This is a genomic window from Sulfitobacter sediminis (assembly GCF_040811725.1).
Lineage (GTDB): Bacteria > Pseudomonadota > Alphaproteobacteria > Rhodobacterales > Rhodobacteraceae > Sulfitobacter > Sulfitobacter sediminis.
The window spans coordinates 1-109,468 of sequence record NZ_JBFNXX010000003.1 but is presented as its reverse complement, the minus strand read 5'-3'; the positions used below and the strand labels follow the sequence as shown (position 1 = coordinate 109,468).

Below are 109,468 nucleotides of genomic sequence, written 5' to 3'. Positions count from 1 at the left end.
GAATGGCCAAGGTGGAAGACGTGCAAAGCGCCATCGGGCTTGGGCAAGGGGTTGGCATAGAGCGCGTCCGCCACCGCCACCTGCCGCCTGCGCTTGGCGTAGGTGTAGGCACCCAGCCCCCCGGCCAGGGCCAGAACACCTAGGGCGGCGCGTCGCGTGAGGGGTGGCATGGGTCAGGCTCCTTCAGACCCAGACTGGCCTGCCATCACGGCGGTGACAAGGTGGCCCTCGACCGCGTCAAAACGGCCTTTCAACTGGTGCCCGACGCTGAAGCGGCCCGCCGGTTTGAGAAAAGTCGCGGTGAAACGTTTTGTGGGGTGATCGAAGGCGATTTCCATGTGATCGAAGCCGAACGTCAGCCCCGTGACGGGATACTGCGCCTTGAAGGCGGCCTCCTTGGCCGAGAAGGTCAGCTTGGCCAGCCGCCCCTGTTCGGGACCTGCGATGCGGGCGATTTCCTGCGGTGTGCAGATGGTCTGCAGAAGACCGGGATTGAGGTCGCTGTCCCCCTCGATGTCGAGACCGAGGTGCAAGGGTTCGGTCGTCACGGCAGCAGCACATAGCGCCAGGGTATGCGAGATGCTGCCCTGTACGCCAGCGGGCCAGAGCGGGACGCGATCCTCGCCAGACGGGAGCGATACCGGAGGCAGTCCCAGCACCGCCATGGCGCGGCGCGCGGCGGCGCGGCCGGCGGCGAATTCGCGCTGGCGTTTGGCCACGGCGCGCGAGAGGTGCTCGGCCTCACTGCCCATTGCGGGAGGTTGCGGGGCCAGAGGGTCGGTGACGGCGACGGCCACCCGTTCGTCAAACAACGAGGCGATGACGGCCTCCGCCTGCTCCAGCCGGTCCGGGCGCCCCGGTTTCATCATGCCCCCGCCTTGCTGCGCCCCGCCCGCATGGCGCGGCGCTTCGACATGGTCTCGGTCTTGGCGGGCGAGGTTTCCTGTTCGGGTTTGGCCTGCGCAGATTTGCCGCCGTCGATGTGATCGGATAGCGCCGCCAGCGTGGGGAAGCGGAAGATGTCGGTGATCGACAACTTGTCCGCGCCAAGCGCCGCGCGGATGTCTCGGTGCGCCTGAACGGCCAGGAGGGAATGGCCGCCCAGGGCAAAGAAGTTGTCCTCGCAGCGAATGTCGCTGACGCCCAGAAGCGCCGACCAGATCTGCGCCACGGCACCCTTCGTACCAGCCGCCGCTGCCTGCGGGCCTGCTGCCTCGGCTTTTCGCTGGACCGGGGCGGGCAATGCCTTGCGGTCGATCTTCTTGTTCGGCGTCAGCGGCATGGCGTCCAGCGTGACGATGGTGCCGGGGACCATGATCGCGGGCAGGTCCTCGGCCAGCTTGCGCTTGACAGCTTCGGGATTCACCGGCGCGGCGGCGGTGACATAGCCGACCAGCTGCGCGCCGCCCTGTCCCTCGCGCAGCACAACGACGGCCTGCGTGACACCGGGCTGTTCGGCCAGCCGCGCCTCGATCTCGCCCAGTTCGATCCTGTGGCCGCGCAGTTTCACCTGCGCGTCGGCACGGCCTGCGAAATGCAGGATGCCATCGGCGTCCCAGCGCCCGAGATCGCCGGTGCGGTAAAGCTTGCCGGAGCCGAAGGGGTTGTCGACGAACCGCTCCGCCGTAAGCTCGGCGCGTTCCCAGTAGCCCAGCGTCACACCGTCGCCGCCGATCCAGAGCTCGCCTTCCGCACCAATGGGTTGCGGACGCATCTTGTCATCCAGCACGAAAACCTGCGTGTTCGCGATTGGCGTGCCGACCGGCGCGGTGTTGACCCCCGCATCGCGCACCATCTGGGTTGTGGACCAGATCGTGGTTTCGGTGGGACCGTACATATTCTGCACATCGGCCCGCGTGCAGGACTGCAGGGATTTCACCAGCGAACCCGGCAGCGCCTCGCCCCCGACCATCAGGTGCTTCACGCGGGCCAATGCCATGCGGGCCTCGTCATTCGTCACCAGCATCTGCGCCATGGAGGGCGTGCACTGCAGGTGCGTGACATCATGGCGGATGATCTGCGCGGCGAGGGAGAAGTCATCCTCGTCGAGTGCCGCTTCCTGATTGGAGAGCCTGAGCACCTCGGCCAGCGGCTTCAGCCCCTCCATCACCAGCTTGCTGTCGATGCCATAGTCGATCAGGCAGGCGATCTCGTCCACGCCGATGCGCTTGAGTTCTTCCGCGCGCGCCACACCATCGGCGACGGTGCCGAAGAGGCCGCTGTCATTGAAGTAGCGCTGGAAGGCAAATTCGAGGATCGCGTCAAGCTCGTCATCGCTCAGCCCTTCCAGATCGAGATCGAAGGCGTTCGTCGTCCCCTCGGGCCGCTTGAAGGCCGGGAAGGCCCAGGCGTATTGCTTGATCAGTGCGGCGGCAGAGCGCAGGTAGTCTTTCATCGGCCCGCGCGCGACTTCCTCGGCCTTTTCGCGCGTCTCGGCCAGATAGCTGTGCAGCATCAGCGTCACGGTGAAATCCGCAGGGTCATGGCCTGCGTCGCGCAGCGCCTGGTGGTAGATCCTGATCTTGTCCGCGACCTCGTCGATGGACTGGCCCAAGAGGTGCGTCAGCACATTGGCCCCGATCTCACCCGCCTCTTTCCATGTCTGCGGGTTGCCCGCCGTGGTGACCCAGATCGGCAATTCGCAGGATACCGGGCGCGGCTGCGTGACGACGGCGTGCATCGTGCCGTCCTGCTTGGGGAATGCCACCGCATCGCCGCGCCAGAGCGCGCGGAGCTGGTCGATGGCGTCGTACATCGCGGGCTTGTTGCGGGGCGGCGTGTTCTCGGGCCGCAGGACGAAATCGTCGGGCTGCCAGCCGCTTGCAATCGCAAGGCCCACGCGGCCGTTCGTCAGGTTGTCGATGACCGCCCATTCCTCGGCGATCCGCGCGGGATGGTGGAGCGGTGCCACGCAGGAACCGGCGCGCACGGCGAGGTTCTGGGTGACGGCAGCCACGGCCGCGCCGGTGACAGATGGGTTCGGGTACGGGCCTCCGAAGGCGTGGAAGTGGCGTTCGGGCGTCCAGACGGCGTTGAAGCCGTGGGCGTCGGCGAATTTCGCGCCTTCGAGCAACAATTCGTATTTCTTGGGGCCTACGCCATCGTCGTTGCCCCAGTACATCAGGTTGAAGGCCATCTTGCGGTCCGAGACCGCGATGGGCCCTTTCGAGACCATGGTGCGGCTTTCGTCACCCGCCAGCACCACCTTGAAGCCGCGCGCGAGGGTCCAGAAGAGTTCCAGCACCGAGATGTCAAAGCTGAGCGACGTGACGGCGAGCCAGACGGAACCGGTGTCGTGGTCGATCCGGTCGTCCATGCCGGCGAAGAAATTGGCGACGTTGCCATGGCTGACAATGACGCCCTTGGGGGTGCCGGTGGAGCCGGAGGTGTAGATCAGGTACGCCAGATCGTCGGGCGTGGCCGTGGCCTCGGGGTTGGTGTCCGGGGCCGTCGCAAGGAGGCTGTCGGTATCGAGTTCCAGCACCTGCGCCTTGTGCGGCGGCAGCTGACCCGCCAGCGCGCTTTGCGTGACGATCAGCGGGGCGGCGCTGTCCGTGATGTAATGGGCAATCCGGTCCGCGGGATAGGCGGGGTCGAGCGGGACGTAAGCGCCGCCCGCCTTGAGGATGCCCAGCGCGCCAACGAGCAGATCGACGTCGCGGGCAGTATAAATCCCGATGGGTGTGCCGGGTTTGGCACCCATATCGCGCAGCACGTGGGCCACGCGGTTGGCGCGGGCGTTCAGATCGGAGTAGGTGAGGGTTTCGGCTTCGAAAACAAGGGCCTGCGCCTCGGGGGTCTCGGCTACCTGCGCTTCGAAGGCGGCGTGGATGGTGGTGCGGTCGTAGTCGCGTGCGGTGGCGTTCCAGTCATCTACCTGCCGGGCAATTTCGGCGGGCGGGAGGGCGGTGAGCGTCTCGACGGTCTGTGCCGTGCCAAGGGCGGCAAAGGCGGCGGACAGCCGCGCCGCGATAAGGTCTGCGGCGGTGGGGCTTAGCCTGCTTGCGTCAAAGGCGAGCGAGGGGCCCTTGGGCCCCAGACAGATGGTAAGCGCAGCACCTGTCAGGGCATCGTCCGTCAAGGAGATCGCGTTGGGCGGGGTGGCATTCGCGGTGATCGCGGAGTCGCGTTGTGGCAGATCGCGGGCAAAACCGGCGCTGGAAGCGGCACGGTCGAGTTGCTGGGCAATTTCCGCCTGCACCGCAGAGACTTCGCTGTCCGGGGTAGCGGAAATGATCAGCGGGACGTAGGAAGCCGCGATGGGATGGGCGGGTGCCTTGGCAAGCGCGATGGTCCCCTCGTGCACACCCGCGCTTTTCAGCAGGACCACTGCTGCGGCGGTGATAAGCGCCGCCGGGTCGCCCTGCCCCGCGCCGGGGATGCCGAGGCGCCGGATGTCGGGCGTGGCGTCGGTGCCTTCGATCAGCGCCAGCGCAAGGGGGTCCGGACCTGCAAGCTTGCCGCGCCAGTAGGCTTCGTCGGTGACGTCGAAATTGGCGAGATCAGGCGCGGCAATCCGGTCGCCCGGCGCGAAACGCGTGGTCAGATCGACGGGGTTCCCGTCGAGATCGGTGAGTTTCGTCAGCGTGACCGGGGCCGTTGCGGTGCCGATGGTCAGACGATCCTTTGAGACCTCGATCACCTCACCAGCGGTCGTCGGATCGGCATCGGAGACCTTAAGCACACCGATGCAGAGATAGCCGTCTTTCGTCCGCAGCTTCGCCGTCGTCAGCGGGTTCCAGTACTCACCGAAATCAAGCCCCCGCACCAGCGCCGACAGCGCCTTGGCGCTTTGCGAGAAATCCAGCAGCCCTGCGTGATCTGGCCGCGCGTCGCGGCTGAAATAGCTGCGCTGGCTCAGGTCCTGCGGCTGGCGTTCCAGCGTGCCTGCCTCAAGCTGCGCGAGCACGCTGGCGAAGCTTTCCATCCCCGCCGCGTAGCACTTGGAATTGAGGCTGAAGGCGGTCTCGTCCGGTGCGATGTCGATGATGCGCTGTGCCAGCAGGTCGCCCTCGTCCACGCCGCCTTCGATCATGTGCCAGCTGACACCGTGGGTGGTTTCGCCGTTGATGATCGCCCAGGCGGGGGTATTCAGGCCCGCGTAGCGCGGCAGCGGCCCGTCGTGAAAGTTGATCGCGCCCTTGGTCGGCAGGGCCAGCACGTCGTCCGGGATCAGCCGCAGGTTCGCAATGCTGAGGAGCCAGTCGGCAGCCACACTCGCCCCCAGCAGGTCGCGCGGGTCGCGATGCACGGCAATCCCCTGCCCCTCGGCCCAGTGCCGCACGCTGTCGTCGCGTGTCACCACGGCGGGGATGGAATGCCCCCCGGCAAGCATCATGTCACCGCAGGCGATGGTCAGGGATTCGTCGCCCATCAGGACGGCCTTGAAACCGGCGGGGTTGAAGGTGGCGGTCATGGGTTTTCCTCCGAGACGGTACGGCGGGAGACGGGTGCACTGCGTTCGAGCGGCAGGCCGAGACCAAAGCGCAGAAGGTCGCGGTAGAACCCCGGCGGGTCTTGCGGCGGGCGGCCCGTGAGCGCACAGCGCAGGCTGTGCAGCGCCCCGCCTGCGAGCTTGGCAAGAAGCGCGGCGGCGGCGTAGATACGGCCGTGGTTCTTGACGAAGTAGTGACGGCGCGAGGCGTACCAGTAGGCGGGCACGCGATCCCATGCCTTCATGCCGGTCGAGGCCGAACCGATATGGACCACATGTGCGGAGGGCAGATACCAGCATTCCCAGCCCGCACGGGCGGCACGCAGGCAGAGGTCGGTTTCCTCGAAGTAGAGAAAGAAGGTTTCGTCGAAAGAGCCGATCTGGTCCAGCATCTCGGCGCGGACCAGCACGCTTGCCCCCGCGCACCAGTCGACGCGGGCGGTTTCGGTCGGCAGATCGGGGGCGATCACGTGGCGGCGCAGGACGCGGGTGATCGGGCCGATGCGGGCGGCGCCCTCGAATTCGCCCGCGATGGAGGGGAAACGGAAGGCGGTGGTGTGGTCGAGCCCGTCTTCGCCGCGCACGTGGCTGCCTGCGAAACCGGCCTTGGGATGGCTCTCTAGATGGTCGATGAGCTTACCAAGGCACCCCGGATCGGGGAAGGCGTCGGAGTTCAGGAGGTAGAAATAGTCGGGTCTTGAACCATCGGACATGCCCGCGGCAAAGCCGATGTTGCAGCCCGCGCCAAAGCCGCCGTTCACGTCCGACAGGATCAGCCGCACGCGACCGCCTTTATCCCAGCCCCGCTCGGCGATCTCGCGCGTCAGCACGCCGGGTGACCCGTCGCCCGATGCGTTGTCGATGATAACCAGTTCCGCTTTCCGGGCGGGCATGTCGCGCAGCGCAGCTTCCGCCGCCCGCAGGGTCATCTGCGGGGTGCGGTAGTTGAGGATGATCACGAGGACCTTGGGGGCGCGCGGGTCTGTCATTCCGCCGCCGTCGCCTGTTGCCAGGTGTCGTCCCACTGTTCCAGCGCGTCGGCGATGATCTCGCGCAGCTCATGGGCCAGCGTGATCACGTTGGGAGCGAGCATCATGCTGTCGTGGTCGCCGGGAACCTCGATCACCTCCATATGAGGAGCGTATTTGCGCCAGTCGTTGTCTTCGAAGACATACTCTTTCTCGGCACTCACCCAGCGGCCACCGGTCACCTTCCAATGGCGGTCCGGCGCGGGGCGGAAGAGCGTCAGCGGCCCGTCCCAGGTGGGCGTGTCGTACTTGGCCACACCGGCGAGGAAGCCCGCCTGCACCTTGAGATCGTTGAAACCGCCATCGGAGGCATCCGTGTCGGAAGTGCCCGCCCGCTTCTGCATTTCCCAGGCCCAGCGTGCCTTGGCCCAGTCGATCAGGTACCCCGGCCCCTTGGCGCGCAATTCCGCCAGCTTGATCAGCGCCTTGTCGGGCCGCGTCAGGCTGGGCCGGACGGGCAAGGGCGTGTCGAAGAGCGCCAGGACCGCAACCTCCTGCGCTGCGGCGCGGAGTTGCTGCGCGATCTCGTAGGCGGTGACACCGCCCCCGGAGTAGCCTGCGATCAGATAGGGCCCTTCGGGCTGTACGCGCCTGATTTCGCTGATGTAGTCGCGTGCGGCCTCGATCACGTCGTCATGGGGCGGCGTGTCGCCAATCAGCCCCCGCGCCTGCACGCCGTAGACCGGGCGCTCGGCCCCGACCTGAAGGCCGAGGTGGCGCAGGTTCAGCACATTGCCGAACATGCCCGCCACGACGAAAAGCGGCGTGGCGTCCTGATGTTTGCTCTGGTTCAGGGGGACGATGAATTCGAACTTCTGGACCGGGGCGGCCTCTTGCGATGTCTCAGAACCCCCTTCGATATCGCCCGTTTCGGCCGCGATGAGGGCCGCACATTTGGCGATGGTGGGGGCGTCGAACAGGACGGAAATCGGGAATTCGACCTTCAGTTCGCGCTTGACCTGCGCGAAAAGCCGGACGGCGATCAGGGAATGGCCGCCAAGGTCGAAGAAACTGTCCTCGACGCCCACGGGGCTGACGCCAAGCAGGTTCTCCCAAATCGCAGCAAGGCGTTCTTCGATCCCGTTTCGGGGTGCGACGTAACTGCCGTCGAGATCGGGTCGTTCAAAGCTCTGGCCGCTGCCAGCCTGTTCCTGCGGTGGCTGGTCGGCCTGGGCTATCAGCCCGTCGAGCGGGAGGGACGACACCATCACCTGCGGACGCCCAAGGCGGAGCGCGCGGCGCAGGGCCTCGGGGCCTTCCTGCGCGCGGATGCCTTGCGAGACGAGGTAGGCCAGCCGTTCCTCAGCGGCGCTGAGGTGGCGTTCCTCCTGCCCTTCGTCGGCAAAACGGACTTCTGCGGGGGTGAGCGGCGTTGACACGAAGCCGCCTTCGAGGCGCTTCATGGCGAAATCGCGCACCTCGACGAGCACGTGACCTTGGGTGCCGCAGATCATCACGTCGAAGCTGACGAAACCCTCGCCGTTCTGTCCCTCGGACAGCCGCACCCAGGAGCGCACCTCGGCGGGCAGCGGTGCATGGACGCGGATCAGACCGTAGGAAACCGGGACCCAAAGATGTGCGGGGGCGTATCCCGGGGCGAGCGCGATGGCCCAGCCGGTGGCGAGATCCATCAGGCCCGCGTGCAGCAGGTGGCCTTTGTCGAGATCGTCGCGGACCTCCTCGGGCAGGGCGAGGTGGGCGATGCCTTCACCGTCGCCCAGTGCCGTTTCGCGCAAGACATGCCAGCGTGGACCAAAGTCCAGATGCGCCTCTTGCGGGGAGCGGAGGCGGTCGCCTGTTTGGGCGGTCTCACGCTTGGTGCAACGGGCCTCGATGGCAGCAAGATCGACGTGGTTTTCGGCCCGTTCGCCCACGGGCGACAGATGCGCCTGCGCGTGAAGCTGCCAGCCCGCGCGTCCCTGCAACATGCAGTCGCTGCGCATCTCGGCCGTGAAACCTGTGCCTTCCGGTCGCAGGGTGATCTGCATTTCGCGTGCGGCGTTGTCGTCCACCGGCAGGGCGCGCAGGAAGTAGAGGTCGCGGATATCGACGCCGGTCAGGCCCAGCGCAATCGCGGCCTCGGCCAGCATCTCGACAAAGCCGGTGCCGGGCAGGATCGCCTTGCCGTCCTTCGTACGGTGCTGGTCGAGCAGCCAGTTCTCGGCCTTCAAAGGCGCGGTGAAAACCGGATCGCCGGCGGCGTCAGCCCCGCTGGTCTTGATCACGGCGGCGTCAATGGGACGCGGCGGCAGCACGTCGCTTGCCCCGCCGCCGAGTGCGGCAGCGGCCATGCCGACATCGGCCCAGATACCCCAGTTGACCGCAACAACACGCGTCGCGCCGCCCCGGCGGGCGGCGGCAAAGGTGTTGAGCCAGGCGTTGGCGGCGACGTAGTCTGTCTGGCCCGCGTTGCGGGTGGCCGTTGAGGTGGATGAGAAGAGCACCAGCAGCTCAAGCGTGCCGTCGGGCAGAAGCTGGTCGATGACCCGCAGGCCCTGCACCTTGGGCGACAGAACCGCGTCCATCTGGGCATCGGTCTTTGCCAGCACCGGCGCGTCGTCCAGCACACCTGCGGCGTGGATCACGCCGGTCAGCCCGCCGTGGCGGGTGGTCAGGTCGTCGATCACCTTGCGCATCTGGGCAAGGTTCGCGACATCCGCATGGGCGACCTCGATCTGGCCGCCACGGTCCTTGGCGATATCTTCAAGCCGCATCACGGCGCGCATGCGCCGCGCGCTGCGGTCGGTGGTGCCGTGGCGGTCGAGGTAAGCCTTCCACGCGGTCCGTTCGGGTATGGCGTCGCGGCTGAGCAGCACGACGGTCGCCTTGTGGCGGCGCAAGATGTCGGCGGCGAGGGTCTGGCCGATGCCGCCGAAGCCGCCGGTGATCAGGTAGGTGCCGCCGTCGCGGAAGCTGTCTTCTTCGGTGACGGGCAGCGGGACGGAGCGGTAGCCCATCTCGAAGCGTTTCTCGCCCCGGTGGGCGGCGACGATGTTGGCGCGGGCGGCCATGAGGCCTTCGAGAAGGCGGTCGGTAAGTGTCTCGTCCACCGCAAGTTCCGGCGCGGGTTTGGCGAACCAGCCCGCTTTTTTCGGTGCTTCTGCCCGGATAGGCTCCAGGTCGATCTGTGCCGCTGTCACACCGGGGATTTCCCGCGCGATCACGCCCACGGGACCTGCGATCAGAGCTTCCTCAGGCGATGAGACGGCTTCATCCCGCACCTGCGCGGCACCGGCGGTGAAGACGCTGAGATGCAGCGGTTTCTCGATACCTGCTTCGGCGAGTGCCTGTGACAGCCACGTGAGGCTCCAGAATCCCTGTTCGAGGTTGCGGTCGAAGGCCGATGAACCAAGGCGCGGCGGCACGTGGTCGTCCGCCAGCCAGAAATGCGCGATGCGGTCCGGCATCAGGTCCCGCTCTTTCAGCGACGCGATGAGTTGATCGTAGCCCGTGCGGCCCTGTTCGGCGGCCAGCGTATAGGCGTGCTCGCCCACCTGGGCGAAACCGTCGCCCGCGCGCGCGCTGATCACGCGGTGCCCGGCGGCGCTCAGGCGCGCCTTCACGGGACCCGCGCGGCCTGCGTCATCTGCGAAGAAAAGCCAGGTCTGCGGGGCATCGCCCAGTTCGGTATTGACGTCGAGGTCAGTGTCGGCAAAGCGCGGACGCCACGCGGGGACGGACGCCCAGTCCTCGATGTTCTCAAGCCGCTTGAGCAGCGGCTGCGCAGGCTTTGAGGCAGCCTTGCCCGGTTCGATGAAATACTTCGCCCGCTGGAACTGATACGTGGGCAGCACGACGCGGTGGCGTTTCGCCTCGCCCCAGATCTGGGACCAGTCCGCCTCGACCCCGCAGGCCCAGAGACGGCCGATCACGGAGATGAAGTACATGTCATCTGCGATGTCCTGCTCGGGGTGGCGGAGCGATGAGATCACCTGTCCCGGTGCGACGCTGTCGTTCATCTGGGCAAGCGAGGACAGCGCCTTGCCCGGGCCGACCTCGAGAAAGACGCGTTTCGCGGGCGCGGCAAGGGTCGTGACGCAATCGGCGAAACGCACGGTATTGCGCAGTTGGCCGACCCAGTAGTCGGGGCTGGTCGCCTCTGCCGCCGTCAGCGGCTGGCCGGAGCGGTTGGAGATCACCGGTGTTTGCGGCGCTTGCAGGTCGAGTTTCGCAAGGAAGTCGCCGTAGCGGGCGAGGATCGGCTCGAGCATCCGGCTGTGGGCCGCGATGTCGATGGCGATGCGCTGGTATTCGAGGCCTGCCTCTTCCAGCCGCTTCTGCATCGTGTCGAGGGCCGCTTGCGGGCCTGACACGGCGATGAGTTCCGGCGCGTTGACGGACGCGATGTCTAGGTCGTCACCCAGAAGCGGCTCAATGGCGCTCAGGGGGGCGGAGATGGAGAGCATGCCACCGGCGGGCACCTCATCGAAGAGGCGGCCCCGCAGAAGCACGAGGTCGATCAGGTCCTCGAAACGCATCACGCCTGCAAGGCAGGCGGCGACATTCTCGCCCATGGAATGGCCCACCATCGCGCCGGGCTCGACGCCCCAGGACATCCAGAGCTTGGCCAGCGCGTATTCCACGATGGCGATCAGCGGCAGTTGCACCGACGGCTTCTTGAGTGTCTCGTTAGCCGCCTCGATCTGGTCCGCCTCGGGCAGCCAGAGCGCGCGGATGTCGTAGTCAAGCTGGGGCGCAAGGTGATCGAGGCCCCGGTCCATCCACTCGGCGAACTCAGGCTCGGTCTCGTAGAGGTCGCGCGCCATGCCCGCGTATTGCGCGCCACCGCCGGGGAACATGAAGACCACTTCGGGATTTTCCCCCAGCGCGTCATGGGTAAAGACACGGCGGGTATCGCCTTCTTCCAGCAGGCGCGCGGCCTCCTCGTGGCTTTCCGCCACGACGACGCGGCGCTTGTCGAAAGCGCGGCGGCCGTTCTTGAGCGTGAAAGCCACGTCCGCAAGCGGCTGTTCAGGATGGGCACGCAGATGGGTGGCAAGAGCGGCAGCATTGGCGTCGAGCGCGGCCTTGGAGCCGCCGGAAATCGTCAGGCAGTGGAAGGGCCAGTCGCTTTCTTCAGAGGCGGCGCGCGGGGGCGCTTCCTCGAGGATCATATGGGCGTTGGTGCCGCCGACACCGAGCGCGTTCACGGCGGCGCGGCGGGGAGTGGCGCCCGCCTGCCAGTCGGTAAGGGTATCGTTGACGCGGAAGGGCGATCCTTCGAAGGGGATGGCGGGGTTCGGGGTCTCATAGCCAAGGGAAGGCGGGATTTGACCGTTCTTCAACGCCAGCGTCGCCTTCGCAAGGCCCGCGATGCCTGCTGCGGTGTCCAGATGGCCGATGTTGGTCTTGACCGAGCCGATGCGGCAGAAATCGACGGCGTCAGTCTCGGCGCGGTAGGCTTCGGTGAGGGCCGCGACTTCGATCGGATCGCCCAGATACGTGCCGGTGCCATGGCATTCGACCATGCCGATGCTTTGCGCGGCAACGCCCGCGTCCGAGAGCGCCTTTGCAATGGCCTGCGTCTGTCCGTCGACGGAAGGGGCGAGGTAACCGGCCTTCTGCGCGCCGTCGTTGTTGACCGCGGACCCTCTTATCACGGCCCAGATGTGGTCTCCGTCCGCGATGGCGTCCTTGAGCCGCCGCAGCGCCACGCAGCCCGCGCCGGAGCCGAAGACGGTGCCCTGAGCCCGGTGATCGAAGGCATGGCAATGGCCGTCAGGCGAGAGGATCTCGTTTTCCTTGAACTCGTAGCCACGCCCGTGGGGCAGCTCGATGGTCACACCGCCCGCAAGGGCCATGTCGATCTCGCCCGCGCGCAGCGCTTGGCACGCGTAGTGGATCGCCACCAGCGAGGTGGAGCACGCGGTTTGCAGGTTGATCGAGGGGCCGTGCAGGTCGAAGACGTGGCTCACCCTGGTCGACAGGAAATCTTTGTCGTTGCCTGTGTGGCGCAGCAGGAACATGCCGACGTCGTCAACAAGGTCGGGGTTCGAGCAGATGTTGAAATAGAAATAGCTGCCCATGCCGCAGCCCGCGTAGACGCCGATGGGGCCAGAGATCGTCTCGGGCGGGTGACCCGCCTGCTCCATCGCTTCCCAGGCGACTTCGAGGAACTTGCGGTGCTGGGGATCGAGAATGGCGGCATCCTTGGGTGAAAACCCGAAAAAATCCGCGTCGAATGTGTCGAAACCATCCAGAACGGCGGCGGCAGGGACGTAGTTCTTGCGCGCGATATTCTCGGGGCTCTCGCCGTTGTCGAGCAACACCTGCTCGGACAGGCGGCGGATCGATTCCACGCCGTCACGCAGGTTGGACCAATAGCTGTCAACACTTGCCGCGCCGGGAACATTTATCCCCATGCCCACGATTGCGATGTCATCGTCCCGCACAGGAGACATGGCTGACGTATTCATTTTACTCATCGTCCCATCATCCGGACGCGCCGGACATGAGCCCCCGTGGAATATCTAAGTACTGCCGCGCCGGACTACAGGCCAATCTGGGCATTTTTATGCCATTTCACGGTACAAACCCTGATTTCCTCGTATTTTAGGCGATTTGAACAGGGGCCTAATAGGGGAATATCACAACAGTCTTGTCACCAAAGGTGGATTATTGCCGCATGGTAATCAATCCTGCCTTAATTCGGACGCAAGTGGTGTTGGTGCCTAAAGGACGGTCCGCTTCCCCTGCGGCACCCGGGTCCCGCCGATGGCCGCTCTCCTCATCGGGTACTTGCGCCGGTCCACGGGCCGGGGCACGCGCTTTTCGGCATGCCCGAGGATCGCCCCGGCGGTGAGCCAGATCATCGGGATAAGCGTATCGTTCAGCAGCATATCCATCATCGTGATGCCCAGGATCAGGCACAGCGGCGCGACGTAGGGAGACAGCGGCATTTCCCCGCCACGCTTCATGTACCACCAGGTCAGCACCAGTGGCAGCGCCAGCAGGCCCATCTCGCAGATATAGCCGAGCCAGCCGAAGGTGCCGAAAATGATGATCCAGCGGCCATCGGGGATCGACAGGATTTCGCCGGTCTCGGGATCGCGGATCAGGCTGCGGCCCCAACCTCCCCAGCCGAAAAGCGGCTTTTCCGCAGCGCGGGCAAGGAGTTGCTCCTCGTTGTTGAACCGGTATTCGAGCGAGGCCGCGCGGTCCGCGTTGATCGCCTCTGCCTGCGCGAGGATCGCGTCGAGCGGGACGAGGTGGAAGTTGCGCAGCATCGGGTAGGTGACGGCAATGACCGCAAATACCACTGCCAGCCGGATTTGCCAGCGGATCGGGGCCAGCAGCACGACGGGGGTCAGCACCACGCCATAGGCCAGCGAGGCAAGGCTCTTGCAAAGCACCAGCAGCACGGCGAGATAACCGGTCAGCATCAGCATTCGGACACGCGCGGTCCCCTCCATGTTGCGGCTGAGCGCGGCTGTGGCCAGAAGCCCCGTGCAGACGAACAGCGCCAGCCACAGACCGTGGGGCAGGAAGACGATGGGCCGGAAGCCGCCGGAGCGCATCATCTGTTCGAAGGAATGCTGGAAGAAGCCGTAGACCCAGACGTTCATCTGCGGGCTGAGACGGATCTCGATCAGCGCGGGGATCGAGTAGATCAGTGCGCCCACCATCAGCGCCAGAAGTATCTCGCGCAGCCCGTCCTCCGTGGCGAGAAACTGGCGCGCCAGCAGGAACGGCACGAGCATCAGAATTTGGCCGATGAGCACCGAGCCGATATCACGCGCCGACTGGCCGGGAAGCTGGTCGATGATAAAGACGATGGGATCGGCGTCGCGCAGCACCTGGAAGAGGATCGGGTCCGTATTGGTCAGCACCGTTGGCACGGCGCAAAGGATAAGCCCCGCAACGAGGACTTGCGCCGCCCTGTTTTCCGGCCAAAAGCGCACCTTCTCGCGCAGGACAAAAACCATGATCAGCAGCACGCTGAGATTTGGGATCGAAACCTTGTCCATCGCCGGGACCAGCGGCAGGTTGACCTCGGTCAGCGGCGGCAGGATCAGGTATCCGCCAAGGATCGACCAGATCAGCGCGCGTTCCAGTTTGAGATTGCGGAACAGCACGAGACAGACGAATGGCCAGATGGCCAGCATCAGATATGCAATCGGATTGCCCATGCGGGGTGCTGCCTCGTCTCGATTGGGACGAAAATTAGCACTTGGCCCCCGTGCTGTCATCCCGCTAGATTGCCATGCGGCTGGACCAAAGGGCTGAGAAGTAGGGCGTAAATAATTGATTTTCATATGCAAAGATTTTTGGCGAATGAAAATTTGCGGCCAATCGGCAACAATTCCAGACGGGATCACGCTGTGAAGTTCGGCGCGATTGATCACGCGGTGACGGTCAATATCGCCACGCGCGCCGCATTGTTTCGCGCGCTGAGGGAGCGGTTTTCCGAAACCCGTGGCTTTGCGCTGGCCACGTTGAACCTCGACCACCTGACGAAACTGCCGCATGATCCGGCCTTTCTGGCAGCCTACCGGGCGCATGATCTGATCGTGGCCGATGGCAGGCCGGTGGTCTGGCTGTCGAGGCTCGCCGGCCGGCCGTTGGAGCTGATGCCGGGATCGGACCTGATCCTGCCGATCTGTACGATCTGCGCCGAGATGGAGGTGCCCATTGCACTGGTCGGCAGTTCGGACGAGGCGCTTGAAGGCGCGGCGGCGGCACTCGTGCGGTGGGTGCCGGGGCTGACGGTAAGCTACACCTGCGCCCCGCACTACGGGTTCGATCCGACGGGGCCGGAGGCCAATGCGATCTTTGAAGCGCTCAGCGCCAGCGGTGCGGGGATATGTTTCATCGCGCTGGGAGCACCGAAACAGGAGATATTCGCCGCGAGGGGCCTCAGAAAGGCACCGGGCGTGGGATTTGCCTCCATCGGCGCGGGGCTCGATTTCCTGTCGGGACACCAGGTGCGCGCACCGCGTATCATGCGGATGCTGGCGCTCGAATGGCTCTGGCGGGCGCTGCAGAGTCCACGCCGCATGGTGCCGCGTTACGCCAGGTGCTTCGCGATCCTGCCGGGCCTCACCATGCAGGCGCTGCGGCAGCGCGGCAAGTAGACCTATTTGTACTCGATCAGCCGGTTGCGACGGCCGCGCAGGCGGTTGAGATGGAACGACAGTGCGCCCAGCGCCTCGGGGACTTTCGAGAGCGTGTTGAAGAAGGCCCATTTTAGGGACTTGCGCCGTGACAGGCGCAACACCTGCAGCGGGTAGATCAGGAACAGCCAAAGCGCCCATGGCGAGACGGCGAGGGCCAGCAAGAGGATCGCAAGGGGCAGTGCCGCCCCCCAGAGGAGCGTGCGGCGGGTTTCGGCCACCCAGTGGCGTTCCGGCGGCGCGCCATGCAGGAACGCGCCTTCGGCAAAGGCATGGCCCGAACGCCTGCTCCGCCGCCACCACTGTCCGAAGCGGGTCAGTGCCGCGTCATGCCATGTCATTTCGGCATCCAGTCGCCAGACCTGCCAGCCTGCGGCGCGCAGCCTCACGCAAAGCTCCGGCTCTTCCCCCGCGATCAGGTCATCGCGGTAGCCGCCAACCGCGCGCAGGGCATCGAGACGCATCAGCGCATCGCCACCGCAGGCGCGGGCCTCCCCGACCGGCGTGTCCCATTCGTCGTCGATAAGCCCGTTGTAGACCGAGGCCTCGGGGTGTTTCTCGCGTCTGCGGCCACAGGCAACAGCGGCCTCGGGATGGGAGTCGAGGAAAGCGATGGCGGTTTGGAGCCAGCCGTCGCGCATGACGCAGTCGCCATCAAGAAGCTGGACGTAACGGGTGTCCTCATCAAGCCTTGCAAGCCCGGCATTGCGCGCCCGTGCGGCGGTGAAGGGCAGGTTCATGTCCAGCGCAACAACTTCGGCACCCCGCGCCATGGCCGCTTCGACAGATCCATCGGTCGAGCCTGAATCGACATAGACGATCCGCTCCACCTGCCCCTGCAAGGCATCGAGACAGGCAATCAGCCGTGCGCCCTCGTTCCGGCCGATGACCACGGCGGCGACGGTCATGTCGCGGCCTCCTTCAGGAAAGCGGTGTACCGGTCAGAACCCACAAGGAAACCGGCCCGGATCAACAAAGGCACCCTGTTCCAGCGCCGCGCATCCAGCGAGAAAAGCGAGACATCGGGTGTTTCCGCCAGAACGGCTGCGCGGGCGGCGTCCTCGCCATGCGCAAGGTCGCCCGAGGCAAGCGAGGCCGCATCGCGGGCGGCGGCGTTTCCGGCGAATTTGTAGTGTTTGATCACCCCGGTGATATCGGCACAGCGCACGCCCATCGACAGGTGCGGATGCGGCGCGGGTGTGACCTCGGGGCCGTTGAAGATCAGCGGATGCTTGGTGAGGCAGCAATTCTCGCCAAAGACCTTGCCACGCACGCCCCCGAAGTAGAACTGGATGTCAGAGGTTGGCACCGTATTGCCCGAGAGCAGGGCAGAAAAGGGAATCTCCGGGCTGTGATAATCATGTCGCCGCACCGCGCTGATGTCGAAATAGGCGAATTCTTCCAGAGCGTTGCGGTAGCTGAAATCCGCTACCGCATTCAGCGGTGCCTTGGGAAACATCTCAAGCATCTGCGCGACCAGCGCCGTCGCCCCCTGCCCTTCGAGATAGCGGATCAGGCCGCGAAGGCCCACCGTCTCGCGCCCCTCGAAGTCAAAGACCTCGTCCATGTCGATGTAGAGACACCAGCGGCTCTGGCCATAGGCGTTGGCGGGGTATTGGCGGATCAGGTCTTCGTACTCTGCCAGCGGCAGGGCACATTGATCGAGGATCGTGCCCGGCTCCGCCTTGATGCGCGCGATGGTGTCATCGGTGGAGCCGTTGTCGATAAAGGCGAAATGCCGGATGCCCAGCGCGCGGTAGTAGTCAAAGAACGCGTCCATGTAGTAGCTGCCGTTGCGCACCAGCACGATGGCAAGCACCTCGCCTTCCGGGACCGTTGCCGTGGGGCCGTGCAGGTGGCGCAGCGCCCGCGCGAACCGCGCACCGGGGCGGCGCTCGGCCATGCGGCGGGTCAGGCGGCGCAGGATATGGGCGGGGCTTTTCATCATCGGCGGGATACGCCAGATCACCGGGCCGGTCTACTACTCCGCTCCGGCGCGGTGTTCTTTCCAGCGCAGGTAGGCATTTGCGCCCCAGGTGGCGAAAGGCCGGGGCGGAAGCGGTTTTGGGGCGGCTTCCTGCGCGAAATGCGCGGTGATGTCCGACGTTGCCCCCATCGCCATCTCCGCCGCCGCGATACCTGTCAGCGTGCCGCGTGCGGTGCCGAGGCCGTTCTGGACACAGGCGGAAAAGACACCGCTTTCGATTTCCCGCGTGACGCTGACGCCGTTAAGGCTGAGGCAAAGGTGGCCGGCCCATGTGTATTCCATGCGAAGGCCCTTGAGTGCGGGAAAGCGTTCGTCGAACTTGGTGCGATGCACGGCGGCGGCGCGGGCGATGGCGCGGGGTGTGGCCTGCATATCCGGGCGTATGGTCGCACAGGTGCGGGTCACGATACGGTTGCCGCCCTGCGCGGTGTCGATCCGGCGCATCGTGGTGCCCATGGGGTCGGAGGGCGTGATGCCCCAGCGCGGCGCGCCGCCAAGCGCGTTAAGGGCGTCGCTGCTCAGATCGGGTGTCATGGAGGCGAAAAGGAACAGCTGGATCAGTCGGCCCTTCGCGATGCCAAAGCTTTCGAGGTGGCCATTGGCGGCAAGGATGATGCGGGAGGCCGTGACCTGCCCTGCGGCTGTGGTGATTTGCCAGTCCTTGCCGGTTTTCCTGAAAGACTTGACCGGGCTCAGTTCCGCAATCCGCAACCCTGCCCGGCGCAGACCCGCCGCCAGCCCCTGCACGTAGCCAGCCGGTTGCAGCATGAGTGTTCCAGGCGTGTAGAGGCCGGAGCGGTAGTGTTCACTGCCCGTCAAAGCCTGCATGGCCTGCGCGTCCAGCATCTCGGCCTCTTCGCCAAGGCTGGCGAGATGGGCCGCATAGCTGCGGTTATGCGCGTCGCCTGACGCTGTGGCAGCACCGTTCACCTTGCCATCCGGGTCGGCGTAGGCCGGATTGATCTGGTACTCCGCCACCGCGTCCCTGGCAAAGGCGATGGCCTGCCGATTGAGCGCGATCAGCGCGCGGTCGTCGCCCGCGCCCGCGTAGTCATCGGAGGCTAGGTCATGCGGGAGGTCGATCATAAAGCCGGAGTTGCGGCCTGCGGAACCTTCGCCGACGCGCAGGGCGTCGAGGACAATGATCCGGAGCGTGGGATCCAGCTGTGTCAGGCGCCTGGCGGCGGAGAGCCCGGCAAACCCCGCGCCGATGATCGCGACATCGGTGGTCGTGGTCCCTTCCAGCGGCTCTGAGGTGCCATAGCCTCCGATGATCTCGGCCCAGGCAGCGGGGGTGTCGAAAAGAGGCGTGCGCTGGGCGCGGTAGTTTTCCACCGTCAGCCCACCGCCTCGTCTGTATCATCGGCGAGGTCAAACCAGATGGTCTTGAGTTGCGTGTACTGATCGTGGGCGTGGATGCCGTTGTCACGGCCGCCGAAACCCGACTGTTTGAAGCCGCCGAAGGGGGTGGTGATGTCGCCCTCACCGTAGCTGTTCACCGTCACCGTGCCGGCCCGCAGCATCCGCGCGCCGCGCATGGCGCGCTTGGCGTTGGCCGTGAAGAGCGAGGCACAGAGACCGTAGTCGGTGTCGTTGGCGACGGCGATGGCTTCGTCGAAGGAGGCGACCTCGATAACGCTGAGCACGGGCCCGAAGATTTCCTCGCGCGCAAGCCGGTGCGTGTTGTCCGGCACTTCGATCACGGTGGCCTCGATGAAGGCATCGCCTTGGGTATCGCCGCCCGCAACCGCCTTGGGCGCATCCTGCAAGTAGCTGGCAACCTTGTCGAAATGGCGCTTGGACACCATCGTGCCCAGCCGCGTTTCGGGATCCAGCGGATCGCCCAAAGGCCATTCGCGGGCATGGGCGGTGATCTTGTTGATGAGCGGACCCTTGACGGATTTATGCACGATCAGCCGGGAGATGGCCGAGCAGTTCTCGCCCATGTTCCAGAAGGCCCCGTTCACGATATGCGCGGCCACCCGGTCGAGGTTCTCGGCGTCGTCCATGACGATGCAGGGGTTCTTGCCGCCCATTTCCAGAACGATTTCCTTGGCGTTGCTCTCGCCCGCGTAGGTAAGGAAGCGCTTGCCGGTCTGGGTGGAGCCGGTGAAGCTCACCATGTCGATGTCCATGTGCCGCCCGATCGGTTCTCCCACATCGGGGCCCATTCCGGGCAGCACGTTCAGCACACCGCGTGGCACACCCGCCTCATGGGCGAGTTCCGCAACGCGCAACGCAGTGAGCGAGGTTTCCTCGGCGGGTTTGACGATGACGGAACAGCCTGCAGCCAACGCCGGGCCGATCTTCCAGGCGAGCATCAGGAGAGGGAAGTTCCACGGCAGGACGAGACCCACCACGCCGACGGGTTCGCGAACCACCATGGCGATATGATCGTCAGACGCCGGGGCGACGGAATCGTACATCTTGTCAATGGTTTCTGCATGCCACTTGATGCAATGGATCATCTCGGGGATGTCGACGGTCTCGCAGTCGTAGATCGGTTTGCCGCTGTCGAGGCTTTCCATGACCGCCAGCTCGCGGGCGTTGCGCGTGAGCAGCTTCGCAAAGCGGATCAGGACCTCTTTGCGCTCGGTCGGGTGGGCCTTGGCCCACCGCCCGCCCTCGAACGCCTCGCGCGCCCTGGCGACCGCGAAATCCACATCTTCCATTCCGCAGGCCGCCACATCTGCAAGTTTTTCGCCCGTGGCCGGGTTCATCGTCTCGAAGGTCTTGCCCGAGGCCGCGGGGCGGTAGCCGCCATCAATGAAGGCGTTTGTGGCGAAGGTCATGTTCGCGGCCAGAGCGGCGTATTCTTCGCTTGTTAGCAGTCCCATGTCCCTACCCCTTCACGATCTCTGCGATGGTTGTCTTGAGCGTGCGGATCACCTGCTCCAGCGCGCGCTTGTCGTCCTTATTGAGCGGCTTCAGCGGCGGCAGTACTCCGCCGTTGTCGATCCCGGACATGGTGGTGCCGTGCTTGACGCATTGGATGAACTTGCCGCCCTGCTCCAGCACGCGCATGAGCGGCATCATGGCGGACATGATGCGCCGGCCCTTGTCGAAATCGCCTTGGACGGCGCAGGCCTCGTAGAGCGCGATATGTTCATGCGGCAGGAAGTTTGAGCCTGCACAGACCCACGACCGCGCGCCCCAGGCGAAGAATTCGAGCGCCTGGTCGTCCATACCGCAGGACATCTGGATATGCGGGTAGTCGCGGGCCAGCAGATGCACCCGGTTGATGTCGCCCGAGCTTTCCTTGATCGCGCAGATGTTGCGGGATCGGCCGACGCGGTCGAGGAACTCCTCGCCCATGTTCACGCCCATGCGGCCGGGATAATTGTAGAGCATCACCGGCAGGTTTGCCGCGCGGTCGATGGCGAGCGCGTTGAGCGCGTTCTCCCGTTCCGTGGGGACCGCGTAGGGCGGCGTAGCGAGCAGGATCGCGTCCGCCCCCATCTCGCGCGCGCCGGTGGCGAGCGCGATGCTGTCGGGTGTGCGCATGGTGCCGGTGCCGACGATCATCGGCAGGCGGCCCCTGATCCGTTCATGGGTGAATTGCGCCAGTTCCAGCCGTTCCTCCACGGTCTGGGCGTAATTCTCGCCGGTGGAGCCGCCCGAGATGATCCCATGAACGCCTGCCTCGACCAGATGTTCGACCTGGTCGGCCAAAGCGTCGCGGTTGAAGCTGCCGTCCGGCCCGAGTGGCGTGACGATGGGGGTGTAAATCCCTTCAAATCGGAAGATGGGGGTCATGGGGTCCTCAGCCGGTCGTGCCGAGAGGCAGGTCAAGGCCCCTTGGCATAACGTAGTGTTCGATGTTGTCGCGCGACAGATTCCAGTGGGCGGTGGCCAGTTCCCCTGCCGCATCGGCATCGCCCGCCTCGATCGCCGCGATGATGGCGTCGTGCTGCTGGCTGGCGAGGTCCAGGTTTCTGGCTGTCTCGGTATCGCGCGGGCGGAAGAAGGTCATGGAAATGCGGGCATGGTCGATCAGCAGCCTCTGGAAACTGGGCAGCAGATAGACATTGCCCGCCATCTGCCCGGTGATGTCGTGGAAGTGGTTGTTCGCCAGCGCCCGCGCCGCGATATCGCCGTTGCGCAAGGTTTCCTTGAAGCGCTTTTGCGCGTCCTTCAGCGCGGCGATCTGGATGTCGCTGGCGTTGGTGGCGGCAAGCCGCAGGATCGCGCTGTAGATCATCGGGGCGGCCAGGAAGAAGTCTCGCAGCGTCCTGTGGCTCATCTCGGCGACACGGGCGCCCCGGTTTTGGCGGATATCGACGTAGCCCTCACCGGCAAGCTGGCGCAGCACGTCGCGCAAGGGGGTACGCGACAGCTGCCATTCGGCGCTGAGGCTCATCTCGTCCAGATCGGCACCGGGGGCCAGTTGCTGCGTCAGGATGGCGTGACGCAGATGGTCGACAAGATCGGATTTCGATGTCTTCAGCTTTCCGGACACGTCTGCACTCCGCCGCTCTGTCAAAGATGAGTCGGCGATGTGTTAGCATTTTATACAATTTGTGTACAGAACTCAGGTCAGGCGAAATCCCTGTTTCTTGTCGCCGGTGAAATCACCGCATTCGCCGCTTCGCGCAATTCCGGAGAGTAGATCGTCTGGGTCGCACGGCCCGCGTTCTTGGAGGCGTAGAGGGCGACATCGGCATCGGAGAGCAGGTCTTCCATGCTTGGCGGCGTGCCTGTCTGTATCCAGACGGTGCCGATGCTGGCGGAAATCTTGCAGTCGGTTCCTTCGAAGGGGATCGGCTCTTCCAGCCTGTCGATGATCCGCTGCCCGACCTTGCGCAGGTTTTCCTCGTTTCGGACATCGGGCAGGACAACGGTGAATTCGTCACCGCCGACGCGGGCCACGACGTCCTGCTCGAGGGTTTCCTCGACCATGATCCTGGCCACGGTCTGCAGGACATGATCGCCCGCCGCGTGGCCGAGAGTGTCGTTGATGGTCTTGAAGTAATCCAGATCGATCTGCATGACCGCGAAGACAGCCCGCGCCGCGATCAGGCGATTGAGCACGGTATGGAGTGCGCGGCGGTTCTTGAGCCCGGTCAGCGTGTCGGTGAAAGCCTGTTCCTCGGCGGCGATCCTGGCCCATTCAAGGCGCTTGTTCAGGCGGTGCGAGGCCTCCATCGCCGCGGTTTTCGCCTCTACGAGGTAGAGCATCTCGATCGCGAGGTCGGTTGCGGCGAAATCCGCATTCGTGAGGGCGAAGTCCCGCACGGCTTCGACAATGGAGATGCCGAAGCTGAGGTTGACCACCACATGTCCCATCCCCTCCCCGTCAGGCACCAGGATACCCCTGAGCGAGGTATGAGGTTCCTGGCGAAGCTGGATGTGGAGCTTCTGTTCGGCAGTGACTGGCAGCGCCTTGGCAATGGCAAAGGCTGGCGGTCGCTTGACCTCGAACAACTCGATGAAGTTCCTGCCGACAGGGGAGCCTTCGGGAAACATCTTTTGCAGCGTGGGACCGGCGTGCAGGATCATGCCATCCGCGTCAAGGACGAGGTGCATGGGGCAAAGCACGTCGAGCGGCGACGAATGCCCGAGCAGGTTCATGCGGTGCAGGCCCCGAGTTCGAAGCGCCGCCCCTCGGAATAATCGCTTTCGATCACGCGGATCGAGACGATTTCCTTGCCACGGTGGGTGCCGGTATGTTCCAGCAGCACGAGCGCGCCGTAGTCGTCGGCCATCGCCCGCAAGAGCCCCATCATGACGTTGCCGTAACCCGTGATGGAGGCATCACAAAGCAGGCTGAAACCGCCGTCGCGATGGGGCATCAGTTCGAGCTTGGGCAGGTGGAGATCGGGCACCGCAAGGCGCACGCGTTCGTCCAGATCGTCTAGGGAATGCAGGAAATCGACAAAGTCGATCCCGCCGAAACGCAGCAGCCTGCGGACCCCCTCAAAACCGTGGTGAGAGACGATGAATGTTCCGATGTCTTCCATCACCTCGTCGCGCGATTGTTCGAGCACCTGCGCGGCGGCATCCAGCAGCCGGGGCGTGTGGCTGTCATCGTACTGCATCATCGCTTCGAACTCGGTGAAATCGAGCCCGGCGGCAAGGGCAACCCTGGCCCAGGCTTCCGCACCGTAGGCATAGGTGACGAAAAGCTGAATGCTGCGATTGATCAGACCAATCATGGCCAGGTTTCTCCGATGCACCCCATGGGGGAAGCATCGGGGGCCGAGGTTAATATTCGGCCAACATTTCGGATTCTAAATTGTTTTGCAGGTCACCGTCATACACGCAGCCCGAAAGCAAGGGCGCGGTTTCAGAAATCCGTCGGCGCCCCGCCCTCGGCCTTGCGGCGTGCGACGAAGTCGGCGAGCTCCTCGCGGATGGCCGGGTCTATTGCAGGCGGCTCGAAACTGGTGATGATTTCCTTGAAAATATGATGCGCGCGTTCGGCGGTCCAGATGCCGCCCGCCACCTCCCAGCCCTCGTAGTTGCGCCAATCCGAAAGGAAGGGCTGGTAGAAGGCTGTGGTATAACGATCCTGCGTATGCTGGATGCCAAAGAAATGGCCCGCGTTGCCCACGGATTTGATCGCGTCGAGGGCGATCTCGTCGGGACCTGTGGCGCAGAGCTCGGGCTCCATGTAGCGCTGGATTTGCTGAAGGACTTCGCAGTCCATGATGAACTTTTCAGGTGAAGCGATCAGCCCACCCTCCAGCCATCCGGCGGCGTGGTAGACCATGTTGGTGCCCGACTGCACGGCGGCCCAGAGCGAATTTGAGGTCTCCCACATCGCCTGTCCGTCCGGCACGTTGGCCGCGCAGACCCCGGAAGACCGCAGCGGCAGATTGTAGAACCGCGCCATCTGCCCGGTCATCTGGGTGGCGCGCATGTATTCGGGCGTGCCGAAGGCGGGTGCGCCGGACTTCATGTCCACGTTTGAGGTAAAGGTGCCGATCGCCACCGGACAGCCGGGGCGGATGATCTGCGCCAGCACCACGGCACAGAGCGCCTCGGCCAAAGATTGCGCCACCGCCCCTGCCATTGTGACCGGGGCCATCGCCCCCGCCAGCGTGAAAGGCGTCACAACCAACCCCTGCCCCCGGCGCGCCAGCCGCATCCAGCCGTCCATCATCGGAAAGTCGTGCTTGAGCGGCGAAGTGGAGTTGATGTTGGTGTACATGCGCGGCGTGGCGTCGAATTCCTCGTGGCTGAGCCCGCCCGCGATACGCACCATCTCCATCACGTCCTCGACCCGCTCGGCCCCCAGCGAATAGGCATGCATCACTTTGTCGGTCAGCGTCAGCTTGTCAAAGAGCACGTCGAGGTGGCGGACCGAGGCATGGATGTCCACCGGTTCAACCGGGTAGCCGCCCGCGAAGTGGATGCAGTTGAAGTACTGGGTCAGCTTGAGCAGGTTCTGGCACATCTCCCGCGTGCCGGGGACCTTCTTGCCGATGGCCATGTCCCAGTAGTTTGGCGGGGAAGAGACATTCCCGAAGAGCAGGTTACGGCCGCCCACGGTGATCGTGCGGTCGGGGTTGCGGGGCGTGAGGGTGAATTCCGACGGGGCCTTCGCGATCCATTCCATGACGAAGTCCCGGCCCATGCGGACGTTTTCGCCATCGACGGTGCAGCCCGCCTTGCGCAGGATGTCGCAGGCCTCGGGATTCAGGAACTCGATCCCGATTTCCTCGAGGATGCGCATCGCACCATCGTGAATGGCTTCGACGCCCTCGGGGCCCAGCGGTTCAGTGGGGGCGTCGATGTTCACGGGCGGCTTCCAGGGCATCTGTTCGATGACCGCCGTGCCGCGCCGGTCCTTCGCCCCTGCCCGTCCGCCGCCGCGTGTTCTGCGCTTGGTCGTCGCATCAGCCATGGTTCGGTCCTCCTGCACTGGGGTCAGAAGGCCCCAAGGCAGGCGCGCGGGCCTTCCCGTTCGCGACCGCCCGTGTCGTTTTAGGCCGAGATGCTCAGATCGGATCGGTATCGCGCGCGTCCAGCCAGTCTGGCAGGTGGCCGATGTCGGGCAGCACCGCATCGGCCAGGGGCGCCAGGGTCTCGCGCCGGGCTGGTCCGGTCAGCACGCCGATGGTGGTCATTCCGGCCGCGCGACCGGCTTGCAGGTCATGGGTGCTGTCGCCCACCATGACAATCTGCGCGGGCGGAAGGCCGACGGCTTGGGCGAAGGCGAGAAGCTGGCCGGGGGCGGGCTTGCCCCCGTGGCCGGAATCGAACCCCGCTATGAAATCGAAAAGGTCGGTGACACCCGCCTGGGCAAGGTGCGCCCGTGCCGGCGCCTCGGCGTCGTTTGTCGCCACCCCCAGCCGCAGGCCGCGCGCGCGCAGCAGGCCAAGAAGGGGCGGCAGGGGCACGGCGGGATGTTGGGGCGCGCTCTCGGCCTCCTCGTTGATCAGATCGAGAAGGCGCGCCTGCGGCAGTTCAGGAACATGTGGCACCAGCGCGTCCGCGACCTCGCCCGCGGTTCCGGCAATGACCACGCTGGTTGGGGCAAACTTGCCTGTTTGCATATCGAATTCAATAGCTTGTCCAAGTCTCTGAACACGCGCAAGATCGTTACCGCCGAGCCTTTTGAGCAACCCCTTCGCCCAGGCCTCCCATGTCGCCGCGAAATCGAAAAGCGTGCCGTCCTTGTCAAAGACAAGGCCCCTGATCCCGCTCATGTCCAGTTCACCTGCTCGCCGCCCGGCAGGGCCGCGCGGGCCAGCATGATGCGTTCGTAGGGCAAGGAATGCTCGTCGCAGAACGCCATGACCCAGGCGTCGTCCATCATCAGGAAATCCAGCACCGCGGCGAGAAAGACGGGATCCGCCGCGCGTTCCCTCAGATCGGCCTCCGATGCCCCGGTGCTGCCCAGGAAGACCGGCAGCAGGTCTTCGTGGGCCGCAAGCCAGCCAAGGGCCTGCAGCGCGAGTGTCTCGGCGGTTTCCTGCGAATAGGTCATCGGTTTCTTCGCTTTTTCTATACCTTAGAAACGCTTTGTTAACCAATACGCCCAAAGACTGTCGCAGGAAACGGCATTTTGTAAGGGACAGGCTGGCGGCGTGCAGGGCAAAATCCTCATCGTTGATGCAATCGCGACAAATCGCATTGTTCTCAAGGTCAAGCTTCAGACGGCCTTTTACGATGTGCTGCAGGCAACGACGATGGCAGATGCGATCGCCCTGGTCCGCAGCGACGCCCCCGACCTGATCCTCGCAGCCCTTTCGCTGCCCGATGGTGGCGCGGCCGAGCTTTGTACCGCCCTGGCCAAGGTGCCCACGACAGAACACATCCCGCTGATCGCGACGGCCTGCCAGCCGGAAGCGGGCCTGCGGCTGCGCACCCTTGAGGCGGGGGTCCAGGACGTTCTCTGCCAGCCGGTGGAAGAGACGCTTTTGCTGGCCCGGGTGCGCAGCCTGATCCGGGCCCATGGTGCCGCAGCGGAATGGCAGATGCGCGAGGATACATGCCGCGCACTCGGTCTGGCGGAGCCTGCCTCGGATTTCGAGGAACAGGGGCACTGCGTACTGGTCGGCAGCGACACGCCGCAGTTGCAGTCTTTCGCCATGAAGATACGGCCGGTCCTGCGCACGAAGCTGACCCTCGCTTCTGCCGGGGGGCTGATGCGCCAGGGCGCCGATGAGAAAGTGCCTGACGTCTTTGTCCTAGTCCTGCCGCCCGCAGTGGACGTGGCGATGGAGGAACTGCGGCTGATCGCGGCCTTGCGGGCCGGCGCGCGAACACGGCACGTGGGCGTGATTGCACTTCAGACCGCGAAGGAGGCGGCGGTCGGGGCCACCGCACTCGACCTTGGTGCGGACGACCTGATGACGGACGGGTTCGATGCCGCGGAACTGGCGTTGCGGATCAAGGCGGTGATGCGGCGCAAGCGGATGAGCGAGCAGTTGCGCGCCACGGTGCGCACCGGGCTGCAGGCGGCGGTTTTCGATCCGCTGACGGGGCTCTACAACCGGCGCTACGCCATGCCGCATCTGGACCGTGTCGCGGCCCATGCAGCGGGCACCGGGCGCCCCTTCGCGGTGATGGTGGCCGATCTCGACCACTTCAAGCGCATCAACGACCGCTATGGCCACGCCTCGGGCGATGCGGTCTTGATCGAGGTTGCGCACCGCCTGCGGCGGGCCCTCCGCGCGACCGACATGGTTGCCCGGATCGGGGGGGAGGAATTCATGGTGATCCTGCCAGGCACCACCCGTCCTGAGGCGCAAGGCATCGCGGTGCGGATATGTGAGGATATCGCGGCCGCGCCCTTCGTCATCCCGGGCAGCGCCACGGCGATCCCCGTGACCATCAGCATCGGCATGGCGGTCGGCAATTCCGAGGAGGGAGCGCTGGCGGAGCCGGATGCGGCCACCACCGGTCAGGCGCTGCTGGCGCAGGCCGACCGGGCGCTGTATGCGGCGAAAGGTGGTGGAAGGAATCAGGTCACCCTTGGCCGTCCGGCTGCCTGACGGGTGCCGGACAGGCAAAGACGGCGTTTCCCCACGGAACAGGCGCGCGTTAAGTCATTGAAAGAATGACCACTGCCGCAACCATCGCGAAGATTGCAAAATGCGAAACAACTAAAAGTTGCGTCCCGCCCGAGATCGGCATAATTTTTCGCCATGCATAGCGATCGCCCCATATTCGGCATCCTGCTGATGCTTGGTTTCTGCATCGTCGCACCCATGGGGTATGCGGTGGCCAAGCTGCTCAGCAGCAGCGTGCCGCTGGCCGAGGTTGTCCTGCTGCGCTTCGCGCTTCAGGCGGCGATCCTCTTTCCGCTGATCTGGTTTGCAGGGCGCGCTTGGCGACTGGCGGGCCGTGTGTTCTGGCTGGCACTGCTGCGCACGGTCCTGCACATCGTCGGGATCGCCCTGATGTTCACGGCCCTGCGTTACCTGCCCCTCGCCGATGCGGTCGCCATTGCCTTCGTCATGCCGTTCTTCATGCTTCTGCTGGGGTGGTTCTTTCTGGGCGAAGAGGTTGGCCTGCGACGGCTTCTGGCCTGTGGAGTGGGTTTTCTCGGCACGCTTCTGGTGGTGCAGCCCAGTTTCGCCGAGGTCGGCTGGCCCGCGATCCTGCCGGTTCTCGTCGCCGCGAATTTCGCCGTTTTCATGCTGATCACCCGCCAGATCGCACGCGAGACGGACCCCATCGGCCTGCAGGCCATCAGCGGCGTGATGGCGGTTGTGCTCATCCTGCCGGTGATTCTGCTCGCCACGTTCTGGGAGCGGGCACCTCAGATGCTGATCCTGCCCAGCCAAACCCAGTGGATGCTACTGCTTGCCATCGGGGTGCTTGGCACGCTGGCGCATCTGCTGATGACATGGGCGCTGCAATACGCACCCTCGGCCACGCTCGCGCCGATGCAATACCTGGAGATCCCCTTTGCCACCGTCATCGGGCTGTTGATCTTCAATGAGATACCCGACCCGCTGGCAAGCCTTGGCATTGCCATCACCATGGCGGCCGGCCTCTATGTCATCCTGCGCGAGCGGGCCACCGCGCAGCATCTGGCGGCGAAAGCCGCGCAACCAACGCCGGCATAAGCCGCCGCGGCAGGATCAGCAGCATATCGGGGCTCCCGAAGCTCAGTGAGACGGGGCCCAACGCCCGGTTGGAGGTGCCGATCCTGGACGCGGGCGCAAAGTCCAGACCTTCGATAGGCCAGTGCAGCCCCTCGCTGTGTCCCGTGACAGCAGCCATGGGAAAAAGCGAGACACGCTCGCCCGGCTGCATCGGCAACTCGATCCGCGGCGGCGCGAGACAGACCACCTCTTCGTGGCCAAGCAGCAGGCAGCGGCGCTCCGGAAAGGCGCTGAGCGCATGGAACACGGCAAGCTGGTGATCGATCCGACCGCCAAGGAACCCGACGCCAAGGACGAGGGGGGCCGCGATCCGGATCAGCGCCTTCTCGAAATCCGTGCTGACCTGTTCGGTGATCTCGAAATGCCGTTCCGGCGGGATTTGCGCCAGGGTCTCGGCGCTGATCGAGTCGAAATCGCCGATCACCGCCGCAATTTCGGCCCGGGCCGACAGACACAGCGCGGCACCGCCATCGGCCGCCACGCAAGTGGGCGCCAGCGTTAACGAATTCTGCAGGTCCTCTGGCGTAGCGTCACCAGCACCTACAAGCGTGACGGGTGTCTCACTGTGAACAATCGGATCAGTCATGGGCCATTACTGCGGTTTTTGGAAACAGATCACAATCTCGCCACGAAATGATACGGTGGTATCCACAGATTCGGGCCGCTTTGGTCTTGGATATCGTGGTAAACGGTAGCTTGCAAAATCGCAGAGGACGAGCATCCGATGATGAATAATAACAAGATACTCACGGTATCCTACGGCACCTTTTCCTGCACCCTCGAAGGCTTTGAGGATTCCTTTGGCACCATGAAGGCCATCGCGGAATATTTCCGCGATCTAGCAGCCGATGACCGCTATTTCGGGGCCGAACCGCCCCAGCCCGATGCCGAGATGCTGGCCCGTATCGCCGAGAAAGAGGTGGCGCGCCGCGTACAGGCCCGCCAGCAGGACGGCAAGATCGTCCTGAGCGCGCTGGAAGATGCCGCCCCCGCCCCGCAGCCAGCCGAGGCCGCCGCCATCGCGGCCCCCCTCGTGACCGCAGAACAGGCTGCGCCTGTAGCGACGGCAGCCGATGCTCCTGCCGTTGCCGATGCGCCAGAGGCAGATGCACCCGAAGACACGTTGGAGACCGCGGCAATCGAGACCCAGTCGATCGACGTGGCCGAAGCCCCCGATGTCACCGACGAGAACGTCGTTGCGATCACCACGGCGCTGATCGAAGACACCACCGCGCTTGCCGATGCCGCCATCGCCGATGTCGCGACCGAGGATGTGCCGGACATCGTTCCCGGCCAGCCCGATGCCGAGGTCGAGGCGTTCTTTGCCGAAAGTGCGACCTTCGCCGACGCCACCGATGAAGCACTCGACGATACCGATACCATTGAGGCGGAAGAGGTCGAGGAAGCAGCTGCAGAAGCCCCCGCCCCGGACAGCATCGCGGCCAAGCTTCAGCGCATCCGCGCGGTCGTCGCCCAGCACGAGGAAGCGGATGAGGAGGACGATTACCTCGAGGACGAGCACGCCGAGGCAAGCGGTTCCGAAGGCTCGCCCGCGCTGATCGCCGAGGCACGTGCGGACATCGAACAGGCCCTGGAGGAGGACGAAACATCCGACCTGCACGCCCTGTCGCTTGAGGACGAGGAGGACGAAGACGACGACGTGAGCGCCATCCTCAGCCGCCTTACGGAGACACCGGAAGATATCGCGGACGAAGCGCTGATCGATACCGGCGACGAAGACGAAGATGCACTCTCGTTCGAGGAGACAGCAGAGGACGAAGACGAAGACGAAGACGACCTGTCGCTCGAGGAGACGGCAGAGGTCGAGGACGAAGATGAGGACATGAGCCTCGAGGACACGGTCAGCAACCTCTTCGATGAGGACGAGGGCACGCTGGTTTCGGAAGACGAGGATGCGCTGGCCGACACCGCGCAGGACGACGATCAAGAGTCCGTGGCCGCCGCACCTCACCGCGCGCGCGTGATCAAGGTCAAGCGCGCCGATCTCGAAGCGGCCATCGAAAAGGGCGAACTCGAGGAATACGAGGACGACACGGAAACTGCCGAGGACGAAAGCGTTCTCGATGCGGTGGCGCCCGCAAAGCGCCGTGAAACCGCGCTCTCGCGGGAAGACGAGGAAGACCTCGTGCGCGAGCTGGCCGAGCTTGAAGACGACATCGCCGCCGAGGCGAAAGAGGCAGAGGACAATGCCGTTGCAGCAGCATCCGACGATGAGGATGCGGAGGCAGCCGTGGCAGAAGACGCGGAGGACCTGGCAGAAGAGGAAGAGCCTTCTGCCCGCGCGGCCCGCAAGAGCTTGCCCTCAATCGACGACGATGCAGGCGGCGACATGAACCGGCTGCTGGCCGAGACCGATCACAAGATGGACGAGCCCGAAAGCGCCACGCGCCGCGACGCCTTTGCGCATCTGCGGGCCGCCGTCGCCGCGAAGAAGGCCGATTCGACCATCGAGGACGAAGCCGAAGGCTTCGGCACCACCGGTGCCTACCGCGAGGATCTGGCCGAGGTGGTGCGCCCGCGTCGCCCCGTCGCCTCAGAGGCACGCACCGAGCGTCCCGAGGAGTCGCGCCCGGCACCGCTCAAACTGGTGGCCGAACAGCGCATCGACGTGGAAAGGCCGGGCAATGCTGGCCCCGTCCGCCCGCGCCGCGTGGCTGCGATGGCGGATGCCGCGCAGGACGGCGGGGATGGCGAAAGCTTTGCCGATTTCGCAGCAGACATGGGGGCAAACAGCCTGCCCGAGCTGCTGGAGGCCGCTGCCGCCTACCTGTCCTTCGTCGAAGGCCGGGAACAGTTCTCGCGCCCGCAGCTGATGACCAAGGTGCGCCAGGTGACCGAATACGACGGCTTCAGCCGCGAGGAAGGGTTGCGTTCCTTCGGCCAACTTTTGCGCTCGGGCAAGATCGAGAAGATCCGCGGCGGCCGGTTCACCGTCTCCGACGACATTGGCTACCGTCCCGACGAACGCGCCGCGGGCTGACTTTCATTTGCATAGACCTCCGTAAAGGCGGTGCTTCGGCACCGCCTTTTTCGTTGTGCCCATAGGTTCGATGTCCAGTTCAGAAATCCCCGGAATTCGGGTATTCTCCATGCCATAGATTTGCACAAAGTGATTTTTTGACGAGGTTGGGATGAAGAAGTCCAAACACCCTGTGCGCATGAAGCGGATCGTGGAAAGCGCGACCCACAACGATAAGCTCAACAAGAGGATCGCCAGCGCTTCGCAACGTTGGCAAACGGAAACGAAAGCGCGCTTGAACGAGGTTAGATCAGATACCGCCGCACTCTCAGCACGAACCAGCGAAGTGAATGATCTCATTCGGGATTTCGTGGATATCGTGACCCAGATCACGGTCAAGGAAACGGAATGGGAGAACGAAACCGATCCGAGGAAAAAGAAAAAGCTAGAGACCGATCACACGCGGCTGAACAAGGCTGCGGAGGATATGATCAAGACGCTCAACACCCGCTTCAACCCGGCGATTGACGACCTAATCGGCCGACTGGAGACACGCTCTGCTATTGCCGCGATCAATTACTGAAACGTCGATCCCGCACCGGGACAGGATGAGACCGTCGCGAGAACGGCTACTCCTTGCCTTCCGGATCGGCCTGCCCCACGCCCTTGAAGATCGACTTGAAAGGCAGCACCCAGAGAATGCCGAGCCCCACGTAGATCGCCAGTTCCAGCAGGATCGACGGGCGGTCGAACATCTCGACCACGTTGACCGCAACGATCACGTAGATCGGCAGGGCGATCAGCAGGATCACCAGCGACCAGCGTTTGCGTGCCTTGTAACTCAGTGCCATTGCACCCTCCGTAATTCGCTCCTCGCCCTGCTACATAGGCAGGGCAGCCCGGAAAACGAGCGCGCGTCTTGCCGCAGTCAGTCGGCGAAGGGATCGGTCACCAGGATCGTGTCGTCACGCTCGGGCGAAGTGGACAGCAAGGCGACGGGACAGTCGATCAGTTCTTCGACCCGGCGCACGTATTTGATTGCCTCCGCCGGAAGATCCGCCCAGGACCGCGCGCCCTCGGTCGATTGCGACCAGCCGGGCATTTCCTCGTAGATCGGCGTGCAGCGGGCCTGCTGATCGGCGGCGATGGGCAGGTATTCCAGCCGCTCGCCGTCAAGCTCATAGCCGACGCAAATCTTGAGCGTCTCGAAACCGTCGAGCACGTCGAGCTTGGTCAGTGCGATACCGTTCACGCCCGAGGTGGCACAGGTCTGGCGCACCAGCACCGCATCAAACCATCCGCAGCGACGCTTGCGACCGGTCACGGTGCCAAACTCATGGCCCCGCTCGCCCAACCGCTGGCCGTCTTCATCGTGCAGCTCTGCCGGGAAAGGGCCTTCGCCCACGCGGGTGGTGTAGGCCTTCACGATGCCGAGCACGAAGTCGATGGAGCCGGGACCGATGCCTGTGCCCGTGGCCGCCTGCCCCGCGATCACGTTCGAGGACGTCACGAAAGGATAGGTGCCAAAGTCGATATCCAGCAACGAGCCCTGCGCGCCTTCGAAGAGGATACGCTTGCCCGCCTTGCGCTTTTCGTTCAGCACCTTCCAGACCGGCGCCGCATATTCCAGCACCGCGGGCGCGATCTCGCGCAGTTGCGCCAGAAGCGCGTCGCGGTCAACGGGTTCCAGCCCGAGCCCCTTGCGCAGCGCATCGTGGTGCACCAATGCGCGGTCGACGCGCAACGCCAAAGTCGCCTCGTCGGCAAGGTCGGCAACCCGCACGGACCGGCGCCCCACCTTGTCCTCGTAGGCCGGGCCGATGCCCCGGCCGGTGGTGCCGATCTTGGCCACCGAATTCTGCGATTCACGCGCGCGGTCCAGCTCGCCGTGGATGGGCAGGATGAGGGGCGTGTTCTCGGCGATCATCAGCGTCTCCGGGCTGACCGTCACGCCCTGCCCGCGCAGCTGCGCGATCTCCTTGACCAGATGCCAGGGGTCCAGCACCACGCCGTTGCCGATCACGCTCAGCTTGCCGCCACGCACGATGCCCGAGGGCAGCAGGCTCAGCTTGAAGACTTCGCCATCGATGACCAGCGTGTGACCGGCGTTATGCCCGCCCTGGAAACGCGCGATCACGTCGGCGCGTTCGGACAGCCAATCCACGATCTTGCCTTTTCCCTCGTCACCCCACTGCGCACCGACAACGACGACATTGGCCATGATGATCTTCCCTCTGCGAATTTCCGCGCCCCTCTTAACGACAAGCACCGCGCGGCGAAACTGGAAAACGCGGCCCCGCTCCTTTTTGCCGGAAATACTGCGATCCGGTGGTCGGCCGCGCGCGGTATCTGGACTTTGCCACGCCTCGGCGGATAGCCTCGGCCGCAAACGAAGAGGGGCCGCGATGGGTTTCATTCTCCGCTGGGTGTTCGCGTTCGTCCTGTTGGCCGCGACCTTCAACCCGACCGAGTACAATTACGTCGATTGGGTGCGCAGCTACGGCAGTGCTAACCTGTCTATCGCCGTGCTGACAGGCCTGCTGCTGGCGATCGGCTATGTCATCTATCTGCGCGCGACCCTGCGCTCGATCGGTGCGTTCGGCATGCTGCTGGTCCTCGCATTGGTGGGCGCGGTCCTCTGGGTTCTCTACGATCTGGGCATTCTGCGTCTCGACAATCCAAGCATGAACCTCTGGCTGGGGCTTGCGGCTCTCAGCTTCGTTCTGGGCATCGGTCTGAGCTGGAGCCACGTGCGCCGTGTCCTATCTGGTCAGGCCGACATGGACGACGTGGACGAATAGGGCAAAAGATGCGCGGCAGAACGCAAAAAGCGGAAGATTTCCAGAAGTTCTACTTCGACAAGGTCGCCACCGGCGAAGGCTGCGGCTGTGCCGAACGGATCATCGACACTCATGAATTCAATCGGCTTGCGGGATCGCAGCGGAGTGTCACCGGATGGCTGCCGAGGCGTGGCGCGTTGCGCAGGTTTCTTCGCAAGGCTGGCATATTCAGCCGGGACTGACGGGACGGCGGGCGGGCGGCTTGCCGCTTGCGGCAACAGCGCCGTCAGCCGTCGGCCAGTTCCACCGGCTCGCCGTGCGGTGTTCCGAGATAGGCCGCTTCCCAGGCGGCTTTCAGCACCGAGACATCCTCCGGGGCTGCCATGCCAATCTCGTCGAGAAACCCTTCCAGCGTCTCGAGCCAGGCAGCGAAGTAATCCTCACCCCCGTTCAGCTCCTTCGCAAGCCCATGGCGCTTCAGCGTCGCCCCGAAACGCCCAGCCCAGTCCGGCCAGTCGAAATGCCCCGCCTCGTTCAGATGCACCGTGAGCGCAAAGACCTGTGCGTGCCAAGGGGCCTCAAAGACCGGTTCGGGTTTCATGTCGCGGAACGCAGGTAGCTTTGCCACATGTCGAGCACCACCTCGTCGTCCGGATGCTCCGGATGCGCCCAAAGTTCGGATGCGGCAAAGGCCACTGCGTAAAGCGGCTCGGGTGCCTCGCCCAGACCGTGGGCATTCGAGTCAGGCAGGATATGGCTGCCGTGCATCCGCAAAACCCGTCCCCTGGCACCGGCTGCATAGGAAGGCAAGCGGGTGTGGCCGCCGTTCACCTTCTCGTTCTCCGGATGCGGTCTGGCGATCACCTCGTCGCCGGGCGAGAACACGGGTGCGATGTTACTGGGCCGGTCCGCCGGTCCGCCCTTGGCCAGCACACCCGCCACCTGGTCAGCCTTCATCGCGCGGTCGGCCAAGGGGCTTGGCACGGGATCAGTCGTGCCTGCCAGTTCCTCTACCGTCACAAGGCCCTTGTCCACCAGCAACGCGGCAAGGCCGCCCATCCATTTCTCGTAGTAGGAAAAGCGCGTGTAATCCTGCGGGCTCAGGCTTTCGCGGGCGTGGCGCGAGGTGTCGATGTTCCACTGGCCCAATGCCCCTGTGGCAAGCGTGATCGCCAGGGCGCGCTTGTGCCATTCCTCGTGGAAAATCTCGTCCTCCGGCTCGGGCGTCACCGCCCCGTCGCCGAACCGTCCGCCCATGTCGTGCACGCGGGTCATGGCGTGCCCGCCAGCGCGGTGCCGATCATGCTGTCCCGGCTCACCAGCGCCATCAGCGCCTCCTCGTCCATGCCTTCGGTGCCTTCGGGGCGCTTGGGGATCACCAGATAACGGACCTCCGCCGTCGAATCCCAGACGCGGACCGCGGTCTCTGCGGGCAGCGTCACGCCAAATTCCGCCAGCACCTTGCGCGGCTCACGCACGGCGCGGGCGCGGTAGGCGTCGGACTTGTACCAGCCGGGCGGAATACCCAGAAGCGGCCACGGATAGCAGGAGCAGAGCGTGCAGACGACTATGTTGTGCACCGCGTCCGTATTCTCGACCGCGACCATGTGTTCGCCCTGACGGCCGTAGTAGCCGAGTTCGGAGACAACCTTGGTCGCATCCTCGAGTAGCGCCGCGCGAAAACCCGGGTCGCTCCAGGCTTTCGCCACAACCCGCGCGCCGTTGCGCGGGCCGATGCGGTTCTCATAGGTGTCGATGATCTCGTCCAGGGCGGCTGGGTCAATCAGACCCTTCCGGGTCAGCAGGGTTTCGAGCGCCTTGACCCTCAGCGCGGGGTCGGGCGGCAGGACGGCATGCGGATGGTCATGGGAATGATCGTGTGGCATGGCCAAAGACTGCACCAGCATTTGCGCCATGTCCATCGCGACATCGTCCAAGTGGTTCAGAATCCATCACACTTTGCAGGCGATTTTTGCCCCTTTTTGTGCTAGGATTTCCTCATAGAGCGAGTCTGATCCACCTCAATTCCAGGATAGCCCTCTTAAACAAGGCGTGAGTGAGAACCGCTCTAAAGAAAGACCGTCGCATTTTCGGCGGTCTTTGCTTGTGACAGGTGTCAAAACGCGGCCCAATCCCGCCTTGCCCCCCGGCGCAAAGATGCATAGATAGCCGCAAACCGGAAACGAAGGCAGTCGCATGGAAAACGTCGTCCTGATCATCCACCTCTTGCTGGCTCTCGGCCTGATCGCCGTGGTGCTGATGCAGCGCTCCGAAGGGGGCGGGCTTGGCATGGGCAGCGGCGGGGGTGCGGTATCGGGCCGTGCGGCGGCGACCGCATTGACCAAGCTGACGTGGCTTCTGGGCGCGGCCTTCATCGTGACCTCGATCACCCTGACGGTGATCGTCGCACAGAAATCCTCAGGCTCCTCTGTCATCGACCGGCTGAGCGATGCGCCGCCCGCGGCGACCGAGACGGACAGCACCGTGCCCTCGGGTGAAAGCCTGCTGCCGCCCACGGCGGATGACAATGCGCCGCTGGTGCCGCTGGCGGACTGATCGCCACACCATAACTTGAGGCAGGACAACCCGGCGCAACAGGATGTTGCGCACCGGCCTTGCCTTGAGTTTCCGAATCCTGCTATCCTTAAATCCCGTGATGCTGCGGTGTTTGAGAGCGGCTCAGGCGGGTTTTCCGCAACAGACTGAACTTCACGGGAGGCCACCGACCTATGGCGCGCTATATCTTCATTACCGGCGGTGTGGTCTCGTCACTTGGCAAGGGTCTGGCCTCCGCCGCACTGGGCGCGCTTTTGCAGGCGCGCGGCTACTCGGTCCGCCTGCGCAAACTCGATCCCTATCTCAACGTCGATCCCGGCACGATGAGCCCGTTTGAACACGGCGAGGTGTTCGTCACCGACGACGGCGCCGAGACCGATCTCGACCTCGGCCATTACGAACGCTTCACCGGTGTGCCCGCGCGCAAGACCGATTCCGTCTCCTCGGGGCGCATCTATTCAAACGTGCTCGAAAAGGAACGGCGCGGCGACTACCTCGGCAAGACGATCCAGGTGGTTCCTCATGTCACCAATGAAATCAAGGACTTCCTCAAGATCGGGGAGGACGAGGTCGACTTCATGCTCTGCGAGATCGGCGGCACCGTGGGCGATATCGAAGGCCTGCCTTTCTTCGAAGCCATCCGCCAGTTCTCCCATGACAAGCCGCGCGGCCAGTGCATTTTCATGCACCTGACGCTTCTGCCCTATCTTGCGGCCAGTGGCGAGCTTAAGACGAAACCAACCCAGCACTCCGTCAAGGAACTGCAATCCATCGGCATCGCGCCGGACATCCTTGTCTGCCGCTCCGAACACCCGATCCCGGACAAGGAACGCGAAAAGATCGCGCTCTTCTGCAACGTCCGGAAGGAGGCCGTGGTTGCCGCCTACGACCTCAACTCGATCTACGAGGCGCCTCTGGCCTACCATGCGCAGGGGCTCGACCAGGCAGTGCTCGACGCCTTCAACATCTCTCCCGCGCCCAAGCCCGACCTCAGCGTCTGGCACGACGTCTACGACCGCATTCACAACCCCGAAGGCGAGGTGCGCGTGGCCATCGTGGGCAAGTACACGCAGCTCGAGGACGCCTATAAGTCCATCGCCGAGGCGCTGACCCACGGCGGCATGGCCAACCGCGTCAAGGTCAAGATCGAATGGGTCGATGCCGAGATTTTCGAAAAGACCGCGGACGTCGCCCCCCACCTCGAAGGTTTCCACGCCATCCTCGTGCCCGGCGGATTTGGCGAGCGCGGGACCGAAGGCAAGATCAAGGCCGCCCAATACGCGCGCGAACACAAGGTGCCTTACCTCGGCATCTGCCTTGGCATGCAGATGGCGGTGATCGAGGCCGCGCGGAACGTCGCGGGGCTCACAACGGCGGGGTCCGAAGAATTCGACCACGAGGCGGGCAAGAAACGCTTCGAGCCGGTGGTCTATCACCTCAAGGAATGGGTACAGGGCAACCACAAGGTCGAGCGCAGGGTCGGCGACGACAAGGGCGGCACCATGCGGCTTGGGGCTTATGACGCGACGCTTACGCCGGGATCGAAAGTCGCTGAGGCTTACGGCACGACCACCATCGACGAACGCCACCGACATCGCTACGAGGTCGATATCGCCTACAAGGACAAGCTTGAGGAAGTCGGCCTGTGCTTCTCCGGCATGTCGCCCGATGGCAAACTGCCCGAAATAGTGGAATGGAAGGACCATCCGTGGTTCATCGGCGTGCAGTTCCACCCCGAACTGAAATCCAAACCCTTCGCACCACATCCGCTTTTCAAGGATTTCATCCGGGCGGCCAAGGACATCTCGCGGCTGGTCTAACCGCAGAAGAAAAATGCAATTTTCTTCCCAAAACTCTTGCAAGAGTTTTGCCCGCCGCCCATCACGTAGCACATGCTGTCCTACCAACATGCCTATCACGCCGGAAACCTCGCGGACGTCCACAAGCACGCGCTTCTGGCCTGGATGCTGGATTACCTGACCCGCAAGGACAAACCGCTTTCGTATATCGAGACACACGCGGGCCGGGCGCTTTATAACCTGTCGGATGCAAGCGCCCTCAAGACCGGCGAGGCCGCTGAGGGGATCGCAAAACACCGCGACTGGTTCGCCCCCGATCACCCCTATGCGCGCGTCCTGACGATGGTGCAGGCGGAGCATGGGCCGGAAAGCTATCCCGGCTCTCCCCTGATCGCGGCGCATCTACTGCGCCCGGACGACCGGATTGACCTTGCCGAACTCCACCCGCAGGAACATGCGGCCCTAACGCTCGCGATGTCGCCCTACCCCGCCAAGGTTCACCACCGCGACGGCTTCGAGATGGCCCACGCGCTCACCCCGCCCACGCCCCGCCGGGGCCTCATGCTGATCGACCCCAGCTTCGAGGTGAAGGACGACTACGCCGCCATCCCGCGCCACATCGCCAAGACCGCCCGCGCCTGGAACGTCGGCATCATCGTGCTGTGGTATCCGCTGCTCACCAGCAAGGCGCATCTGCCGATGCTGGCCGCGCTGACGAAGGACCATCCAGAGGGCCTGCGCCACGAGGTCCGCTTCCCTCCCGCGCGCCCCGGCCACGGCATGGTCGGCTCGGGCCTCTTCATCATCAACCCGCCCTTCGGCACCGAGGCCGAGGCACAGCGGCTCGCCGCCAAATTCTCCAAACTCTGAAGAAAGGAGCACTCATGCCCAAAGGATACTGGATCGCCCACATGGATGTGAAAGACGCCGAAACCTACGAAAAATACCGCGCGGCCAATGCCAAGCCGCTTGCGGCATTCGGCGGCAAGTTCGTCGTGCGCGGCGGCACGCAGCAGGTGGCAGAAGGCAACTGGTCGCCCCGGACGGTCATTATCGAGTTCCCCAGCTACGCCGATGCTGTGGCCTGCTACGAAAGCGCGGACTACCAGCAGGCAAAGGATATCCGACTGACGGCATCCGATAACAACATGGTGATCGTTGAGGGGTACGAAAACTGAAATCTGTGCTAAGCTTCCGCCATGAGAAACGCCACAGCACTTGTCCTTTCCCTTCTTCCCGGCGTGGCGCTGGCCTGCGGCACGCCCGTCTGCCTGGTAAATCCCGAAAGCCTGAGCCTGCCCGAGGTAATTACTTTCGAGGATGTCAGCAGCGGTTCGGGGCCTGGCCGCAACGTCGACGGCATCCTTCCCCTGCCGGGGGCCACCTTCGGCGAACGCTTCGCGGGTCAGACAACGCTGGCGCGCGGCGCCCATGACGAGATCGCCGGCACGGCCTTTTCGCCGCTGACCATGCTGCCCGGCGCCGCCGGTCAGAACCTTTCGGTGGTGCATTTCTACGGCCAGACTGTCCTGAACGGCTACGGCGCAGCGGGATTTCCCAGGCGTGAAGGACAGGGCGAAGGGGCCATCGCCGTGCTTTTCGATACGGATCAATCGGCGTTCGCCTTCGATCTGCGCGGCGGCGAAGAGGGCGCGGCCTATGTCACTTTCTACCGCCGCGATGGCAGCGAGCTTGGCCAGGTCCCGGTGGAGCCGACAGGCGAATTCGCCGTGGGCTTCCTGCGGGCGACGGGCGCAGATGACATCGCCGGTTTCATCATCACCAACACCGACCCACAGGGACTGGCCATCGACACTTTGCGCTTTGGAAAACCCCCTGACTTGAGCTGACCATCCTTCCATGTTCGAACGTCTATTCCCCCGCCGCAAGCGTGCGCCGCAACCCTTGCCGCAACCAAACGCCCAGCTTGCGCTCGGCGCATTGCTGGTGCGCGTGGCCTTTGCCGACCGCAACTACCGCGCCTCCGAGATCGGCCAGATCGACCGCATCCTCGCGGCGACCTTCAACATCGGCCCGATCGCCGCGGCCAAGCTGCGCGCGATCTGCGAAAAGCTTGAGCATGATGCGCCCGACACACCCGAGTTCGCGCGCATACTGCGCGAGGAAGTCGATTATGCCCATCGCCTCGCCCTCGGTCAGGCCATGTGGTCCGTGGCACTGGCAGACGGACACCGGCACGAGAAAGAGGAAATCCAGCTCCTCGAGATCGAGAAGGCCCTCGGGCTGACCGATACCGACATCGAGGAACTGCGCAGGCAGGCCACGGGCGAGCCGTGACTTGGCCTTTGGGCAAGGCCCGCCTATATCCAGCCCATGTTCGGTGATTTTCTCAGACGGCTGACAGAGCCTGACCCCGCCCCTCTGCCCGACACGGATGCGCGTCTTGCCTTGACCGCGCTTCTGGTGCGCGTGGCGCGTTCCGATCACGACTACGCCGCCGCGGAGGCGCGGTTGATCGAACAGATCGCATCGGAGCGCTACGGGTTGAGCGTGGCGGACGCCTGCGCCCTGCGCGCCGAGGGCGAGGCGCTTGAGGCTGAGGCCCCCGATACCGTCCGCTTCACCCGGGCGATCAAGGATGCGGTGCCCTACGAGGACCGCCTTGGCGTGATCGAGGCGCTCTGGAAGGTGGTCCTCGCCGACGGCACCCGCACGGACGAGGAAAATGCGCTCTTACGGCTGGTGGCTAACTTGTTAGGCATCACCGACACCGACAGCGCCATGGCGCGACAGCGGGTCGACGGCCGCGCCTGAGCCTTCTCCGGGACATGACCCAAGGTCACTCGGGTCGCATTTTCACAGAATGCGTTGCAATCTAAGGCGGTTTGCCCCTTTATACCCTCTTGAATCAGCAAGAGTGACCAATCCCTCGTGACCACAACACCCCCGGTGATCCAGATCGACGGCCTGCACAAGGCCTACGGTGCCTTGGAAGTCCTCAAGGGCGTCAGCATCGAAGCGCCGCGCGGTCACGTCATCTCGCTCATCGGCTCCTCCGGTTCCGGCAAGTCCACGCTCCTGCGCTGCTGCAACCTGCTCGAGGACAGCCAGCAGGGCGAGATCCTCTTCAAGGGCGAGCCCGTGAAGTGGAAGGGCACCGGCCACGGCCGCCGCCCCGCCGACCCCAAACAGGTGCTGCGCATCCGCACGAACTTGTCCATGGTCTTCCAGCAATTTAACCTCTGGGCCCATATGACGATCCTCCAAAACGTCATGGAGGCACCGCTCACCGTGCTCAAACGCGACCGCGCCGAGGTCGAAAAAGCCGCGCGCGGTTATCTCGAAAAGGTGGGCATCGGCGACAAATGCGATGTCTACCCCGCGCAGTTATCGGGCGGCCAGCAGCAGCGCGCCGCCATCGCCCGCGGCCTCTGCATGGAGCCCGAAGCCCTTCTCTTCGACGAACCGACCTCCGCGCTCGACCCCGAGCTTGAGCAGGAAGTCGTCAAGGTCATCAAGGATCTGGCCAACGAGGGCCGCACGATGATCATCGTCACCCACGACATGAAACTGGCCGCCGATGTATCGGACCACGTGGTCTTCCTGCATCAGGGCCTGATCGAGGAAGAAGGCCCGCCGTCCGAACTCTTCGGCAATCCCAAATCAGAACGCCTGCGCGGGTTCCTCTCGGCAACCCACGCAACGTAACCAAAACCCAACAAAAAAAGGGAGTATCACCACATGAAAAAGCTTATCCTTTCGGCGGCAGCGCTCGCGCTCAGCGCCGGTCTGGCCTTCGCGGACGGCCACGCAAAAACCATCCGTCTGGGAACCGAGGGCGCCTACCCTCCCTACAACTTCCTTGACGATAACGGCCAGGTCGCCGGTTTCGAACGCGAGGTAGGTGACGAGCTCTGCAAGCGTGCCGAGCTGACCTGTGAATGGGTCACCAACGAATGGGACAGCATCATCCCCAACCTCGTCTCCGGCAACTACGACGTGATCATCGCGGGCATGTCGATCACGGCAGAGCGTGACGAGGTGATCGACTTCTCCGACCCCTACACCCAGCCCGACCCCTCCGCCTATCTCGCCATGGGTGATTTTGACCCCGCCAGCGCGGTGATCGCGGCGCAGTCCGGCACCATCCAGGCCAGCCACATCGCTTCCATGGGCGGGGCAACGCTGGTGGAATTCGCGACACCCGAGGAAACCATCGCGGCGGTCAAGAACGGTGAGGCAGATGCGGTTCTGGCCGACAAGGCCTTCCTGGAGCCCATCGCAGAGGCCGAAGCGGACCTGATGCTGGTCGGTGAAGACGTCCTTCTGGGCGGCGGCATCGGCCTTGGCATCCGCGAAAGCGATGGCGAGCTGCGCGAGAAGTTCAACGCGGCGATCCAGTCCATGAAGGACGACGGCAGCCTGAACGCGCTCATCGAAAAGCACCTGCCGGGCTCGGCAACCTTCTAAGATCACGAACGAAGGGGAGCGCAATCGTCCCCCTTCATCTTTCCAATACAACTTACTTCCACCCCCGCAACCGGTGCCGCCATTCTCGATTTCTGCGCAAATCCTGAAACCCTCGACAGCTTCCGCTGGTTCACCTGCTACCTGACCACGGGCAAGCACCTGAACCTCTATTTCTCTGTCATCACCGTACTCGTCCTGCTGGGCATCACCGCCCCCGTGGCCCTTGCCTTCGGCTTCGCCGGGGCCTCCGCCGCCCGTTCCGCCATTGCGCCCTTCAGATGGATCGGCAAGACCTACATCGCCATCGTGCGCGGCGTGCCGGACATCGCCTTTTTCCTCTTCTTCGTCATCGCCCTCGATCAGGCCATCGAATACCTGCGCCACAAGGCCCTCTGCCCGGAAGTGACCGACCCGGTCTGGCAGGGCAACGACTTCGTCGTCTGCCAGGCCGCCAAGATGCCGCTCGGCAACTCGCCGCAATGGGTACATGAAACCTATGGCTTCAGCCTCGCGGTGCTGACCTTCGCCATCGTCTACGGGGCCTTTGCTGCCAACGTGCTTTTCGGGGCCATGCGCGCCGTGCCCCATGCGCAGCTCGAGACCGCCGCCGCCTACGGCATGACCACGCGCCAGACCTTCTGGCGGGTGCTGGTCCCGCAGATGTGGGTCTATGCCCTGCCGGGGCTTTCCAACCTCTGGATGCTGCTGATCAAGGCAACACCGCTCCTGTTCCTCCTCGGCGTCGAGGACATCGTCTACTGGGCCCGCGAGCTGGGCGGCACCAAGACCCCCCGCTTTACCGACTATCCGCACGGCGACTGGCGCATGTGGTACTTCCTCGCGCTGCTGATCTTCTACCTCTGCTTCACCCGCGTCTCCGAGATCGTGCTCGACAAACTGATGAAGCGCCTCACCCACGGGCAGGCCACCACCGGCGGCGAAGCCCAGCGAAAGGCTGCGGCATGAGCTGCTGGCAAACCATACAGGACTATGGCCTGCGCGCCGTGGGCATCGGCGAACGGCTCCTCCCGCGCGAGGATTTCACCCTTTGCCAGCAGTTCACCCTGATCGGCTCCGGCATGATCTGGAACATCTATTTCGGCGTCATGGCCCTTGGCCTCGGCTTCTTTCTCGCCACGGCGCTCGGACTGGGCAAGGCCAGCCACAACCCGCTGATCCGCAAACCCGCCGAATGGTTCATCTTCGTCTTCCGTGGCTCGCCGCTCTTCATCCAGTTCTTTTTCGGCTATTTCTTCTTTCTCAGTCTCAAGTCGCAATACGCCTTCTTCGACCCCTTCACCGCCGCCTGGCTCGGGGCGCTGATCGTGCTCTTCTTCAACACCGCCGCCTACGCCGGAGAGATTTTCTACGGCGCGCTGCAATCCATCCCCAAGGGCGACGTGGAAGCTGCCGACGCCTACGGCCTTTCCGGCTGGTCCCGCTTCCGGCGGATCATCTGGCCCACCATGCTGCGCCTTGCCTGGCCCGCCTACACGAACGAGGCGATCTTCCTTTTCCATTCCACCACGCTGGTGTTCCTGTCAGGCTTCCCGGCATGGCAGCAACGGGGCGACGCGCTCTATTACGCCAACTACTTTGCCGACAAGACCTTCAACCCCTTCGTGCCTTACCCGATCCTTGCAGGCTATTTCATCCTGCTCACGCTGATCGTCATCGGCAGCTTCGGTCTGGTGAACATGCGCCTCAACCGGCACCTGCCGCAGGACAGGCGGCAAAAAATGCGCTTGCGTCCCAATCTGATCCGGTAGTATCCAACATTTGATCAAATTATCCGGCGCGTGGGCGCTGGGTGGTCGCTGACCCTTGTCGCACCGCATGGCCCACCGCCCCTAAGGTGTGCAATGAACAACTGGCTCCGCAAGAACCCGGCCGTCCGCTCCATCCGCGTGGCCGCCGCCGATCTCAACGGTCAACCGCGCGGCAAACGCATCCCCACCCGGTTCGCCGACAAGGCGATGGACGAGGGCACGCGCTTTCCCTTCTCGGTGCTGAACCTCGACATCTGGGGCGAAGATATCGACGACAGCCCGCTGGTGCTGGAATCAGGCGACAAGGACGGGGTGCTGAAACCCACCGAACGCGGTTTCATGCCCATGCCCTGGCTCGAAGCGCCGACGGCACTCCTGCCCATCTGGATGTACCACGACGACGGCCGCCCCTTCGCGGGCGATCCGCGCCATGCGCTGAACGCCGTGCTGCAGCGCTACCGCGACCGCGGCCTCACGCCCGTCTGCGCTGTCGAGCTTGAGTTCTTCCTGATCGACGACTCGGGCCGCAAGCTGCAGGTCCCGCCCTCCCCCCGCTCCGGCAAACGCCGCAATGCGGGCGACATCCTGTCGATGCGCGCGCTTGATCAGTTCGACAACTTCTTCACCGATCTCTACGACGCCTGCGAAGAGATGGACATCCCCGCCGACACCGCCATTTCCGAGGCGGGGCTGGGCCAGTTCGAGATCAACCTGATGCACTGCGACGACGCCCTGCGCGCCGCCGACGATGCCTGGCTCTTCAAGATGCTGGTCAAGGGTCTTGCCCGCAAATACGGCTTTGCCGCCAGCTTCATGGCGAAGCCCTACGAGGATTATCCCGGCTCTGGCCTGCACATGCATTTCTCGGTGCTTGACAAGAATGGCAACAATGTCTTCGACAACGGCGGCCCCGAAGGCACCGGCATATTGCGACACGCGGTGGCGGGCTGCCTTGCCGCCATGCCCGGCTCGGCCCTGATCTTCGCGCCCCATGCCAACAGCTTCGAACGCATGGTGCCCGGCAACCACGCGCCCACCGGCATCTGCTGGGCCTACGAGAACCGCACCGCCTCGATCCGCATCCCCTCGGGCAATCCCCGGGCACGCCGGATCGAACATCGCGTCTCGGGCGGCGACGTGAACCCCTACCTGATGATCGCCGCCATCCTCGGCGCCGCGATGAACGGGATCGACGACGCACAGGAGCCTCCCGCCCCCATCACCGGCAACGCCTACGATCAGGACATGCCGCAAATTCCGTCAGACTGGGTCTCGGCCATAGACCTGTTCGAGAAGGACCCGCATGTCGCCCGCATCTTCCCGGCCGAACTGATCCGCAATCTGGTACTCACCAAACGCCAGGAAGTGCACTACATGGAAGAGTTGAGCCCAGAGGAAAAGGTCGAGATCTACCTCGACACCGTATGAGGACCCCATGAAGATCGGCATCCTGATCACCGGCCACCCACCGCAAGAGCTGTCAGAAGACGGCCGCTATGACGCCTATTTCCGCCGCCTTCTGGGCGAGGATACCTTCGACTATGCCAGCTGGTCCGTGGTCGACGGCGAAATGCCCGCCAGCATCCACGATGCCGATGGCTGGCTGATCACGGGCTCCCGCCATGGCGCCTACGAGGATCACGACTGGATACCCCCGCTTGAACAATTCATCCGGGACTGCCACGCCGCGCGCGTGCCCATGATCGGCGTCTGTTTCGGCCACCAGATCATCGCGCAGGCGATGGGCGGCAAGGTCGAGAAGTACAGCAAGGGCTGGTCGGTCGGTCCGACGGACTACCAGATCGAGGGCAAGACCTACGCGATCAACGCCTGGCATCAGGACCAGGTGGTCGAGAAGCCCGAGAGCGCAAAGGTCATGGGGTCGACGGATTTCTGCGCCAATGCCGCGCTGCTCTACGATGATCTGTTCTGGACGATCCAGCCGCATCCCGAATACGAGAACAGCTTCATCGACGGCCTGATCCGTTACCGCGGTCGTGGCCTCGTGCCCGATGCGCTGCTCGACGCGGCGACCGGGAAACTCGACACGCCGCTCGATTCCCCCAAGATCGCCCAGCAGATGATCGACTTCTTCAAGAAAGAGAGGGCCTGATGGCCGACTGGATCAAGAAACTGCCCGGACCCGCGCAGGTCTACCTCGAGGACAAGCGTCTCGACGAGGTGGAATGCATCATCTCGGACCTTCCGGGCATCGCTCGGGGCAAGGCGGTGCCGGCGACCAAGTTCGCGCGGCAGAAATACTTCCATCTGCCCGACAGCATCTTTTACCAGACCATCACCGGCGACTGGGGAGAGGCCGCGGGCGACGAGGGGTTCATCGAAAAGGACATGATCCTCAAGCCCGACATGGCCACCGCGACCGCAGCGCCCTGGACCGCCGACTGGACGTTGCAAGTGATCCACGACGCCTATGACCGGGACGACAAGCCCGTGGCCTGTGCGCCGCGCAACGTGCTCAAACGCGTCGTGCAGCTCTATCGCGACAAGGGTTGGGAGCCCGTGGTCGCCCCCGAGATGGAATTCTTCATCGTCGGCCGCAACCTCGACCCCGCCCATGAGATCAAGCCGATGATGGGCCGCTCCGGCCGCCCCGCCGCAGCGCGTCAGGCCTATTCGATGACCGCCGTCGACGAATTCGGCCCCGTCATCGACGACATTTACGATTTCGCCGAACACCAGGGCTTCGAGATCGACGGCATCACCCAGGAAGGCGGCGCAGGCCAGCTTGAGATCAACCTCGTGCATGGCGACCCGGTCAAGCTTGCCGACGAGGTGTTTTACTTCAAGCGCCTGATCCGCGAGGCCGCCATGCGCCACGACTGCTACGCCACCTTCATGGCCAAGCCCATCGCCGATGAGCCCGGCTCGGCCATGCATATCCATCATTCGGTTCTGGATACGAAGACCGGCGAGAACATCTTTGCGACCTCCGACGGGATCGAGACCGAAAAGTTCCGCCATTTCATCGCCGGTCTGCAAAACCACATGCCCTCGGCGCTCGCGGTGATCGCTCCTTATGTCAACAGCTACCGCCGCTACGTGAAGGACCACGCCGCCCCGATCAACCTCGAATGGGGCCGTGACAACCGCACCACCGGCATCCGCATTCCTCTCTCCTCGCCCAAGTCGCGGCGGGTGGAAAACCGGCTGGCGGGGATGGATTGCAACCCCTACCTCGGCATCGCCGCCTCCCTCGCCTGCGGCTACCTCGGCATGATCGAGGCAACCGAACCCAAGGATGAATTCAAGGGCGATGCCTACGAGGGCGACGGCGACATTCCGCAAGTGCTGGGCCAGGCGCTCGACCTGTTTGAAGAGGCTCCGGCTCTGCACGAGGTTCTGGGCCCGCGCTTTGCGCAGGTCTATTCCATCGTGAAACGGGCGGAATACGAGGAATTCCTGCAAGTGATCTCCCCGTGGGAGCGTGAACACCTGCTGCTGAACGTCTGATGAACCTGCTTTATGCCAACGACCGGCGCGGCCAGTATCCCGAAAGCTGGTACGCGGCCACGGCGACGCCCCTTGAGCGCTTCGAACCGCTGAAGGGTGCGGTCAAGGCCGACGTCTGCGTGATCGGCGGGGGCTACACCGGGCTTTCGGCGGCCCTGCATCTCGCCGAGGCGGGGCGCGACGTTGTGCTGCTGGAAGCGCAGCGCGTGGGTTTCGGCGCCTCGGGGCGCAACGGCGGTCAATTGGGAAACGGCCAGCGCGTCGATCAGAAATCGCTGGAAAAGATGGTTGGCACAGAGCATGCCACCCGTCTTTGGGAACTGGGACTTGAGGCTGTCGCGCTCTGCAAGGGCCTGATCGCCCGCCACGATATCGACTGCCACCTCAAACCCGGCATCGCATGGACAGGCTCGAGCCAGGCCGAAGTGGACGATCTGCACCGCTATGCCGACCTGCTGACGGACCGCTACGATTATGGGCTGATGGAAAAGCTCGACCATACTGCGCTGCAGTCGGTGTGCCCCTCGCCTGACTATCGGGGCGGCGTGCTCGACATGGGCTCGGCCCATCTGAATCCGCTGAACTTCGCCCTCGGGCTGGCCCGTGCCGCCCGCGACGCAGGCGTGCGCATCCACGAGGGCAGCGCGGCGCACCACATCGAGGAAGGCAAGACCGTCAAGGTGCAGACCGACGCAGGGCACGTCATGGCCGATCACGTGATCCTCGGGTGCAACGGCTATCTCGGCGGGCTCAATCGCAAGGTCGCGGCGCGGGTGATGCCGATCAACAACTTCGTCGTGGCGACCGAACCGCTGGGCGACCGGGTCAAGACGGTCCTTCCGCGTGATGTGGCCGTCGCCGACAGCCGCTTTGTCGTGAACTACTTCCTCCTCAGCCACGATGGCCGCCTGCTTTTCGGCGGCGGTGAAAGCTATGGCTACAAGTTTCCGCGCGACATCGCCGCGAAGGTGCGCAAGCCCATGTCGGAAATCTTTCCCCACCTCAGGAATGTCCGCATCGACTACGCCTGGGGCGGGACGCTGGCCATCACCATGAAACGGCTGCCCTACGTCGCGCGTGTGGCCCCGAACATCCTCTCTGCCTCCGGCTACTCCGGCCACGGTGTCGGCACCGCAACCCATGCCGGGATGCTCATGGCCCATGCCATCGAGGGCCAGACGGACGGTTTCGACACGATGTCGGCAATCCCCACGTCCCCCTTCCCCGGAGGTCCGGCAGTGCGCAATCCGCTGCTCGTGCTGGCGATGAGCTGGTACGCCCTGCGCGACAGGCTGGGTGTCTGAGGTTTTTCGGAACGCGCAGGCTGCGCTACTTTAGCTTCGACAGCTTATCCTGCAGCTCCGCAAGCTGCTTCTTGATCGCGTCGAGGTCTTCGCCCTGATCGTCCTCTTCCTCGGGTTCCGGTTCCGGGGCGCTCTTGGCCTTGTTGCCCCCGCCCCATCCCGCTGTCATGGCCTTGAGGAACGCCTCTTGCTGCGCCTGCATCGCCTCCATCCCGGGCATCTTGGCCATGGGATTCATGGAGGTCATGTTTTCCATCATCTTCGCCTGCCCGTCGCGGAGCATGTCGAATGAAGCGCGCAGGAACTGGGGCACGACCGAAACGTTGCCGGACATGTAGCTGCGGACCAGATCGTTCAGCACATCCACCGGCAGAACGGATTCCCCACGGCTTTCATGTTCGGCAATGATCTGAAGCAGATACTGGCGCGTCAGGTCGTCGCCCGATTTCAGATCGACGATCTGCACCTCGCGCCCATCCCTGATGAACCCCGAGATATCCTCAAGCGTCACGTAGTCGCTGGCTTCGGTGTTATAAAGCCGTCGCGACGCGTAGCGCTTGATCAGCAGAGGTTTCGATTTGTCCGACACGATTTTCCTCCCCGAGACGTGCTGCATTGCAGCTTAGGCCCATGGGAAAGAAAAGGAAAGCCGGACGATGAACCATGACGTCAGGGGGCAAGCACCTCCTTCATGGCAACTTCCACAGGGGTCGGAACGAAATCCGGCAGGGTCTGGGTCAGTTTCCGGCCGTCGATGGCGTGGGGAACCTGCCAGAGATAGCGCATCTCGTAGATCTCGTACATCGCCGCCCGAAACAGCGCCAAGAGGCGAATGACCGGCCAGGGCAAGCCGCCCACCTTTTGCTGCCGCCCCAGGGCGGTGCCGATCGCATCGGCCAGCTCGTTTCCCGTCAGGGCATAGCCCGAGAAACCGAACTCCTCGAATGTGCCGAACTCCTCGCGGCGCTCGGCAAGCATCACCGCCGCGCGGGCTGCATCCGGCAGATAGGCCCAGGCGTGCACCCGGTCGAGCGGGCCGGGATAGACGGTGCGCCCCTTGGCAGCCTTCGCCGCGATCAATGCGTCGAACCAATTGCCACTTGCTTCGCGCTCGACGAAATCGCCCGCGCGCAGGACGATGGTGCGCACACCGCTCCGGCGATAGGCCTCTTCCATCTCCACCCGTAACCGACCCTTGCGCGTTGTCGGTCGCCACGCCGTCTGCTCTGTCAGGACGTTGGGCGCATCGGCACCGTAGTTGTAGACATTGCCGGGCAAGAGCACTGTCGCAGAGGTCGCCCGTGCCGCTGCGATCACTGCCCGTGTGATGGGCGGCAATTCTTCTGACCATTTCTCGTAGGGCGGATTGATTGCATTCACGATCACGTCGCATCCCTTGCAGGCAACCGTGAGCGCCGCCGCATCCCGCACGTCGCCGATGACATGATCCCCCTGAGGCGTATTCTGCCCGTTCGGGCCGCGGGCAAAGGTCCTGACGTGCCATCCGGCATCTGCAAAAGCGGTGGTCGCGGCGCGGCCAAACCGGCCTTTGGCGCCCAGAACGATAACTGTTGGCATTGCTGGCATCCTTTCGGTTTGAGATGCCATCTGGTTAAACCATCCAGATATCGTTATCATTTTCGAAAGTTGGAATATTGTTATTCACATTTGGATGCATTGCATGCAGAACCTCGATTGGTCCCTCCTGCAGTCCTTTGCCGCGGTCGCCGAACACGGCTCGCTTTCCGCTGCGGCGCGTGCGACGCAAAGCAGTCAGCCGACGCTCAGCCGCCATATCACCCAACTGGAGGAGGCAATCGGCACGCGGTTGTTCGAGCGCAGCAAGGCGGGCGTCGCCCTGACCGAACGTGGAAGTGCGCTATACGAACAGGCGGCTCAGATGGCGGATGCCGCGGCGCGCCTTGCGATGACCGCCCATGGTCCGGACAACCTGTTGCAGGGGACCGTGCGGATCACGGCAAGCCAGATTGTCGCCACCTATCTTCTGCCCGATGTGCTGGTCGAGTTGCATGACAAGTTCCCGGCTGTCGAGATCGAACTCGTCGCGTCGGATGACACCAACAACCTGCTCCGCCGCGAAGCCGATATCGCGCTCCGCATGTACCGTCCGACACAAAACGATATGATCTCAAGACACATCGGCAATCTTGATCTGGGTGCCTATGCCAGTCGCAGGTACATAGAGGCGCGCGGCAGACCCCAGGGGCTGGAAGACCTGATGCAACACGATCTGATCGGTTACGACCGCAGCCCGCTGATCATCGACGGCATGAATGCCCTTGGCTTCAAGGCCGACCGCTGCTTCTTCAAGTTCCGTTGCGATGACCAGGTGGTGTGCTGGCAAATGGCGCGCGCGGGCTTCGGGATCGGTTTCAATCAAAAGGCAATCGCGGAACGAGACGGCGACATGATCTGTGTCTCTGGCGAAACGCCCGTGGGGCAATTGCCGGTCTGGCTGACGGCCCACCCCGAGCTGCGCCAAAGCCTGCGGATACGCAAGATCTTTGACTTTCTTGGAAAAGCGGTCTCGAAACGCCTGTCCCGCCCCTGATAAGGCAGGGGCATCATTTCATGCGTTCAAAAGAAAAAGGCGGGCTCAGGGAAGCCCGCCTTTCTTGCTCACGTCGTTCAGGGAGGAAGGACCGTGAGGAATTCAGATTTGCGCGATTACTTCGCGGCGGCCTTCTTGGCCGTTGCGGTGGCCTCGGAGGTGGCCTTCTTCATCACGGCAGCAGTTTCTTCCTGCATGTCCTTGCCGGCCGCCATCAGCAGCTCGACGGTGTCCATCTGGACCTTCTTCGCCACCTCGGCAAAGGCTGCCATGTGCTCGGACGCGGTTTCTGCATATGCAGATGCGAATTCGGTCATCGCCTTGGTGTAATCGGCGGGCTCATCCTTGGCCTTCGCCAGCTTCTCCAGCTTGGAGATGGTTTCTTTGGTCCACTTCGAAGAAATGTCGGTGGACTGCTCAACGGCGTTCAGGGCAACGTGGGAAAGCTTTTCGTTCAGCGTTGCGGTGGTCTTGAACGCGCCTTCCATGGCAGAACCGTCGATCGGGAATGCGCCCATGACGTCTTTGAACATTACGGTCATGTCGGGTGTCTTGCTCATCTTGTAAATCCTTTGCTAGCGTTGCGCGGGCTTCAACCCGCCTTTCTGCATCTGCGAGAGATATACATGCTGCAGCGCGGCATTTCAACCATTTTTCTGCGCTGCAGCAATAATAATTTACCTTGGGTAAATCTCGTTCCTTTTCAGCGATTTGCCTTCTTGCGCACGTAGTCGCCCGGCGCATCACCCAAAAGCTTGCGGCCATCGTCGCCCGGGTTGCGGGCGGGAATCATCGCACCCGCGCGCTTGGCCAGCCATTTCTCCCAGCGTGGCCACCAGGACCCTTCGGTGAACTCGGCACCCGCCAGCCAGTCCTTGTAATGCAGGCTCAGGTCGTCGTTGGTGTAGTGGCCGTACTTCTTCTTGCTGGGTGGGTTCACGATCCCCGCGATATGGCCCGACTGAGTCATGATGAATGTCTTGTCCTTCGACCCCATCAGCCCGATACCGCGATAGCTGTCCTTCCAGGGCGCAATGTGATCGGTCTCGCAGGCAATCGCACAAAGCGGCACGTCCACGTCGTCGAGCACCAGGTGATGCCCCAACAGGTCATAGCCGCCGTCGGCAAGCTGGTTGCCCTGGCACAGCCCCCGCAGATACTGCATCGCCATCTTGCCCGGCAGGTTTGCCCCGTCGCCGTTCCAGTAGAGCAGATCGAAGGCCGGAGGCGTCTCGCCCATCATGTAGTGTTTCACTGCCGGCCCATAGACCAGGTCGTTCGAGCGAAGGAACGAGAACGTCCGCGCCATGATGATCGAGGGCAGGATACCCTTGTCATGCGTCTCCGCCTCGATGCCGTCGATGAAATCGTCGGTGAGGAAAGGCTGAAACTCCCCCTGATCCGAGAAATCCGTCAGCGCGGTGAAGAACGTCGCCGACTTGATCGACTTGTCCCCCCGCTGCTTCAGCAGCGACAGCGTCAGCGCCAAAGTGGTCCCCGCGATGCAATAGCCGATGGCGTTGATCTGCTTTTCGCCGGTGATCTTCTTCACCTCTTCGATCGCGGTCAGATACCCGCTCTCGACGTAATCCTCCATGCCGACATCGCGGTAGCTGGGATCGGGATTCACCCAGGACACCATGAACAGGGTGTAACCCTGGTCGACGATCCACTTCACAAGGCTGTTCTGCTCTTTCAGATCGAGAATGTAGAACTTGTTGATCCACGGCGGGAAGATGAGCAGCGGTGTCTTGTGCACCTTCTCGGTCGTCGGCGTGTACTGGATCAGCTCGAACATCCGGTTGCGAAACACCACCTTGCCCGGTGTCGTCGCGATATTGCCGCCCAATTCGAACGCGTTCTCATCCGAAAGCCGCACGATCAGCTCACCGTCGTTGGCCTCGAGATCCGCGATCAGGTTCTCAAGCCCCTTGATCAGGCTCGCCCCTTCCGTCTCGACCGCCTTTTCAAGCGCGTCCGGATTGGTGGCCAGGAAATTGGTCGGGCTCATCAGGTCGATGATCTGGCGGCTGAAGTAGGCCAGCCGCTGCTTCTCGCGCGGTTCCATGTCGGTGATCGAATTCACCGCCTGCTCCAGCGCCTCGGAATTGATCAGATACTGCTGCTTGACGAAGTTGAAGTACGGGTTCGTCTCCCACATGGGGTTGGTGAATCGGCGATCCTTCGCGGTCCGGTCCTTGGGTGCCGCCATCGGACCCGTCGCCAGCGCCTGCTGGGCTTCCATGAAATGTGTCAGCGCCTTGGCCCAATACCCCATCTGCTGTTCCATCAGTTTGGCGGGGTTGTTGAGCGCCTCGTTCATGTAGGCCTGTACGGCCTTGGTGAAGAGTTGTTGATTCGGTCCATCAAGTGCGGGCTTGTGGGTCTGCCGGGAGGCCATAACGTTGCGCAGACGCTCGCCAAGTTCCTCAACTTTCTTAAGATTTTCTGCCATCCGATCCATCGAGGCCGTTTTCGTGGCGTCATGATCCGTGGTTTCAGTTGTCATCTTAACTATTTGCTCCTATCTTCGCACTTGCAGCATAACGTCGTCCTTTTCAGGGGCAGGAGCGACGCTAAATCCCGATTCGGGCCCATAAAGGAGACCCCAGATGCGCTATATGGCAACTTACGACCTCATGGAAACCATGAGGAACACAAATCAGTGGTTGGGCGCTTCCGCGCTTGCCTTGGCATCTTATCCTGCTTTCGCGATGTTTCCAAATCCCGGACTTGCCTGGATGGCGGCCTGGGGCGAGGTGACCGAGCGCACTTTTTCCCGCATGGTAATGAAACCAGACTGGAATATCCCCCCCTTCGTCGGCTCCAATGGTCAGGACCGCATCGTGGTCGAGGAAGTGGTGATGCAGCGCGATTTCGGCGATCTGCTGCACTTCCGCGTGCAGGGACGCACCACGCCCAAGCGCAAGGTGCTGCTGGTGGCCCCTATGTCCGGCCACTATGCCACGCTGCTGCGCTCGACCGTGATCAGCCTGCTGCCCGATTGCGACGTCTTTATCACCGACTGGCACAACGCCCGTGACATCCCCGTCAGCGCGGGCAAATTCGATATCGAGGATTACACCCTCTATCTCGTTGATTTCATGCGCGAACTGGGCAAGGACCTGCATGTCATCGCCGTCTGTCAGCCGGCGCCGCTCGCCCTCGCCGCCACGGCGCTGCTGGCTGAGGAAGACCCCAAGGCACAGCCCAGCACGCTCACGCTGATCGGCGGTCCCATCGACCCAAGTGCGGCACCCACCGAGGTGACCGACTTCGGCCATGCGGTTACCATGGGCCAGCTTGAAGAGCTGATGATTCAGCGCGTCGGCTTCAAATACAAGGGTGTCGGACGCATGGTCTATCCGGGGCTGCTGCAGCTCACGTCCTTCATCTCGATGAACAGCGAAACGCATTTCAATGCCTTCCGCGATCAGATCACCCGCGTTGCCATGGGTGAGGCGCACGAGCACGACAAGCACAACAAGTTCTACGACGAGTACCTCGCCGTGATGGACATGCCCGCTGAGTTCTACCTTTCCACGGTCGAGCGAATCTTCAAGGCGGGCGAGATTGCCTCGAACTCCTTTACCGTGAAGGGCAAGAAGGTCGATATCGGCAAGATCACGACCGTCGCGGTCAAGACCGTCGAAGGTTCGAAGGACGATATCTCCGCGCCCGGCCAGTGTGTCGCGGCGCTCGACCTGCTGACGGGCCTGCCGGAAGAGAAGAAGGCCAGCCATCTGGAAGAAGGCGCGGGTCACTACGGGATCTTCGCGGGCAAAAGCTGGCGCTACAACATCCGGCCGCTGGTGCTCGATTTCATCGACGACCACGAAAAGGCGACACCTCCGGGCTTCCGCAAGCGCGGCAAGCCGGTCAGCGACCCCGCCAATATGAACGTGGCGGTCTAAGGGGCCATGGCTGCCGCAGCACCCTTTCGGTGTGACTGCGGCAAGATCGAAGGTGTCCTGCACGCGGCCCCTCGGAAGGGTCTGCACTTGGAATGCTTCTGCGACTCCTGTCGCGCCGGGGCGCTCTATTGCGGCGCGAAACTTCCGGTGGGCACGCCGGTCGGTCTCTACCTGACCCAGCCCGAGAACATCACGATCGACAAGGGCGCTGAACACCTGCGAACCTTCGCCTTCAGCCCCCGGGGCATCATCCGTTGGAAGGCAGGATGCTGCGGCGTGCAGATGTTTTCCTCGCAGGCGGACCCCGGAACGCCTTCATGTCCATCCGCACGGACCGCCTGACCGACCCCCAGGCAGCAGGGCCGGTCCGATCCCGGTCCTTCATACCGAAAGGCAACGGCAAGACACGGCACGAAGGGATCGGAGGGCTGATCAAGCTGGTCTTGGGTGCGCTGGCTGCGCGGCTCACCGGAAGATGGCGCAAGACACCCTTGTTCAACCCCGAAACGGCCGAACCCATCGCCCCGGTCACCCTTGTGCCACGCGAGGAAAAGCAGCAGCTACTGGCCGCAAACGCCTGATACTACTGCAAAACCAGCGGCTGCCGCATCCAGGCGCGCAACGCCGCCGTGGTGGCCGAGGGCTGCTCCAGCGTCGGAAGGTGGCCTGCCCCTTCGAGCACCTTCAGCTCCGCGTAGGGTATCAATTCGGCCATGAAGCTGTGTCGTTTAACCGGGCAAAGCTGGTCGTGCTCTCCGCAGAGTACCAGCGCAGGCGCGCGGCATTTCCGCAGTACCGCCTGCTGATCACGCCGACGTTGCAGGGCGCGCGATTGCCGGATGAAAACCTCCGGCCCCAGCACCTCGGCCATATCCATGACGAGGTCGAGCACATCCGCCCGCTGCGATCCGGGGGCGAGATACTCCGGCTTCATCTCCTCGCGCATGACGTCCAGCAGCTCGCCGGCCCGTGCCTTGACGATCTGAGGCTCCCGGTTGGCTGCCGCCGCCGGGGTTTCGGCCAGGGGGCTCGTCCCCATCAGGGCGATGCGGGTGATCCGGTCGGGTGCGCGCCGAAGCAGCTCCATCGCCACGATCCCGCCCATGCTGAGCCCGGCCAGCGCAAACCGCTTGGGAAGCAGATCAAGCAGACCCGAGGCGATTTCCTCGATCCGTTCACCCTGCGTGACAGGGGCCACCATGACCGCCATCTCCGAGGACAGTTCGGCAATCTGCGGGCCGTAAACCCGCGCATCGCACATCATCCCCGGCAAGAGGACCAATGGCTCAGCCATCGGTGATACCTGACTGAAAACACATGAAATTACCGCCCACCCCGATCTTGTTGATCCTCTATATCACGGGGCGATCACGGCGCAATATCCGCGGGCGCCCGCGGGAAGCACAATCCGCGAAAGGCGGGAAAATCGACATAGCGCGCCTGCCGCTCTTCCAGCGTCTCCCCTGGCGCCTCTCCCCGGCGCAGTAACGTTCCGCGCGGCGCGACATAGCTCGAAATCGTCCGCCAAGGCCTGGGCCGCCAGACAAGGTTCAAGGCGGCGAGCTTGGGAAAGAACCACATCTCGGAATAGGGCAGATGATCGTGCAGCCACCACGCCAGATCGCGCCAGTCCCGCCCCTTCTCGTATTGATCCGCAAACCACGGGATCACGATCGACGCCCCCGCGATCGCATCCTTGCCACTCCCCCGGTCCCAGATATGACATTCCAGAGGATGATCGTTCCGTGCACAGTTCAGCCGGTTCTCGTTGCCGTAGCGGTTCAGCGTCGGCGACCGATACCCCGAACGCACCGCGATCCGGCCAAAGGTCTCCTCCAGCGGGTCCATGAGCGCCGCACAGAACGCCCGCCCGTTCTCCAGCACCAGATCAGGGTTTTCCGGCACATTCGGCACCCCATGAAACCCGCTGATCTCGGAATACATGAAATCCCGCATGAAGAAATACCGCGACAGCCGCTGGCGCCCGAAGGTCTCAAGGCTCCACATGCTGCCCGGCTTGCGCATCAGCGCTCACCTGCTGCGGGGTCTTCCATCACAGGCCTTCCGCCCAATCGAGAATGGCCTGCACCGTCGCCTCTGTCTGGCCGGGCGACATGATATCCCCCGCAATGACATGTGCGTCCGGGTCGTCGCCCGGCCCAAGATCGGGGTTGAGGATACTCACCGGTCCACCCCATCGCGCGGCCGTCGCCTCGGTCAGGTCTGGGCGCACGACCGTATCGTCCGGTGAAAAGATAAAGAGCGCCGGAATTTCGGTCTGGCCGAGGTCAAGCGCCGCCACCTCCTTGACCAGCGCCGCCATGGGCAGCACGGCCACGCTGGGATAGCGCGTGGTCCAGTACTGGCCCTGCCCCTCGTTCCGAGGCTCGAAACTGCGTTCGGCCCCGGCAAGCGTCGGCAGCCAGGAACGGGCCGCCGGGAAGGTCAACAGGGGTGCCAGCGGGTTCTGGATGCCGAAATTCGGCGAAATCAGCACGATGCCCGCAACGTCCCGCGATAACTCCGCGTCCACCGCCGCCGCTGCGGCGAGCGTGCCGCCGGTCGATGTCGACAGGATAAGCACCCGCTCGCCCACCGCACGCGCTGCCGCCAACCCCTCGGCCACATCCGCCATCCAGTCGGCAACAGTCGCCTCGGCCAGTGCCTGCCCGCCCCGGCCATGCCCCGCCAGCCGCGTGAAGACCAGGTTCGCGCCCAGCCCCTCGGCAACGCGGTCCGGCACGGGCCGGATCTCCTGCGCTGTCGCGGAAAAGCCGTGCAGGTAAAGGATGGACCAGTCGGTCTTTGCCTCCGGCTCGCCAGCCCAAAGCACCTGTTTCTCCACGCCCGGCGTGATGTCGCCAAAACCCGCCTCCCGCATCGCGAAGTGCCGTGCCACCCCACCTTCCAGCGCCGAGGCGTCGAAAGAAGCACTCAGATCGCTGTCCTCATAGGGACCGAGAAGAAAAAGCGCCCCAACAATCAAGGCGAAAGCGAGCACAAACCAAAGCACGGCTTTCATAATTATTTTCATTGCCTTACCCCCAGAACCTCACGCAAAGCCTGAACAACCAGATCGAGACATGGGCCATCGGAAAACCGGTGATCCGCGTCCTTGACCAGCTTGAGTTGCATGTCCGGGCCCGAGGCATGTTCCAACAGGCGCACCGCCGTCTCCACGCTCACCGCCGTATCCGCCGTCCCCTGCAGGAACCGCACCGGAAACGGTAACTCCAGTGCCGACCGCAGCACCAGCTGCTGCCGTCCGTCCTCGATCATCCGCTTGGTGATCACGTAGGGCTCCATGTAATCCGAGGGCAGTTCGACATATCCCCGCGCCTCCAACTGCGCCCACTGGTCATCGGTGAAATCCGCGGCATAGCCGTCCTCGGTGAAATCGGGTGCCGCCGCAATCGTCACCATCCCCGCGATCCGTTCCGGCATGGCGCGCGCCAGCAGCAGCGCCTGCCAGCCCCCCATGGATGATCCTACAGGGACAATCGCCCCCTCGGTCAGCGCCCCGACCGCCTCGACAGTATCCTCCGCCCAGTCCCCGATGCAGCCATCGGTGAAATCGCCGGACGACTCACCATGCCCGGAATAGTCGAATCGCAGGAACGCACGTCCCTCTTTCTGCGCCCATTCTTCAAGGAACACCGCTTTCGTGCCCTGCATGTCAGACTTCAGACCGCCCAGAAAAACGATGCAGGGTCCCTGCCCGTCGGTTCGGTGATAGGCCAGCCTGCGGCCTGGTTTTGTTGATAGAAAGCTCGTCTCGGCCATGCATGCCCCCTGCTCTTTGCACGATCATGCGCGGCAGAATTTCAGAGCACAACCATCAGATTATTACGTGACTATCTTGTCACGTGATTAATTGATCACCTATAAGCTGATTCCATGGACGCGGTTTTCAAAGCCCTTGCCGATCCGGCCCGACGCACCCTTCTCGACGCCCTGCGCCAGAAGGACGGACAGACCTTGCAAGAGCTGACGGAGCTTCTCGACATGACGCGTTTCGGGGTGATGAAGCACCTCGGCGTGCTGGAGGAGGCAAACCTTGTCCTCACGACCAAGAAAGGACGGTTCAAATACCACTACCTCAACGCCGTCCCCCTGCAGCAAACCATTGATCGCTGGATCGAGCCAATGCGCGCGAAACCGGTGGCCCGAGCGGTGCTTGACCTCAAATCCACCCTTGAAAGGACCGACAAAATGTCAAAACCGGATTTCATGATGCAGACCTTCATCCGCTGCACCCAGGACGCTTTGTGGGATGCGCTCAGCAACCCTGAAAGCATGGCCGCCTACCACTTCATGTGCGACCGCGTAGAGGGCGAGGCCATCGAAGGCGGCGCGCTCACCTGGCTCTTGCCCGACGGCAACAAGATGCTGACCCAGCGCCCCACCAAGGTGGTGCCCAAGACCCGTATCGAGGCAACCTTCGAGCCGCATTTCTTCGGCCCCGACGCCAAGGGTTCGCACATGGTCTTCATCATCGAACCGCAGGGGCCCGCCTGCAAGCTGACCATCGAACACTATGACATTCCCGCCGGGCAGGAAGGTGTCGCTGAAGGCTGGGCGCGGCTGGCCGCCTCGCTCAAGTCGTGGCTGGAAACCGGCACGCCCATGAAGGCCGCGATGTAGGAGCGATGATGATGGAAAGCTTTCCCACCGAACTCGGCGTGCTGACCTGCCTGATGCTGCTCGCCGCCTCGCTCTGGATCCCCTACATCGTCGGGGTCAACACCGCACCCGCGGGGTCTCTGCCCGCCGACGCACCGGACGGTTTCATCCGCATCCCGAACCCGGCATTGCATCGCCCCTGGGTGCAGCGGGCTTGGCGCGCCCACCTGAACCTGCTGGAACAGGGCATCCCTTTCGCCATTCTGGTGCTTCTGGTGGATCGCGTCGACGGGTTCACCGCCCTGACCTACTGGACCGCCATCGCCTTCTTCTGGCTCAGGGTGGCCCATGCCATCGGCTATATCACCGGTTTCGCGCGCCTGCCGCTCAGGCCGCTCATCTTCCTTGGCGGCTGGCTTTGCTGTCTGATCATGGGATACGCGGTCTTTGCCGCGCGGATGGTCTAACCGCCGATGTAAACGGACGTCTTGGGCCGGTAAAAGACCTTCTGGTCATGCAGCCGGCCCAGCAATTCCTCGCCCTTGCGCTGATCTTCTTCGACCACGCGGATCGATTCCATGTCGGCAGGGCTTTCGTCGCTCAGCGCACGGCGCATCCGGCACAGCTCGCGCCCACGGGCGCGCAACGCTTCCTCGATCAGGTCAACGTCTTCTATCGTCAGCTGGAAGTTCCGGTTGTAGCTCGGCATGACCGTGATCTCTCCTGAAAAGCCGCGCTGCGGCATGCATCCCTCATGTCGTAATTAAACGCTTATCCGTCGCAGTCAACGTATATCTATGTATACAATGGAGGGGTTATACATCATCTTCCACTTCCGGCAGCCCGTAGGCAATCACCGCAGCCGCCAAGGCCATGGCCGCAAAGACCATCAGCGTCGCCTGCGCGCCGATCAATGCCGCACCGCCGCCAATGACGCCCGCGACAAGCAGAAGTGTGCCAATCACCGTGTTGCTCACCGCCGCATAGGCCGCGCGCTGGTTCTCGTCCGCCAGATCGACAAGGTAGGTCGACCGCGCCTGCCGCACCCCGTGATAGGCGATCATCAGCGCAAACAGCACAACCGGCATCACCCAATAGACGGTCGCCATACCAATCGCCCAGACGCCGACTGCCGCCGCCATGGTCGCGGCCCCCGCGACACCCGGAAGCATCAGCACCTGCCGGCTCGACCGGTCCGACAGACGTCCCCAGACATAGGAACTGAGGAAAGACGCCGCCGCCGAGGCAAGCACCAGAGCGCCCAGCTGGCTGAGCGACCCCTCACCTGCAAGGATAACCAGGTATGGCGGTGCCAATGCCGTCGACACCAGCAGCCCGCGCACGACGATAAACCGCTGCAACGCCGGGTTCTCCTTCAGCACGCTGAAATTCGCCGCCGTTCCCGCGCCCTCTTCGCTGTCTTCCTCCTTCATAGTCGAAAACAGCAGCGCCGCCGCGATCCACAAACAGGCCGCCAGCCCGATGGCCGCGACAATCACCTCGCGGCTCTGCGCCAGCCCGGTGATCAACAACACCGCAAATATCAACACACCCACCGACGACGCCGACCCGGCGAGACCTGTGACCGATCCCCGCTGTGCCTTTTCGACCGTCTTGCCCAGAATATCCTTGTAGGACACCGAACAGGCCGCCCGGCAGAGCGCCAGCACCGCCAGCGCCGCACAGATCGCAAGCCCTGCCGCAGCCCCTTCTAGCGTCACCGCTGCAAGGGCGATCAGCGCCGCCGAAATCCCCTGTCCCGCGCTGCCCAACGTCCACATCCATTTACGCTGCCGCAGTTTCTGCAGCACGCTCGCCAGCGGCATCTGCGGCAACAACGCGCCGGCCTCGCGTATCGGCACCAGCGCCCCCGCGTAGACCGCAGGCGCGCCCAGCGAGGTCAGAAGCCACGCCAGCACCAATTTGGGGTCGATCAGACCGTCCGCGATCTTGGTCATCGACAGGGACGCGATATGGCGCAGGCCATTGCGCGCCTGGGTCTTACCGGGGGTCTCATCGGCACCGGAAATTGCCTCGAAAGCGGTCTGGGTGGGGGTGTTCTGCATGACTGTCCGTGTGTTTCCTTCGTCCGGGGCTAACGTCACAACCGCCTGCCGGTTCCCGCTGGGGGCAGCTTCTTTTCAATCGCCTCCCCGCCGCCCGGCGCCGCGCTTGCCAGATCGCTGCGAGCTGCTAATCATGCGATATGCGCGCCGCCTCTCACGATCCTTTGCTTATCCCGCTGCTATCGCTGGGCAATTTCGTCGTAGGTGTCGCCGCCTTCTCGATCGTCGGCATTCTGGAGCCGCTGGGCGCGGACCTGGGCCAGTCCGCCGCCGCCGCGGGCCAGCTTCTGACCGTCTACGCGCTGGCCTACGCGATCCTTTCGCCCCTGATGGTCGCGCTGAGCGGCCGGATCGGGCGCAGGCGCGTGCTGACCGCCGCCGCCCTGCTGATCGCCCTGGCTGCCGCCATCTCGGCCCTGGCGCCGGATTTCGCCGTGCTCAACATCGGACGGATCATTGCCGCCGCCGGGGCGGGCATCTTCACCCCCGTCGCCGCCGCCGTGGCTGCGACCCTGTCGCCAGAGGATCGCCGTGCCAAGGTGCTGGCCGCCGTCTTTTTCGGCTTCACCATCAGCCAGGTCATGGGCGTGCCCATCGGCAGCTGGATCGCCTATACCTTCGGTTGGCGCTGGACCTTCTGGCTGGTGACCCTGCTCGCCCTGCCCGTGGCCCTGCTCATCTGGCTCCGCGTGCCAGCGGGGCTCAAATTCCAGCCCGTGCGCATGCAAGACCTTGGTGAAGTCATCCTGCGCGGGCGCGTCATGCTGGCCGTGCTTTTCACCTCCACGTTCCTCGGCGCGACCTACGTTCTCTACACCTACATCGCGCCACTGCTAAGCCAGACCATGGGCTACGGCCGTGACGGCATCGCCTTCATCCTGCTGGTCTTCGGCTGCGGCGCGGTCTGCGGCAACATGCTGGGCGGCTACCTTGCCGACCGCTTCGGCTGGCGGGTCACGCTGGCGGGGCTCTGCCTGACACAGATCGTCATCATGCCGCTCTATTCCCTCCTGCCCGTCAGCACCGCCGTGCTGATCGCCATGTCCTTTTTCTGGTCCTTCTTCGGCTGGGCCTTCATGGCGGGCCAGCAGATGCGCCTCGTGGGCATGGCCGGCTCGCAGGCCCCTGTCGTCCTCGCGCTCAATGCCGCCGCGATCTACATCGGTGCCGCCGTCGGCTCCGCCCTCGGAGGTCTCGTCATCGCCACTTTCGGCATCATCGCCATCGGCCTTGCCGCCGGGATCGCAGCCGCACTTGCCCTTCTGCACCTCGAAGTTTCGGCCCGTCTCTCGCCCGCTCCTGCAACCCCCTCTTGACGCGCCCGCCCCACGGGGTCACAAGGCCCCCACATAACCCGCAACCGGGCGTCTCGTGGGCGCCAAACTGACGAGGAGCGCCAGACATGGCCCAGATCGCACTTACCCTTCCCGACGGCAACCAACGGCACTACGATGCAGGCATCACTGCTGGCGAGGTCGCGGCCGACATCTCCACCTCCCTCGGCAAAAAGGCGATCAGCGCCACCGTCGACGGCAAGCACTTCGATCTGGCATGGCCGATTGAGCAGGACTCGCATATCGCCATCCACACCATGGCCGACGAGGAACAGGCGAACGAACTGGTGCGCCACGACCTTGCGCACATCATGGCCCGCGCCGTGCAGGAGATCTGGCCGGACACCAAGGTCACCATCGGCCCGGTGATCAAGGACGGCTGGTACTACGACTTCGACCGCGAGGAACCCTTCACCCCCGAAGACCTCGGGCTGATCGAGAAAAAGATGAAGGAAATCATCAACAAGCGCGATCCCGTCCGCACCGAGGTCTGGGACCGCGCCCGCGCGATCAAGCACTACGAAGACTTGGGTGAGCCCTACAAGGTCGAACTGATCGAGGCGATCCCCGGCGATGAGCCGCTGCGCATGTACTGGCACGGCGACTGGCAAGACCTCTGCCGTGGCCCGCACCTGCAACACACCGGCCAGGTCCCCGGCGACGCCTTCAAACTGATGTCCATCGCCGGCGCCTACTGGCGTGGCGACAGCAACCGCGCGATGCTCCAGCGCATCTACGGCGTGGCCTTCACCGGCAAGGAAAAGCTGCGCGCGCATCTCAACATGCTCGAAGAAGCCGCCAAGCGCGACCACCGCAAGCTGGGCCGCGAGATGGACCTCTACCACATGCAGGAAGAGGCCCCCGGTCAGGTCTTCTGGCACCCCAACGGCTGGCGCATCTATACCGAGCTTCAGGACTACATGCGCCGCCAGCAGCGCAAGGGCGGCTATGTCGAGGTGAACACCCCGCAAGTCGTGGACCGCAAACTCTGGGAGGCCTCGGGCCACTGGGAAAAATACCAGGAGCACATGTTCATCGTCGAAGTGGACGAGGACCACGCGCGGGAAAAGGCGATCAACGCGCTCAAGCCCATGAATTGCCCCTGCCACGTGCAGATCTTCAACCAGGGCCTGAAATCCTACCGCGACCTGCCGATGCGCATGGCCGAATTCGGCTCCTGCGCACGCTATGAGCCCTCCGGCGCCCTCCACGGTATCATGCGCGTGCGCGGCTTCACCCAGGACGACGGCCACATCTTTGCCGCCGAGGATCAGATCGGGGCGGAATGCGCCAAGTTCATCGACTTCCTGTCGAACATCTACCGCGACCTCGGGTTCGAGAAATTCGACATCCTGTTCTCCGACCGGCCCGAACAACGCGCAGGCTCGGACGAGACCTGGGACAAGGCCGAAAAAGCGCTGCTCGAAGCGACCCGCGCCGCCGGTGTCGAGCCACAGATGAACCCCGGCGAGGGTGCTTTCTATGGCCCCAAGCTGGAATTCTCGCTCACTGATGCCATTGGCCGCGTCTGGCAGTGCGGCACCTTCCAGGTCGATTTCGTCCTGCCCGAGCGGCTTGATGCGACCTACATCGGTGCCGACGGTGCCAAGCACCGCCCGGTGATGCTGCACCGCGCCTGCCTCGGCTCTTTCGAGCGATTCATCGGCATCCTGATCGAGGAACACGCGGGCAAGCTGCCCTTCTGGCTCGCCCCCCGTCAGGTCGTCGTCGCCTCCATCACCTCCGAGGCAGACGATTACGTGCACGAGGTCGTCGAAACCCTGACCAAGGCCGGCGTTCGCGCCGAAGCCGACGTGCGCAACGAAAAGATCAACTACAAGGTCCGCGAACATTCCGTCGGCAAGGTCCCCGTGATCCTCGTCGTGGGCGCGCGCGAGGTGGAAGAGAAAACCGTCTCCGTCCGCCGCCTTGGCGAAAAGCAGACCAGCGTGCAGCCGCTGGCCGAAGTGGCTGTAACATTGGGCAAAGAGGCCACGCCGCCCGATCTGCGCGCGTGATCGCTCTGTAACATTTCCTGCGCCGGGTTCCGGCCCGGCGCGGGATAAATGTAACAAAATCCGGGGATTCCCCGCCCAATCCCGAAAATTCCACAAGAATTCTCACGCGATCTCTGACAGGATCGTGACACACTTGCTCGTGACTGGCGTCAAAACGCCGCGGGTGTTTTAGTCTGCCCATCATCAGTCTCAACCCGACCCAAGGAGAGGAAAAACATGTCAAACGCTCTGAAATCCGTCGCCATCGCCGGTGCCGTCGCCGCCGCCATGACCGCGCATTCCACCACGTCTGCCGAAGCCGCAGCCAAGGAAAAGTGCTACGGCGTCTCGCTCGCCGGCAAGAACGACTGTGCGGCGGGCCCCGGCACCACCTGCGCCGGCACCTCCACCGTCGACTACCAGGGCAACGCATGGACCCTCGTCGACGCAGGCACCTGCGCTGAGATCGAGCTGCCCAAGATGGCCGACGGCACTGACCGCCAGGGCTCGCTCGAGCCGCTGGAGCGTGACCTGCCCGCCTAAGCGATCCCCCGGGCGGACCCTCTCCGCCCGGGACCCATCCGCCCTAACAGACGAAGACCCCATGCTCGACACCTCGCCCCCCTCAGGCCGCCTGCCCCACGCCCCCGGCGTCGGGTACAAGCCGCAGCACTTCGACGCGCTGCGCCGCGATCCCGGCCCGGTCAGCTGGATCGAGGTCCATGCCGAGAACTACATGGGCGACGGCGGCCGCCCCCTTGCGCAACTCGCCGCCCTCTCCAACCAATTTGCGATCTCCGTGCACGGCGTCGGCCTTTCCATCGGCGGAGAAGGCCCGCTCGACCCCGATCACCTCACCCGGCTCAAACGCCTCTGCGACCGCGTGAACCCCGCAAGTTTTTCCGAACATCTCGCCTGGTCGACGCACGGAGCGGAGTTCTTGAACGATCTTCTGCCCCTGCCCTACACCCCCGACACGCTGGCGCGCGTGGCCGACCATATCAATCAGGTCCAGGACCGTCTCGGGCGACAAATGCTCCTCGAAAACCCGTCCAGCTACCTGAAATTTGATGAGAGCACCTTGTCCGAAACGGACTTTCTCTACGCGGTTACCCGGAGAACCAACTGCGGTCTCTTGCTGGATGTGAACAATGTGTTCGTTTCATCCACAAATCTCGACCTAAGCCCCCAAGCCTACATTGATGCCTACCCTGTAGAATGCGTCGGCGAGATTCACGTGGGGGGCCACGACGAGGATTCCGACGATTTCGGAGCGCCGCTGCTGATCGACAGCCACGGCAAACCGGTCGTTGATCCGGTCTGGGCGCTTCTGGATCATGCCCTCACCCGCACAGGCCCCAAGCCGATCCTCGTGGAGTGGGACAATGATGTGCCCGACTGGCCCGTCTTGCGCGCCGAGACAGAATGCGCTGCCGAGGCGCTTGCACACTTCCGCGCCCGGGCCGCATCATGACCAGCCAGGCCGCCTTCCGCGCGGGGCTGCTCGACCCGTCACTCCCCGTGCCTGAGGGCCTTTCCGACGCGCGGCACAACCCCGCAGGCAAGCGCTATGCGGTCTACCGCAACAACGTCACCGTCTCCCTGCTCGAGGCCATGCAGACGGCCTTCCCCCTCGTCGCCAAGCTTATCGGCCCGGAGACGTTCAAACGCCTCGCGACACTCTACGTGCGTGCCCATCCGCCGACATCACCGGTCATGATGTTCTACGGCGCTGATTTCCCGACATTTCTTGAGGGTTTCGACCCGCTTTCGCATATCGGCTATCTCCCCGATGCCGCCCGGCTCGAACTCGCCCTCCGACAGTCCTACCACGCTGCCGATGCGCCCTCCTTCGATGCGACCGCCTTTGAGAGGCTCGCGCCCGACGCGCTGATGGAGGCAAAGATCGCCCTCGCCCCGTCCCTACGCATCGTCGAATCGCGCTGGCCACTCTTTGATATCTGGCGCTTCAACAACGAAACCGGCGCGCCCAAGCCACGCGAGATGGCGCAGGATGTGCTGATCACACGCCCCGGCTTTGACCCCGCGCCGCATCCGCTGCCGCCGGGCGGAGCCTGCTGGCTCCGGGCGCTCAACAACGGGGCAAGTTTCGGAGCCGCTTTCGAAGCGGCCATCGCCGCGGTCCCGGAATTCAACCTTGTCGCCGCGCTGACGCTTGCACTCGATACTTCCGCATTTGCCGGGATAGACCACAAGGGCCTGAAATGAATAGCCTTTCATCACTTTATCTCGGCATCGCAAATCGTCTCGACCGCGCCGATTGGCTGATCCCAACGCTTGCACGCTTCCTTTTCGCGGCGATCCTGACGGTCTATTTCCTGAACTCGGGCCTGACCAAGCTGGGCGAAGGCGTATCGGGCATCTGGACCCCTTCCGTGGGGGCATACGCCCAGATATTCCCCAAGGCGCTTGAGGCCGCAGGCTATGACACCAGCGCCCTCGGGCTCTACCATTGGCTTGTGGTGCTGGCGGGCACCTGGGCGGAATTTCTTCTGCCCGTGATGATCGTGCTGGGCGTTCTGACGCGGCTCGCAGCAATCGGCATGATCGGCTTCGTCGTTGTTCAGTCGCTCACCGATGTCTACGGCCACGGGCAGGCAAGCGAGATCGGCGCATGGTTCGACCGCTTTCCGGATGCAATCATCCTCGATCAGCGCGCTCTTTGGGTTTTCCTGCTGCTCACGCTCGTCATCAAGGGGGCCGGACCGATCTCTTTCGATCGCGCGCTCAGCGCGCGCTAAGCCCGACGATGGCGGTCAGTCCGTCTGAAGCAAAACGCTAACTTCGCCCTCTACCTCCTTGTTCCAACCAAGGAAAAGATGGTTATCCACAAGGATCAGCGGCCGTTTCATCAAGGTCGGATGCGCCACGATCAGCGAGAGCGGCTCCTGCGACCGTTCTGTCGCATCCAGTCCCCGCCACGTCGTTGAGCGCGTGTTCAGGAGCCTGTCGCCGAATGCCTCGAAAGCCCGCTGCAGTACATCTTCGGGTATCCCGTCGGCGCGGACGTCCCGCAGTTCCGCCTCCGGGAACGCCTTCATTGCTTTTCTGCACGTGTCGCAGTTCTTAAGCCCAAAAATTAGCATTTTCCTCGCGCCCCTACTCGCCTCACGGTAATGTTTACGCGCCATTCCTTGATTTTTCCGCGTATCGGACAATTTGTTTATCCATGCACCGGACAAAGCGCCAGTGCAGAGAATAGCCCGCAGTTGCGGGTAAGGAGAAGCAAAGGAGGCACGGGAAATGCCAGTAGGCACCGTGAAGTGGTTCAACACCACAAAAGGCTACGGATTTATCGCACCCGAAGGGGGCGGCAATGATGTATTCGTCCATATCTCGGCCGTCGAACGGTCCGGGCTGACGGGACTGGCCGATGATCAGAAGGTCAGTTTCGAACTCACTGAAGGCCGTGATGGGCGTCAGATGGCGGCCGATATCACGCTCTTGTAAGACAAAAAGCCCGGCTGCAAAAAAGGCCGGGTCCAGATAATTCAATCTCTCTGTAAAGCCGCCAGTCTCTGCAGCGCAGCTTGATTTTTCTCACTGCTTTTCCCGCATCAGTTTGCGGACCACGCGGCAAAGTGGTGCTCGGCAGCGGCAGTGTTTTTGTCAGGCTCTCGCCTTGGCTTCTTGTCTTTTCATACTGCTAAATGAAAAAAGGCCCGGACCGCACAACCCGAGCCTTCGCCTTTGTTGATTTACAGGCTCAATACTCGGCGCATCCTTTCACGCCCGGCCGGCAGTCAGGTCGCGCAGAGCGGTGGTAGGTCTTGCGCTTCACGACCCGCTGCGGTGTCTGCATCATCTGCTGATAGGTGATACGTTCGGTCGGCCGTCCACAGCTGACGGTCCCCGACACAGTGACCGGCTGCAGCCCCGGCGGACAGTAATTCGCCGTGGTCGGCACCGGGTAGACCTTCGTTTCAGGCACGTAGGGCTTGGTTTCTTTCACCGGCTTCTTGGTATCGGTGTCCTTCTTGCTGAAGTCCTTCTCCTCCGGAGGGCCGTCCCGGTTCTGGATGATAACCACAGTGGGATCTTCCCCATCCGGCTCCTCGGTGACCGGATCGTCGTCGGTCACGTCCTCATCGGGCGGATCCTCGGTCACCGGGTCCTCGTTTGTCACGTCCTGGTCGTTCGGCGGGTTGGGTGGATCGTTCTCGAAGCCGGTGATGGCCAGCGCTGACACGGGCAACGAGAGGGAAAGGATGAGGGCGAGAATAGCGGGTAGTTGGGGTTTGATGCGCATGGCGCTCCCTCGCTTTGTGTTTCTTGACTGCTCGTTGCCGCAACCTTGGCCCCGCGACAGTCACAAGTCTAGCTTTTTCATAGGCGTGTGCGGATTTCGCAGGCCAGATGATGCAGGTTTCCCACCGGGGACCACTAGCTCTGGGGCTATGACAGACGCGCGGGGAGGTTCTGGTAACCGTGAAACCGGATGCGGCCGCCGGGGGTGCGGGTGTCGGAGAGCCTGTAGTCGGGGAAGCGTTTGAGGAAATGTTCGAGGGCGATGCGGCCTTCCATCCGCGCCAGCGTGAGGCCCACGCAGAAGTGGGGGCCAGCGGCGAAGGCGAGGTGGCGGTTGGGGTGGCGGGTGATGTCGAATTGGGTCGGGTTATCAAAGACTTCTGGATCCCGGTTGGCAGCACCGATGCAGAGATGCAGGTTGGTGCCGGGTGGAATTTTGTGACCGCCGAATTGCACCTCCGCCGTGGTCTCGCGGTTGCCGAACTGGTTGGGGGAACGGTAGCGGAGGACCTCTTCGACGCCCCTGTCGATGAGGGTCAAGTCATTGAGAAGACGGGATTTTTGATCGGGGTGATCGTGCAGCAGAGCAAGGCCGTTGCCGATGAGGTTGGTGGTGGTCTCATGCCCGGCGTTGAGGATGAAGATGCAGTTCTGGATCAGCTCGATTTCGGAGAGTTTTCCGCTGTCGTCGCCCTGGATCAGGCGGGTCAGGACGTCGGTTTCGGGGTCCCCCGGATGGGCGCGGCGGCGGGCGATAAGGTCTTGTAAATATTGCTTGAATTCGGTGACGGCGGCGTGGCCTCGGGCGAGTTGGGCCTCGGTCAGCGTGGGCTCCAAAGCGCCTAGGATGGCGAGGGACCAGTCGCGCAGGGGGTGACGCTCCTCCATGGGGATATCGAGGAGGTTTCCGATAATCTGGATGGGGATGACCGAGGCGAAATCTTCAATGAGATCAGACTCTTGCGGCATGTTGTCGAGCAGGTGATCGACCGTTGCGATGAGGCCCGGCTCCATTGCCTTGAGCGCGCGGGGGGTCAGCGCGCTGGTCATGATGCGGCGGACGCGGGTGTGGAGCGGCGGGTCGTTGAAAACCAGGCTTGTCGTGTGGTGTTCGTAGAGCGGGGTGCCCCGGCCGAACTTAGGGGCAAAGGCTTGTTTTTTATCGGAAATATAGGTGCCCGTGTCCTTGTAGATCGCACTCAGATCAGCATGGCGGCAGATCAGATAAGACCCGTCGGGCTGGGGGGTGACGGGGCTTTGGCGCAGCAGATCGTCGTAGAACGGGAAAGGATTGGCAACGAATCCGGCGGGGGGATTTGCGAGGTCGAACATGGGCTTACGTGGTTAACGGGCGATTTCGTGAAGGATGGGTTAATTATCACAGTTTGTACACCGCGCGTACACCGGACAGGCATATGCGTGTCACGGGGGGCCGGTGTTGCGTCAGGGCGGTTAACGGGGCGTCCGGGCGTGGGGTCAAACCACACCCTACGCCATGCATTCGCGGCAGCGGGGGATGGCGGGGTCGGCCTTGAGGCGGGCGGGGGCGATCTCCTCCCCGCAATCGGTGCAATAGCCGTAGTCGCCCTCCTCGATCCGTTTGAGGGCGGCGTGGATGCGCTGGCGCTCGGCGGCGCGGCGGCGGACCTGGGCCTGGGCCATAGCCTGGTTCTGGAGCGCGTCCATGCGGGTCAGCCGGCCCGTCGATTGTTGGTCGAGCGTCACGGGGCCGGTGGCGTCATGGGCGGCGGCATCCTCGGCGTCGAGGGCATCGAGACGGGATTAGAGAATTTTGCGGGGGTCCGTCATTCGGCGGCGATGACGGTGATCGCCTTGGCCCTTTGCATTGTCTCTGCGTCACGTCGCGCGGTTTCGAGGTCGAAATGGGTTTGCAGGTTCAGCCAGAATTCGGCGCTGGTGTCGAAAGCGGCGCTCAACAGGAGCGCGGTGTCGGCGGTCACGGCGGATTTGCCCGCGATGATGCGTGTGATGCGGTTGGCGGGCACGCCGAGGCGCTTGGCGAAGGCGGTGGCGCTGAGGCCGTAGGGCGCGAGGAATTCCTCCTTGAGGATTTCGCCGGGGTGGATCGGGTCAATGGTAGTCGCAGATTTCGACATCGGTGGCACCTCCCTCTTCCCAGCGGAAACAAATGCGCCACTGGTCATTGATACGGATGGAATATTGCCCGGCACGGTCGCCGGAAAGTTTTTCGAGCCGGTTGCCCGGCGGGCTGCGTAGGTCACGCACCTCGGCGGCGGCGTGAAGCATCAGCAGTTTGCGTTTCGCCTGCCGCGCGAAGGGGCGGAACTGGCGGGCGGGTTGGCCTGCGGTGTGGAGTTTTTCCGTGTGTTTGCAGGCGAAGGTCTTGATCATGTTGGTACGTGGTACGTATCATGGATTGGCGCGGAGTGCAAGGGGTTGGGCGGTGCGATGATGTAGGGTGGGATTTATCCCACCGTTGTGGTGGGTGGGTTAAAGCGCGCCCTACGCTTGCTGCCATCGCCATTCCGAGTGACTCAAAATGTTGTCGTGCCAAAAAGCGACAACTCTGTTAACCGCTAGTTTTTGCCTCCAACGCTCTAAACGTGCATCTTCTCCGACCGGATTGAGATATTCTGGATGCACGCGTTCAACAATTTCGATTTGCTTTTCTCGGAAATACTTAGAAATAAGAAGATTCAAATGCGTATCGTCGCCGCTATAGCCAAATAGAATCAACCCGTGACATTCTATCATCGCCTCCTCAAGCCTTCTCCAATATTTCCTCAATATTGGCGAAGCGGCTATGACCGCGCTCTTATGCTGCACGTGAGTCAAAACCAAATGGGAACTTGAATATCCTTCAAGTTGACGCACACCGGACATCGAGGATTTGTAGAATTCGCCGGTCGGAGAATTGTACTAGAGAGGTGAACCGTGAAGATGCAGATAGTAGCTCTGCCTCGAAGGATGATATCTTTCCAGATTCTCTGCGGAGAACGCAGAGACAAATCCATCGATCATACAGGAATAACCTCGAAACAATTCAGTGTTCACAAAAGATCTATAGAGTAATTCATCATAATTGAGCGTCGCAACATGGCTTCGTGTTTCAAGCAAATAAGAAACTAACGTATCAACGAAAGGTTGAGGCAATACGTGTAGGCCAAGATGAAAGTAAGATGCAGCCGCATGAATGTAGCTTCTAATTGCAAACGGAAAAAGTTTTCCGTCTTCTGTGAGCCAACTCGCGCCGTCTTCGGTTTCGTTCTTCGCAATCTCATCGCAAGCCGCCAACACCCTCTGAAGACGATCAAGATCGGCCTCGCTCTTTGGTGCAACGTTTGTCTCGTCTTCGAGAACGGCTCCAGGAAGACATCTGATAATTAGTTCCTTCTGGGGTTCGGACAGAATAGCAGGGTTGTTCCAAGCTGAATTAAGCGCGACCTCTAATTGAAAGAAGCTGTTGTCCAATGCTCTGCCGAGACCATTGCCAAATAGAATTAGCTTCCGCATTCAGTCGCCTATATTACCTCATCAGCCGCGCACAGCGCGCCCGTTTTGAACTCAAAACGCTCCACTGGAGCGTTTTGCCCCCGCTCAAGCGGGGTCGTTCAATACCCCCTCAAATTCCCGCCATTCCCCCTTGGACATGCCAGAGGTCTCCTGCGTCACCGTCTCACCCTTCAACATCCGGCGGACACAATCAAGGGCTGTGGCGGAGAGGTTGGCTCCGCCTAAGCGGTAGTCCTCGAAGGCGCCGTAGGCCGCCGGGACCCAGTCGGCGACGACTTTGCAGATTTCCTCGGCGTAGACGCGGATTTCGTATTGGGCGTGGGCGTCGGCGCGCAGGCGGAGGAAGTGGAAGAGGTTGTGCAGGTCCACCTTCCAGTACCATTGGGTGTAGATATTGGCGGGCAGGTTCATGCGGGCGAGTTCGCGGGCGAGGCCGTCCTGGCCGTCCTGGCTGATCATTTCCTCGTAGTGGTCGTAGGCGCGGGTTGAGTCGGCCTTGAGGTATTCGAGGACGCGGGCGGCTTCCTCGCCTTCGAGGAGTGCGCCGCGGCCCTGGTTGTTGACGGTGCTTTGCGCGTTGAGGTTTTCGGGGGCGGGGATGTAGAACTCGCGGTCGAGGATGGAGTAGCGGGCGGAGTATTCGTTGACGTTGGCGGTGCGGTGGCGGATCCACTGGCGGGCGACGAAAACGGGGAGTTTGACGTGCAGCTTGATCTCGCACATCTCGAAGGGGGTCGAGTGCCAGTGGCGCATCAGGTAGCGGATGAGGCCGGCGTCGTTCTGGACGGATTTGGTGCCTTTGCCATAGGAGACGCGGGCGGCCTGGCAGATGGCGGCGTCGTCGCCCATGTAGTCGATGACGCGGATGAAGCCGTGGTCGAGGACTTGGTGGGCCTTGTAGAGATGCGCCTCCATGCCGGGGACGGTGGCGCGCAGGGTTTCATGGGTCGTGCTGCGCAGGGCGTCGATTTCGGCGGTCTGTTCGGGGGAAAGGGGCATGGGCAGCGGTCCTCGGGTGACAAGATGGATTCGCGCACCACTATATCTGGGTGCAGGGCATGCAGGAACTGCAATATGCGGTATTGTTTTTTGACCACCCTTGGGCAGTAATTTGCACGTCCCTGCCGCGTGATCGTTGACAAGAACACCCCTTTGCCGGGAAGGTCTGGCAAAAGCAGTCAAACAGGCAGGCAGTCATGAAAATCAAGCTAGCGGGGCTGGTGCTCTGCACGTTTCTTGTTGGGTGCGGCAGCGGCGAGGCGCCCTTCGGCGGCGATGCGACGCAGGACCCGGACGCAACCCCGGAAGACGGCGGCACGATCGACAGCGACCGGTCGATCCCGCCGGGCACGGCCTCGCCCTCGCCCGATACGACGATTTTCCGCAAGGAGGCGCAGGACGGCACCAGCGGCAACGGCTTTGCCGAGGGCGTGCGGTATAATTCCGAGGACGATACCTTTACCGTGGACAACCTGCCGTTCGACGGTGGCGACGACACCCCCTACATCCGGGGCGTGGCGGTGGGCAGCCTGGGGGACTACGCGGTTTACGAGGCGGTGGACACCTATCCGGATTCGCTCAACGGCTCGACAATCAGCCAGTTCCGGCACCGTGCGATCTATGGGGTCAGCCGGTCGGGCAATACCGAGTTCGCGATCATCCGCACGGGCGATTACGTCAACTACGGCTTTGGCGGTTTCGTTTACGAGCGCAACGGCACGGTCTCGCTGCCGACCACGGGTCAGGCGCTTTACGACGGTAAAGGCGCGGGGCTGCGGGATTACACCAACCGGGGCGGGCTGGAATACTCCACCTCGGACGTGCAGATCGCCATCGACTTTGACGATTTCAACGCCGACACGGGACGCTTCGAGGGGGCGGTTGACGGTTTCGTCTTCAACCGCCGGGTGTTCGACCTTGCGGGCAACGAGATCACCAATGACATCATCGGTCGAATCAACGCGGGCAACAACGCCTCTCTGACGGCGATCCCCACGGCAGTCTTTACCATTTCCACCAATGCTTTGGACAACAACGGCGAGATCGTCGGCACCCTGGGGTCGCGCTTTGCTAACAATTCCGGCAATGCGGTGACCTACGAAACGGGCCAGTACTATGGCATCATTTCGGGGGACGAAGCGGAAGAACTGGTCGGGATCATCGTGCTTGAATCCACCGTCGATCCGTCGGCCGAGAGCGTGCGCGACACCACCGGTTTCGTCATCTACAGGGAACCCCGCTAGGCATGATCGCCGGGCTTTCGCGCCTCGCAGCCGGAGCCGCCCTTTGCATCTGCTGTCAATGGGCGACTGCCGAGGCCCAGACCACCCTTGCGCCAGACGAGCTGCGCGCGGCGGCCACGGTTGCCCTGCGGGGCAGCGATGCGCCGACCGCGCGCGCCTATGCAGAGGCGCTGGTGGCGCGTGACCCGGATGATCTGAATGCGCATCTGATCCTTGCCCGCGCCGCGCGGGACATGGGGGACATCCCCCCTGCCCGCGAAGCCGCCCGCGCCGCGTGGCACCTGGCCGACACCGATGCGGAGCGCTATTCGGCGGCGCTCATCACGGCGCAGGTACTGTCGTCGGATGGCAAGCGCACCCGCGCGCAGCTTTGGCTGCGCCGGGCGGCGCAATATGCGCCCAACGATCTGTTGCGCGAGCGGGCCAAGCGCGATTTCCGCTATGTGCGGATGCGCAATCCCTGGCAGACGGACCTGACCTTTACCTTTGCACCCAATTCCAACATCAACAACGGCTCGGCGCGGGACCGGTCGCGGCTGAATTACGTGATCTCGGAATTGCTGTTCGGCGAGCCTATCGAGTTCGACCTTGACGATGCCGCACAGGCGATCTCGGGGATCGAGATCGGCGGATCGATGCGCACGCGCTACCGTTTCCATCAGACGCCGGACACGGCCCATGACGCCAAGCTGTCGCTCAGCTACCGGACCTTTCAAATCACCGACGACCTCGCCGACGACAGCATCACCGGGTCGGATTTCGCCTTTGGTGCGCTGGCGGCGGGTTACGGATATCGCCGGCTAAACCTTGAGCGGAAGGGCGAGTTCGCCTTTGACGTGGAGGGCGGGCAGACGTGGTATTCGGGGTCGCGCTATGCGTCATATCTGCGGGGACAGGCGCAGCAGTCCTGGCAGGTGAGCCCAAGCCAGAAGTTTCGCTTTGGCGGTGAGTTGGAGCGGCAGTGGGGTCAGGCAACGCCGGATCTGGATACCGTCGAGCTGTCGGCGAGCGTCACACAGGGCTTTGCCTCGGGCAATTCGGGTTATCTTGGTATCTTCGCCAAGGCGACGACGTCGCCCGATCCGACCTCGGAGTATACCGAGGTGACGCTGCGCACCGGGCTTGCGCTGAGCAAGCCGATCTTTGGGGCCTCGGTACAATTCGGCCTTGGGGCAAGCTGGCGCGATTATGACATCAGCCGGGATTCGCCGGACGGGCGGCAGGACAACCGGATTTTCGCCGATGTGACGGCGACCTTCACGCAGATCGACTATTACGGATTCAACCCGAGTGTGACGCTGTCGGCCTCGAGCACGGACAGCAACATCGGGCTATACGATGTGAACCGCGTGGGTCTGAACATTGGGATACGGTCGTCGTTCTGACGTTTCGTGATCCGTTGGCGTAGCGGCGCATTTTTCGAAAAATGCGGGGCGGAAAATTCGAATTTTCCGGGGCGGACTTTCTGAAAAGTCCGCCGGGCGGCACCTCGCCGTCACGCTTCGGTGAGGCGCTGGTATCCGGGCGCGGGCATGCTAGGTTCGGGGTCAGACAAATCACCAAGGAGCCCCATCATGCCGATCAAGTACCTGCACACCATGGTGCGTGTGAAAGACCTCGAGAAATCCATCGCCTTCTACGAGCTGCTGGGCCTCAAGGAACGGCGCCGGATGGAGAACGAACAGGGGCGGTTCACGCTGGTCTTTTTGTGCCCGCCGGGCATGGACGATGGCCATTCGGATGTGGAGCTGACCTATAACTGGGACGGCGACGATGGCCTGCCCTCGGACAGCCGCCACTTCGGGCATCTCGCCTATACGGTCGAGAACATCTACGAGACCTGCCAGCACCTCATGGACAATGGCGTGACGATCAACCGCCCGCCCCGCGACGGGCGCATGGCCTTCGTACGCTCGCCCGACAATATCTCGATCGAGCTTCTGAACGAGGGCGGCGCGCGCGAGCCGCAGGAGCCCTGGGCCAGCATGGAGAACACCGGGCATTGGTAAGAGCGGCGGCAGCGCTGGTTCTGGCACTGGCCGCGCCTGCGGGGGCGGCGGAGTGCCGGTTGGCGTTGCTGCTGGGGCTGGATATTTCCAGCTCGGTCGATGCGGCCGAGGATGCCTTACAGCGCGGGGGCATGGCCCGCGCGCTCTTGGCCGAGACGGTGGAGACGGCGTTTTTCGCCTCGGGCACGCCGGTGGCGCTGGGGGTGTTCGAGTGGTCGGGGCGGTATAACCAGGAGGTGATCCTCGACTGGACGCTGATCGAGAACCGCGCGGAATTGCAGCGGGCCTCGGACGCCATCGGGGCAAGCAGGCGCAGCTACAACGAATTTCCCACGGCCATGGGCGAGGCGCTGATCTTTGCGGAAGCGATGTTGGCCCGCGCGCCCGACTGCTGGCAGCGGACCATCGACATCGCGGGCGACGGGGAGAACAACGAGGGGCCGGGGCCGCAGGCGGTATACGCCTCCTTTCCCGCGTTTCGGGAGATCACGGTGAACGGGCTGGTCATCGTCAATGCTGCCGATTTCCAGACGCCGCACCGGCTGAACCAGTTCTATGCCGAGCAGGTGCTGCATGGCGACGGGGCCTTCATGATCGAGGCGAACGGGTTTAACGACTACGAACGGGCGATGCGCGACAAGCTGGAGCGGGAATTGAGCGTGACGGTGATCGGCCGCGCGGAGGGGCCGGGATGATCCGTGCTTTGACCTTTGCCCTGCTGATCGCCCTGCCCGGCGCGGGTTTTGCCAATTGCCGTCTGGCGCTGTTGCTGGCGCTGGATGTGTCCAGTTCCGTCGATCCGGCGGAGGACCGGTTGCAGCGCGGGGGCGTGGTGGCGGCGCTGACGGCACCGGAGGTGGTGGAGGCGTTCTTTGCCTCGGATCAGCCGGTGGCGCTGTCGGTTTATGAATGGTCGGGGCGGTATCAGCAGGATGTGCTGCTGCACTGGACGATGATCGACGGCGAGGCGGCGCTGGTGGCGGCGGCGGAAAGGGTGGCGGCGAGTGTGCGGAGACACTCCGACTACCCCACGGCCATGGGTCACGCGCTGGGACGCGGCGCGCGGTTTTTCGAGGAAGGGCCCGACTGCGCGCGCAAGACGCTGGACATGGCGGGGGACGGGCAGAACAACGAGGGGTTCGGGCCGCAGCAGGCCTATGGCGCCTTTCCCTTCGACGACATCACCGTGAACGGGCTGGTGGTGAACGCGGGGGATTTCGAGGGGGAGATCGGGCTTATTGCCTTTTACCGCGCCGAGGTGCTGCACGGGCCGGGAGCGTTTCTGGAGATCGCCAACGGCTTTGCGGATTACGAGCGCGCGATGCGGCGCAAGCTGGTGCGGGAGCTGAGCCCAGCGGTGATCGGCAGTCTGACTGGCGACAAAGGGCCGGGCAGATGATCCGCGTAGCGGCCCTTGCGCTTGTTCTGGGTCTTGGTGCCGGGTCGGCGCAGGCCGAATGCCGGCAGGCGCTGGCGCTGGCGCTGGATGTGTCGGGCTCGGTCGATGCGCGGGAGTACCGGCTGCAGATGGGGGGCGTGGCGGCGGCGCTGGATGACGCGCGGGTGCGGGACAAGCTGATGGCAATGCCCTCTGCCCCAGTGCGGCTGATGATCTACGAATGGTCTGGGCCTGCGGATCAGGCGATCATCATCCCCTGGACGACCATCGACAGCGAGGCGACGCTGGACGGGGTGATCGCCACCTTGCAGGCGACCGAGCGGCGCGATGCGACGCCGGGTACGGCCCTGGGGGTCGCGATGATCGAAGGCGCGCGGCACCTGCGCCAGCAGGCGGAATGCTGGAAGCGGACGCTGGATATTTCGGGCGACGGCAAGTCCAACCTTGGCCCCAGGCCCCGCGAGGTGAAGGAACGTGTCGCCGCCAGCGGCATCACGGTCAACGCGCTGGTGATCGGCATCGACAACCCCGGCATGGGCGACATCCGCCAATCCGATATCGGCGAGCTGTCCTCCTACTTCCGTGCGGAGGTGATCGTTGGGCCGGAGGCCTTTGTCCTGACCGCGCTGGGATTTGCGGACTACGCACGCGCCATGACGGAAAAGCTGATCCGGGAGCTGGACGGACTGGTGCTCTCGCGGCTGTGAAGGGCGTCACGGGATCGTGCGTGGGATGTGAAGCGCGGCCCTGCTAGATCGGTCGCGTTCACCATGAAACGAGGCCGCCATGCACGCTTTCTCCCGCCGCTCCTTTCTGCTTTCTTCGGGTTCTGCCCTCATCGCCGTTGCCGTGATCCCGCCCGCCAGCGCCGGGTCCTCCCGCGTGTCGACCGATGCCAAGGGCCGGGCCATCAGGGGCTACGATACGCGTGCCTACTGGCGCGAGGCCGCGGCCGAGGAAGGGACCGACGCGCATACGGTCACCTGGAACGGCGCGATCTGGCGTTTTGCAAGCCCGGCGGAGGCCGAGCTTTTCGCCAGCGACCCCGGAGCCTATGCGCCACGCTTCGGCGGGTTTTGCACGCGGGCGATGTCGTTGAAGAAGGTGGTGGATTCCGACCCGACGGTCTGGCGCATCTTTGATGGGGGTCTGTACCTCTTTGCCCAGCCGCGCGGGGGCGAGAAGTTCGATGGCAACGAGGCTGAGATGATCGCCAGGGCGCAGGCGTTCTGGGATACGCTGGACTGATATTTGCGGTTTCGGTCCGGACAGTTCAGCGGTGCTCTTATGAACACGAAGAGCCCCCGGCTTGCGCTGGAGGCTTTCGGGTGATGCGCCAAGTGGTCAGGCGCTGAAGGGCGCGCCCGCAAGAACGAGCAGGACGACGGCGGCAACCGACATGATCGCCGTGGTGCGCAGGCGGGTGCCAATGTCGTCGTTCCGGTCCTCTTTGTAGGGGCGCGATTTTCTCGGTGCGGCGATGCGCTCGATGTTTTGCAGATAAGCTTCGTGTTCGATGACATTGGGGTGTTTCATGGCTGGGCTCCTGTTGATGAAGTGATGGGAGCAGCCTGCCAGAGCCGGGGAGAGACCGGGTAGTGCAGGAAGTGAAGCAAGGCCGGTACAGATTATGAACTGGATCGACGCGGGCAGGCTTTGCTAGCTTTTGGGCAGCAAGGAGTAAGGCCCATGAAATCGAAACCCTATGGCATCGTTTGCCCGATCACCCACGCCTGCGAAATCCTTGAGCCGCGCTGGACGATCCCGATCCTGTCAGAGATGTGGGGCGGGTCGAGCCGGTTCAACGACATCAAGCGGGGCGTCGGTAACATTTCCCCCGCGCTGCTATCGAAGCGGCTGAAAGAGCTTGAGGAACATGGCCTGATCGAGCGGATCGAAGACCCTGCCACCGGTGCGGTGGATTACATCCGCACGCAGCGCGCGATTGATCTTGAGCCGGCGCTGGACGCTTTGGGGAAATGGGCGCAGTGCAATATCGAGGCGCGGGTGGCGCTGGAAGATACGGATGTGTCCACGCTGATGTGGCACATGCGCAAACTCATCGAGACGGAGGCGCTGCCCAAGCGGCAGGTCGTGATCCAGTTCCGCTTCAGCGATCCGGGGCTGGATTACGACACCTACTGGGTTCTCTATCGCCCCGGACTGCCGCTGGAAATCTGTTCGACGATCCCCGGCTTCGATGTCGATCTTTATGTCGAGACCGACAGCGTGTCGCTCAGTTCGATCCTGCTGAGCCGGACGACCATCGCGCGCGAGCTGGATGAAGGGCGGCTGTTCCTGAGTGGCGATGCGCTTTTGGCGCGGACCATGGACCGGTGGCTTTACCACCGGGAAAAGGAAGACCCCCGCAAGGTGCGCAAGCTTGAATCCATGGCAGGCTGATGGCGCCCAGTGCGCGCGTCGCCGATTTCAGTAGATATAGCGGATCTGGTCGGTCCAGTACCGCTCCATCCGCTTGAGCGAGACGGTGATTTCGCTGATCCCGTCCGGACCCAGCACGCCCTTGGCCATGAGGCCGTCGGCGTGGCGGGCGAAAAGCTCGCCCACGATGGCGCGTATCTTGCGGCCCTTCTCGGTCAGGCGCACGCGGACCGAACGGCGGTCGATCTCGCAGCGCTGGTGGTGCATGTAGCCCATTTCGACCAGTTTCTTGAGGTTGTAGCTGACATTGCTGCCCTGGTAGTAGCCGCGGCTTTTGAGTTCGCCGGCGGTGACCTCGTGATCGCCGATGTTGAAGAGTAACAGCGCCTGGACGGCGTTGATTTCCAGCACACCGACGCGTTCGAATTCGTCTTTCACCACGTCCAGCAGCAGGCGGTGCAACCGTTCGACCAGCGACAGCGCCTCGAGGTAGCCGACCATGAAATCCTTGCTGCGCGGGTTTCGGTTGACGGGTTCCTGAATGCTCATCTGAAGTCTCCGACTCGATCCGTTGCGAGGGAAACTGAAGAAAAAATCAGAATATTTCGTTAAACCCAGCGTTTAGGTCGCGAAGCTCGATCGTGGCGGTCAACCCGGCTGCGCGGCGTAGAGGGCCTGCACGTCCGCGATCATGGCCGCAAAGCGGTCGGGGGGTGCCACCTGGCCCGTCACCCACTGGTAAAGATCGTGGTCGTTCTCGTTCAGCAGCAGGTCGTAGAGGCCAAGCGTCGCGTCGTCCATCTGCGCCAGCCGGGCGGCGGCGTAGGCGGAAAGGATCAGGTCCATTTCCTTGATCCCCCGCCGCATGGAGCGCATCTGCAGCCGCTTGAGCGTATGTTCGCGGGGCTCAGACACGCAGGGGTTCCTCAGCGAGGGTGCGCATCCGCTTTTCGAGACGACCCATCGCCTCGGCATTCGAGAGCATCTCGGCGCGCAGGCTGCGCATCTCGGCCAGGATGGTCTTGACCTCCTCGGTCGGCGCGGTCTCATCATCAAGCGGCGCTTCGATCCCCTCGCCCTCGCCGGTCATCAGCCACATCATTGATACGTTCAAAAGCCCCGCCAGCATCGACAGCCGGTTCGCGCGGGGCTCGGACAGGTCGTTTTCCCAGGCCCGCAGCGTGGCGAGACGCACACCGATGCGCTTGGCCAGTTGTCCCTGGGTCATGCCCGCGTTTTCCCTTGCGGCGGCGACACGGTCACCAAAGGTTGCCGCGTCGGGTCCGTACCAGTCTGTCTGTTGCGTCATCCTTGCGTTCTCCTTGATTGACCAGAACCGATCGCGCTTGATCGGGTCGGGGGTGCCCACTAAGAGTGTGGGGAACCCATAACCGCCAGAGGCCCCCAATGGAATTGCTCTCAGCGACACTTGACCGTGTCAAACCGTCCCCGACCATCGCAGTGACTACAAAAGCGGCAGAACTCAAGGCCGCGGGCCGGGATATCATCGGTCTTGGCGCGGGCGAGCCGGATTTCGATACGCCCCAGAACATCAAGGACGCCGCCATTGCCGCGATTGCCTCTGGCAAGACCAAATATACCGCCGTCGACGGAATTCCAGAGCTGAAGCAGGCGATCTGTGCCAAATTCAAGCGCGACAACGGGCTGGAGTACAAACCATCGCAGGTCAGTGTCGGCACCGGGGGTAAACAAGTCCTTTACAACGCGCTGATGGCGACGCTGAACGAAGGCGACGAGGTGGTGATCCCGGCACCCTACTGGGTGAGCTATCCCGATATGGTGCTTTTGGCGGGTGGCACGCCGGTGATCGCGGAGGCGTCGATCCAGACCGGATTCAAGCTGACCGCCGACCAGCTGGAGGCGGCGATCACCGACCGTACGAAGTGGCTGATCTTCAACTCGCCTTCGAACCCGACGGGGGCGGGATATTCCTGGGACGAATTGAAAGAGCTGACCGATGTGCTGATGCGCCACCCGCATGTCTGGGTGATGAGCGACGACATGTACGAGCACCTCGTCTACGACGATTTCAAGTTCTGCACGCCTGCGCAGGTGGAACCGGGGCTTTACGACCGGACGCTCACGGTGAACGGTGTCTCGAAAGCCTATGCCATGACCGGCTGGCGGATCGGTTACGCCGCGGGGCCCGAAAAGCTGATCGGTGCGATGCGCAAGGTGCAGTCGCAGTCGACCTCGAACCCCTGCACGATCAGCCAGTGGGCGGCGGTCGAGGCGCTGAACGGCACCCAGGATTTCATCGCGCCCAACAACGAGATGTTCGTGCGGCGGCGCAACCTCGTGGTGGAGATGCTGAATGCCGCAGAAGGCATCAGCTGCCCGGTGCCCGACGGGGCATTCTACGTCTACCCGTCCATCGCGGGTCTGATCGGCAAGACCTCGAAGGGCGGCACGAAGATCACGGATGACGAGGCATTCGCCACCGCCCTGCTGGAGGAAACCGGCGTAGCGGTGGTCTTTGGTGCCGCATTCGGACTTTCCCCGAACTTCCGGGTCAGCTACGCTACCTCAGACGAGGCCCTTAAGGAGGCCTGCACACGTATTCAGACCTTTTGTGCGGGGCTGACCTGATAGGATAAACGCCATGTCGGCGGAACTGCCGGAATATTACTTCAGGGTGCGCGAGAACGGCGCGGTCGTGTTTCGGGTGGACACCGAGAACCGGCAGCGCCGGATCGAGATGGACCAGATCGCCGTGGTCAACATCAAGAACGGCGAGGTGAAACCCCACGGGGACCGCAACCTCACCGAAGAAGACCGCGCCGCCATCGCCCAATGGATGGAGGCGCGAGTCGATCTCCTTGCCAGGCGCGACATCGACGACATCCTGCGCGCGGTGGATCACCTGAACCTGACGACGCAATGGGCCCAGTCCCGTGCCTCGGACGAACAGCTCGATGCGGTGACGGATCAGCTTTTGCTTGCCATGCACGACCTGCGAAGCACGCTGGTGCGCAAGAAGGCCGACCGCATTCTCAAGAAATAGCCACGCCGGGTTACCGCTGTCGGTGCGCCCCCGCAGCACCTGCCCTGTCCGGACAGCGAAGAAGCATGTCAGGGCTGAGGGGCGGGAGCCCCGCGCAGGGTTTTCAACGTCACGCCCCAGAACCGCGCGTTCAGCAGCACCGCCGCGACGCCGAGACCGATGACCAGCCCCGCCCAGACGCCGATCCCCTCCCAGTCCAGCCAGAAACCCAACAGGTAAGAGCACGGCACGCCCACGACCCAGTAACTGAAAGCGGCCATCCACATCGGCACGGCGGTGTCCTGCGCCCCGCGCAGCAGCCCCAGCGCGATGGCCTGCGCGCCGTCGACGAGCTGAAACAGCGCGGCCATCACCAGCAGCCCCGTGCCAATGGCAAGGATTTCCGCCCGCGCCGGCTCGTCCCGCTGCATGAAAAGCGAAATCAGGGGCTCGGGAAAGAGCACGAAAGCCGCGATCGTCAGCGCCGCGAAAACCGCCGACATCACCGTCACCGTCAGGGCGCCCCGCGCCATCGACTCCCGGTCGCGGCGGCCAAAGGCGCTGCCCGCGCGGATCGTCGCCGCATTGCTGAGGCCGAGGTGGACCATGAAGGTGATCGAGGCGAGCTGCACCGCGATCCCGTGGGCCGCCAGCGGCACGGTGCCGAGCCAGCCCATCATCATCGCCGAGGCGGCGAAAAGGCCGACCTCGCTGAGCGACGTCAGGCTGATGGGCCAGCCCAGGCGGAAGACTCGCGCCAGCATCTGCCGGTCGGGCCGCCACAGGCGCAGGAACAGCTGGTGTTGCGGCACAACCCGCAGGATGTAGAGCACCACACCGACAAGCGAGACGGTCTGCGTCACCACCGAGGCGATGGCCGCACCCACCACCCCCAGCGCAGGGGCGCCCCAGTTGCCGAAGATGAAGGCATAATTCGCGCCCGCGTTCACCAGTGCCGCCGCCAGCGTGATCCAGAGCACGACCTGCGTGCGCTCCAGTGCCGCCAGGTAGGACTTCAGCACCATGAGCAGAAGCGCCGGGATCACCCCCCAGCCCGCAACCGAGAGATACCGTGCCGCCTCTGACGCGAGGGCATCCCCCTGCCCCAGCTGGCGCAGGATCGGCCCTGAGAAGATCATCAGGGGCAGCGCCAGCAGGCCAAAGCCCAGCGACAGCCAGAGCCCCATGCGGGTTGCGCGGCGAATGCCGGTCTCGTCCCCCTCGGCGGCGAAGGCCGCCACCATGGGCATCACCGCCCAGGCAAAGCCGGAACCGAAGATGAAGAGCACGAAGAAATAGGTGCTGCCCAGTGTCACCGCTGCCAGCGCCTCGACCGAGAACCAGCCGACCATGACGGTGTCGGTCACGCCGATGGCCACCTGGCCCAGGTGCCCACCGATGAGCGGCAGGCCGAGCCCGAGGGTGGCGCGCGCGTGGCCGCGGTATGTCATTGCCGGTTGCATGACCCCGCCTTACGCCCGCCCCGCCCCGAGGGAAAGGGGGTCTGGCACCGCCGGGCTGTCATCCGGTCGAAGAAGCTTGCCCTTGCGGCCCGGCCCCGTCAGTCTGGCCGGGAACCCGCTGGCAAGGAGACCGGGATGGAGCCCACGCGTACCGAATTCGTCACGCTTGAGGGAGAGAATTTCTTTGTCCGGCATTGGGGCGACGAGGGATTGTCGCCGCTCCTGCTGTTGCACGGGTTTCCCGAATACGGCGGGGCGTGGTCCGAACTCGCGCCGCTGCTTGCAGAACGGTTCCACTGCATCGCCCCCGACCAGCGCGGGTTCGGGCAAAGCTGGGCACCGGCGGAGGTGTCGGCGTATACGGGCTCGAAGCTGGTTTCAGACATGGCGGCGCTGATCGGTGAAGGCCCGGTGACGGTGCTGGGGCACGACTGGGGCGCGGCTGTGGCCTACGGGCTGGCGATGTTCCGGCCCGCGCTGGTGGACCGGCTGATCATTATGAACGGCGTGCACCCGGTGCCCTTCCAGCGGGCGCTGGCGGCAGGCGGTGCGCAGACGGCGGCCTCGCAATATATCCACTACCTGCGGGCAGAGGGATCGGAGGACAGACTGGCGGGGGATGGGTTTGCCAAGCTGACGGCACTGTTCTCCGCCCATATGGATCTCAGCTGGATGGATGACGAAACACGCGCGGCTTACGTCACCGAATGGGCGCGGCCGGGAAGGATGCGGGGGATGGTGAACTGGTACCGTGCCTCGCCGCTGGTGGTGGGCAAGCCCGGGGAGCCCGTGACCGACCTGCCGGAACTGCCCTTGGATAAGCTTCGGGTGCGCTGCCCGCACCTGCTGATCTGGGGGGCGGAAGATACGGCGCTCTTGCCCGAGGCCACCGCGGGGCTGGAGGAATTCGCGGCTGATTTGACCCGGGTGGAGATCGCGAGGGCGGATCACTGGCTGCACCATCAGAAGCCGCGGGAGGTGGCGGCGGTCATATTGGACTGGCTGGATTGATCGGTTGGCGGTTGCGTGGTAGCTTAGCGGAATTACTGCAGCATATTTTTTGCGCCACTCTTTTTTGAAAGTCATCCCATGCTTCCAGCCGCCCGCCTGCTCGACACAGTGACCCATGACATGCTTGTTCCGAGCGGTATGGTTTCCGCCCCTACGCCCGGACGTCTTCCGACCGTCATCATCGAGAACCAGCCGGCTGCCCGCATTGGCGATCTGGTGGCCTGTACAGGTGCCATCTCGGCCGGTATCGTGCATCCGCCTCCGCCCGCACCGGTACCGATTATCTTGGGTAACTTCACGGTTGTGACAGAAAATTCACCGCAGGCGCGCTGGGTTATGGATACGGCAGGCTGTGGAACGTTCCTTGGGGATTCGAAGCTGATTCCAACCCGGAAGACCCTGATCGGGGTCTGACGCAGGCGGCTGCGACCCTATTATCCTGAACTGGTTTACCGGCGCTGCCCTGGATGGGGTTTTCGATCAGGCGACGGGTCGTCAGGCGAATTTTGCGGCGGGGGAACCCTGCCCTACGCGTGGGACCAATCGTCAGGATCGTCGGAATTGCCGGGGCTGAGGCCGATGATATCGCCCTCGGTCCAACAGCCGAGGCCCAGAACGGTGCGGTTGGCGTAGGCGAAATAGGCGGTGACCTGGTTGATCTCGAGAATCTCGCCGTCGGACCATCCGGCCATGCGGAGCGCTTCGACGTCCATTTCGGCCATGTCCTGCGGCGTGCGCGTGAGCCTTTCGGCATAGCGCATCGCGGCATGATGTTTCGCCTCGAGCGGCGTGGCGGCGATGTCGCGGGCGTCGATGCCTGCGCGGATCGCCTCGGCCCGCGCGTCGTCTTTCAGCAGGCGTTTCAGCCCGGCAAAGTGATGGGCGACGCAGTAGTCGCAGGCGTTGAGGGCGGAGACCCAGACGCCCAGTGTTTCGAGGAACCACTTGGGGATCTCGTTGTCGCGGTGGTGCAGGACGTTCTTGTAGATCGCCATGTGCCCCTCCATCGAATGGGGGCGCAGGGAGTGCATCATCATGATGTTGTCGACGTTGTTGCCGGGGCCGGTGACACGCTCGTAGAGCGCGCGCAGCTTGCCGGTCGCGGCGTCGAAGGGGATGGTGGTGATCCAGGGCATGGGCGGGTCCTCTTTTACAGCAGAGTGACGCTAAGTTGCGAGAGAGACAACGATTTACGGCAATTTCCACGGTTTCGTGGTGTTCTGTCTTGGAAAGCTTGGAGAGAAATCGTATATTTAAATGTACATTTTGGAGCGCACACCGATGAACAAAATCTACGCCAACCAGATTGCCACCATGACCGAGATGCGCGAGCCGCAGAAGGTGCTGGACCGCGCGGGCGGCAAGCCCGTGGCGATCATGAAGAATTCGCGCTGCGTGGGTTATTTCGTGCCGGTCGAGGCGACGCTGGAGGAAGAACCGCGTTATGCGACGATGGAAGAGGTGATGGACAGCCTTGAGCGCACCCGTGCGCAGGCCCAACCGGTTCTAGACTACCTGAAGGACAAATGAGCTACGTTCTTCTCGACGCGGTACTCGTCGAAGTGATCCACGACAATGTGCTCAATCCCGGTGAATTGCAGGGAATGGCGGGAAACAAGTCCCTTGAAGGTGCTTTGGCGCGGGTGGACAACCGCCTGGTGTACGGAATGGTCGGCGATATTTTCGATCTGGCCGCTGCTTACGCGGTTGCGGTGGCGACAGGGCATGTGTTCAACGACGCCAACAAGCGGACGGCATATCGCTGCATGCTGGCTTGTATCGACCTCAATGGGCATGCGATCAGCCATGACACCGTGGAAGCAGGCGACATCATCCGCGAGGTTGCCCAGCGAAAGATGGATGAGGAAGACCTTGCCGCCTGGTTACGGCGCAAGGCTGTGGAGTAGGGCTGCTTTGATACGCGCAATGGCCCCTGCCCTGCTAGTCTGTGGCGCGCGGACAGGATAGAATCCAATAGATCACGCAAAGGTAGAGCGATGCCGATCCCCAAGGAATGGAAAGAACGGCTGCGTCGCGCCCGCGACTGGGTGCGGACCCGTGTGCCGTTCGGGCTGCGCACGGTGCTGGGGCTTTTGCTGATCGTGGGCGGCGTCTTTGGGTTCCTGCCGATCTTGGGGTTCTGGATGATCCCGCTGGGGCTCGCGGTGATCGCCATCGACATCGATGTGCTGTGGAAGTGGCTGAACGGGCGACATTGATCCGCCTGCAGGTCCCTATTTCCGCGCGCGGCTGAAGACCATCTTCTGATTGTGCAGATCCTCTTTCGCGCCTATCCACGCATAGGCGAGTAGCGCCGGTTCGCGCCTGCCCACGGTGATGCGGTGCAGGTGGTCGGGCGGGTTGAAGATCATCGAGCCCGGCACGTAGACGCCCTGATGGTTCTCGGACACGGCCCCCGAAAGGCAGACATAGCTTTCCGTGATCCCCTTGTGGGCATGGGCGGGATAGGTGCAGTTCGGGGCGAAAAGCACCACGCCCAGGATGATCTCGTCGCTGAGGATCGGGCCCGAGGTGCCGGCGATCTCGGCATAAGCGTATTTGCCCTGCAGGCCCTGGGGCATCTTCTCGTAGCCGTATTGCCAGCTGAGCTGGTCGCGCACCGCGTCGAGGGCGCGGATGGCCGGTGCCATGCTCCCCTGCCGCCCCTCGTCGAGCGCGCGGCGCAGATGCGCGGTGACGGGCTTTTGCGCGGGCAGTTGCGGGGCGACCGGCGCGTTATGGCGTAAAAGCCGCCCGATGGCATCGCCAACCTTGCGCTGGTGGCTGGCGATGCGATCGCTACCACCTGCGGGGATGTAGCGGTAAAGCTCCTCGAACTCCTGCAGCAGGTAGCGCCAGTCGGGCTGATCCAGCAAATCCTGCGTGAAACGGGCGGTGTCCGTCGTCTGGCGTTTGGCCTCTGTCATCGCGCTGCTCTCTTTCCCGGGTGTCCCTAGACCTATGGCCCAATAGCCAAAAGGAAAGCACGGTGCAAAGGGTCAACCGCCCTTCCCCCCTGCCCGCCGCTCTGGCATAGTGTCCGGCAATCAAAAGCGAGCCAGAGCAGCCCATGACCGACCTTCTTTCCCAGACGGAAACGACCGATTACGACGCCTCTTCCATCGAGGTGCTGGAGGGGCTGGAGCCCGTGCGCAAGCGCCCCGGCATGTACATCGGCGGTACTGACGAGCGGGCGTTGCATCATCTGGTGGCTGAGGTGCTCGACAACTCGATGGACGAGGCGGTGGCGGGGCATGCGAACCGGATCGAGGTTGAGCTGCACGAGGATTACGCGATCACGATCCGCGACAACGGGCGGGGCATTCCGATTGATCCGCATCCGAAGTTTCCCGACAAATCGGCGCTGGAGGTCATTCTTTGCACGCTGCACGCGGGGGGCAAGTTCTCGGGCAAGGCCTACCAGACCTCGGGTGGTCTGCACGGGGTGGGTGCCTCGGTGGTGAACGCGCTGTCGGATTCGATGGTCGTGCAGGTGGCGCGGAACAAGGAGGTGTTCGAGCAGCGGTTCTCGCGCGGGGTGCCTCTGGGGCCTGTCGAGAAGGTGGGTGCGGCACCCAATCGGCGCGGGACGACAGTGACCTTTCATCCGGATGCGGAGATATTCGGGTCGCACCGTTTCAAGCCTGCGCGACTGTTCAAGTCGATCCGGTCGAAGGCTTACCTGTTCTCGGGCGTGGAAATCCGCTGGAAATCAGCGATTTCCGACGGTGAGACGCCGCAGGAGGCGACGTTTCATTTCCCGGGCGGGCTGTCGGATTACCTCAAGGAGACGCTGGGCGGGGCCACGACTTATGCCGAAGCCGCGTTTTCGGGCACTGTGGATTTCCGGGAGAAATTCGGTGAGGCGGGCAAGGTGGAATGGGCAATAAATTGGACCCCTTCCAGAGACGGGTTCATCCAGTCCTACTGCAACACCGTGCCGACGCCCGAGGGCGGCACCCATGTGGCGGGGTTCTGGGCGGCGATCCTGAAGGGGATCAAGGCTTACGGGGAGTTGGCCAACAACAAGAAGGCGGCGCAGATCACACGGGAGGACCTGATGTCGGGGGGCTGTGCGCTGGTCTCGTGCTTTATCGCGGACCCGGCGTTCGTGGGGCAGACGAAGGATCGGCTTTCCACCGAGGCCGCGCAGAAAATGACCGAAGGGGCGGTGCGCGATCACTTCGACAACTGGCTGGCGGCGGATACCAAGAGCGCCGGGGCGATCCTCGATTTCCTCGTGCTGCGCGCCGAGGAGCGGATGCGCAGGCGGCAGGAGAAGGAGACGGCGCGCAAGTCGGCGACGAAGAAGCTGCGGCTGCCGGGCAAGCTGACCGACTGCACGGCGAAGTCCCGCGAGGGGACGGAGCTTTTCATCGTCGAGGGGGATTCGGCGGGCGGCTCCGGCAAGGGGGCGCGGAACCGTGAGACGCAGGCACTGCTACCCTTGAAGGGGAAAATCCTGAACGTGCTCGGCGCGGCGTCGAACAAGCTGACGACGAATGCGGAGATCAGCGATCTGTGTGAAGCTTTGGGCGTCGGGATGGGGACGAAGTTCAACATCGACGATCTGCGCTATGAGAAGATCATCATCATGACGGACGCGGACGTGGACGGGGCGCATATCGCGTCGCTTTTGATGACGTTCTTCTTCACGCAGATGCGGCCGCTGATTGACCACGGGCATCTCTACCTCGCCTGCCCGCCGCTCTATCGGCTGACGCAGGGGGCCAAGCGGCTTTACGTGGCGGATGACGCAGAGAAGAACCACTGGCTGGAAAAGGGCCTTGGCGGCAAGGGCAAGATCGAGGTGCAGCGCTTCAAGGGTCTGGGGGAGATGGACGCGAAGGACCTCAAGGAGACGACGATGGACCCCGCAACCCGCAAGCTCATTCGCGTGTCGGTGGACGAGGACGTGCCGGGGGAGACGGGGGACCTGGTGGAGCGGCTCATGGGGAAGAAGCCGGAATTGCGGTTCCAGTATATTCAGGAGAACGCGCGGTTCGTGGAGGAGTTGGATGTTTGACGCTTGAAACCTCGAATTAATATATGCATATTAATTTGGAATGGGATGAAGAAAAGCGACAGCAGACCCTGTTCGAACGCGGCATAGATTTTGCCATCATAGCAAGGCTCGACTGGGATACCGCCGAGGTGATCGCTGACGACCGTCGCGACTATGGCGAACAGCGCCTTAGGGTGACGGGTCTGATCGAAGGAAGATTGCATGTCGCGGTAGTAACGCCCCGGCCAGATGCGCTGCGCGTGATCAGCCTGCGCAAGGCGAACGAGAGAGAGAAGCGAAGATGGGCAAGGAACACCTGAAAGCAAGCGAGCCGGATGACGAGAATCCGGAGTGGACGGAAGAGGACTTTGCCCGCGCGAAGCCCGTGGACACCTTCCCGGAACTTGCCCGCCTTGTCAAACCGGGCCGCCCGGCCATGGCCGAGGCGGAGCGCAAGCAGCGGGTGACGATGTATCTGGATCAGGACGTGATCGCGGTCTTGAAGAAAGACGGGCGCGGGTGGCAGACGCGGGCGAATGAGACGTTGCGAAAGGCGCTGGGGTTGGCGGAGCGGTAGGATGGGTGCCTGCACCCATCACACGACGGTCGGTCATCCCAAGATGGGTGCAAGCACCCATCCTACGGGCAATCCCCTACTCCTGTATCGCCTCCAGAAACGCCACCAGGTCCACCACCGGACGGCTCGTTATGATCGGCTGGCCGGTCTCGGCCTTCATCGGCACATCCTCGCCCTCGAAGAACTCGCCGTAGACCGGCATGGGGGAGCCATGGGCGACCAACGGGTCACGGCCGTCGATGCGGGTGACGACGCGGACGGTGGGGAAGACGCCGTCATACCGGGCCTTGAGGGTCCGCAGGTTCGGGGGTTGCAGCACCATGGCGGGAGCGAGCGGGCCGTTGCCGCGGACCTCGGCCCCGTGGCAGACGGCGCAGTGGGTGTCGTAGAGTTCGGCGCCGATCTGCGCGTCCTGCGCAAGCGCGGCGCAGGGTATGAGGGCAAGGGCCGTGAGGGCTGCGAGATAGGGTTTCATGGGCGGTATCCTCCTGCTTTGGCATCAGACTAGGGGCGGCGCGCGCGGTCTGCCCTGATCCGGATCAAATGGCGCGGTTTTCCCCATCAAAGACCGGAACGCCGCCCCGCGCAAGCGGGTGCCCCTTGCATGATCGCGCGTGGCGCTTAGGGTGTGGGAAAACCTGCGAGAGACCCCATGACGCCAGAGCTTGCCCAGAAAATCCTCGACGACAATTTCGCGCCTTGGGTGAAGGCGCTGCAGCCGAAGATCACCGAGATCGGGGAGGCGCGGACGGTGCTGGTCATGCCGATCAGCGCCGAGATCAACCGGGTGGGCGATATCGTGTCGGGTCAGGCCATCGCGGCGCTGGCGGATACGGCGATGGTCTTTGCCTGCATGGGGCATCTGCAGGCGCTGGCGGCGGTGGGAACGGTGACGCTGGACACGCAGTTCCTGCGGCCTGCGAGTGGCGAGAGCATCCGGGCGGAGGCGGAGGTGACGCGGGCGGGCAAATCGATGATGTTCGCGCGGTGCACGCTGATCGCCGAGCCCTCGGGCAAGCCGGTGGCGCTGGCCACGGCGACGTTCGCGCGGTGAGGCTGGTTTGCCTTGTGCTGGTGCTGCTGGTGGCGGGCTGCGGGCGGCCTTTGACCGAGAACGAGCGGGCGTTTCTGGGGACGATCCATGGCGAGACGCTGGATCTGGACCGGGTGCGGCTGCATGACGGCGCGCCGACGCGGGCGGTGACCTTTCGGCGCAAACCGCGGCCGCGGACGACCTGCCGGGAGTTGATCCTGCCGCCGCCCGAGGACGAGATCGTCACGACGAAACCGGCGGCGGTGGCGCTTTGGAACCGGGTGCTCTTCGACAAGGACTGGTATCTGGAGGATTACCTGCCCGATTACCCCGATACCGTGGGGATCATCGCGGCGATGCTCTTTGCGCATGAGATTACCCATGTCTGGCAGTGGCAAAACCGGGCCGAGACGGGCTATTCGCCGCTGCTGGCGGCCTCCGAGCATGGCGGGGGGGCGGACCCCTATCTCTTCGAGGTGGACGAGGGCCGGCGGTTCGGGGATTTCGGGTTCGAGCAGCAGGGCTCGATCGTTGAGGAATACGTCTGTTGCCGCGCCCTGGCGCCGCAGGGGACGCGGACGGCGCGGCTGCATGCGCTGATTAATCAGGTGATGCCGGTGGCCCCGCTGCCGCAGTCGCGGGAGTGGAACGTGCGGCTGCCCTGGGACGGGGTGGAATTGCGCGGGATATGCGGGTGACGGGCTGAGGATACCCGGCATGCGGCCTTGCGGAAAAGTTGAACCGGGTGCGCGAAAACCCTAGCGCTGGATGCTTTCCATATAGGCCAGCAGCCCGGCGAGCGCGCGCGGCGTGGGCGTCAGCACGCCGTCTACCTCGAGCGGCACGAGATCGTCCGCCATGGCCCCGCCAAACTGCGGCATCACGCGGGCGAGGTGCCCGCCTTCGGGATCGCCGTAGATGTAGCTGAGCGCGCGGGCGGTGGGGAATGCCCCGCCGTTGCGGCGGGCGAGCGTGGTGAGGTCAGTGGGTTTGGGCGAGAGGCCTTCACTTGCTGGTCCCTCCCCTCGCCCATCCCTCCCGTGACATGAGGTGCAGTTGGCGGCGAAGAATGCCGCCCCCTCCTCTGGTTCCGGCATCGACACCGGCGCGCAGGCAATCAGCAAAGTCAGAGCCGTCGCGGCCCCGAGTGAATAGGCTGTCGCCCGCATTGCGCCCTCTCCAACTGACCCAACGGTGCGTTCATCTTGCACCGTTCTCAAACACTTGCCATGATCCAGATCAAAGATGGCCCGGAAAGGCAAGACATGGCTCATTACGCGTTGATCATGCTGGTCGCGGGCATCGGTATTCCCATTCTGGCGGCAATGAACGCGGCACTGGGTAGGCACGTGGGTTCGCCCGCGGCCGCGGCGACGGTGCTTTTCGTGGTGGCGTTCCTCGCCTGCATGGCGGTGGCGACGGTCACGGGACCGCATGCGCTATCGCGCTTTGCCACGGCACCGAAGCACCTGTTCATGGGCGGGCTCTTCGTGGCCTTTTATGTCCTATCGGTCACTTTCATCGCGCCCAGCTTTGGCGTGGGCAACGCGGTGTTCTTCGTGTTGCTGGGCCAGCTTATCTCGACCGCCGCGATTGACCATTTCGGGCTGTTCGGCGCGCAGGTCTCGCCGCTGGGGCTGGCGCGAGCGAGCGGGATCGCCCTGATGGCGGCGGGTGTCTGGCTGACCCAGCAGGTCTAGGCCGCTGCGAGCGCCTGCATCTGCGCCCAGACCGCATCGGCCACCTCGACGGGGTCGCTGCGTTTCTTGCCCTGCCCCGGCATGCGTGCGTCTGGGTCGGTGCTGGCGAGCTCTGCCAGATCGGTCAGCCGGCTGCGGAAATCGGGAGAGGCGGAGGGGTCGATCAGGATGTAATACTGGCCGAGGTCATGGGGCGGACCTTCGGGCGCTTTGAGGGGCTTGACGTCTTTGGACAGCACACCTCCGGTCATGCCTGCCGCCAGAAGCTCGGCCATGAGGCCGAAGCCCCAGCCCTTGTAGCCTCCCATGGAGACGAGCGAGCCTTGCAGGGCCGCCTCGGGGTCGGTGGTTGGCTTGCCTTCGGCGTCCACGGCCCAGCCTTCGGGAATGCGCTCTCCGGCGGCCTTGGCCATGGTGATCTTGCCCAGTGCGACGGTGGTCGTCGACTGATCGAACTGCATGGCGATGCCGCCCTGCCCGTCCGGGACGGAAAAGGCGATGGGATTGGTGCCGATCACCCGGGTCTTGCCGCCCGGCGCGGCGACGATGGGCGAGGCGTTGGTGAAACCGATGCCGATAAAGCCTGCGTGCGCGATCTGTTCGGTGAAATAGCCCAGCGAGGTGCAGGTATGCGCGTGACCGACGGCAAGTGTTGCAATCCCCTGTTGGCGCGCGGCGTCGAGGGCGACAGGCAGTCCATAGGCAAAGGCGGGCTGGGCAAAGCCGAAATGCGCATCCACGTGGACCACAGCGCCGCGCGGGGTGCTGACGGTCGGGGTCACCTTGCCCTTGACCCGGCCTGACTTCAGCTGCTGGCAGTAGCTTTCGACGTAGTAGAGACCGCAAATCTTGTTGCCCACGGCCTCGGCTGCAGCGACGGCGCGTGCGACCTCAGCGGCGGGAAAGGCATCGGCCCCATGGGCCAGCAGAGCGGCCTGAACGGTATCTTCTATATCCTTGAGCGAAACCTGAGCCATCGTGTGTCTTTCAATACACGGCACAGGGCCGCCCCCCACTTTGAGCGAGAGGGTGCCGACACGTCAAGCGACATGTCTTTCAGGTTGTGGAAAGCCGCCCGGTCTCCAGACGCAGTTGCCGGTCCATCCGGGCGGCAAGGTCGAGGTTATGGGTGGCGATCAGTGCCGCAAGACCGGTGTCGCGCACCAGCTCCATCAAGGCGGCGAAGACCTGGTCGGAGGTGGCGGGGTCGAGGTTGCCGGTGGGCTCATCGGCGAGCAGCAGGCGCGGTGCATTGGCGAGCGCGCGGCAGAAGGCCACGCGCTGCTGTTCTCCCCCCGAAAGCGCCGCCGGACGGTGATCCGCGCGCACGGCGATGCCGACCTTGTCGAGCAACCCGCGCGCGCGCTCCTCGGCAGCGCGGCGGGCGGTGCCGTTGGCGAGTTGCGGGAGCACGATGTTTTCCAGAGCCGTGAACTCGGGCAGCAGGTGGTGGAACTGGTAGACGAAGCCCACGTCGTTGCGCCGGGTCAGGGTGCGGCGGCGGTCGGACTGGCCGGTCATGTCCGCGCCGCCGATCTGGACGGTGCCCGCGTCAGGCGTGTCGAGCAGGCCAGCGATATGCAAGAGCGTGGATTTGCCCGCACCCGAGGGGGCGACGAGGGCCACGACCTCGCCCGGTGCGAGGGTGAGATCGACGCCGCGCAGGACCTGCACCTCGTTCGGCTTGCCGGGGTTGTAGGCCTTGGTGATCCCTTCAAGCCGGAGCGCCTGTTCACTCATAGCGCAGCGCCTCGACAGGGTTCATGCGTGCGGCACGGCGGGCGGGGAAGATCGTGACGATGAACGACAGGCCCAGCGAGAGGGCGACGGCGGAGAGTACGTCGGCGAGATGTAACTCGGCGGGCAGATAGTAGATGCCACGGATCGACGGGTCCCATGCGTTGCCGCCGGAGAGGTAGTTCACGAAGCCGAAGATCTGGTCCACGTAGATCGCGAAGAGGCAGCCGAGGATCACGCCCGCGATGGTGCCGATGATACCCGTGAAGGCCCCGCAAATGAAGAACACGCGCAGCACCGCGCCCTCGGTCAGGCCCATGGTGCGCAGGATGCCGATGTCTCGGCCCTTGTTCTTGACCAGCATGATCAGGCCAGAGACGATGTTCATGGCAGCGATCAGAACGAGGACGGAGAGGATCACGAACATCACGCGATCCTCGATATCCAGTGCCGAGAGGAAGGCGCCGGAGGCGTCGCGCCAGGTCCAGACCTGTCCGCGCGGGCCCGCGGCCTGAAGAAGCGGCAGGGCGATCTGATCGACGCGCTCAGGCTCTTCGATCATCACTTCAAGTTCGTCCGCTACCCCCTCGCGATTGAAGAAAGATTGCGCTTCGTTGATCGGCAGATAAACGCGGGTGCGGTCGATGTCGTAGCGGCCGGCGGCAAAGATATAGACAACCTCGTAGGCGTTGACGCGCGGACTGGTGCCGAAGGCGGTTTTCACGCCGTTGGGCGAGATCAGCTTGATCCGGTCACCGACATTCACGCCCAGGGTCTGGGCGACGCCGATGCCGATGGCGATGCCCTCCTCGAACCGGGCGATGTCGCCCCGCGCCTTTTCAGATGCGGCGATGCGGGGGATGGTTTTCAGGTCTTCGGACGCGATACCATAGACCTCGACGCCCGCATTGGACTGGCCGAGATTGGCCATGACCTGCTGGCGGATCAGGGGAGCGACGCGGGTGACGCCGGGGACCTTCGCGACCTCAGCAGCGAGCGTTTCGTAATCGGCGATCCGGCGGTCGATCTGGCCATTCGGTGCCACCTCGCCGAACTGGTAGACGGTGACATGGGCGTTGGACCCCAGGATCGTGTCCACGAATTCCGCACGAAAGCCCGAGCGCACGGCGAGCGTGGCGATGAGCGCGAAGACCGCGAGCGTGATGCCGATGAGGCTGATCCATGTCATCACGCTCACGCCACCCTCGGCGCGGCGGGCGCGCAGGTAGCGCCAGGCGATCATCCATTCGAAAGGCGCGAAAGGCGCGGTCTGTGCCATTTGCGGCTCCTGCTCGTTCTGGGCGCAAACTGGGGTTTCGGGGGAACAGGGTCAAGCGGGCATTGCGCCCTATTGGAAGACCGCGCCTGCAAGCGCGCCGTCAAGGCGCACCATGGCGTCCCAGTCGACGCAGGCGTCATAGGCCACCACGACCGACCAGTCGCCCATCCAGCTGACCGCATAGCTGCCCGCCTCGAGCCTGCCCGGCAGGCAGAGCGCGCCGAAGTGCCAGTAGTTCATGGCCCCGCGAAATTCCCGCTGGGTCATGCCCATGCCGTAAAAGGCCCCGCCGCCCATGTCGGCCGAGGGCCAACGACCCGGCGCGCGGCCTATCTTGCCGCCGGGGCCGAAGGCCCAATGCATGAGGCGCGCATAATCGCCGACGCTCATCTGCCAGCCGCCCCAGGCGGCCATGGCCCCGGTGCGCGGCGACGGGCTGGCGGTGGTGAGACCTGCGGGGGTCAGCACCGCGCCCGCGCAGAAATCCGCATAGGGCCGCCCGGTTTCGGCTGCGATCATCGCGCCCAGGATGGCATAATTCTCGTTGTTGTAGGCGTATTGCCCCGGCGTGCCGTTCTGGGTGACACGAGACAGCGCGGTTTTGGTTGCCTCGCCCGCGCGGTCGTCCTCGGTATCCAGCCAGATGCCCATCATCGCCTGCGTCTGGTCGGGGGCAAGGCCGGTGGTATGGGTGATCAGCGCCTCGACGGTGATGCCGTCGGGCCCCTGCCGGAGCACCGCGCGGGCGCTCGTCTGTTTCGTCCAGACCCCGGTTTCGATGAGATGCGCGGCACAGAGCGCCGTCACCACCTTTCCGAGGCTCGCAAGTTCCATCGGTGCGCCCGACTCGATCCCGATGCCGACTTCGCGCTGGGGCTGGCCCGCGCGCCAGATGGCGATGGCGCCGCTTGTCGCTCCGGCCTCGTTTATCCAGACGCGGAAGGCGGTCTCGAGCCTGTCGGGCACGGATTGCGCCATGGCCGCGACGGGCAACAGCAAAGCGATGCAGGCAAGAACGCGGATCATGGCGAGGCCTCTCCCGGTGAACGGGAGAAGCTTAGCAAGCGCCGTCCGTCCGGCAAAGCGTCATGCGTGGGCGGCGTAGATCTGCGAGAGGCGTTCGACGGCCTGTTCGGGCGGCATCTCTTCGCTCTCGCCCGTGCGGCGGGAGGTCAGTTCGACCACCCCGTTCTTCAGCCCGCGCGGGCCGACGGTGATCCGCCAGGGCAGACCGATGAGGTCCATGGTCGCGAACTTGCCCCCCGCGCGTTCGTCGCGGTCGTCGTAAAGCGGCTCGAGCCCCAGGGCGGTGAGCGATGCGTAGAGCGCCTCGCAGGCGGCATCGGCCTCGGCGTCGCCCTGCTTGAGGTTGACGATACCCGCATGGAAGGGCGTCACGCCTTCGGGCCAGATGATCCCCTTGTCGTCGTGGCTCGCCTCGATGATAGCGCCCAGCAGGCGGCTGACCCCGATGCCGTGGGAGCCCATGTGCACGGCTACGGGTTTGCCATCGGGGCCCTGTACGGTGGCGCCCAGGGGATCGGAATACTTGGTGCCGAAATAGAAAATCTGCCCCACCTCGATGCCGCGCGCCACGCGGCGGCGGTCTTCGGGCACTTGGTTGAAGAGCGCCTCGTCGTGGGTTTCATCCGTGCGCGCGTAAAGCTTGGTGAACTCCTCCATGATCGCCGCGCACTGGGCGTGATCGTCGTAGTCGATGTCGCGGTCGCCGAAGGTGAGGTCGGTCACCGCGCTGTCATAGAAAACCTCCGACTCGCCCGTTTCGGCCAGCACCAGAAATTCGTGGGTGTCGTCGCCGCCGATGGGGCCACTGTCGGCGCGCATCGGGATCGCCTGAAGGCCCATCCGCTCGTAGGTGCGCAGGTAGCTGACGAGGTGGCGATTGTAGGCGTGCAGCGCGTCTTCCTTAGAGAGGTCGAAGTTGTAGCCGTCCTTCATCAGGAACTCGCGGCCCCGCATCACGCCGAAGCGGGGGCGGATCTCGTCGCGGAATTTCCACTGGATCTGGTAGAGAGTCAGCGGCAGGTCGCGGTAGCTCGAGACATGGGCGCGGAAGATATCGGTGATCAGTTCCTCAGCCGTGGGCGTATAGAGCATGTCGCGCCCGCCCCGGTCCTTGATGCGCAGCATTTCCTCGCCGTAGGCGTCGTAGCGCCCGCTTTCACGCCAGAGGTCGGCGGATTGCAGCGTCGGCATCAGCATGGCGTGATGGCCCGCCCGCGCCTGTTCCTCGTGCACGATCTGCTCGATCCGGCGCAGCACCTTGAAGCCCAGCGGCAGCCAGGAATAGATGCCTGCAGAGGCCTGCTTGATCATGCCCGCGCGCAACATCAGCCGGTGGCTCACGATCTGCGCCTCGGCGGGCGTTTCCTTCAGTACGGGCAGGAAATAACGGCTCAGACGCATCGCGGCGCTCCTTGGGAAAATTGCTCGGCGCCTGAGTAATTGAAAGCGGGGACGGACAAAAGCCTGATTTCGGCGGTTGAGGGACGGTGCACTCTATTCTGCACCGGGGCGGGAACGCGTGTTTGCGGGCAAACACGCTGCCTCCCGCTCGGCAGAACACTGCGTGTTCGCCGTTCTCCGGGCTGGAGCCGCCTTCGCTTGAGCACGTCAGGGCGGAGGGATGGCGGCTTGCCAAGGAAAATCGCGGAGGGACCCGGCTTTGCCGGGATACCGCTATTTTCCTTGGGAAGACGACAGCGCTCTGCCATGAACGGGATCAATCGAGGGCGGCTCCAGCTTTTCCGGGATGGTGAGTCTGAAGCCCCGCCACATCACCCATCCCACACCATGATCAGCCCCGATTCCCCCCGCGATGAGCCGGCGTCAGCCGTGCGAAGAGCCCCCCGCCGCGCGGCGTGCCAGTGCCACGGCAACCTGCGTCGCGCGGGCCATGTCCTGCACCGATATCCACTCCAGCGGCCCGTGGATTTCCTGCATGCCGGTGAAGATATTGGGGCATGGCACGCCCATCTCGGTCAGGCGCGAGCCGTCGGTACCGCCCCGGATGGGGATCGAGACGGGTTCCAGCCCCGCGTCCCGGACCGCCGCGCGCACCAGTTCCACTGGGGTCATGTCCTTTTCCAGCCAGTAACGCATGTTGCGGTACTGCGGGGTGATCTCGCAGGCGATGCGCGCGCGGGGCTCGGTGGCGGCGACCGTCTCGCAGACCTGTCGCAGGAGTGTGCCCTTGGCCTCCAACCCCGCCATTTCGAAATCGCGGATGATGAGGGTGATCACCGCCTCCGAGGAGCCGCCCTCGATCTCGGAGACATGGATGAAGCCTTCGGTCCCTTCCGTGGTGTCGGGTGTCATCGTGACCTGGGGCAGCATCATCACGATCTTTGAGACCAGGTGCAGGGCGTTGACCATCTTGTCCTTGGCGAAACCGGGATGGGCCGAGACGCCGGTCACGGTGACCTTGGCGCCATCGGCCGAGAAGGTCTCGAATTCGATCTCGCCGGGCTTGCCGCCGTCGAAGGTATAGGCGAAGTCGCAGGCGAAATCCTTTGCCAGACGCGGATCGACGCCGCGGCCGATCTCTTCGTCGGGGGTGAAAGCGAGGCGGATGGGTCCGTGGGGGATGTCGGGGTTCTGCAAGAGGTGCCGCGCGGCGGTCATGGCGATGGCGACACCTGCCTTGTCGTCGCCACCCAGCAGCGTGAGGCCGCTGGCGGTGATGATGTCCTCGCCCACCTTTTCGGCGAGGTAGGGGGAGTTCTCGGGCGAGAGTTTCAGGTCCGGCGCATCGGCAAAGGTGATATCGCCGCCGTTGTAACCCCGGTGGACCACAGGTTTCACACCCGCCGCGTTGAACTGCGGGGCGGTGTCCACATGGGCGCACCAGCCCATGGTGGGGCCTTCCACCGTGCCCGGGATCGTGGCCAGCACCACGCCGTAGTCGGTCAGCTTGACGTCACTGGCCCCCATTTCCTCAAGCTCGGCCACCAAGAGGCGCGACATGTCGAGCTGGATCGCGGTGCTGGGCTGGGTTTTCGAGTTGGCGTCGGACTGGCTGTCGATGGCGGCATAGCGCAGCAGGCGGTTTTCCAGTTCGGCGTCGAAATCGGTGCGCATGGGCGGGCTCCTTTTTGCCCGCGATCTGGGGGCGCTCTGGGGCGAGAGTCAAGCCGTGCTCAGGCGATCAGCACCCGCGCGAGCGTGCGCTGCATATGGGCGATGAAGCGGTCCTGTTCCCAGCCGCAGTCGATGCAGAGGTGTTCCCAGACCCGGACGGAGAGGAGCGACCAGAGCAGGTCTGTCGCCTCTTTCTCTGACAATTCGGGGCTGAGCGCGCCGTCACGGGCGAGCGCCTCGACCGCTGCCGCGCATCCCTCGCGCACCGCCTGCATGCGGCCCTCCCAGGCCGCTGCGGCCTCGGCGTCGCTGTCCTGCATGGCCATGAGCGCCTTGGCGATGCCGTAGATACGGGGAATGTAGTTCCCCCAGACGATGACCCATTCGCGCAGGCGTTCCTCGCCGGTTTCGGCCGCGCGGCTGGCGACAAGCTGGCTTTGGATGTCGTGAACCTCGTCCAGATAGCGCGTGGTCGCCACCAGAAGCTCGGCGCGATTCGGGAAATGCAGGTAAAGCGCCTGGCGGCTGATCTTCGCCGCCTTGGCGATATCGGACATGCGCACGGCGCTTGCGCCGCCTTTTTCCAAGAGTTTCCAGGTGGTTTCGAGGATGCGCTTGCGGGTGGGGTTTTCGATGCTTGACATGGCGTCAAGTTATCGCTTATTGACACGGTGTCAAATTTACACGGTGTAAAGTGAGCGAATTTGAAAAGGAGACCACCATGAAAACCATCGTCTTTGGCGCCACCGGCAGCGTAGGAAAACTGGCCGTCGAACAGCTTTTGGCAGAGGGCCATGCCGTCACCGCCTTTGCCCGCAGCCCCGAGAAACTGGGCCTCACCCACCCTGCCCTGACCCTGCACGCGGGCGATGCTATGGACGCGGACAGCGTCGCGGATGCCATCGCGGGCCATGACGCGGTGATCGTGACACTGGGCGCGGGCATGTCGCGCACAAGCCGCATCCGCTCGCGGGGGACGCTCAACGTGATCCGGGGGATGCAGCGGCACGGGGTGCGGCGGCTGATCTGCCAGTCGACGCTGGGCGCGCAGGAAAGCTGGTCGAACCTCAACTTTTTTTGGAAGCGCATCATGTTCGGCGCGCTGCTGCGACCGGTCTTCAAGGATCACGAGTTGCAGGAGCAGCTTGTCGCGGCCAGCGGGCTTGACTGGACCATCGTGCGCCCCGGTGCCTTTGCGGACGGGCCTGCGACGGGGGCGTTCAAGGAAGGCTTTGGCCCCGAGGAGCGCGCGCTGACGCTCAAGATCAGCCGGGCGGACATCGCGGCCTTCCTGGCGCGCCAGTTGAACGACCTGCGCTACGCCCGCCAGGCCGTGGCGATCTCGAACTGAACGAAAGGAATGATGACATGACCCTCCCCCTTACCGTCTGGCCGCTTCTGGCCCTCAGCATGGCCACGGGCCTTCTGGCCGGGGTCTTCCTGACCTTCTCGGATTTCCTGATGCGTTCGCTGCACCGTTCGGCCCCCGCCAGCGGCACAGAGGCAATGCAGCGCATTAACCGCGAGGTCTATCGTTCTGTCTTCATGGTGCTTTTCCTTGGCATGGTGCCGGTCTCGGCGCTCGTTCTCGGCTATGCGCTGCTGGCGCTCTCTGGGCCGGTTGCCACGTGGCTGACGTCGGCTGCGGTCCTGTACCTGCTGGGTGTTTTCGCCGTCACGGCGGCGGGCAATGTGCCGATGAACCAGCGGCTGGACGCCATGCCGCTGGCCGGCGAGGCGGCGCAGGGCTACTGGCCCGTCTACGTCACCGGCTGGCTGCGCTGGAACCATCTGCGCGGGCTGGCGGCCCTTGGGGCCTCGGTCAGCTATGCGGTGGCGGCGCTGACTTTGGTGGCGGGTGGCTGATGCATCCGCCAAGTTTTCGCAAGGCCACCCTTGAAACCCCCCTCCGGTTGCGCAATGTCAAGAAGAGCCGCAACCGGAGACCCCCATGGCCCTGCCGATCCGTGACCAATTGAAGTACTGGGGCGTCGCCACGGCGGTCTTCCTCGTGGTGCTCTGGTTTCTCGGCGATGTGCTGGTGCCTTTCCTTCTGGGCGGCGCGATTGCCTATTTCCTCGATCCTGTTGCCGACAGGCTGGAAAAGATGGGCACCTCTCGCGCCATAGCCGTGCTCATCATCACCGTCATGGCGATCCTGATCTTTGTCCTGCTCGCCCTTCTGGTGATCCCGACGCTGGTCAACCAGACCGCCAGTCTGATCGAGACCGCGCCGCAGCTTCAGCGGAGCTTCACGAATTTCCTGACCGAACGCTTCCCGTCGCTGCTTGACGAAGGCTCCACCCTGCGCTCGTCGCTCAACTCCATCGGGGCCACCATTCAGGAACGCGGGGGTCAGTTGCTGGAAACGGCGCTGTCCTCCTTTGCCTCACTCATCAACATCCTCGTGCTCTTCGTGATTGTGCCGGTGGTATCGGTCTATCTGCTGGTTGACTGGGACCGGATGGTTGCCTCTATCGACAAGCTGTTGCCGCGCGATCATGCGCCGGTCATTCGGCAATTGGCACGGGATATCGACGCGACCTTGTCGTCCTTCGTGCGCGGCATGGGCACGGTCTGCCTAATCCTTGGTACTTATTACGCGATTGCCCTGATGATTGTCGGGCTGCAATTCGGTCTTGTGGTGGGTTTCATCGCGGGCGTGGTGACCTTCATTCCCTATCTCGGCGCGCTTTTGGGCGGCGCGCTTGCCCTGGGTCTGGCATTGTTCCAGTTCTGGGGCGACTGGATGTCGATCGGGCTTGTCGCCGGTATCTTCTGGATCGGGCAGGTGGTCGAAGGGAACATTCTGACGCCGAAGCTCGTGGGTGACAGTGTCGGGTTGCACCCGGTCTGGCTGCTGCTGGCCTTGTCGGTGTTCGGCGCGTCCTTCGGCTTTGTCGGCCTGCTGGTCGCCGTGCCGCTGGCCGCGGCCCTTGGGGTGCTGGCGCGCTTTGGCGTGGACCAGTACAAGGATAGCCTGCTTTATCGCGGCACCGGGCAGCACGGAACGGACGACGACTGAATGGCCGAACAGCTTGGCTTTGACCTGCCCAGCCGCACCGCGCTGGGGCGCGACGCGTTTTTCGTGAGCCCGGCGAATGCCGTGGCTTTGGCGATGATCGACGGTTGGGAAAGCTGGGCGGGCGGCAAGCTGGTGCTGACAGGGCCGGAAAGCGCTGGCAAGACGCATCTGGCGCATGTCTGGGCCGAGATGTCGGGGGCGCGGATCGTAGCCGCGCGGGACCTGACGGAGGCGGAGGTGCCGGCGCTGGCGCGGGGGCATGTGGCGGTGGAGGACGTGCCGCAGATCGCCGGAGACCCGCAGGCCGAGACGGCGCTGTTCCATCTGCACAACCTCGTGCTTGCTGAGGGTCACCGCATCCTCTTCACGGGCGAGGCTTCGGTCGCGCAATGGGGGTTGTCCCTGCCCGACCTCAAAAGCCGTTTGCAGGGCACCACGGCGGCGGTGCTGGAAGCGCCGGACGACGCGCTGCTCTCGGCGCTGCTGGTCAAGCTGTTCGCGGACCGTCAGTTAAGCCCCAAGCCCGAGGTGATCCCCTACCTGGTGGGGCGGATGGACAGATCCTTTGCCGGGGCCATTGCACTTGTGGAACGGCTGGATGCCGCCAGCCTCGCGCAGAAGCGGCCGATCACGCGGCAGCTTGCCGCGCAGGTGCTGGACAATCTGCCCGAAGGCGCGTGATACTGCGCTGACGCGCAACTGTCGCAAATCCTTGATACTTTGAGCCCATAAGGTCGCCATGACCCAGACCGATTTCCTGAACGGGGACTTCCCCCCCGCCACCGACCTTCCCGACCTCGACCGCGAGGGGCCGGGGCGTTTCTTCAACCGTGAACTCAGCTGGCTGGGCTTCAACTGGCGTGTTGTGGAAGAGGCCGAGAACCCCCGCGTGCCGTTGCTGGAGCGGGTGCGGTTTCTGTCGATCTCGGCCGACAACCTCGACGAATTCTACACCGTGCGCGTGGCGGGCCTGCGCGAACTGGCGCAGGCGGGCAATACCACGCCCGCCGCTGACGGGCTGACACCCGCCGAGCAACTGGTGCTGATCAACGAGAACGCGCGCAACCTGATGATGACCCAGCAGCGGGTGCTGGTGGACCTTATGGCCGAGTTGGACGCCCAGAACATATACCTCGAGCATATCGCGGACCTGTCGAAAGACGATCTGAAATACCTCAAGGAGGTATTTCTCAACCAGGTTTTCGCGGTTCTCTCGCCGCTGGCGATCGACCCCGCGCATCCCTTTCCCTTCATCCCCAACACCGGCTACGCGCTGGCCCTGCAACTGGAACGCACCAGCGACAAGCGGCCCTTGCAGGCGCTTTTGCCGATCCCGGCGCAGATCGACCGGTTCACGCCCCTGCCCGCGCCCGAGGGCACCCTGCGCTACCTGCCGTTGGAAGATTTGCTGGTCCTGCATATCCCCGACCTCTTTCCCGGCTACAAGCTGAAGTCGCATTTCGAATTCCGCGTGCTCCGCGACAGCGATCTGGAAGTCGAGGACGAGGCCGAGGATCTGGTGCGCGAATTCGAGGTGGCGTTGAAACGCCGCCGCCGGGGCGAGGTTGTCCGCCTGACCCATTCGGCGGGGGCACCCGAAAAGCTGAAATCGGTGATCATGCGAGAGCTGGGCGTGCACGACCGCGACGTGATCGAGATCGACGGGATGATCGGGGTCGATGACCTGTCGGAACTGGTGACCGACGCACGGCCCGACCTGCTCTGGCCCTCTTTCACGCCCCGCATCCCTGAGCGGGTGACGGACCACGACGGCGACATGTTCGCGGCGATCCGGCAGAAGGACATGCTGCTGCATCACCCCTACGAGACCTTTGACATGGTGATCCGCTTCCTCGCGCAGGCGGCGCGCGATCCGAACGTCGTGGCAATCAAGCAGACGCTTTACCGTACCTCGCGGGACAGCCCCATCGTGGAGGCGCTTTGCGAGGCGGCAGAGGACGGCAAATCCGTCACGGCCTTGGTGGAGCTGAAAGCCCGCTTTGACGAGGCCGCGAACATCCGCCAGTCGCGCCGACTGGAACGCGCGGGGGCGCATGTGGTCTACGGGTTTCTCGACCTGAAAACACACGCGAAAATCTCGACCGTGGTGCGGCGCGAGGGGAACCAGCTGGTGACCTATACGCATTACGGGACGGGCAACTACCACCCGATCACGGCGCGCATCTATACCGACCTGTCGCTCTTTACCTGCGACCCCGCGCTGGGGCGGGATGCGACCAAGGTTTTCAACTTCCTGTCGGGTTACGCCCAGCCCGAACATCTTGATAACCTTGCGATTTCGCCCATCACGCTGAAGCCGCGCCTCTTGGAGATGATCGCCGCCGAGGCCGAGCATGCGCGCGAGGGCAAACCGGCGGTGATCTGGGCCAAGATGAACAGCCTCATCGACGCGGAGGTGATCGACGCGCTTTACGCGGCCAGCCAGGCGGGGGTGAAGATCAGCCTTGTCATTCGCGGCATCTGCGGGCTGCGCCCCGGCATCAAGGGGCTGTCCGAGAACATCCGTGTGAAATCCATCGTGGGCCGGTTCCTCGAACACTCGCGGATCGTCTGTTTCGGCAACGGCTTTGGCCTGCCGCACAAGAAAGCGCGGGTGTTCATCTCCTCCGCCGACTGGATGGGCCGGAACCTGAACCGCCGGGTCGAGACGCTGGTGGAGATCGAAAACGCCACGGTGAAGGCGCAGATTGTAAGCCAGATCATGGCGGCGAACCTGGCGGATGTGGCGCAAAGCTGGGTGATGTCGCCCGACGGGTCGTTCGAGCGGCCCGCGTTTCAGGAGGGGCAGTTCACGTTCAACTGCCACCGGTTCTTCATGGAGAACCCGTCGCTGTCGGGGCGGGGATCAGCGGGGGCGTCGGATGTGCCGAAGCTGACGCATACGGAGGATTGAGGGGCGGGTTGGATGGCCGTTTTGCGGAGATGTTGTTGAAAAACTCTGCTTGAGCGAAGCGTGATCGGCTGATTCACTTGCCCTGAGGCAAGGGAGATCT

At 63.7% G+C, this 109,468-nt stretch carries 119 protein-coding genes (1 of these 119 cut by a window edge); 61 read left to right on the top strand and 58 right to left on the bottom strand.

What is annotated here, in order from left to right; genetic code table 11:
* The 6 genes from AB2B41_RS05035 to AB2B41_RS05010 form a co-directional block, all read right to left on the bottom strand.
* Positions 1-170, bottom strand: partial view of a hypothetical protein gene (locus AB2B41_RS05035; RefSeq protein ID WP_367876657.1) — the beginning only. The gene continues 775 nt to the left of window position 1, outside the view; 170 of the gene's 945 nt are visible here — the first part of the coding sequence; it begins with the start codon at positions 168-170; the stop codon falls past the left edge of the window.
* Positions 171-173: 3 nt separating this feature from the next.
* The gene (locus tag AB2B41_RS05030) at positions 174-869 is read right to left on the bottom strand and encodes a 4'-phosphopantetheinyl transferase family protein (RefSeq protein WP_367876656.1); all 696 of its coding nucleotides are present in this window, start codon (positions 867-869) and stop codon (positions 174-176) included.
* Positions 866-5,416: a MupA/Atu3671 family FMN-dependent luciferase-like monooxygenase gene (locus AB2B41_RS05025; RefSeq protein WP_367876655.1), complete on the bottom strand. Its 4,551-nt coding sequence runs from the start codon at positions 5,414-5,416 to the stop codon at positions 866-868. Before AB2B41_RS05025 ends, AB2B41_RS05030 begins: the two co-directional genes overlap by 4 nt.
* Positions 5,413-6,423: a glycosyltransferase family 2 protein gene (locus AB2B41_RS05020; RefSeq protein ID WP_367876654.1), complete on the bottom strand. Its 1,011-nt coding sequence runs from the start codon at positions 6,421-6,423 to the stop codon at positions 5,413-5,415. The genes AB2B41_RS05025 and AB2B41_RS05020 overlap by 4 nt, the downstream gene beginning before the upstream one ends.
* Positions 6,420-12,878 (bottom strand): type I polyketide synthase, encoded by a 6,459-nt coding sequence (locus AB2B41_RS05015; protein WP_367876882.1) that lies wholly within the window; start codon positions 12,876-12,878, stop codon positions 6,420-6,422. The genes AB2B41_RS05020 and AB2B41_RS05015 overlap by 4 nt, the downstream gene beginning before the upstream one ends.
* Before the next feature lie 255 nt (positions 12,879-13,133).
* Positions 13,134-14,591, bottom strand: coding sequence for a hypothetical protein (locus AB2B41_RS05010; protein ID WP_367876653.1), 1,458 nt, complete (start codon positions 14,589-14,591; stop codon positions 13,134-13,136).
* Positions 14,592-14,783: 192 nt separating this feature from the next.
* Between AB2B41_RS05010 and AB2B41_RS05005 the strand changes: the two genes are divergently transcribed.
* A complete protein-coding gene (locus tag AB2B41_RS05005; RefSeq protein WP_367876652.1) occupies positions 14,784-15,536 on the top strand; it encodes a WecB/TagA/CpsF family glycosyltransferase in 753 nt (250 codons plus the stop codon).
* 2 nt (positions 15,537-15,538) lie between these two features.
* On the opposite strand, the gene AB2B41_RS05000 is transcribed toward AB2B41_RS05005, so the two are convergent.
* The 11 genes from AB2B41_RS05000 to AB2B41_RS04950 form a co-directional block, all read right to left on the bottom strand.
* On the bottom strand, positions 15,539-16,483 hold the full coding sequence (locus tag AB2B41_RS05000) for a glycosyltransferase family 2 protein (protein ID WP_367876651.1): 945 nt from the start codon (positions 16,481-16,483) through the stop codon (positions 15,539-15,541).
* Positions 16,480-17,544 (bottom strand): glycosyltransferase family 2 protein, encoded by a 1,065-nt coding sequence (locus tag AB2B41_RS04995; protein WP_367876650.1) that lies wholly within the window; start codon positions 17,542-17,544, stop codon positions 16,480-16,482. Before AB2B41_RS04995 ends, AB2B41_RS05000 begins: the two co-directional genes overlap by 4 nt.
* A gap of 12 nt (positions 17,545-17,556) precedes the next feature.
* Positions 17,557-18,897, bottom strand: coding sequence for an NAD(P)/FAD-dependent oxidoreductase (locus AB2B41_RS04990; RefSeq protein WP_367876649.1), 1,341 nt, complete (start codon positions 18,895-18,897; stop codon positions 17,557-17,559).
* A 2-nt stretch (positions 18,898-18,899) separates the two neighbouring features.
* On the bottom strand, positions 18,900-20,399 hold the full coding sequence (locus AB2B41_RS04985) for an aldehyde dehydrogenase (protein WP_367876648.1): 1,500 nt from the start codon (positions 20,397-20,399) through the stop codon (positions 18,900-18,902).
* 4 nt (positions 20,400-20,403) lie between these two features.
* Positions 20,404-21,318 carry a dihydrodipicolinate synthase family protein gene (locus AB2B41_RS04980; protein WP_367876647.1) on the bottom strand — a complete coding sequence of 305 codons (915 nt, stop codon included), beginning with the start codon at positions 21,316-21,318 and terminating at the stop codon, positions 20,404-20,406.
* A 7-nt stretch (positions 21,319-21,325) separates the two neighbouring features.
* Positions 21,326-22,021, bottom strand: a complete 696-nt coding sequence (locus AB2B41_RS04975; RefSeq protein WP_367876646.1) for a GntR family transcriptional regulator — start codon at positions 22,019-22,021, stop codon at positions 21,326-21,328.
* Between the two features lie 77 nt (positions 22,022-22,098).
* Positions 22,099-23,133 carry a diguanylate cyclase domain-containing protein gene (locus AB2B41_RS04970; protein ID WP_367876645.1) on the bottom strand — a complete coding sequence of 345 codons (1,035 nt, stop codon included), beginning with the start codon at positions 23,131-23,133 and terminating at the stop codon, positions 22,099-22,101.
* Complete coding sequence (locus AB2B41_RS04965; protein ID WP_367876644.1) at positions 23,130-23,717, bottom strand: heme NO-binding domain-containing protein; 588 nt, start codon at positions 23,715-23,717, stop codon at positions 23,130-23,132. Before AB2B41_RS04965 ends, AB2B41_RS04970 begins: the two co-directional genes overlap by 4 nt.
* A gap of 131 nt (positions 23,718-23,848) precedes the next feature.
* Positions 23,849-25,411, bottom strand: coding sequence for a trimethylamine methyltransferase family protein (locus AB2B41_RS04960; RefSeq protein ID WP_367876643.1), 1,563 nt, complete (start codon positions 25,409-25,411; stop codon positions 23,849-23,851).
* 94 nt (positions 25,412-25,505) lie between these two features.
* Positions 25,506-26,216, bottom strand: coding sequence for an HAD family hydrolase (locus AB2B41_RS04955; protein ID WP_367876642.1), 711 nt, complete (start codon positions 26,214-26,216; stop codon positions 25,506-25,508).
* Entirely contained in the window at positions 26,213-26,497 is a 285-nt protein-coding gene (locus tag AB2B41_RS04950) for a DUF3572 domain-containing protein (protein WP_367876641.1), read from the bottom strand. Before AB2B41_RS04950 ends, AB2B41_RS04955 begins: the two co-directional genes overlap by 4 nt.
* Positions 26,498-26,597: 100 nt before the next feature.
* Here AB2B41_RS04950 and AB2B41_RS04945 point away from each other — a divergent pair, with 100 nt between their 5' ends.
* Both AB2B41_RS04945 and AB2B41_RS04940 read left to right on the top strand, forming a co-directional pair.
* The gene (locus AB2B41_RS04945) at positions 26,598-28,007 is read left to right on the top strand and encodes a diguanylate cyclase domain-containing protein (protein ID WP_367876640.1); all 1,410 of its coding nucleotides are present in this window, start codon (positions 26,598-26,600) and stop codon (positions 28,005-28,007) included.
* A 153-nt stretch (positions 28,008-28,160) separates the two neighbouring features.
* Positions 28,161-29,087, top strand: coding sequence for a DMT family transporter (locus AB2B41_RS04940; protein WP_367876639.1), 927 nt, complete (start codon positions 28,161-28,163; stop codon positions 29,085-29,087).
* Here AB2B41_RS04940 and AB2B41_RS04935 read toward each other — a convergent pair.
* Positions 29,020-29,712, bottom strand: a complete 693-nt coding sequence (locus AB2B41_RS04935) for a thiamine diphosphokinase (RefSeq protein WP_367876638.1) — start codon at positions 29,710-29,712, stop codon at positions 29,020-29,022. The genes AB2B41_RS04940 and AB2B41_RS04935 overlap by 68 nt on opposite strands.
* Positions 29,713-29,853: 141 nt before the next feature.
* Here AB2B41_RS04935 and AB2B41_RS04930 point away from each other — a divergent pair, with 141 nt between their 5' ends.
* Positions 29,854-32,127: a hypothetical protein gene (locus tag AB2B41_RS04930; protein ID WP_367876637.1), complete on the top strand. Its 2,274-nt coding sequence runs from the start codon at positions 29,854-29,856 to the stop codon at positions 32,125-32,127.
* A gap of 151 nt (positions 32,128-32,278) precedes the next feature.
* The gene (locus AB2B41_RS04925; protein ID WP_367876636.1) at positions 32,279-32,689 is read left to right on the top strand and encodes a hypothetical protein; all 411 of its coding nucleotides are present in this window, start codon (positions 32,279-32,281) and stop codon (positions 32,687-32,689) included.
* Positions 32,690-32,735: 46 nt separating this feature from the next.
* On the opposite strand, the gene AB2B41_RS04920 is transcribed toward AB2B41_RS04925, so the two are convergent.
* On the bottom strand, positions 32,736-32,957 hold the full coding sequence (locus AB2B41_RS04920; RefSeq protein ID WP_367876635.1) for a DUF2842 domain-containing protein: 222 nt from the start codon (positions 32,955-32,957) through the stop codon (positions 32,736-32,738).
* A 77-nt stretch (positions 32,958-33,034) separates the two neighbouring features.
* A complete protein-coding gene (locus AB2B41_RS04915) occupies positions 33,035-34,327 on the bottom strand; it encodes an adenylosuccinate synthase (RefSeq protein WP_367876634.1) in 1,293 nt (430 codons plus the stop codon).
* 184 nt (positions 34,328-34,511) lie between these two features.
* On the opposite strand from AB2B41_RS04915, the gene AB2B41_RS04910 reads away from it, so the two are divergent.
* Positions 34,512-34,907, top strand: a complete 396-nt coding sequence (locus AB2B41_RS04910; RefSeq protein ID WP_367876633.1) for a DUF6524 family protein — start codon at positions 34,512-34,514, stop codon at positions 34,905-34,907.
* Positions 34,908-34,915: 8 nt separating this feature from the next.
* Positions 34,916-35,128 carry a hypothetical protein gene (locus AB2B41_RS04905; RefSeq protein ID WP_367876632.1) on the top strand — a complete coding sequence of 71 codons (213 nt, stop codon included), beginning with the start codon at positions 34,916-34,918 and terminating at the stop codon, positions 35,126-35,128.
* Between the two features lie 44 nt (positions 35,129-35,172).
* Here AB2B41_RS04905 and AB2B41_RS04900 read toward each other — a convergent pair whose 3' ends face one another.
* From AB2B41_RS04900 to nthA, 3 genes are read right to left on the bottom strand one after another with little or no spacing between them, the layout of a single operon-like run.
* A complete protein-coding gene (locus tag AB2B41_RS04900) occupies positions 35,173-35,487 on the bottom strand; it encodes a nitrile hydratase accessory protein (protein WP_367876631.1) in 315 nt (104 codons plus the stop codon).
* Positions 35,484-36,161 (bottom strand): nitrile hydratase subunit beta, encoded by a 678-nt coding sequence (gene nthB, locus AB2B41_RS04895; protein WP_367876630.1) that lies wholly within the window; start codon positions 36,159-36,161, stop codon positions 35,484-35,486. Before nthB ends, AB2B41_RS04900 begins: the two co-directional genes overlap by 4 nt.
* Complete coding sequence (gene nthA / locus AB2B41_RS04890; RefSeq protein WP_367876881.1) at positions 36,158-36,772, bottom strand: nitrile hydratase subunit alpha; 615 nt, start codon at positions 36,770-36,772, stop codon at positions 36,158-36,160. Before nthA ends, nthB begins: the two co-directional genes overlap by 4 nt.
* A 310-nt stretch (positions 36,773-37,082) precedes the next feature.
* Between nthA and secG the strand changes: the two genes are divergently transcribed.
* From secG to AB2B41_RS04815, 15 genes are all read left to right on the top strand, one after another.
* Positions 37,083-37,442: a preprotein translocase subunit SecG gene (secG, locus tag AB2B41_RS04885; protein WP_367876629.1), complete on the top strand. Its 360-nt coding sequence runs from the start codon at positions 37,083-37,085 to the stop codon at positions 37,440-37,442.
* 173 nt (positions 37,443-37,615) lie between these two features.
* Complete coding sequence (locus tag AB2B41_RS04880) at positions 37,616-39,262, top strand: CTP synthase (RefSeq protein ID WP_367876628.1); 1,647 nt, start codon at positions 37,616-37,618, stop codon at positions 39,260-39,262.
* A gap of 72 nt (positions 39,263-39,334) precedes the next feature.
* Positions 39,335-40,111 (top strand): 23S rRNA (adenine(2030)-N(6))-methyltransferase RlmJ, encoded by a 777-nt coding sequence (locus tag AB2B41_RS04875; protein WP_367876627.1) that lies wholly within the window; start codon positions 39,335-39,337, stop codon positions 40,109-40,111.
* A gap of 14 nt (positions 40,112-40,125) precedes the next feature.
* The gene (locus AB2B41_RS04870; protein ID WP_367876626.1) at positions 40,126-40,419 is read left to right on the top strand and encodes a DUF1330 domain-containing protein; all 294 of its coding nucleotides are present in this window, start codon (positions 40,126-40,128) and stop codon (positions 40,417-40,419) included.
* A gap of 21 nt (positions 40,420-40,440) precedes the next feature.
* A complete protein-coding gene (locus AB2B41_RS04865) occupies positions 40,441-41,091 on the top strand; it encodes a hypothetical protein (protein ID WP_367876625.1) in 651 nt (216 codons plus the stop codon).
* Positions 41,092-41,101: 10 nt separating this feature from the next.
* Positions 41,102-41,539 carry a tellurite resistance TerB family protein gene (locus AB2B41_RS04860; RefSeq protein ID WP_367876624.1) on the top strand — a complete coding sequence of 146 codons (438 nt, stop codon included), beginning with the start codon at positions 41,102-41,104 and terminating at the stop codon, positions 41,537-41,539.
* A 36-nt stretch (positions 41,540-41,575) separates the two neighbouring features.
* Positions 41,576-42,016, top strand: coding sequence for a tellurite resistance TerB family protein (locus AB2B41_RS04855; protein WP_367876623.1), 441 nt, complete (start codon positions 41,576-41,578; stop codon positions 42,014-42,016).
* 117 nt (positions 42,017-42,133) lie between these two features.
* Complete coding sequence (locus tag AB2B41_RS04850; protein WP_367876622.1) at positions 42,134-42,910, top strand: ABC transporter ATP-binding protein; 777 nt, start codon at positions 42,134-42,136, stop codon at positions 42,908-42,910.
* Positions 42,911-42,943: 33 nt separating this feature from the next.
* On the top strand, positions 42,944-43,672 hold the full coding sequence (locus AB2B41_RS04845; protein ID WP_367876621.1) for a transporter substrate-binding domain-containing protein: 729 nt from the start codon (positions 42,944-42,946) through the stop codon (positions 43,670-43,672).
* An 81-nt stretch (positions 43,673-43,753) separates the two neighbouring features.
* On the top strand, positions 43,754-44,638 hold the full coding sequence (locus AB2B41_RS04840; RefSeq protein WP_367876880.1) for an ABC transporter permease: 885 nt from the start codon (positions 43,754-43,756) through the stop codon (positions 44,636-44,638).
* Entirely contained in the window at positions 44,635-45,441 is an 807-nt protein-coding gene (locus AB2B41_RS04835) for an ABC transporter permease (protein ID WP_367876620.1), read from the top strand. The genes AB2B41_RS04840 and AB2B41_RS04835 overlap by 4 nt, the downstream gene beginning before the upstream one ends.
* Before the next feature lie 93 nt (positions 45,442-45,534).
* Positions 45,535-46,869: a glutamine synthetase family protein gene (locus AB2B41_RS04830; RefSeq protein WP_367876619.1), complete on the top strand. Its 1,335-nt coding sequence runs from the start codon at positions 45,535-45,537 to the stop codon at positions 46,867-46,869.
* 7 nt (positions 46,870-46,876) lie between these two features.
* Entirely contained in the window at positions 46,877-47,554 is a 678-nt protein-coding gene (locus tag AB2B41_RS04825; protein WP_367876618.1) for a type 1 glutamine amidotransferase, read from the top strand.
* Positions 47,554-48,912, top strand: a complete 1,359-nt coding sequence (locus AB2B41_RS04820; RefSeq protein ID WP_367876617.1) for a glutamine synthetase family protein — start codon at positions 47,554-47,556, stop codon at positions 48,910-48,912. The genes AB2B41_RS04825 and AB2B41_RS04820 overlap by 1 nt, the downstream gene beginning before the upstream one ends.
* The gene (locus AB2B41_RS04815; protein WP_367876616.1) at positions 48,912-50,216 is read left to right on the top strand and encodes an NAD(P)/FAD-dependent oxidoreductase; all 1,305 of its coding nucleotides are present in this window, start codon (positions 48,912-48,914) and stop codon (positions 50,214-50,216) included. Before AB2B41_RS04820 ends, AB2B41_RS04815 begins: the two co-directional genes overlap by 1 nt.
* A 25-nt stretch (positions 50,217-50,241) precedes the next feature.
* On the opposite strand, the gene phaR is transcribed toward AB2B41_RS04815, so the two are convergent.
* The gene (gene phaR, locus AB2B41_RS04810; protein WP_420014279.1) at positions 50,242-50,832 is read right to left on the bottom strand and encodes a polyhydroxyalkanoate synthesis repressor PhaR; all 591 of its coding nucleotides are present in this window, start codon (positions 50,830-50,832) and stop codon (positions 50,242-50,244) included.
* A 53-nt stretch (positions 50,833-50,885) separates the two neighbouring features.
* Positions 50,886-51,794 (bottom strand): NAD-dependent epimerase/dehydratase family protein, encoded by a 909-nt coding sequence (locus AB2B41_RS04805; protein ID WP_367876614.1) that lies wholly within the window; start codon positions 51,792-51,794, stop codon positions 50,886-50,888.
* A gap of 103 nt (positions 51,795-51,897) precedes the next feature.
* Between AB2B41_RS04805 and AB2B41_RS04800 the strand changes: the two genes are divergently transcribed.
* A complete protein-coding gene (locus tag AB2B41_RS04800) occupies positions 51,898-52,788 on the top strand; it encodes a LysR family transcriptional regulator (RefSeq protein ID WP_367876613.1) in 891 nt (296 codons plus the stop codon).
* A 116-nt stretch (positions 52,789-52,904) separates the two neighbouring features.
* On the opposite strand, the gene AB2B41_RS04795 is transcribed toward AB2B41_RS04800, so the two are convergent.
* Together AB2B41_RS04795 and AB2B41_RS04790 are read right to left on the bottom strand one after the other, a co-directional pair.
* Positions 52,905-53,348, bottom strand: coding sequence for a phasin family protein (locus AB2B41_RS04795; RefSeq protein WP_367876612.1), 444 nt, complete (start codon positions 53,346-53,348; stop codon positions 52,905-52,907).
* Positions 53,349-53,491: 143 nt separating this feature from the next.
* Positions 53,492-55,297, bottom strand: a complete 1,806-nt coding sequence (locus AB2B41_RS04790) for a PHA/PHB synthase family protein (RefSeq protein ID WP_367876611.1) — start codon at positions 55,295-55,297, stop codon at positions 53,492-53,494.
* 103 nt (positions 55,298-55,400) lie between these two features.
* Here AB2B41_RS04790 and phaZ point away from each other — a divergent pair, with 103 nt between their 5' ends.
* From phaZ to AB2B41_RS04775, 3 genes are read left to right on the top strand one after another with little or no spacing between them, the layout of a single operon-like run.
* A complete protein-coding gene (phaZ, locus tag AB2B41_RS04785; protein ID WP_367876610.1) occupies positions 55,401-56,702 on the top strand; it encodes a polyhydroxyalkanoate depolymerase in 1,302 nt (433 codons plus the stop codon).
* 6 nt (positions 56,703-56,708) lie between these two features.
* A complete protein-coding gene (locus AB2B41_RS04780; protein WP_367876609.1) occupies positions 56,709-57,044 on the top strand; it encodes a DUF6151 family protein in 336 nt (111 codons plus the stop codon).
* Positions 57,020-57,283 (top strand): hypothetical protein, encoded by a 264-nt coding sequence (locus tag AB2B41_RS04775; RefSeq protein ID WP_367876608.1) that lies wholly within the window; start codon positions 57,020-57,022, stop codon positions 57,281-57,283. The genes AB2B41_RS04780 and AB2B41_RS04775 overlap by 25 nt, the downstream gene beginning before the upstream one ends.
* Positions 57,284-57,285: 2 nt before the next feature.
* Here AB2B41_RS04775 and AB2B41_RS04770 read toward each other — a convergent pair whose 3' ends face one another.
* The 4 genes from AB2B41_RS04770 to AB2B41_RS04755 form a co-directional block, all read right to left on the bottom strand.
* The gene (locus tag AB2B41_RS04770; RefSeq protein WP_367876607.1) at positions 57,286-57,996 is read right to left on the bottom strand and encodes an alpha/beta fold hydrolase; all 711 of its coding nucleotides are present in this window, start codon (positions 57,994-57,996) and stop codon (positions 57,286-57,288) included.
* A 74-nt stretch (positions 57,997-58,070) separates the two neighbouring features.
* Positions 58,071-58,709 (bottom strand): hypothetical protein, encoded by a 639-nt coding sequence (locus AB2B41_RS04765; RefSeq protein ID WP_367876879.1) that lies wholly within the window; start codon positions 58,707-58,709, stop codon positions 58,071-58,073.
* A gap of 46 nt (positions 58,710-58,755) precedes the next feature.
* Positions 58,756-59,724 (bottom strand): alpha/beta hydrolase, encoded by a 969-nt coding sequence (locus AB2B41_RS04760; protein ID WP_367876606.1) that lies wholly within the window; start codon positions 59,722-59,724, stop codon positions 58,756-58,758.
* 8 nt (positions 59,725-59,732) lie between these two features.
* Positions 59,733-60,485 (bottom strand): alpha/beta fold hydrolase, encoded by a 753-nt coding sequence (locus tag AB2B41_RS04755; RefSeq protein ID WP_367876605.1) that lies wholly within the window; start codon positions 60,483-60,485, stop codon positions 59,733-59,735.
* A 114-nt stretch (positions 60,486-60,599) separates the two neighbouring features.
* Between AB2B41_RS04755 and AB2B41_RS04750 the strand changes: the two genes are divergently transcribed.
* Both AB2B41_RS04750 and AB2B41_RS04745 read left to right on the top strand, forming a co-directional pair.
* The gene (locus AB2B41_RS04750; protein ID WP_367876604.1) at positions 60,600-61,346 is read left to right on the top strand and encodes an ArsR/SmtB family transcription factor; all 747 of its coding nucleotides are present in this window, start codon (positions 60,600-60,602) and stop codon (positions 61,344-61,346) included.
* An 11-nt stretch (positions 61,347-61,357) separates the two neighbouring features.
* The gene (locus AB2B41_RS04745) at positions 61,358-61,792 is read left to right on the top strand and encodes an MAPEG family protein (protein ID WP_367876603.1); all 435 of its coding nucleotides are present in this window, start codon (positions 61,358-61,360) and stop codon (positions 61,790-61,792) included.
* Here the strand turns inward: AB2B41_RS04745 and AB2B41_RS04740 are convergent.
* Positions 61,789-62,034 (bottom strand): hypothetical protein, encoded by a 246-nt coding sequence (locus AB2B41_RS04740; protein ID WP_367876878.1) that lies wholly within the window; start codon positions 62,032-62,034, stop codon positions 61,789-61,791. The two genes, AB2B41_RS04745 and AB2B41_RS04740, sit on opposite strands and share 4 nt — an antisense overlap.
* A gap of 106 nt (positions 62,035-62,140) precedes the next feature.
* Positions 62,141-63,391: an MFS transporter gene (locus AB2B41_RS04735; protein ID WP_367876602.1), complete on the bottom strand. Its 1,251-nt coding sequence runs from the start codon at positions 63,389-63,391 to the stop codon at positions 62,141-62,143.
* Between the two features lie 140 nt (positions 63,392-63,531).
* On the opposite strand from AB2B41_RS04735, the gene AB2B41_RS04730 reads away from it, so the two are divergent.
* The 6 genes from AB2B41_RS04730 to AB2B41_RS04705 all read left to right on the top strand — a co-directional run bounded on the left by AB2B41_RS04730 (position 63,532) and on the right by AB2B41_RS04705 (position 69,484).
* Positions 63,532-64,707, top strand: a complete 1,176-nt coding sequence (locus tag AB2B41_RS04730; RefSeq protein WP_367876601.1) for an MFS transporter — start codon at positions 63,532-63,534, stop codon at positions 64,705-64,707.
* An 86-nt stretch (positions 64,708-64,793) separates the two neighbouring features.
* Positions 64,794-66,743 (top strand): threonine--tRNA ligase, encoded by a 1,950-nt coding sequence (gene thrS / locus AB2B41_RS04725; protein ID WP_367876600.1) that lies wholly within the window; start codon positions 64,794-64,796, stop codon positions 66,741-66,743.
* A gap of 216 nt (positions 66,744-66,959) precedes the next feature.
* Positions 66,960-67,265, top strand: coding sequence for a BufA1 family periplasmic bufferin-type metallophore (locus AB2B41_RS04720; protein WP_367876599.1), 306 nt, complete (start codon positions 66,960-66,962; stop codon positions 67,263-67,265).
* 61 nt (positions 67,266-67,326) lie between these two features.
* A complete protein-coding gene (gene bufB / locus AB2B41_RS04715) occupies positions 67,327-68,196 on the top strand; it encodes an MNIO family bufferin maturase (protein WP_367876598.1) in 870 nt (289 codons plus the stop codon).
* Complete coding sequence (locus AB2B41_RS04710; protein ID WP_367876597.1) at positions 68,193-68,951, top strand: HvfC/BufC family peptide modification chaperone; 759 nt, start codon at positions 68,193-68,195, stop codon at positions 68,949-68,951. Before bufB ends, AB2B41_RS04710 begins: the two co-directional genes overlap by 4 nt.
* Positions 68,948-69,484 carry a DoxX family protein gene (locus AB2B41_RS04705; RefSeq protein ID WP_367876596.1) on the top strand — a complete coding sequence of 179 codons (537 nt, stop codon included), beginning with the start codon at positions 68,948-68,950 and terminating at the stop codon, positions 69,482-69,484. Before AB2B41_RS04710 ends, AB2B41_RS04705 begins: the two co-directional genes overlap by 4 nt.
* Before the next feature lie 15 nt (positions 69,485-69,499).
* Here the strand turns inward: AB2B41_RS04705 and AB2B41_RS04700 are convergent, their stop codons facing one another.
* Positions 69,500-69,829 (bottom strand): arsenate reductase family protein, encoded by a 330-nt coding sequence (locus AB2B41_RS04700; RefSeq protein ID WP_367876877.1) that lies wholly within the window; start codon positions 69,827-69,829, stop codon positions 69,500-69,502.
* 157 nt (positions 69,830-69,986) lie between these two features.
* Here AB2B41_RS04700 and AB2B41_RS04695 point away from each other — a divergent pair, with 157 nt between their 5' ends.
* Entirely contained in the window at positions 69,987-70,193 is a 207-nt protein-coding gene (locus AB2B41_RS04695) for a cold-shock protein (protein WP_367876595.1), read from the top strand.
* A gap of 256 nt (positions 70,194-70,449) precedes the next feature.
* Here AB2B41_RS04695 and AB2B41_RS04690 read toward each other — a convergent pair whose 3' ends face one another.
* From AB2B41_RS04690 to thyX, 8 genes are all read right to left on the bottom strand, one after another.
* Entirely contained in the window at positions 70,450-70,992 is a 543-nt protein-coding gene (locus AB2B41_RS04690) for a hypothetical protein (RefSeq protein ID WP_367876594.1), read from the bottom strand.
* A gap of 146 nt (positions 70,993-71,138) precedes the next feature.
* Positions 71,139-72,323, bottom strand: a complete 1,185-nt coding sequence (locus AB2B41_RS04685; RefSeq protein ID WP_367876593.1) for a cytochrome P450 — start codon at positions 72,321-72,323, stop codon at positions 71,139-71,141.
* Positions 72,324-72,479: 156 nt separating this feature from the next.
* Positions 72,480-72,716 carry a TraR/DksA family transcriptional regulator gene (locus tag AB2B41_RS04680; RefSeq protein WP_367876592.1) on the bottom strand — a complete coding sequence of 79 codons (237 nt, stop codon included), beginning with the start codon at positions 72,714-72,716 and terminating at the stop codon, positions 72,480-72,482.
* 80 nt (positions 72,717-72,796) lie between these two features.
* Positions 72,797-73,108 (bottom strand): HigA family addiction module antitoxin, encoded by a 312-nt coding sequence (locus AB2B41_RS04675; RefSeq protein WP_367876591.1) that lies wholly within the window; start codon positions 73,106-73,108, stop codon positions 72,797-72,799.
* Positions 73,083-73,364 carry a type II toxin-antitoxin system RelE/ParE family toxin gene (locus tag AB2B41_RS04670; protein WP_367876590.1) on the bottom strand — a complete coding sequence of 94 codons (282 nt, stop codon included), beginning with the start codon at positions 73,362-73,364 and terminating at the stop codon, positions 73,083-73,085. The genes AB2B41_RS04675 and AB2B41_RS04670 overlap by 26 nt, the downstream gene beginning before the upstream one ends.
* Before the next feature lie 111 nt (positions 73,365-73,475).
* Positions 73,476-73,799: a hypothetical protein gene (locus AB2B41_RS04665; protein WP_367876589.1), complete on the bottom strand. Its 324-nt coding sequence runs from the start codon at positions 73,797-73,799 to the stop codon at positions 73,476-73,478.
* Between the two features lie 93 nt (positions 73,800-73,892).
* Positions 73,893-74,486 carry a hypothetical protein gene (locus AB2B41_RS04660; protein ID WP_367876588.1) on the bottom strand — a complete coding sequence of 198 codons (594 nt, stop codon included), beginning with the start codon at positions 74,484-74,486 and terminating at the stop codon, positions 73,893-73,895.
* A gap of 84 nt (positions 74,487-74,570) precedes the next feature.
* A complete protein-coding gene (gene thyX, locus AB2B41_RS04655; RefSeq protein ID WP_367876587.1) occupies positions 74,571-75,485 on the bottom strand; it encodes an FAD-dependent thymidylate synthase in 915 nt (304 codons plus the stop codon).
* Positions 75,486-75,682: 197 nt separating this feature from the next.
* Here thyX and AB2B41_RS04650 point away from each other — a divergent pair, with 197 nt between their 5' ends.
* The 7 genes from AB2B41_RS04650 to AB2B41_RS04620 all read left to right on the top strand — a co-directional run bounded on the left by AB2B41_RS04650 (position 75,683) and on the right by AB2B41_RS04620 (position 81,385).
* Entirely contained in the window at positions 75,683-76,729 is a 1,047-nt protein-coding gene (locus AB2B41_RS04650) for a hypothetical protein (RefSeq protein WP_367876586.1), read from the top strand.
* Between the two features lie 2 nt (positions 76,730-76,731).
* Positions 76,732-78,114, top strand: a complete 1,383-nt coding sequence (locus AB2B41_RS04645) for a surface lipoprotein assembly modifier (RefSeq protein ID WP_367876585.1) — start codon at positions 76,732-76,734, stop codon at positions 78,112-78,114.
* A gap of 189 nt (positions 78,115-78,303) precedes the next feature.
* Positions 78,304-78,738 (top strand): VOC family protein, encoded by a 435-nt coding sequence (locus AB2B41_RS04640; protein WP_367876584.1) that lies wholly within the window; start codon positions 78,304-78,306, stop codon positions 78,736-78,738.
* Positions 78,732-79,433, top strand: a complete 702-nt coding sequence (locus tag AB2B41_RS04635) for a DUF1194 domain-containing protein (protein WP_367876583.1) — start codon at positions 78,732-78,734, stop codon at positions 79,431-79,433. The genes AB2B41_RS04640 and AB2B41_RS04635 overlap by 7 nt, the downstream gene beginning before the upstream one ends.
* Positions 79,430-80,137, top strand: a complete 708-nt coding sequence (locus AB2B41_RS04630) for a DUF1194 domain-containing protein (RefSeq protein ID WP_367876582.1) — start codon at positions 79,430-79,432, stop codon at positions 80,135-80,137. The genes AB2B41_RS04635 and AB2B41_RS04630 overlap by 4 nt, the downstream gene beginning before the upstream one ends.
* Positions 80,134-80,844: a DUF1194 domain-containing protein gene (locus AB2B41_RS04625; protein ID WP_367876581.1), complete on the top strand. Its 711-nt coding sequence runs from the start codon at positions 80,134-80,136 to the stop codon at positions 80,842-80,844. The genes AB2B41_RS04630 and AB2B41_RS04625 overlap by 4 nt, the downstream gene beginning before the upstream one ends.
* A 79-nt stretch (positions 80,845-80,923) precedes the next feature.
* Positions 80,924-81,385: a YHS domain-containing (seleno)protein gene (locus tag AB2B41_RS04620; RefSeq protein WP_367876580.1), complete on the top strand. Its 462-nt coding sequence runs from the start codon at positions 80,924-80,926 to the stop codon at positions 81,383-81,385.
* Between the two features lie 96 nt (positions 81,386-81,481).
* Here AB2B41_RS04620 and AB2B41_RS04615 read toward each other — a convergent pair whose 3' ends face one another.
* Positions 81,482-81,673 carry a hypothetical protein gene (locus AB2B41_RS04615; RefSeq protein ID WP_367876579.1) on the bottom strand — a complete coding sequence of 64 codons (192 nt, stop codon included), beginning with the start codon at positions 81,671-81,673 and terminating at the stop codon, positions 81,482-81,484.
* A gap of 153 nt (positions 81,674-81,826) precedes the next feature.
* Here AB2B41_RS04615 and AB2B41_RS04610 point away from each other — a divergent pair, with 153 nt between their 5' ends.
* Positions 81,827-82,540 carry a winged helix-turn-helix transcriptional regulator gene (locus AB2B41_RS04610; RefSeq protein ID WP_367876578.1) on the top strand — a complete coding sequence of 238 codons (714 nt, stop codon included), beginning with the start codon at positions 81,827-81,829 and terminating at the stop codon, positions 82,538-82,540.
* Positions 82,541-82,567: 27 nt separating this feature from the next.
* Here AB2B41_RS04610 and AB2B41_RS04605 read toward each other — a convergent pair whose 3' ends face one another.
* The 3 genes from AB2B41_RS04605 to AB2B41_RS04595 all read right to left on the bottom strand — a co-directional run bounded on the left by AB2B41_RS04605 (position 82,568) and on the right by AB2B41_RS04595 (position 83,828).
* Positions 82,568-83,068 (bottom strand): MarR family winged helix-turn-helix transcriptional regulator, encoded by a 501-nt coding sequence (locus AB2B41_RS04605; RefSeq protein ID WP_367876577.1) that lies wholly within the window; start codon positions 83,066-83,068, stop codon positions 82,568-82,570.
* Positions 83,069-83,167: 99 nt separating this feature from the next.
* Positions 83,168-83,434 carry a succinate dehydrogenase assembly factor 2 gene (locus AB2B41_RS04600; protein ID WP_367876576.1) on the bottom strand — a complete coding sequence of 89 codons (267 nt, stop codon included), beginning with the start codon at positions 83,432-83,434 and terminating at the stop codon, positions 83,168-83,170.
* The gene (locus AB2B41_RS04595) at positions 83,427-83,828 is read right to left on the bottom strand and encodes a helix-turn-helix domain-containing protein (RefSeq protein ID WP_367876575.1); all 402 of its coding nucleotides are present in this window, start codon (positions 83,826-83,828) and stop codon (positions 83,427-83,429) included. The genes AB2B41_RS04600 and AB2B41_RS04595 overlap by 8 nt, the downstream gene beginning before the upstream one ends.
* Positions 83,829-83,926: 98 nt before the next feature.
* Between AB2B41_RS04595 and AB2B41_RS04590 the strand changes: the two genes are divergently transcribed.
* The gene (locus AB2B41_RS04590; RefSeq protein ID WP_367876574.1) at positions 83,927-85,129 is read left to right on the top strand and encodes a pyridoxal phosphate-dependent aminotransferase; all 1,203 of its coding nucleotides are present in this window, start codon (positions 83,927-83,929) and stop codon (positions 85,127-85,129) included.
* Between the two features lie 13 nt (positions 85,130-85,142).
* Positions 85,143-85,544, top strand: coding sequence for a hypothetical protein (locus AB2B41_RS04585; protein WP_367876573.1), 402 nt, complete (start codon positions 85,143-85,145; stop codon positions 85,542-85,544).
* 68 nt (positions 85,545-85,612) lie between these two features.
* Here the strand turns inward: AB2B41_RS04585 and AB2B41_RS04580 are convergent, their stop codons facing one another.
* A complete protein-coding gene (locus AB2B41_RS04580; RefSeq protein WP_367876572.1) occupies positions 85,613-86,986 on the bottom strand; it encodes an MATE family efflux transporter in 1,374 nt (457 codons plus the stop codon).
* Positions 86,987-87,121: 135 nt separating this feature from the next.
* On the opposite strand from AB2B41_RS04580, the gene AB2B41_RS04575 reads away from it, so the two are divergent.
* Both AB2B41_RS04575 and AB2B41_RS04570 read left to right on the top strand, forming a co-directional pair.
* A complete protein-coding gene (locus AB2B41_RS04575; RefSeq protein ID WP_367876571.1) occupies positions 87,122-87,997 on the top strand; it encodes an alpha/beta fold hydrolase in 876 nt (291 codons plus the stop codon).
* A 78-nt stretch (positions 87,998-88,075) separates the two neighbouring features.
* A complete protein-coding gene (locus AB2B41_RS04570; RefSeq protein ID WP_367876570.1) occupies positions 88,076-88,411 on the top strand; it encodes a hypothetical protein in 336 nt (111 codons plus the stop codon).
* Positions 88,412-88,524: 113 nt separating this feature from the next.
* On the opposite strand, the gene AB2B41_RS04565 is transcribed toward AB2B41_RS04570, so the two are convergent.
* Positions 88,525-89,133 (bottom strand): carboxymuconolactone decarboxylase family protein, encoded by a 609-nt coding sequence (locus AB2B41_RS04565; RefSeq protein WP_367876569.1) that lies wholly within the window; start codon positions 89,131-89,133, stop codon positions 88,525-88,527.
* Positions 89,134-89,278: 145 nt separating this feature from the next.
* Here AB2B41_RS04565 and AB2B41_RS04560 point away from each other — a divergent pair, with 145 nt between their 5' ends.
* The 3 genes from AB2B41_RS04560 (at position 89,279) to AB2B41_RS04550 (ending at position 90,216) form a co-directional block, all read left to right on the top strand.
* Positions 89,279-89,527 carry a hypothetical protein gene (locus AB2B41_RS04560; protein WP_367876568.1) on the top strand — a complete coding sequence of 83 codons (249 nt, stop codon included), beginning with the start codon at positions 89,279-89,281 and terminating at the stop codon, positions 89,525-89,527.
* Entirely contained in the window at positions 89,524-89,904 is a 381-nt protein-coding gene (locus tag AB2B41_RS04555; RefSeq protein ID WP_367876567.1) for a type II toxin-antitoxin system death-on-curing family toxin, read from the top strand. Before AB2B41_RS04560 ends, AB2B41_RS04555 begins: the two co-directional genes overlap by 4 nt.
* A gap of 90 nt (positions 89,905-89,994) precedes the next feature.
* Entirely contained in the window at positions 89,995-90,216 is a 222-nt protein-coding gene (locus AB2B41_RS04550) for a hypothetical protein (RefSeq protein ID WP_367876566.1), read from the top strand.
* Positions 90,217-90,231: 15 nt separating this feature from the next.
* On the opposite strand, the gene AB2B41_RS04545 is transcribed toward AB2B41_RS04550, so the two are convergent.
* Positions 90,232-90,924: a dimethylsulfonioproprionate lyase family protein gene (locus AB2B41_RS04545; protein ID WP_367876565.1), complete on the bottom strand. Its 693-nt coding sequence runs from the start codon at positions 90,922-90,924 to the stop codon at positions 90,232-90,234.
* Positions 90,925-91,067: 143 nt separating this feature from the next.
* Between AB2B41_RS04545 and parE the strand changes: the two genes are divergently transcribed.
* Genes parE through AB2B41_RS04530 form a run of 3 tightly spaced genes read left to right on the top strand, consistent with a single transcriptional unit; the run spans position 91,068 to position 93,579 of the window.
* Positions 91,068-93,023: a DNA topoisomerase IV subunit B gene (gene parE, locus AB2B41_RS04540; RefSeq protein ID WP_367876564.1), complete on the top strand. Its 1,956-nt coding sequence runs from the start codon at positions 91,068-91,070 to the stop codon at positions 93,021-93,023.
* Between the two features lie 23 nt (positions 93,024-93,046).
* Positions 93,047-93,322, top strand: a complete 276-nt coding sequence (locus AB2B41_RS04535) for a BrnT family toxin (protein WP_367876563.1) — start codon at positions 93,047-93,049, stop codon at positions 93,320-93,322.
* Complete coding sequence (locus AB2B41_RS04530; protein WP_367876562.1) at positions 93,304-93,579, top strand: BrnA antitoxin family protein; 276 nt, start codon at positions 93,304-93,306, stop codon at positions 93,577-93,579. The genes AB2B41_RS04535 and AB2B41_RS04530 overlap by 19 nt, the downstream gene beginning before the upstream one ends.
* A 76-nt stretch (positions 93,580-93,655) precedes the next feature.
* On the opposite strand, the gene AB2B41_RS04525 is transcribed toward AB2B41_RS04530, so the two are convergent.
* The gene (locus AB2B41_RS04525; protein WP_367876561.1) at positions 93,656-94,054 is read right to left on the bottom strand and encodes a c-type cytochrome; all 399 of its coding nucleotides are present in this window, start codon (positions 94,052-94,054) and stop codon (positions 93,656-93,658) included.
* A gap of 177 nt (positions 94,055-94,231) precedes the next feature.
* Between AB2B41_RS04525 and AB2B41_RS04520 the strand changes: the two genes are divergently transcribed.
* Together AB2B41_RS04520 and AB2B41_RS04515 are read left to right on the top strand one after the other, a co-directional pair.
* Entirely contained in the window at positions 94,232-94,633 is a 402-nt protein-coding gene (locus tag AB2B41_RS04520) for a PaaI family thioesterase (protein WP_367876560.1), read from the top strand.
* A complete protein-coding gene (locus AB2B41_RS04515) occupies positions 94,630-95,310 on the top strand; it encodes a hypothetical protein (RefSeq protein WP_367876559.1) in 681 nt (226 codons plus the stop codon). The genes AB2B41_RS04520 and AB2B41_RS04515 overlap by 4 nt, the downstream gene beginning before the upstream one ends.
* 60 nt (positions 95,311-95,370) lie before the next feature.
* Here AB2B41_RS04515 and AB2B41_RS04510 read toward each other — a convergent pair whose 3' ends face one another.
* On the bottom strand, positions 95,371-95,781 hold the full coding sequence (locus tag AB2B41_RS04510; RefSeq protein WP_367876558.1) for a c-type cytochrome: 411 nt from the start codon (positions 95,779-95,781) through the stop codon (positions 95,371-95,373).
* 96 nt (positions 95,782-95,877) lie between these two features.
* Here AB2B41_RS04510 and AB2B41_RS04505 point away from each other — a divergent pair, with 96 nt between their 5' ends.
* Positions 95,878-96,312 carry a DMT family transporter gene (locus AB2B41_RS04505; RefSeq protein WP_367876876.1) on the top strand — a complete coding sequence of 145 codons (435 nt, stop codon included), beginning with the start codon at positions 95,878-95,880 and terminating at the stop codon, positions 96,310-96,312.
* Here the strand turns inward: AB2B41_RS04505 and AB2B41_RS04500 are convergent.
* From AB2B41_RS04500 to AB2B41_RS04470, 7 genes are all read right to left on the bottom strand, one after another.
* The gene (locus AB2B41_RS04500) at positions 96,309-97,289 is read right to left on the bottom strand and encodes an Ldh family oxidoreductase (protein WP_367876557.1); all 981 of its coding nucleotides are present in this window, start codon (positions 97,287-97,289) and stop codon (positions 96,309-96,311) included. The genes AB2B41_RS04505 and AB2B41_RS04500 overlap by 4 nt on opposite strands.
* Positions 97,290-97,368: 79 nt before the next feature.
* Entirely contained in the window at positions 97,369-98,052 is a 684-nt protein-coding gene (locus AB2B41_RS04495) for an ABC transporter ATP-binding protein (RefSeq protein WP_367876556.1), read from the bottom strand.
* Positions 98,045-99,328, bottom strand: a complete 1,284-nt coding sequence (locus AB2B41_RS04490) for a lipoprotein-releasing ABC transporter permease subunit (protein ID WP_367876555.1) — start codon at positions 99,326-99,328, stop codon at positions 98,045-98,047. The genes AB2B41_RS04495 and AB2B41_RS04490 overlap by 8 nt, the downstream gene beginning before the upstream one ends.
* A 69-nt stretch (positions 99,329-99,397) precedes the next feature.
* The gene (locus AB2B41_RS04485; RefSeq protein ID WP_367876554.1) at positions 99,398-100,354 is read right to left on the bottom strand and encodes a serine hydrolase domain-containing protein; all 957 of its coding nucleotides are present in this window, start codon (positions 100,352-100,354) and stop codon (positions 99,398-99,400) included.
* A gap of 60 nt (positions 100,355-100,414) precedes the next feature.
* On the bottom strand, positions 100,415-101,755 hold the full coding sequence (gene proS, locus AB2B41_RS04480) for a proline--tRNA ligase (protein ID WP_367876553.1): 1,341 nt from the start codon (positions 101,753-101,755) through the stop codon (positions 100,415-100,417).
* A gap of 423 nt (positions 101,756-102,178) precedes the next feature.
* Positions 102,179-103,429, bottom strand: a complete 1,251-nt coding sequence (gene pepT, locus AB2B41_RS04475; RefSeq protein WP_367876552.1) for a peptidase T — start codon at positions 103,427-103,429, stop codon at positions 102,179-102,181.
* Between the two features lie 59 nt (positions 103,430-103,488).
* Positions 103,489-104,073: a TetR/AcrR family transcriptional regulator gene (locus AB2B41_RS04470; RefSeq protein ID WP_367876551.1), complete on the bottom strand. Its 585-nt coding sequence runs from the start codon at positions 104,071-104,073 to the stop codon at positions 103,489-103,491.
* A gap of 77 nt (positions 104,074-104,150) precedes the next feature.
* Here AB2B41_RS04470 and AB2B41_RS04465 point away from each other — a divergent pair, with 77 nt between their 5' ends.
* From AB2B41_RS04465 to AB2B41_RS04445, 5 genes are all read left to right on the top strand, one after another.
* Positions 104,151-104,780, top strand: a complete 630-nt coding sequence (locus AB2B41_RS04465; RefSeq protein WP_367876550.1) for an NAD(P)-dependent oxidoreductase — start codon at positions 104,151-104,153, stop codon at positions 104,778-104,780.
* Between the two features lie 17 nt (positions 104,781-104,797).
* Positions 104,798-105,295, top strand: coding sequence for an anthrone oxygenase family protein (locus tag AB2B41_RS04460; RefSeq protein ID WP_367876549.1), 498 nt, complete (start codon positions 104,798-104,800; stop codon positions 105,293-105,295).
* Positions 105,296-105,380: 85 nt separating this feature from the next.
* Positions 105,381-106,454 (top strand): AI-2E family transporter, encoded by a 1,074-nt coding sequence (locus AB2B41_RS04455; RefSeq protein ID WP_367876548.1) that lies wholly within the window; start codon positions 105,381-105,383, stop codon positions 106,452-106,454.
* Complete coding sequence (locus AB2B41_RS04450) at positions 106,455-107,135, top strand: HdaA/DnaA family protein (protein ID WP_367876547.1); 681 nt, start codon at positions 106,455-106,457, stop codon at positions 107,133-107,135. It abuts the gene before it with no gap.
* Positions 107,136-107,193: 58 nt separating this feature from the next.
* The gene (locus AB2B41_RS04445) at positions 107,194-109,368 is read left to right on the top strand and encodes an RNA degradosome polyphosphate kinase (RefSeq protein ID WP_367876546.1); all 2,175 of its coding nucleotides are present in this window, start codon (positions 107,194-107,196) and stop codon (positions 109,366-109,368) included.
* Positions 109,369-109,468 lie beyond the last annotated feature (100 nt).

Excerpts from the sequence above, each read along its gene's own strand:
- AB2B41_RS05030 (WP_367876656.1), bottom strand. The coding sequence starts at position 869 with ATGATGAAACCGGGGCGCCCGGACCGGCTGGAGCAGGCGGAGGCCGTC.
- AB2B41_RS05025 (WP_367876655.1), bottom strand. The coding sequence starts at position 5,416 with ATGACCGCCACCTTCAACCCCGCCGGTTTCAAGGCCGTCCTGATGGGC.
- AB2B41_RS05020 (WP_367876654.1), bottom strand. The coding sequence starts at position 6,423 with ATGACAGACCCGCGCGCCCCCAAGGTCCTCGTGATCATCCTCAACTAC.
- AB2B41_RS05015 (WP_367876882.1), bottom strand. The coding sequence starts at position 12,878 with ATGAATACGTCAGCCATGTCTCCTGTGCGGGACGATGACATCGCAATC.
- AB2B41_RS05010 (WP_367876653.1), bottom strand. The coding sequence starts at position 14,591 with ATGGGCAATCCGATTGCATATCTGATGCTGGCCATCTGGCCATTCGTC.
- AB2B41_RS05000 (WP_367876651.1), bottom strand. The coding sequence starts at position 16,483 with ATGACCGTCGCCGCCGTGGTCATCGGCCGGAACGAGGGCGCACGGCTG.
- AB2B41_RS04985 (WP_367876648.1), bottom strand. The coding sequence starts at position 20,399 with ATGGGACTGCTAACAAGCGAAGAATACGCCGCTCTGGCCGCGAACATG.
- AB2B41_RS04980 (WP_367876647.1), bottom strand. The coding sequence starts at position 21,318 with ATGACCCCCATCTTCCGATTTGAAGGGATTTACACCCCCATCGTCACG.
- AB2B41_RS04970 (WP_367876645.1), bottom strand. The coding sequence starts at position 23,133 with ATGAACCTGCTCGGGCATTCGTCGCCGCTCGACGTGCTTTGCCCCATG.
- AB2B41_RS04965 (WP_367876644.1), bottom strand. The coding sequence starts at position 23,717 with ATGATTGGTCTGATCAATCGCAGCATTCAGCTTTTCGTCACCTATGCC.
- AB2B41_RS04960 (WP_367876643.1), bottom strand. The coding sequence starts at position 25,411 with ATGGCTGATGCGACGACCAAGCGCAGAACACGCGGCGGCGGACGGGCA.
- AB2B41_RS04955 (WP_367876642.1), bottom strand. The coding sequence starts at position 26,216 with ATGAGCGGGATCAGGGGCCTTGTCTTTGACAAGGACGGCACGCTTTTC.
- AB2B41_RS04950 (WP_367876641.1), bottom strand. The coding sequence starts at position 26,497 with ATGACCTATTCGCAGGAAACCGCCGAGACACTCGCGCTGCAGGCCCTT.
- AB2B41_RS04940 (WP_367876639.1), top strand. The coding sequence starts at position 28,161 with ATGCATAGCGATCGCCCCATATTCGGCATCCTGCTGATGCTTGGTTTC.
- AB2B41_RS04935 (WP_367876638.1), bottom strand. The coding sequence starts at position 29,712 with ATGACTGATCCGATTGTTCACAGTGAGACACCCGTCACGCTTGTAGGT.
- AB2B41_RS04930 (WP_367876637.1), top strand. The coding sequence starts at position 29,854 with ATGAATAATAACAAGATACTCACGGTATCCTACGGCACCTTTTCCTGC.
- AB2B41_RS04925 (WP_367876636.1), top strand. The coding sequence starts at position 32,279 with ATGAAGAAGTCCAAACACCCTGTGCGCATGAAGCGGATCGTGGAAAGC.
- AB2B41_RS04920 (WP_367876635.1), bottom strand. The coding sequence starts at position 32,957 with ATGGCACTGAGTTACAAGGCACGCAAACGCTGGTCGCTGGTGATCCTG.
- AB2B41_RS04915 (WP_367876634.1), bottom strand. The coding sequence starts at position 34,327 with ATGGCCAATGTCGTCGTTGTCGGTGCGCAGTGGGGTGACGAGGGAAAA.
- AB2B41_RS04910 (WP_367876633.1), top strand. The coding sequence starts at position 34,512 with ATGGGTTTCATTCTCCGCTGGGTGTTCGCGTTCGTCCTGTTGGCCGCG.
- AB2B41_RS04905 (WP_367876632.1), top strand. The coding sequence starts at position 34,916 with ATGCGCGGCAGAACGCAAAAAGCGGAAGATTTCCAGAAGTTCTACTTC.
- AB2B41_RS04900 (WP_367876631.1), bottom strand. The coding sequence starts at position 35,487 with ATGAAACCCGAACCGGTCTTTGAGGCCCCTTGGCACGCACAGGTCTTT.
- nthB (WP_367876630.1), bottom strand. The coding sequence starts at position 36,161 with ATGACCCGCGTGCACGACATGGGCGGACGGTTCGGCGACGGGGCGGTG.
- nthA (WP_367876881.1), bottom strand. The coding sequence starts at position 36,772 with ATGCCACACGATCATTCCCATGACCATCCGCATGCCGTCCTGCCGCCC.
- secG (WP_367876629.1), top strand. The coding sequence starts at position 37,083 with ATGGAAAACGTCGTCCTGATCATCCACCTCTTGCTGGCTCTCGGCCTG.
- AB2B41_RS04880 (WP_367876628.1), top strand. The coding sequence starts at position 37,616 with ATGGCGCGCTATATCTTCATTACCGGCGGTGTGGTCTCGTCACTTGGC.
- AB2B41_RS04875 (WP_367876627.1), top strand. The coding sequence starts at position 39,335 with ATGCTGTCCTACCAACATGCCTATCACGCCGGAAACCTCGCGGACGTC.
- AB2B41_RS04870 (WP_367876626.1), top strand. The coding sequence starts at position 40,126 with ATGCCCAAAGGATACTGGATCGCCCACATGGATGTGAAAGACGCCGAA.
- AB2B41_RS04865 (WP_367876625.1), top strand. The coding sequence starts at position 40,441 with ATGAGAAACGCCACAGCACTTGTCCTTTCCCTTCTTCCCGGCGTGGCG.
- AB2B41_RS04860 (WP_367876624.1), top strand. The coding sequence starts at position 41,102 with ATGTTCGAACGTCTATTCCCCCGCCGCAAGCGTGCGCCGCAACCCTTG.
- AB2B41_RS04855 (WP_367876623.1), top strand. The coding sequence starts at position 41,576 with ATGTTCGGTGATTTTCTCAGACGGCTGACAGAGCCTGACCCCGCCCCT.
- AB2B41_RS04845 (WP_367876621.1), top strand. The coding sequence starts at position 42,944 with ATGAAAAAGCTTATCCTTTCGGCGGCAGCGCTCGCGCTCAGCGCCGGT.
- AB2B41_RS04835 (WP_367876620.1), top strand. The coding sequence starts at position 44,635 with ATGAGCTGCTGGCAAACCATACAGGACTATGGCCTGCGCGCCGTGGGC.
- AB2B41_RS04830 (WP_367876619.1), top strand. The coding sequence starts at position 45,535 with ATGAACAACTGGCTCCGCAAGAACCCGGCCGTCCGCTCCATCCGCGTG.
- AB2B41_RS04825 (WP_367876618.1), top strand. The coding sequence starts at position 46,877 with ATGAAGATCGGCATCCTGATCACCGGCCACCCACCGCAAGAGCTGTCA.
- AB2B41_RS04820 (WP_367876617.1), top strand. The coding sequence starts at position 47,554 with ATGGCCGACTGGATCAAGAAACTGCCCGGACCCGCGCAGGTCTACCTC.
- AB2B41_RS04815 (WP_367876616.1), top strand. The coding sequence starts at position 48,912 with ATGAACCTGCTTTATGCCAACGACCGGCGCGGCCAGTATCCCGAAAGC.
- phaR (WP_420014279.1), bottom strand. The coding sequence starts at position 50,832 with ATGCAGCACGTCTCGGGGAGGAAAATCGTGTCGGACAAATCGAAACCT.
- AB2B41_RS04805 (WP_367876614.1), bottom strand. The coding sequence starts at position 51,794 with ATGCCAACAGTTATCGTTCTGGGCGCCAAAGGCCGGTTTGGCCGCGCC.
- AB2B41_RS04800 (WP_367876613.1), top strand. The coding sequence starts at position 51,898 with ATGCAGAACCTCGATTGGTCCCTCCTGCAGTCCTTTGCCGCGGTCGCC.
- AB2B41_RS04795 (WP_367876612.1), bottom strand. The coding sequence starts at position 53,348 with ATGAGCAAGACACCCGACATGACCGTAATGTTCAAAGACGTCATGGGC.
- AB2B41_RS04790 (WP_367876611.1), bottom strand. The coding sequence starts at position 55,297 with ATGACAACTGAAACCACGGATCATGACGCCACGAAAACGGCCTCGATG.
- phaZ (WP_367876610.1), top strand. The coding sequence starts at position 55,401 with ATGCGCTATATGGCAACTTACGACCTCATGGAAACCATGAGGAACACA.
- AB2B41_RS04780 (WP_367876609.1), top strand. The coding sequence starts at position 56,709 with ATGGCTGCCGCAGCACCCTTTCGGTGTGACTGCGGCAAGATCGAAGGT.
- AB2B41_RS04775 (WP_367876608.1), top strand. The coding sequence starts at position 57,020 with ATGTCCATCCGCACGGACCGCCTGACCGACCCCCAGGCAGCAGGGCCG.
- AB2B41_RS04770 (WP_367876607.1), bottom strand. The coding sequence starts at position 57,996 with ATGGCTGAGCCATTGGTCCTCTTGCCGGGGATGATGTGCGATGCGCGG.
- AB2B41_RS04765 (WP_367876879.1), bottom strand. The coding sequence starts at position 58,709 with ATGTGGAGCCTTGAGACCTTCGGGCGCCAGCGGCTGTCGCGGTATTTC.
- AB2B41_RS04760 (WP_367876606.1), bottom strand. The coding sequence starts at position 59,724 with ATGAAAGCCGTGCTTTGGTTTGTGCTCGCTTTCGCCTTGATTGTTGGG.
- AB2B41_RS04755 (WP_367876605.1), bottom strand. The coding sequence starts at position 60,485 with ATGGCCGAGACGAGCTTTCTATCAACAAAACCAGGCCGCAGGCTGGCC.
- AB2B41_RS04750 (WP_367876604.1), top strand. The coding sequence starts at position 60,600 with ATGGACGCGGTTTTCAAAGCCCTTGCCGATCCGGCCCGACGCACCCTT.
- AB2B41_RS04745 (WP_367876603.1), top strand. The coding sequence starts at position 61,358 with ATGGAAAGCTTTCCCACCGAACTCGGCGTGCTGACCTGCCTGATGCTG.
- AB2B41_RS04740 (WP_367876878.1), bottom strand. The coding sequence starts at position 62,034 with ATGCCGAGCTACAACCGGAACTTCCAGCTGACGATAGAAGACGTTGAC.
- AB2B41_RS04735 (WP_367876602.1), bottom strand. The coding sequence starts at position 63,391 with ATGCAGAACACCCCCACCCAGACCGCTTTCGAGGCAATTTCCGGTGCC.
- AB2B41_RS04730 (WP_367876601.1), top strand. The coding sequence starts at position 63,532 with ATGCGCGCCGCCTCTCACGATCCTTTGCTTATCCCGCTGCTATCGCTG.
- thrS (WP_367876600.1), top strand. The coding sequence starts at position 64,794 with ATGGCCCAGATCGCACTTACCCTTCCCGACGGCAACCAACGGCACTAC.
- AB2B41_RS04720 (WP_367876599.1), top strand. The coding sequence starts at position 66,960 with ATGTCAAACGCTCTGAAATCCGTCGCCATCGCCGGTGCCGTCGCCGCC.
- bufB (WP_367876598.1), top strand. The coding sequence starts at position 67,327 with ATGCTCGACACCTCGCCCCCCTCAGGCCGCCTGCCCCACGCCCCCGGC.
- AB2B41_RS04710 (WP_367876597.1), top strand. The coding sequence starts at position 68,193 with ATGACCAGCCAGGCCGCCTTCCGCGCGGGGCTGCTCGACCCGTCACTC.
- AB2B41_RS04705 (WP_367876596.1), top strand. The coding sequence starts at position 68,948 with ATGAATAGCCTTTCATCACTTTATCTCGGCATCGCAAATCGTCTCGAC.
- AB2B41_RS04700 (WP_367876877.1), bottom strand. The coding sequence starts at position 69,829 with ATGCTAATTTTTGGGCTTAAGAACTGCGACACGTGCAGAAAAGCAATG.
- AB2B41_RS04695 (WP_367876595.1), top strand. The coding sequence starts at position 69,987 with ATGCCAGTAGGCACCGTGAAGTGGTTCAACACCACAAAAGGCTACGGA.
- AB2B41_RS04690 (WP_367876594.1), bottom strand. The coding sequence starts at position 70,992 with ATGCGCATCAAACCCCAACTACCCGCTATTCTCGCCCTCATCCTTTCC.
- AB2B41_RS04685 (WP_367876593.1), bottom strand. The coding sequence starts at position 72,323 with ATGTTCGACCTCGCAAATCCCCCCGCCGGATTCGTTGCCAATCCTTTC.
- AB2B41_RS04675 (WP_367876591.1), bottom strand. The coding sequence starts at position 73,108 with ATGTCGAAATCTGCGACTACCATTGACCCGATCCACCCCGGCGAAATC.
- AB2B41_RS04670 (WP_367876590.1), bottom strand. The coding sequence starts at position 73,364 with ATGATCAAGACCTTCGCCTGCAAACACACGGAAAAACTCCACACCGCA.
- AB2B41_RS04660 (WP_367876588.1), bottom strand. The coding sequence starts at position 74,486 with ATGCGGAAGCTAATTCTATTTGGCAATGGTCTCGGCAGAGCATTGGAC.
- thyX (WP_367876587.1), bottom strand. The coding sequence starts at position 75,485 with ATGCCCCTTTCCCCCGAACAGACCGCCGAAATCGACGCCCTGCGCAGC.
- AB2B41_RS04650 (WP_367876586.1), top strand. The coding sequence starts at position 75,683 with ATGAAAATCAAGCTAGCGGGGCTGGTGCTCTGCACGTTTCTTGTTGGG.
- AB2B41_RS04645 (WP_367876585.1), top strand. The coding sequence starts at position 76,732 with ATGATCGCCGGGCTTTCGCGCCTCGCAGCCGGAGCCGCCCTTTGCATC.
- AB2B41_RS04640 (WP_367876584.1), top strand. The coding sequence starts at position 78,304 with ATGCCGATCAAGTACCTGCACACCATGGTGCGTGTGAAAGACCTCGAG.
- AB2B41_RS04630 (WP_367876582.1), top strand. The coding sequence starts at position 79,430 with ATGATCCGTGCTTTGACCTTTGCCCTGCTGATCGCCCTGCCCGGCGCG.
- AB2B41_RS04625 (WP_367876581.1), top strand. The coding sequence starts at position 80,134 with ATGATCCGCGTAGCGGCCCTTGCGCTTGTTCTGGGTCTTGGTGCCGGG.
- AB2B41_RS04620 (WP_367876580.1), top strand. The coding sequence starts at position 80,924 with ATGCACGCTTTCTCCCGCCGCTCCTTTCTGCTTTCTTCGGGTTCTGCC.
- AB2B41_RS04615 (WP_367876579.1), bottom strand. The coding sequence starts at position 81,673 with ATGAAACACCCCAATGTCATCGAACACGAAGCTTATCTGCAAAACATC.
- AB2B41_RS04610 (WP_367876578.1), top strand. The coding sequence starts at position 81,827 with ATGAAATCGAAACCCTATGGCATCGTTTGCCCGATCACCCACGCCTGC.
- AB2B41_RS04605 (WP_367876577.1), bottom strand. The coding sequence starts at position 83,068 with ATGAGCATTCAGGAACCCGTCAACCGAAACCCGCGCAGCAAGGATTTC.
- AB2B41_RS04595 (WP_367876575.1), bottom strand. The coding sequence starts at position 83,828 with ATGACGCAACAGACAGACTGGTACGGACCCGACGCGGCAACCTTTGGT.
- AB2B41_RS04590 (WP_367876574.1), top strand. The coding sequence starts at position 83,927 with ATGGAATTGCTCTCAGCGACACTTGACCGTGTCAAACCGTCCCCGACC.
- AB2B41_RS04585 (WP_367876573.1), top strand. The coding sequence starts at position 85,143 with ATGTCGGCGGAACTGCCGGAATATTACTTCAGGGTGCGCGAGAACGGC.
- AB2B41_RS04580 (WP_367876572.1), bottom strand. The coding sequence starts at position 86,986 with ATGCAACCGGCAATGACATACCGCGGCCACGCGCGCGCCACCCTCGGG.
- AB2B41_RS04575 (WP_367876571.1), top strand. The coding sequence starts at position 87,122 with ATGGAGCCCACGCGTACCGAATTCGTCACGCTTGAGGGAGAGAATTTC.
- AB2B41_RS04570 (WP_367876570.1), top strand. The coding sequence starts at position 88,076 with ATGCTTCCAGCCGCCCGCCTGCTCGACACAGTGACCCATGACATGCTT.
- AB2B41_RS04565 (WP_367876569.1), bottom strand. The coding sequence starts at position 89,133 with ATGCCCTGGATCACCACCATCCCCTTCGACGCCGCGACCGGCAAGCTG.
- AB2B41_RS04560 (WP_367876568.1), top strand. The coding sequence starts at position 89,279 with ATGAACAAAATCTACGCCAACCAGATTGCCACCATGACCGAGATGCGC.
- AB2B41_RS04555 (WP_367876567.1), top strand. The coding sequence starts at position 89,524 with ATGAGCTACGTTCTTCTCGACGCGGTACTCGTCGAAGTGATCCACGAC.
- AB2B41_RS04550 (WP_367876566.1), top strand. The coding sequence starts at position 89,995 with ATGCCGATCCCCAAGGAATGGAAAGAACGGCTGCGTCGCGCCCGCGAC.
- AB2B41_RS04545 (WP_367876565.1), bottom strand. The coding sequence starts at position 90,924 with ATGACAGAGGCCAAACGCCAGACGACGGACACCGCCCGTTTCACGCAG.
- parE (WP_367876564.1), top strand. The coding sequence starts at position 91,068 with ATGACCGACCTTCTTTCCCAGACGGAAACGACCGATTACGACGCCTCT.
- AB2B41_RS04535 (WP_367876563.1), top strand. The coding sequence starts at position 93,047 with ATGCATATTAATTTGGAATGGGATGAAGAAAAGCGACAGCAGACCCTG.
- AB2B41_RS04530 (WP_367876562.1), top strand. The coding sequence starts at position 93,304 with ATGGGCAAGGAACACCTGAAAGCAAGCGAGCCGGATGACGAGAATCCG.
- AB2B41_RS04525 (WP_367876561.1), bottom strand. The coding sequence starts at position 94,054 with ATGAAACCCTATCTCGCAGCCCTCACGGCCCTTGCCCTCATACCCTGC.
- AB2B41_RS04520 (WP_367876560.1), top strand. The coding sequence starts at position 94,232 with ATGACGCCAGAGCTTGCCCAGAAAATCCTCGACGACAATTTCGCGCCT.
- AB2B41_RS04510 (WP_367876558.1), bottom strand. The coding sequence starts at position 95,781 with ATGCGGGCGACAGCCTATTCACTCGGGGCCGCGACGGCTCTGACTTTG.
- AB2B41_RS04505 (WP_367876876.1), top strand. The coding sequence starts at position 95,878 with ATGGCTCATTACGCGTTGATCATGCTGGTCGCGGGCATCGGTATTCCC.
- AB2B41_RS04500 (WP_367876557.1), bottom strand. The coding sequence starts at position 97,289 with ATGGCTCAGGTTTCGCTCAAGGATATAGAAGATACCGTTCAGGCCGCT.
- AB2B41_RS04495 (WP_367876556.1), bottom strand. The coding sequence starts at position 98,052 with ATGAGTGAACAGGCGCTCCGGCTTGAAGGGATCACCAAGGCCTACAAC.
- AB2B41_RS04490 (WP_367876555.1), bottom strand. The coding sequence starts at position 99,328 with ATGGCACAGACCGCGCCTTTCGCGCCTTTCGAATGGATGATCGCCTGG.
- AB2B41_RS04485 (WP_367876554.1), bottom strand. The coding sequence starts at position 100,354 with ATGATCCGCGTTCTTGCCTGCATCGCTTTGCTGTTGCCCGTCGCGGCC.
- proS (WP_367876553.1), bottom strand. The coding sequence starts at position 101,755 with ATGCGTCTGAGCCGTTATTTCCTGCCCGTACTGAAGGAAACGCCCGCC.
- pepT (WP_367876552.1), bottom strand. The coding sequence starts at position 103,429 with ATGCGCACCGATTTCGACGCCGAACTGGAAAACCGCCTGCTGCGCTAT.
- AB2B41_RS04470 (WP_367876551.1), bottom strand. The coding sequence starts at position 104,073 with ATGTCAAGCATCGAAAACCCCACCCGCAAGCGCATCCTCGAAACCACC.
- AB2B41_RS04465 (WP_367876550.1), top strand. The coding sequence starts at position 104,151 with ATGAAAACCATCGTCTTTGGCGCCACCGGCAGCGTAGGAAAACTGGCC.
- AB2B41_RS04460 (WP_367876549.1), top strand. The coding sequence starts at position 104,798 with ATGACCCTCCCCCTTACCGTCTGGCCGCTTCTGGCCCTCAGCATGGCC.
- AB2B41_RS04455 (WP_367876548.1), top strand. The coding sequence starts at position 105,381 with ATGGCCCTGCCGATCCGTGACCAATTGAAGTACTGGGGCGTCGCCACG.
- AB2B41_RS04450 (WP_367876547.1), top strand. The coding sequence starts at position 106,455 with ATGGCCGAACAGCTTGGCTTTGACCTGCCCAGCCGCACCGCGCTGGGG.
- AB2B41_RS04445 (WP_367876546.1), top strand. The coding sequence starts at position 107,194 with ATGACCCAGACCGATTTCCTGAACGGGGACTTCCCCCCCGCCACCGAC.